The sequence below is a fragment of the Photobacterium aquimaris genome (assembly GCF_002954455.1).
In the GTDB taxonomy this organism is placed as follows: Bacteria; Pseudomonadota; Gammaproteobacteria; order Enterobacterales; family Vibrionaceae; genus Photobacterium; species Photobacterium aquimaris.
In genome coordinates this window covers 1-115,343 of the sequence record NZ_MSCC01000001.1, presented here as the reverse complement: position 1 = coordinate 115,343, position 115,343 = coordinate 1, and the positions used below count along the sequence as shown (strand labels likewise).

Annotated in this window: 92 protein-coding genes, 2 tRNA genes, 2 pseudogenes and 1 riboswitch (1 of these 97 running past the window's edge); of the genes and pseudogenes, 51 read left to right on the top strand and 45 right to left on the bottom strand. The window is 41.0% G+C overall.

What is annotated here, in order from left to right:
* On the top strand, positions 1-1,543 hold the 3' portion of the coding sequence (gene cadA / locus BTN98_RS00480) for a lysine decarboxylase (RefSeq protein ID WP_060998565.1). The gene continues 590 nt to the left of window position 1, outside the view; the window shows 1,543 of its 2,133 coding nt (coding positions 591-2,133); the start codon falls outside the window, past its left edge; its stop codon occupies positions 1,541-1,543.
* Between the two features lie 531 nt (positions 1,544-2,074).
* Here the strand turns inward: cadA and BTN98_RS00475 are convergent.
* The gene (locus BTN98_RS00475) at positions 2,075-4,075 is read right to left on the bottom strand and encodes an oxidoreductase (RefSeq protein WP_060998564.1); all 2,001 of its coding nucleotides are present in this window, start codon (positions 4,073-4,075) and stop codon (positions 2,075-2,077) included.
* A gap of 517 nt (positions 4,076-4,592) precedes the next feature.
* Here BTN98_RS00475 and BTN98_RS00470 point away from each other — a divergent pair.
* Positions 4,593-5,276 (top strand): 2'-5' RNA ligase family protein, encoded by a 684-nt coding sequence (locus BTN98_RS00470; RefSeq protein ID WP_060998563.1) that lies wholly within the window; start codon positions 4,593-4,595, stop codon positions 5,274-5,276.
* Between the two features lie 75 nt (positions 5,277-5,351).
* Here the strand turns inward: BTN98_RS00470 and BTN98_RS00465 are convergent, their stop codons facing one another.
* Positions 5,352-6,218 carry a PA4780 family RIO1-like protein kinase gene (locus BTN98_RS00465; protein WP_060998562.1) on the bottom strand — a complete coding sequence of 289 codons (867 nt, stop codon included), beginning with the start codon at positions 6,216-6,218 and terminating at the stop codon, positions 5,352-5,354.
* Between the two features lie 424 nt (positions 6,219-6,642).
* Here BTN98_RS00465 and BTN98_RS00460 point away from each other — a divergent pair, with 424 nt between their 5' ends.
* Positions 6,643-7,965 (top strand): hypothetical protein, encoded by a 1,323-nt coding sequence (locus BTN98_RS00460; RefSeq protein WP_060998561.1) that lies wholly within the window; start codon positions 6,643-6,645, stop codon positions 7,963-7,965.
* Between the two features lie 366 nt (positions 7,966-8,331).
* Here the strand turns inward: BTN98_RS00460 and BTN98_RS00455 are convergent, their stop codons facing one another.
* Complete coding sequence (locus BTN98_RS00455) at positions 8,332-10,254, bottom strand: acyltransferase family protein (protein ID WP_082732169.1); 1,923 nt, start codon at positions 10,252-10,254, stop codon at positions 8,332-8,334.
* A gap of 529 nt (positions 10,255-10,783) precedes the next feature.
* A tRNA-Leu gene (locus BTN98_RS00450) sits at positions 10,784-10,868 on the bottom strand.
* 241 nt (positions 10,869-11,109) lie between these two features.
* Between BTN98_RS00450 and BTN98_RS00445 the strand changes: the two genes are divergently transcribed.
* Positions 11,110-11,601, top strand: a complete 492-nt coding sequence (locus BTN98_RS00445; protein ID WP_060998559.1) for an RDD family protein — start codon at positions 11,110-11,112, stop codon at positions 11,599-11,601.
* A 60-nt stretch (positions 11,602-11,661) separates the two neighbouring features.
* On the opposite strand, the gene lptG is transcribed toward BTN98_RS00445, so the two are convergent.
* Positions 11,662-12,735, bottom strand: coding sequence for an LPS export ABC transporter permease LptG (gene lptG, locus BTN98_RS00440; RefSeq protein ID WP_060998558.1), 1,074 nt, complete (start codon positions 12,733-12,735; stop codon positions 11,662-11,664).
* Positions 12,735-13,835: an LPS export ABC transporter permease LptF gene (gene lptF / locus BTN98_RS00435; protein ID WP_060998557.1), complete on the bottom strand. Its 1,101-nt coding sequence runs from the start codon at positions 13,833-13,835 to the stop codon at positions 12,735-12,737. The genes lptG and lptF overlap by 1 nt, the downstream gene beginning before the upstream one ends.
* Positions 13,836-14,029: 194 nt before the next feature.
* Between lptF and pepA the strand changes: the two genes are divergently transcribed.
* The 4 genes from pepA (at position 14,030) to BTN98_RS00415 (ending at position 19,517) form a co-directional block, all read left to right on the top strand.
* Positions 14,030-15,538 (top strand): leucyl aminopeptidase, encoded by a 1,509-nt coding sequence (gene pepA, locus BTN98_RS00430; protein WP_060998556.1) that lies wholly within the window; start codon positions 14,030-14,032, stop codon positions 15,536-15,538.
* Between the two features lie 48 nt (positions 15,539-15,586).
* Entirely contained in the window at positions 15,587-16,042 is a 456-nt protein-coding gene (locus BTN98_RS00425) for a DNA polymerase III subunit chi (RefSeq protein ID WP_060998555.1), read from the top strand.
* A gap of 28 nt (positions 16,043-16,070) precedes the next feature.
* Positions 16,071-18,932: a valine--tRNA ligase gene (locus tag BTN98_RS00420; protein ID WP_060998554.1), complete on the top strand. Its 2,862-nt coding sequence runs from the start codon at positions 16,071-16,073 to the stop codon at positions 18,930-18,932.
* 177 nt (positions 18,933-19,109) lie between these two features.
* A complete protein-coding gene (locus BTN98_RS00415) occupies positions 19,110-19,517 on the top strand; it encodes a DUF2061 domain-containing protein (RefSeq protein WP_060998553.1) in 408 nt (135 codons plus the stop codon).
* A gap of 87 nt (positions 19,518-19,604) precedes the next feature.
* Here BTN98_RS00415 and BTN98_RS00410 read toward each other — a convergent pair whose 3' ends face one another.
* Positions 19,605-22,040, bottom strand: a complete 2,436-nt coding sequence (locus tag BTN98_RS00410) for a beta-mannosidase (protein WP_060998552.1) — start codon at positions 22,038-22,040, stop codon at positions 19,605-19,607.
* Between the two features lie 188 nt (positions 22,041-22,228).
* Positions 22,229-22,627, bottom strand: coding sequence for a ribonuclease E inhibitor RraB (gene rraB / locus BTN98_RS00405; RefSeq protein WP_060998551.1), 399 nt, complete (start codon positions 22,625-22,627; stop codon positions 22,229-22,231).
* A 239-nt stretch (positions 22,628-22,866) separates the two neighbouring features.
* On the opposite strand from rraB, the pseudogene BTN98_RS20555 reads away from it, so the two are divergent.
* From BTN98_RS20555 to BTN98_RS00380, 5 genes and pseudogenes are all read left to right on the top strand, one after another.
* Positions 22,867-23,265, top strand: a pseudogene (locus BTN98_RS20555) (arginine deiminase family protein); the annotation flags it as partial.
* A gap of 146 nt (positions 23,266-23,411) precedes the next feature.
* Complete coding sequence (locus BTN98_RS00395; RefSeq protein WP_060998550.1) at positions 23,412-24,422, top strand: ornithine carbamoyltransferase; 1,011 nt, start codon at positions 23,412-23,414, stop codon at positions 24,420-24,422.
* 426 nt (positions 24,423-24,848) lie between these two features.
* On the top strand, positions 24,849-25,778 hold the full coding sequence (gene pyrB / locus BTN98_RS00390) for an aspartate carbamoyltransferase (RefSeq protein ID WP_060998549.1): 930 nt from the start codon (positions 24,849-24,851) through the stop codon (positions 25,776-25,778).
* A 14-nt stretch (positions 25,779-25,792) separates the two neighbouring features.
* Positions 25,793-26,260, top strand: a complete 468-nt coding sequence (pyrI, locus tag BTN98_RS00385; protein ID WP_060998548.1) for an aspartate carbamoyltransferase regulatory subunit — start codon at positions 25,793-25,795, stop codon at positions 26,258-26,260.
* A gap of 428 nt (positions 26,261-26,688) precedes the next feature.
* Positions 26,689-27,075: a Rid family detoxifying hydrolase gene (locus BTN98_RS00380; RefSeq protein ID WP_060998547.1), complete on the top strand. Its 387-nt coding sequence runs from the start codon at positions 26,689-26,691 to the stop codon at positions 27,073-27,075.
* Positions 27,076-27,129: 54 nt separating this feature from the next.
* On the opposite strand, the gene idi is transcribed toward BTN98_RS00380, so the two are convergent.
* The 8 genes from idi to nudF form a co-directional block, all read right to left on the bottom strand.
* Entirely contained in the window at positions 27,130-27,663 is a 534-nt protein-coding gene (gene idi / locus BTN98_RS00375) for an isopentenyl-diphosphate Delta-isomerase (RefSeq protein ID WP_060998546.1), read from the bottom strand.
* A gap of 149 nt (positions 27,664-27,812) precedes the next feature.
* Positions 27,813-28,538, bottom strand: a complete 726-nt coding sequence (locus tag BTN98_RS00370) for a 1-acylglycerol-3-phosphate O-acyltransferase (protein WP_060998545.1) — start codon at positions 28,536-28,538, stop codon at positions 27,813-27,815.
* A 162-nt stretch (positions 28,539-28,700) separates the two neighbouring features.
* Positions 28,701-30,980 (bottom strand): DNA topoisomerase IV subunit A, encoded by a 2,280-nt coding sequence (gene parC, locus BTN98_RS00365; RefSeq protein ID WP_060998544.1) that lies wholly within the window; start codon positions 30,978-30,980, stop codon positions 28,701-28,703.
* An 80-nt stretch (positions 30,981-31,060) separates the two neighbouring features.
* Positions 31,061-32,944, bottom strand: a complete 1,884-nt coding sequence (gene parE, locus BTN98_RS00360) for a DNA topoisomerase IV subunit B (protein WP_060998543.1) — start codon at positions 32,942-32,944, stop codon at positions 31,061-31,063.
* 215 nt (positions 32,945-33,159) lie between these two features.
* Complete coding sequence (gene yqiA, locus BTN98_RS00355; RefSeq protein ID WP_060998542.1) at positions 33,160-33,738, bottom strand: esterase YqiA; 579 nt, start codon at positions 33,736-33,738, stop codon at positions 33,160-33,162.
* On the bottom strand, positions 33,738-34,562 hold the full coding sequence (gene cpdA, locus BTN98_RS00350) for a 3',5'-cyclic-AMP phosphodiesterase (RefSeq protein WP_060998541.1): 825 nt from the start codon (positions 34,560-34,562) through the stop codon (positions 33,738-33,740). Before cpdA ends, yqiA begins: the two co-directional genes overlap by 1 nt.
* A 40-nt stretch (positions 34,563-34,602) precedes the next feature.
* Complete coding sequence (locus BTN98_RS00345) at positions 34,603-35,031, bottom strand: DUF1249 family protein (protein WP_082732167.1); 429 nt, start codon at positions 35,029-35,031, stop codon at positions 34,603-34,605.
* A 32-nt stretch (positions 35,032-35,063) separates the two neighbouring features.
* Positions 35,064-35,699, bottom strand: a complete 636-nt coding sequence (nudF, locus tag BTN98_RS00340; protein ID WP_060998539.1) for an ADP-ribose diphosphatase — start codon at positions 35,697-35,699, stop codon at positions 35,064-35,066.
* 323 nt (positions 35,700-36,022) lie between these two features.
* Between nudF and tolC the strand changes: the two genes are divergently transcribed.
* A complete protein-coding gene (tolC, locus tag BTN98_RS00335) occupies positions 36,023-37,327 on the top strand; it encodes an outer membrane channel protein TolC (RefSeq protein ID WP_060998538.1) in 1,305 nt (434 codons plus the stop codon).
* Positions 37,328-37,391: 64 nt separating this feature from the next.
* On the opposite strand, the gene hldE is transcribed toward tolC, so the two are convergent.
* From hldE to BTN98_RS00315, 4 genes are all read right to left on the bottom strand, one after another.
* Entirely contained in the window at positions 37,392-38,822 is a 1,431-nt protein-coding gene (hldE, locus tag BTN98_RS00330) for a bifunctional D-glycero-beta-D-manno-heptose-7-phosphate kinase/D-glycero-beta-D-manno-heptose 1-phosphate adenylyltransferase HldE (RefSeq protein WP_060998537.1), read from the bottom strand.
* A gap of 71 nt (positions 38,823-38,893) precedes the next feature.
* On the bottom strand, positions 38,894-41,776 hold the full coding sequence (gene glnE / locus BTN98_RS00325; RefSeq protein WP_060998536.1) for a bifunctional [glutamate--ammonia ligase]-adenylyl-L-tyrosine phosphorylase/[glutamate--ammonia-ligase] adenylyltransferase: 2,883 nt from the start codon (positions 41,774-41,776) through the stop codon (positions 38,894-38,896).
* Between the two features lie 110 nt (positions 41,777-41,886).
* Positions 41,887-43,473, bottom strand: a complete 1,587-nt coding sequence (locus BTN98_RS00320; RefSeq protein WP_060998535.1) for a methyl-accepting chemotaxis protein — start codon at positions 43,471-43,473, stop codon at positions 41,887-41,889.
* A 275-nt stretch (positions 43,474-43,748) separates the two neighbouring features.
* On the bottom strand, positions 43,749-45,263 hold the full coding sequence (locus BTN98_RS00315; RefSeq protein WP_060998534.1) for a CYTH and CHAD domain-containing protein: 1,515 nt from the start codon (positions 45,261-45,263) through the stop codon (positions 43,749-43,751).
* Between the two features lie 185 nt (positions 45,264-45,448).
* On the opposite strand from BTN98_RS00315, the gene BTN98_RS00310 reads away from it, so the two are divergent.
* The 3 genes from BTN98_RS00310 to BTN98_RS00300 all read left to right on the top strand — a co-directional run bounded on the left by BTN98_RS00310 (position 45,449) and on the right by BTN98_RS00300 (position 48,152).
* Positions 45,449-46,129: a TIGR00153 family protein gene (locus BTN98_RS00310; RefSeq protein ID WP_060998533.1), complete on the top strand. Its 681-nt coding sequence runs from the start codon at positions 45,449-45,451 to the stop codon at positions 46,127-46,129.
* 31 nt (positions 46,130-46,160) lie between these two features.
* Positions 46,161-47,426, top strand: coding sequence for an inorganic phosphate transporter (locus BTN98_RS00305; RefSeq protein ID WP_060998532.1), 1,266 nt, complete (start codon positions 46,161-46,163; stop codon positions 47,424-47,426).
* 138 nt (positions 47,427-47,564) lie between these two features.
* Positions 47,565-48,152, top strand: a complete 588-nt coding sequence (locus BTN98_RS00300; protein WP_105029936.1) for a TIGR04211 family SH3 domain-containing protein — start codon at positions 47,565-47,567, stop codon at positions 48,150-48,152.
* Positions 48,153-48,251: 99 nt separating this feature from the next.
* Here BTN98_RS00300 and BTN98_RS00295 read toward each other — a convergent pair whose 3' ends face one another.
* Together BTN98_RS00295 and BTN98_RS00290 are read right to left on the bottom strand one after the other, a co-directional pair.
* Positions 48,252-49,229 carry a general secretion pathway protein GspB gene (locus BTN98_RS00295; protein WP_060998530.1) on the bottom strand — a complete coding sequence of 326 codons (978 nt, stop codon included), beginning with the start codon at positions 49,227-49,229 and terminating at the stop codon, positions 48,252-48,254.
* Positions 49,229-50,854, bottom strand: coding sequence for an AAA family ATPase (locus BTN98_RS00290; protein ID WP_162840641.1), 1,626 nt, complete (start codon positions 50,852-50,854; stop codon positions 49,229-49,231). The genes BTN98_RS00295 and BTN98_RS00290 overlap by 1 nt, the downstream gene beginning before the upstream one ends.
* A 260-nt stretch (positions 50,855-51,114) precedes the next feature.
* On the opposite strand from BTN98_RS00290, the gene BTN98_RS00285 reads away from it, so the two are divergent.
* Positions 51,115-52,350, top strand: coding sequence for a multifunctional CCA addition/repair protein (locus BTN98_RS00285; protein WP_060998529.1), 1,236 nt, complete (start codon positions 51,115-51,117; stop codon positions 52,348-52,350).
* A 52-nt stretch (positions 52,351-52,402) separates the two neighbouring features.
* Here BTN98_RS00285 and BTN98_RS00280 read toward each other — a convergent pair whose 3' ends face one another.
* Genes BTN98_RS00280 through folB form a run of 3 tightly spaced genes read right to left on the bottom strand, consistent with a single transcriptional unit; the run spans position 52,403 to position 54,088 of the window.
* Positions 52,403-53,206, bottom strand: a complete 804-nt coding sequence (locus BTN98_RS00280; protein ID WP_060998528.1) for an undecaprenyl-diphosphate phosphatase — start codon at positions 53,204-53,206, stop codon at positions 52,403-52,405.
* Between the two features lie 55 nt (positions 53,207-53,261).
* A complete protein-coding gene (folK, locus tag BTN98_RS00275) occupies positions 53,262-53,735 on the bottom strand; it encodes a 2-amino-4-hydroxy-6-hydroxymethyldihydropteridine diphosphokinase (RefSeq protein ID WP_060998527.1) in 474 nt (157 codons plus the stop codon).
* Entirely contained in the window at positions 53,735-54,088 is a 354-nt protein-coding gene (gene folB, locus BTN98_RS00270) for a dihydroneopterin aldolase (protein WP_060998526.1), read from the bottom strand. Before folB ends, folK begins: the two co-directional genes overlap by 1 nt.
* A 251-nt stretch (positions 54,089-54,339) precedes the next feature.
* Between folB and plsY the strand changes: the two genes are divergently transcribed.
* Positions 54,340-54,954, top strand: a complete 615-nt coding sequence (gene plsY / locus BTN98_RS00265) for a glycerol-3-phosphate 1-O-acyltransferase PlsY (RefSeq protein WP_060998525.1) — start codon at positions 54,340-54,342, stop codon at positions 54,952-54,954.
* A gap of 64 nt (positions 54,955-55,018) precedes the next feature.
* On the opposite strand, the gene tsaD is transcribed toward plsY, so the two are convergent.
* Positions 55,019-56,035, bottom strand: coding sequence for a tRNA (adenosine(37)-N6)-threonylcarbamoyltransferase complex transferase subunit TsaD (gene tsaD / locus BTN98_RS00260; RefSeq protein ID WP_060998524.1), 1,017 nt, complete (start codon positions 56,033-56,035; stop codon positions 55,019-55,021).
* Between the two features lie 248 nt (positions 56,036-56,283).
* On the opposite strand from tsaD, the gene rpsU reads away from it, so the two are divergent.
* The 7 genes from rpsU to BTN98_RS00225 all read left to right on the top strand — a co-directional run bounded on the left by rpsU (position 56,284) and on the right by BTN98_RS00225 (position 63,972).
* Complete coding sequence (gene rpsU / locus BTN98_RS00255; RefSeq protein WP_005301411.1) at positions 56,284-56,499, top strand: 30S ribosomal protein S21; 216 nt, start codon at positions 56,284-56,286, stop codon at positions 56,497-56,499.
* A 30-nt stretch (positions 56,500-56,529) separates the two neighbouring features.
* A complete protein-coding gene (locus BTN98_RS00250) occupies positions 56,530-56,973 on the top strand; it encodes a GatB/YqeY domain-containing protein (RefSeq protein WP_060998523.1) in 444 nt (147 codons plus the stop codon).
* Positions 56,974-57,103: 130 nt separating this feature from the next.
* The gene (gene dnaG, locus BTN98_RS00245) at positions 57,104-58,858 is read left to right on the top strand and encodes a DNA primase (RefSeq protein WP_060998522.1); all 1,755 of its coding nucleotides are present in this window, start codon (positions 57,104-57,106) and stop codon (positions 58,856-58,858) included.
* A gap of 92 nt (positions 58,859-58,950) precedes the next feature.
* A complete protein-coding gene (gene rpoD, locus BTN98_RS00240; protein WP_060998521.1) occupies positions 58,951-60,804 on the top strand; it encodes an RNA polymerase sigma factor RpoD in 1,854 nt (617 codons plus the stop codon).
* 177 nt (positions 60,805-60,981) lie between these two features.
* Positions 60,982-61,057: transfer RNA gene (locus BTN98_RS00235), tRNA-Ile, on the top strand.
* 505 nt (positions 61,058-61,562) lie between these two features.
* A complete protein-coding gene (pykF, locus tag BTN98_RS00230; RefSeq protein ID WP_060998520.1) occupies positions 61,563-62,975 on the top strand; it encodes a pyruvate kinase PykF in 1,413 nt (470 codons plus the stop codon).
* A gap of 373 nt (positions 62,976-63,348) precedes the next feature.
* Positions 63,349-63,972 carry an FCD domain-containing protein gene (locus BTN98_RS00225; RefSeq protein ID WP_060998519.1) on the top strand — a complete coding sequence of 208 codons (624 nt, stop codon included), beginning with the start codon at positions 63,349-63,351 and terminating at the stop codon, positions 63,970-63,972.
* A gap of 71 nt (positions 63,973-64,043) precedes the next feature.
* Here BTN98_RS00225 and ilvN read toward each other — a convergent pair whose 3' ends face one another.
* From ilvN to leuO, 4 genes are all read right to left on the bottom strand, one after another.
* Entirely contained in the window at positions 64,044-64,541 is a 498-nt protein-coding gene (ilvN, locus tag BTN98_RS00220; RefSeq protein ID WP_060998518.1) for an acetolactate synthase small subunit, read from the bottom strand.
* Positions 64,541-66,259: an acetolactate synthase 3 large subunit gene (locus BTN98_RS00215; RefSeq protein WP_060998517.1), complete on the bottom strand. Its 1,719-nt coding sequence runs from the start codon at positions 66,257-66,259 to the stop codon at positions 64,541-64,543. Before BTN98_RS00215 ends, ilvN begins: the two co-directional genes overlap by 1 nt.
* A gap of 331 nt (positions 66,260-66,590) precedes the next feature.
* Positions 66,591-68,414, bottom strand: a complete 1,824-nt coding sequence (locus BTN98_RS00210; protein WP_060998516.1) for an AMP-dependent synthetase/ligase — start codon at positions 68,412-68,414, stop codon at positions 66,591-66,593.
* Positions 68,415-68,767: 353 nt separating this feature from the next.
* Positions 68,768-69,727 (bottom strand): transcriptional regulator LeuO, encoded by a 960-nt coding sequence (gene leuO / locus BTN98_RS00205; protein ID WP_060998515.1) that lies wholly within the window; start codon positions 69,725-69,727, stop codon positions 68,768-68,770.
* Between the two features lie 859 nt (positions 69,728-70,586).
* On the opposite strand from leuO, the gene leuA reads away from it, so the two are divergent.
* The 8 genes from leuA to thiQ all read left to right on the top strand — a co-directional run bounded on the left by leuA (position 70,587) and on the right by thiQ (position 79,834).
* Positions 70,587-72,128, top strand: a complete 1,542-nt coding sequence (gene leuA / locus BTN98_RS00200) for a 2-isopropylmalate synthase (protein ID WP_060998514.1) — start codon at positions 70,587-70,589, stop codon at positions 72,126-72,128.
* 51 nt (positions 72,129-72,179) lie between these two features.
* Positions 72,180-73,268 (top strand): 3-isopropylmalate dehydrogenase, encoded by a 1,089-nt coding sequence (gene leuB, locus BTN98_RS00195; protein ID WP_060998513.1) that lies wholly within the window; start codon positions 72,180-72,182, stop codon positions 73,266-73,268.
* Between the two features lie 11 nt (positions 73,269-73,279).
* A complete protein-coding gene (gene leuC / locus BTN98_RS00190; RefSeq protein WP_060998512.1) occupies positions 73,280-74,716 on the top strand; it encodes a 3-isopropylmalate dehydratase large subunit in 1,437 nt (478 codons plus the stop codon).
* 15 nt (positions 74,717-74,731) lie between these two features.
* Entirely contained in the window at positions 74,732-75,334 is a 603-nt protein-coding gene (gene leuD / locus BTN98_RS00185) for a 3-isopropylmalate dehydratase small subunit (protein ID WP_060998511.1), read from the top strand.
* 127 nt (positions 75,335-75,461) lie between these two features.
* The gene (locus tag BTN98_RS00180; protein ID WP_060998510.1) at positions 75,462-76,244 is read left to right on the top strand and encodes a DUF547 domain-containing protein; all 783 of its coding nucleotides are present in this window, start codon (positions 75,462-75,464) and stop codon (positions 76,242-76,244) included.
* A gap of 28 nt (positions 76,245-76,272) precedes the next feature.
* A riboswitch (TPP riboswitch) is annotated at positions 76,273-76,389 on the top strand.
* 105 nt (positions 76,390-76,494) lie between these two features.
* Positions 76,495-77,493, top strand: a complete 999-nt coding sequence (thiB, locus tag BTN98_RS00175) for a thiamine ABC transporter substrate binding subunit (protein ID WP_060998509.1) — start codon at positions 76,495-76,497, stop codon at positions 77,491-77,493.
* A 12-nt stretch (positions 77,494-77,505) separates the two neighbouring features.
* The gene (gene thiP, locus BTN98_RS00170) at positions 77,506-79,113 is read left to right on the top strand and encodes a thiamine/thiamine pyrophosphate ABC transporter permease ThiP (RefSeq protein WP_060998508.1); all 1,608 of its coding nucleotides are present in this window, start codon (positions 77,506-77,508) and stop codon (positions 79,111-79,113) included.
* A complete protein-coding gene (gene thiQ / locus BTN98_RS00165; RefSeq protein WP_060998507.1) occupies positions 79,106-79,834 on the top strand; it encodes a thiamine ABC transporter ATP-binding protein in 729 nt (242 codons plus the stop codon). Before thiP ends, thiQ begins: the two co-directional genes overlap by 8 nt.
* Positions 79,835-79,923: 89 nt before the next feature.
* Here the strand turns inward: thiQ and BTN98_RS00160 are convergent, their stop codons facing one another.
* Positions 79,924-81,300 carry a PhoH family protein gene (locus BTN98_RS00160; protein WP_060998506.1) on the bottom strand — a complete coding sequence of 459 codons (1,377 nt, stop codon included), beginning with the start codon at positions 81,298-81,300 and terminating at the stop codon, positions 79,924-79,926.
* 325 nt (positions 81,301-81,625) lie between these two features.
* On the opposite strand from BTN98_RS00160, the gene rapA reads away from it, so the two are divergent.
* The 3 genes from rapA (at position 81,626) to BTN98_RS00145 (ending at position 86,424) form a co-directional block, all read left to right on the top strand.
* Complete coding sequence (gene rapA, locus BTN98_RS00155; RefSeq protein WP_060998505.1) at positions 81,626-84,547, top strand: RNA polymerase-associated protein RapA; 2,922 nt, start codon at positions 81,626-81,628, stop codon at positions 84,545-84,547.
* A 158-nt stretch (positions 84,548-84,705) separates the two neighbouring features.
* On the top strand, positions 84,706-85,404 hold the full coding sequence (rluA, locus tag BTN98_RS00150) for a bifunctional tRNA pseudouridine(32) synthase/23S rRNA pseudouridine(746) synthase RluA (RefSeq protein ID WP_060998504.1): 699 nt from the start codon (positions 84,706-84,708) through the stop codon (positions 85,402-85,404).
* A 66-nt stretch (positions 85,405-85,470) separates the two neighbouring features.
* Complete coding sequence (locus BTN98_RS00145; protein ID WP_060998503.1) at positions 85,471-86,424, top strand: D-2-hydroxyacid dehydrogenase; 954 nt, start codon at positions 85,471-85,473, stop codon at positions 86,422-86,424.
* A gap of 82 nt (positions 86,425-86,506) precedes the next feature.
* Here the strand turns inward: BTN98_RS00145 and djlA are convergent, their stop codons facing one another.
* Positions 86,507-87,358, bottom strand: a complete 852-nt coding sequence (djlA, locus tag BTN98_RS00140; protein ID WP_060998502.1) for a co-chaperone DjlA — start codon at positions 87,356-87,358, stop codon at positions 86,507-86,509.
* Between the two features lie 170 nt (positions 87,359-87,528).
* Here djlA and lptD point away from each other — a divergent pair, with 170 nt between their 5' ends.
* The 6 genes from lptD to BTN98_RS00110 all read left to right on the top strand — a co-directional run bounded on the left by lptD (position 87,529) and on the right by BTN98_RS00110 (position 94,500).
* On the top strand, positions 87,529-89,937 hold the full coding sequence (gene lptD / locus BTN98_RS00135) for an LPS assembly protein LptD (RefSeq protein WP_060998501.1): 2,409 nt from the start codon (positions 87,529-87,531) through the stop codon (positions 89,935-89,937).
* Between the two features lie 47 nt (positions 89,938-89,984).
* Positions 89,985-91,292: a peptidylprolyl isomerase SurA gene (gene surA, locus BTN98_RS00130; RefSeq protein WP_060998500.1), complete on the top strand. Its 1,308-nt coding sequence runs from the start codon at positions 89,985-89,987 to the stop codon at positions 91,290-91,292.
* A 10-nt stretch (positions 91,293-91,302) separates the two neighbouring features.
* Positions 91,303-92,295 carry a 4-hydroxythreonine-4-phosphate dehydrogenase PdxA gene (gene pdxA, locus BTN98_RS00125; protein WP_060998571.1) on the top strand — a complete coding sequence of 331 codons (993 nt, stop codon included), beginning with the start codon at positions 91,303-91,305 and terminating at the stop codon, positions 92,293-92,295.
* The gene (rsmA, locus tag BTN98_RS00120) at positions 92,292-93,113 is read left to right on the top strand and encodes a 16S rRNA (adenine(1518)-N(6)/adenine(1519)-N(6))-dimethyltransferase RsmA (protein WP_060998499.1); all 822 of its coding nucleotides are present in this window, start codon (positions 92,292-92,294) and stop codon (positions 93,111-93,113) included. Before pdxA ends, rsmA begins: the two co-directional genes overlap by 4 nt.
* A 134-nt stretch (positions 93,114-93,247) precedes the next feature.
* Positions 93,248-93,631: a Co2+/Mg2+ efflux protein ApaG gene (gene apaG, locus BTN98_RS00115; RefSeq protein WP_060998498.1), complete on the top strand. Its 384-nt coding sequence runs from the start codon at positions 93,248-93,250 to the stop codon at positions 93,629-93,631.
* Between the two features lie 50 nt (positions 93,632-93,681).
* Positions 93,682-94,500 (top strand): symmetrical bis(5'-nucleosyl)-tetraphosphatase, encoded by an 819-nt coding sequence (locus BTN98_RS00110; RefSeq protein ID WP_060998497.1) that lies wholly within the window; start codon positions 93,682-93,684, stop codon positions 94,498-94,500.
* 66 nt (positions 94,501-94,566) lie between these two features.
* Here the strand turns inward: BTN98_RS00110 and folA are convergent, their stop codons facing one another.
* The 7 genes and pseudogenes from folA to rplU all read right to left on the bottom strand — a co-directional run bounded on the left by folA (position 94,567) and on the right by rplU (position 99,329).
* A complete protein-coding gene (folA, locus tag BTN98_RS00105) occupies positions 94,567-95,049 on the bottom strand; it encodes a type 3 dihydrofolate reductase (protein ID WP_060998496.1) in 483 nt (160 codons plus the stop codon).
* A 51-nt stretch (positions 95,050-95,100) separates the two neighbouring features.
* Positions 95,101-95,565, bottom strand: a complete 465-nt coding sequence (locus tag BTN98_RS00100) for a threonine/serine exporter family protein (protein ID WP_060998495.1) — start codon at positions 95,563-95,565, stop codon at positions 95,101-95,103.
* A pseudogene (locus tag BTN98_RS00095) lies at positions 95,562-96,343 on the bottom strand (threonine/serine exporter family protein). The gene BTN98_RS00100 and the pseudogene BTN98_RS00095 overlap by 4 nt, the downstream one beginning before the upstream one ends.
* A 140-nt stretch (positions 96,344-96,483) precedes the next feature.
* The gene (cgtA, locus tag BTN98_RS00090) at positions 96,484-97,659 is read right to left on the bottom strand and encodes an Obg family GTPase CgtA (RefSeq protein ID WP_060998494.1); all 1,176 of its coding nucleotides are present in this window, start codon (positions 97,657-97,659) and stop codon (positions 96,484-96,486) included.
* Positions 97,660-97,747: 88 nt separating this feature from the next.
* Positions 97,748-98,674: a DMT family transporter gene (locus BTN98_RS00085; RefSeq protein WP_060998493.1), complete on the bottom strand. Its 927-nt coding sequence runs from the start codon at positions 98,672-98,674 to the stop codon at positions 97,748-97,750.
* A 67-nt stretch (positions 98,675-98,741) separates the two neighbouring features.
* Entirely contained in the window at positions 98,742-98,999 is a 258-nt protein-coding gene (rpmA, locus tag BTN98_RS00080) for a 50S ribosomal protein L27 (RefSeq protein ID WP_036796188.1), read from the bottom strand.
* An 18-nt stretch (positions 99,000-99,017) separates the two neighbouring features.
* Positions 99,018-99,329, bottom strand: coding sequence for a 50S ribosomal protein L21 (rplU, locus tag BTN98_RS00075; protein ID WP_036796189.1), 312 nt, complete (start codon positions 99,327-99,329; stop codon positions 99,018-99,020).
* A gap of 278 nt (positions 99,330-99,607) precedes the next feature.
* Between rplU and ispB the strand changes: the two genes are divergently transcribed.
* Together ispB and BTN98_RS00065 are read left to right on the top strand one after the other, a co-directional pair.
* Entirely contained in the window at positions 99,608-100,579 is a 972-nt protein-coding gene (ispB, locus tag BTN98_RS00070; protein WP_060998492.1) for an octaprenyl diphosphate synthase, read from the top strand.
* Between the two features lie 149 nt (positions 100,580-100,728).
* The gene (locus tag BTN98_RS00065; RefSeq protein ID WP_060998491.1) at positions 100,729-100,920 is read left to right on the top strand and encodes a hypothetical protein; all 192 of its coding nucleotides are present in this window, start codon (positions 100,729-100,731) and stop codon (positions 100,918-100,920) included.
* 86 nt (positions 100,921-101,006) lie between these two features.
* Here BTN98_RS00065 and mdh read toward each other — a convergent pair whose 3' ends face one another.
* Positions 101,007-101,945 carry a malate dehydrogenase gene (mdh, locus tag BTN98_RS00060; RefSeq protein ID WP_060998490.1) on the bottom strand — a complete coding sequence of 313 codons (939 nt, stop codon included), beginning with the start codon at positions 101,943-101,945 and terminating at the stop codon, positions 101,007-101,009.
* Positions 101,946-102,338: 393 nt separating this feature from the next.
* Here mdh and argR point away from each other — a divergent pair, with 393 nt between their 5' ends.
* Complete coding sequence (argR, locus tag BTN98_RS00055) at positions 102,339-102,809, top strand: transcriptional regulator ArgR (protein WP_060998489.1); 471 nt, start codon at positions 102,339-102,341, stop codon at positions 102,807-102,809.
* Between the two features lie 110 nt (positions 102,810-102,919).
* On the opposite strand, the gene BTN98_RS00050 is transcribed toward argR, so the two are convergent.
* Complete coding sequence (locus BTN98_RS00050; RefSeq protein WP_060998488.1) at positions 102,920-103,540, bottom strand: flavin prenyltransferase UbiX; 621 nt, start codon at positions 103,538-103,540, stop codon at positions 102,920-102,922.
* Positions 103,541-103,552: 12 nt separating this feature from the next.
* A complete protein-coding gene (gene mpl, locus BTN98_RS00045) occupies positions 103,553-104,908 on the bottom strand; it encodes a UDP-N-acetylmuramate:L-alanyl-gamma-D-glutamyl-meso-diaminopimelate ligase (protein ID WP_060998487.1) in 1,356 nt (451 codons plus the stop codon).
* Positions 104,909-105,106: 198 nt separating this feature from the next.
* On the opposite strand from mpl, the gene fbp reads away from it, so the two are divergent.
* The 3 genes from fbp (at position 105,107) to BTN98_RS00030 (ending at position 107,201) form a co-directional block, all read left to right on the top strand.
* The gene (gene fbp / locus BTN98_RS00040) at positions 105,107-106,120 is read left to right on the top strand and encodes a class 1 fructose-bisphosphatase (protein ID WP_060998486.1); all 1,014 of its coding nucleotides are present in this window, start codon (positions 105,107-105,109) and stop codon (positions 106,118-106,120) included.
* A gap of 160 nt (positions 106,121-106,280) precedes the next feature.
* The gene (ppa, locus tag BTN98_RS00035; RefSeq protein ID WP_060998485.1) at positions 106,281-106,808 is read left to right on the top strand and encodes an inorganic diphosphatase; all 528 of its coding nucleotides are present in this window, start codon (positions 106,281-106,283) and stop codon (positions 106,806-106,808) included.
* A 12-nt stretch (positions 106,809-106,820) separates the two neighbouring features.
* On the top strand, positions 106,821-107,201 hold the full coding sequence (locus BTN98_RS00030; protein WP_065190087.1) for a rhodanese-like domain-containing protein: 381 nt from the start codon (positions 106,821-106,823) through the stop codon (positions 107,199-107,201).
* 70 nt (positions 107,202-107,271) lie between these two features.
* Here BTN98_RS00030 and tamB read toward each other — a convergent pair whose 3' ends face one another.
* The 3 genes from tamB to BTN98_RS00015 all read right to left on the bottom strand — a co-directional run bounded on the left by tamB (position 107,272) and on the right by BTN98_RS00015 (position 113,348).
* Entirely contained in the window at positions 107,272-111,033 is a 3,762-nt protein-coding gene (gene tamB / locus BTN98_RS00025; protein WP_060998484.1) for an autotransporter assembly complex protein TamB, read from the bottom strand.
* Complete coding sequence (gene tamA, locus BTN98_RS00020) at positions 111,030-112,754, bottom strand: autotransporter assembly complex protein TamA (protein ID WP_060998483.1); 1,725 nt, start codon at positions 112,752-112,754, stop codon at positions 111,030-111,032. The genes tamB and tamA overlap by 4 nt, the downstream gene beginning before the upstream one ends.
* 384 nt (positions 112,755-113,138) lie before the next feature.
* Positions 113,139-113,348: a DUF1107 domain-containing protein gene (locus BTN98_RS00015; RefSeq protein WP_060998482.1), complete on the bottom strand. Its 210-nt coding sequence runs from the start codon at positions 113,346-113,348 to the stop codon at positions 113,139-113,141.
* Between the two features lie 169 nt (positions 113,349-113,517).
* Between BTN98_RS00015 and BTN98_RS00010 the strand changes: the two genes are divergently transcribed.
* Positions 113,518-114,069: a YtfJ family protein gene (locus tag BTN98_RS00010; protein ID WP_060998481.1), complete on the top strand. Its 552-nt coding sequence runs from the start codon at positions 113,518-113,520 to the stop codon at positions 114,067-114,069.
* A gap of 31 nt (positions 114,070-114,100) precedes the next feature.
* A complete protein-coding gene (locus BTN98_RS00005; protein WP_060998480.1) occupies positions 114,101-114,985 on the top strand; it encodes a TIGR03899 family protein in 885 nt (294 codons plus the stop codon).
* The last annotated feature ends 358 nt before the right edge of the window (positions 114,986-115,343 follow it).

The window sequence follows — 115,343 nt, the reverse complement described above, 5'->3', positions numbered from 1 at the left end:
CAAAGAAGCCGAAGAATACATTGCGCGTACATTTAACGCTGATCGTTCTTATATTGTGACTAACGGTACTTCAACTGCGAACAAAATTGTTGGTATGTTCTCAGCCCCTGCTGGCAGCACAGTATTGGTTGACCGTAACTGTCATAAATCATTAACTCACATGATGATGATGACCGATGTTGTGCCTATTTATTTCCGTCCGACACGTAACGCTTACGGTATTTTAGGTGGTATTCCTAAGAGTGAATTTAGCCGTGAAGTAATTGCAGAAAAAGTAGCAAATACTCCAGGTGCAACTAAACCAGGTTATGCAGTAGTAACTAACTCAACTTACGATGGTTTGTTCTACAATACCCAATTTATTAAAGAGTCACTGGATACTAAGTTTATTCACTTTGATAGTGCTTGGGTGCCTTACACTAACTTTAACCCTATTTACGAAGGTAAATGTGGTATGAGTGGTGAAGCCATGCCAGGTAAAGTGTTCTATGAAACTCAATCAACCCATAAATTACTGGCTGCATTCTCACAAGCTTCAATGATTCATGTTAAAGGTGAGCTTGAAGAAGAGTCTTTTAACGAAGCATTCATGATGCACACGTCAACATCACCACAATACGGTATTGTGGCGTCTGCTGAAATTTCTGCAGCTATGATGCATGGCAATGCTGGTCGTCGTTTAATTCAAGATTCAATCGACCGCGCGATTCGTTTCCGTAAAGAGATCAAAAAACTACGTTCTGAATGTGACGGTTGGTTCTTTGATGTTTGGCAGCCAGAGAACATTGAAACAACGGAATGTTGGAACCTAAACCCTAATGATAAATGGCATGGTTTCAAGAATATCGATGAAGATCATATGTTCCTTGATCCAATTAAGATCACCCTACTTACTCCAGGAATGAACGAAGAAGGCGAACTATCTGCAACAGGTATTCCAGCATCTATCGTAGCTAAGTTCCTTGACCAACATGGTATCGTAGTTGAAAAAACAGGTCCATACAGCCTATTATTCTTGTTCTCAATTGGTATTGATAAACCAAAAGCAATGCAGCTATTACGTGCATTAACTGAGTTCAAACGTGGCTATGATCGTAACATGACTATCAAGTCATTCTTACCAGCACTATACCAAGAAGATCCTCAATTCTACGCTAATATGCGTGTACAAGATCTTGCACAAGGTATTCACGATTTAACCGTGAAATACCAATTACCTGAGCTTATGTACAAAGCATTTGATGTGTTACCAGAAATGAAGATGACACCACATGATGCATGGCAACAAGAGCTACGTGGTGAGGTTCGTGAGATTCCATTATCAGAAATGGTGAATGAAATCAGTGCCAATATGATCCTTCCTTATCCTCCAGGTGTGCCTGTTGTGCTTCCTGGTGAAATGGTGACTGAGCAATCTCGCCCTGTATTAGATTTCCTTGAAATGCTATGCGAAATTGGTAATCACTTCCCTGGCTTTGAAACTGACATTCACGGTGTTTACAACGTTGATGGTGTTTACAAAGTGAAAGTGATCAAGCAGTAATTAATACGATCGACATAAGTAATATTAGGGCATGCTAGTAATAGCATGCCTTTTTTAGACCCTGTAAATAATTCTGTATAACAACTCCTCCTCAATGGTATGGACTCCCCACCTTACTGACATTGTCAGCTACAGTTATAGCGTCAACCAAAAAGAAGCCCATACCATTAATAATGCCTAGCACTATTTGCATTAATCTAGCTAAAAACGTTTTTCAAGTTGCATTGTTTAATCAACATGGAAAATTAAAGTCTAATCAAAACATGTCTCAAGCTAAATGGTCGTATTTATAGCCCAATATCCTACATCTATGATTTATATGGCGGCGTGTGGCTCTGCTCATTATTGAGGAGCGATATTTTCAAAATAATAAGCATCATATTCATCTGCTCCCGCCTCAAATTGTCAGGATGTATCGAGCGAGTCCCTCGAACCTTAAATCTCAAACCTCGACTCCATCTTCACTAACAACAGATCAAAAAAAGGCACACTCAAATGAGTGTGCCTTACTATTTAGTTTATTGGCGCTAATTAAATATTACGTGCGACTTCGTAAGCATCCCAAACCGCATTCATAATATTAGACACTTTACGTGCATCACCAATGAGGTAAGTATCTTTACCACGACTTAAAATCTCGTCATGAAGATCGTTAACGCTTGAGTAACCCACAGCAATACAAACGTTATCAGCTACAATCTGCTCAATGCCATTCGCTGTTTCGATGTACGCATGGCCATTCTTATAACCAACAAACTTACTGCTGGTCATAATGTTAACTTGCGCTTCTTCCATCAAATCAAGCAGCATTGATTTGTTAGCCCAGTTAGTATCAGCACCACCATCCATCACTTTAGACAGATACTCAACCACTGTTACTTGCTTACCTTGATTCTTAAGCCATAGTGCAACTTCACAACCAACTAAACCGCCACCAATAATAACCACGTCATCGCCAACTGGCTTTTTAGCTAATAAAATATCATCGGCGCTGCAAATCTGTGGTTCATCAATACCTTCAATATTACGTAAACGTACTGGCACTGAACCTGTTGCAATAATCACTGCTTGCGCGTCATCTAACTCTTTTGAGTCTTTATCAATAGCAGTATTTAAATACATTGGTACAGCAAGGCGCTCTAGCTCAACACGATACCAATCAAGCAATTTCTCATCCGCTTTTTTGAAATCAGGTGCAGCAGCTTCATAAATATGACCACCAATTTGATCTGATTTTTCAAATAGCTTCACTTCATGACCAGCAAGTTTTGCTACTCGAGCACTTTCAAGACCCGCAATACCACCACCGATAACAATTACACGCTTAGGTTCTAATGCTTTTTCAATGTTATAGATCTTTTCACGACCACAAGCAGGGTTCACTGAACATGAAATTGGCTTATGATTGAAAATACGTTGTAAACAGCCATCGTGACAACCGATACATGGACGAATTTGCTCTTCACGATTTTTCATGACCTTATTTGGCCACTCAGGATCTGTCAATAACGGACGCGCTAAACCAACAAAGTCAATTGAACCATTTTTAATCGAGTCTTGAGCAAGTTGAGGATCACCCATCTTACCGCCCATAATGATAGGCACATTAACAACATCTTTAAGTTGTTTAACAAATGGTAGATATAGGCCATCTTTCGCGTATAGCGGTGGGTGCGCCCAGTACCATGCATCATAAGAGCCAGTATCGGCATTAAAGCCATCATAACCCGCTTTTTCAAGGATCTTAGCTAACTCAAGTCCTTCTTCAGTATCACGTCCAGATTCTTTAGCTGCGATATTAATACCGCCTTTACCCAATTCTTTAATAAATGAACGAATACTGTAACGTACGGTTACTGGGTAGTTTTCGCCCGCACCACGACGAATCGCTTTAAGAATTTCAATTGGGAAAGTCGCGCGTTGTTCAAGATCACCGTTAAAACGGTCGCTACGATCTTTGTTAAACACTGACATGGTAAATTGATCGGCTAAATAACCTTCGTGCACTGCGTGCAGTTCAATACCATCAAAACCGACTTTTTTAGCAATCGCTGCCGCTTCCTCAAAACGAGAAATAATGCGTTCCACTTCTTCTGTGGTTAAGGCACGACACATCACATCAGGTTGCCAATAGTTAGGTACTTCTGTTGGTGCGACTGGCTGAGTTTCAAGCAGTGTCGGTTTTGCTACACGACCAAGGCCCGCAGACACTTGTAAGAAGATTTTTGCGCCATAAGAATGCACGCGCTCAATCATTTCATAACATGAATTTTCAAAAGCAGTGGGATTATGAGTTACACAGGTAAATGTCGGCATTTTCATGCGCTCAATTTCATTTTCTACCTTAGTAAAACCCGTAATAATCAGACCAACACCGCCCTTCGCTCTTTCAACAAAATAATCAGCAGCGCGTTGATTAAATTCGCCTTCACGGCCAGCAAGTCCCATTAGACCCATTGGTTCCATTACAATTCGGTTTTTAATAGTTACGCTACCAATTTTCATTGGGGTAAAGAGTTCTGATCTATTCATTATTATGCTTTTGAGTTAATCAACAGTAACTCAAAGTCTAAAAGTAAAAATACTATTAATTAAGTGCATTAAATGCATGTTGGATATGCTCATATATCATAATAATTGCTTTTTGTATGACAATTACATTAGTTTTTATTACCTTACCAACTAAAGTCATTACTAATGCTGCCTTTAAAGCTATTGTTATGGAAACCACAACAAATCACTATATAAAGTAGGGATATAGTGTTTGATAGATACCACAGCAATACTGTATTCAGTGCAACCTAATAGTGACTAAGGGTCTTGATTAGTGTTTACGTTGAAAATATCCATCATTAATGAAATAAGGCGTTATTGCCTGCAAAACAAGACAAAGCCAACCATGAAAAAATATTCACCATCACATTGATAAAATCACTTAAACAATCTTCAATCAACGTTATTTAGAGGTGAATGTTGTTAGCGCCACCACAAAACAATATACCAAAAAAGAATACAATATCTTATCGATTACTTTTTTAGAAATTCCAAAATGCTTAAAAAATGCATGTTAACACTGGCTTTGATCAGTATCAGTCAAGTCGCACTAGCAACCCCTTCCCCCTCCTCAACAACCAGTTATAACCTGTTTTTAATCCCAAGCCACAATGTTGATAAAACAGTATCAACCATTAGCAACCAACTTAAACAACAACAATTATCTTCTCTTTACAGTCAAGGTTATTTACCTCATATCACGCTTTATTTATCACAATATTCGACCTCAAATCTCAAGTTACTTAAGCAACAAGCCCAACAACTAGCAAGCCAATATGTTCAATTTCCATTAACACTTGAACATATTGAGCGCACCAAAGGAGACTGGTTGATGCTTGAAATAAGTAATACCCGTGAGCTGCAACGCTTAGCAGATACCGCAGCCATTACTGTCTCTCCACTACGTAGCATGGATCAAAAAGCGCCCACTTGGGTAAGTCACTACCCTGAAAAACTTGCTGCATTCCAACGCTATGGTAGTCCTAATGTCTTTACTAATTTTGAACCCCATATCACCTTATTAGCGCAATCTGATCCTCAAAAACTAACCCAGTTTATGACCAATTATGGCCAAAAATTTCAGCCGATGAAGTTTAATGCATTGGGAATAGGCATTGCTGCGGTTAATAGTAATGGCCAGGCTAAAGCCGTTATTGCCCACTATCCATTTGCCAAATAACAGTTACAAAAAAGCCTCAACTATATTGAGGCTTTTATCTTTACCCTTTCTATATAATGCTAAAAACGAAAGCGATTACTCACTTTCTTGTTCATGCATTTCATCCATGAAACGTGCTCGACGTAATTCAGCCTCAGCCATAACAGCATTAATTTCTGCCATTAAACCATCTATATCAGCATCAACCTCGGTTTCAATATATACTCCGGTTAATTCAGTCTCAGGGGTTAACGTACCAGCTTGAAATAATGCCCACATTTCTTTGCCATATTGGGTTTCAAGTACTTGTGGCGCATAACGACCATAATAATTAGCCATGTTATTTACATCACGCTCAAACATCCATTTAGCGTTATTATTTGCAGAAGCATCTACCGCTTGGGGTAAATCAATAATCACTGGACCTTGACCATCCACCAGCACATTAAATTCTGATAAATCACCATGAATGAGACCAATGCATAACATACGCTTGATATAGGTGATCATTAACCCATGATCGCGTAAGGCTTGTTCTTTGGTTAGCGTGATATCATTTAAACGTGGAGCAACAGCACCGTCGGCATCTGTAATTAACTCCATCAATAAGACCCCATCAAAACAACCATAAGGAATCGGGGCACGCACATTCGCTTTGAGCAATAATGATAACGCATCAACTTCTGCTTGTTGCCATACTTTTTCTTGTTCATCACGGCCAAATTTAGAGCCTTTTTCCATGGCACGTGCACGACGACTATTACGTACCTTACGCCCTTCACGGTAGGTCACTGCTTTTTTAAAACTACGCTGGTCAATTTCTTTATAGACCTTGGCGCAACAAATTTTGCCACCACTGCGAACAACATACACAGAGGCTTCTTTACCGCTCATCAGTTGAGATAAAACATCATCAATAAGACCATCTTCAACCAAAGGTTGTAACCGTGGAGGAATCTTCATTACACCTACATTTGTCCGTAACTGGAAATATACCCGCTTATAATATCGCATTATCGCTAGCTAAAAATATTTAACAAGTATTGATGGATGGTTATTTCTAAACCAGCATATTAGGTATAACACCGCGGTACTAACCCCCGCGACAAAAAATAAGAAATTTCACCTAAAAAACAACAAGGTAAAACTAAACCTTGCACTATTGTTTCTATAATTCTGTAACTTCTAATAATCGCAAGCTTAAACGCAAGTGGTATCAATAAACGGATGACACAATAGCGACCACATTCAACTTAGAAAACAACAACATAAAATTCCGCTCTTCAATATAGCTTTCATTTTCAGCTGCTTCCATTATTAGCGCTAATATAAATACCATCCATTAATGGGTGACGATTCAACAATAAAAATAATAATGAGAAATCACATGAACAATTGCTTGCAGCCCCAAAAATCATTACTCACTCTAGCAATCATTAGCGCACTAACGTTATCCCCATTAGCGATGGCACAAACAACAACCGCTAATGGCTTTATTAACGGCTCATCACTCACGACTAAATTTATCAGTGATACTCGTATACGCTCTCGAAATGATAATGCTGGTTTTGACTCTTATGGTAGGCTCAATTATTCCGCCTACAATGCCATTGTCGATTTAAATTCTGGTTACTATAACAATTTTATTGGGGTCGATGTTGCTGGTTATTTAGCTGGAGATATCTATAACAACAGTATTCAAAATAATAATGGCCAGTATTTATCTAATGAGATTTCATTTTCACATAACCAAGATTGGGGCGCTGGTAATGGTCCTCATTTCAAATTTTATACGGCCGCGATTAAATTTAAATACCACGATCTCTTTAGCGGTAAAGTCGGTTTAATTCAATCCATAGGTAATGGTACGGTTGGTAATGTATCGTCATTTGTACCCGGTAGTTACCGTGGTTTAGAACTTAATGCGCATATTGGTAGCGGTAAATTAACCTACTTCTGGGCAGATAAATACACTGCACCATGGTTATTAAGTGAAAATGATTATGTTGGTTGGGCAAATACACAGTGGAATTATTTACATTCATTAGGTTATGAAAATACTGTGGGAGATTTTTCTTATAATCTCGGTATTGGTCAAGCAATGGATGTCCGTTATAGCGACACCACTCGTAGCGTTAATCCAACCTCTTATAAGCTCTATACCCGTTATCAACTAAACCCTAATACTCAACTCGCGGCTGATTTTTATGGCGTTAACGACAAGGTTAAATATAACGGTTTAGGTTATATGACTGGGCTATCGTTACATATCAATCATGGTCAATGGGGTTGGTTATCTCAACTACGTTATGCCAACAGCAATAATGATACTGAAATTGTGCCACGTACTATTTATACCTACGCCATGAATAACGGTAATTGGTCACAATTTTGGGATGCGTTATCTGATTGGAACCAATCTGGTGAAGTATCAATGTATAACCGATTGTCTTTTAATGCCGGTAATGGCTGGAACTACTATATGGGTGTAGGTTACGGCTCAGGAATGAACAGCAATAAAGTCGGCTACAGCAGTGAAGCAGCAGTAAATGGGACTGTTGGCTATACCCTTCAACAAGGCACTTTAAAAGGCAGTGTGGTGCAGTTACATAGCACGTGGTTAACCCGTGACGAAATTAAATCAGCCACCGTAGGTAGAGATGAAACAGATGTTCGTCTGCAAGTAATCGTCCCTTATTCAGTATTTTAATAACAACAAAATAAGATCTGAGCCTCAACATTTTGTTGGGGCTTTTTTAAGGGGGACTTAAACCCGCTTTCCTTTGATTGATGACAAGGCGAAAAGCGAACTTAAGAAATTTAGAATGACAATGAGGCACAAAAAAAGCCCCAATCTTGCGATTGAGGCTTTTCTCTGAAATTTGGTGCCCGAGGACGGACTTGAACCGTCACTCCCGAAGGAAACGGATTTTGAATCCCTTAACGCTGCGCTCGAAAAACGTGTATACCTTACTGGTAATAGGCACTCATAATCACAACATCAACCATGTCAGCCAGTAATAATTCTCAGCCACTCTTGCAGCCAGAAAATCACATAATGACTAACTCAGTGCAGTTATACTTTCCCCCTTGATGTTTGTTCTAGCAAGTTTGTGATTTTACTTTTTGATTTTTCATTAATAATTTCACTAGCTAATTCTTCAGCACCTAAGATTGATATGTGCCCACCATCAGCACTATAAGGTATCAATTTACCATCCCGAATAAAAAAATCATGTTTATATAATTCTGACTTTGATATATATATAAAGTTATTATTAGTTTTGGACAGTAATCGTAACTTTTTCTCTATTTTATTTACATAATTATTATCAACAATGTCGTTTTCTTTATTAATAACATCTTCTGTAAGAGAATCGCCTTTAATAACTGATGAAATGTAATCATTTCTAATATTTTTTTTGTAAATTGTAGGGTTAGGTAAATAAACAACCTTAACACCATCTCTTGTGATTTTATTGATCATTTTTATTGTATCATTTGAATAATCATATCCATCTTTAAAAAATTCATCCCAACGACCAGAAATAAAGATCAACTTAAACTTTTTATAATTATTTTCTACAAATTTCCTATTCATCATACACTGACTATATCCGACATGACTTTTAGGAAAATGGAAATTTTTTGTAAAAGAAGGAAAACAAGAATTTGTCGTTATGGATAATATACTAATATTATTCTTTTTCCCTAATACGGATAAAGTTGGTTCATACTCCCCTGCAAATGAATCACCAAATAATAATACTTTAGGATCATTGGATTTTTTACCTATTTGGCACGTTAGGTAGTCAGCAGATGACAACCCTGAGCCTGGTGAACCAAAACAATACCCTTCCGTCTTAGTTGCCATATTATATTTATTAATATTAGGTATAGCTTTCATCCTGTTTGTAATATTAAAAAATAAAATACTACTAATTAAACCAATACTTACCACCATCCACAACGGTTTAAACGTAACTATTGACTTAAATGAAATACTCGATAACGCAGGGAACTTAATACTTTCAACAAACTTGTAGCTACAGAAACCTAATACAACGGATACAGGAATACCAATCCATTCCCAATGCTGCATTTCAAAGTAATAACCAAATACAACAACAGGCCAATGCCATAGGTAGATAGAGTAAGACCATGAACCTACTTTTTGCATTACTACGTTATCAGTAATCACGCTACCACTACGGTTAGCAAGAATAACTAAATAAGCACCAAGCACAGGAATTAAGGCTAAGTATCCAGGCCACAGGTTATCTTTAGAAATAAATGCATACGAAGCTAAAATTAACGCAATACCAACCCATTCAAGGTACTTTTTACTTGTCTCTTTAAGGTTCTGTAATGGGTAAAGGAATGCAAGACCACCCATCATCATTTCCCATGCGCGAGTAGGCAATAAGAAATATGCAGGATTAGGCCAACGATATGTCGCATAAACACTAAATACAAAGCCAATCATCGTACCAACAACAAGCAAACGCTTAATGTTCGTTAGTGACATACACTTCTTTAGTAGCACTAATACCACAGGGTAAATCATGTAGAACTGCCACTCTACAGACAACGACCATGTATGAAGTAGCCACTTACTATGTGATGCAACATCAAAATAACCAGATTCTTGCCAGTAAATGATATTGGACACGAATCCCATACTACTAGCAACATGCTTACTCAATGCTAGGTAATCTAGTAAATTAAGATAAAACCAACCAAATACCAATAAAGCCAAACAGACAACAGATAATGCAGGAATGATACGATTGGCACGAGCAACATAGAAATTAATAATAGAAAAGTTGTTGTTCTCTAGCCCACGAAATATGAGTCCAGTCATTAAGAAACCAGAAATCACAAAGAAAACATCCACCCCAGCGAAACCACCAGGAATCCATGACGAGTTAAAATGGAAAAAAACAACGGCCATGATAGCGATTGCCCTCAAGCCGTTTATATCTGTTCTGAATTTCATATGCACTCCACAAATAATTGATCGCGATTTTATACGAAATCAAACACACTGAACAATAAAATAAAACAATAAATCACCATTAAGCAATTAAGCAATTAAGCAATTAAGCAATTAAGCAATTAAGCAATTAAGCAATTTAATAAAGTAGATCAGTAACTAAAGGTGATTATCATAAAGCGGACGTATCACCTCTTAATAATTTTCTTTTAAATACAAGATGTCAACTTGTACAAAAAACACCCACAATCCATCGCATTTCTAGCCCCAAAATATTTAAACATCCCTGTGGAGGATATTTGGTACAAAACCAATGAATTCGGTGTTAGCAAACAATCTCCCGTTAAAGACAAGATATGAACCAGACGTTGAAGATAGTACGCAATGAATTAGGAACAAATAATATCAAGAGGGACTTAAACCCGCTTTCCTTTGATTGATGACAAGGTGAAAAGCGAACTTAAGAAATTTAGAATGACAATAAGGCACAAAAAAAGCCCCAATCTTGCGATTGAGGCTTTCTTCTGAAATTTGGTGCCCGAGGACGGACTTGAACCGTCACTCCCGAAGGAAACGGATTTTGAATCCGTCGTGTATACCAATTTCACCACTCGGGCTTATGGTGGCTATTATACGTATATCGTGTTGATGCGCAAGCAATAATATAGCATATTTGTAATATAAACACTCTGCTGTTGGTTTTTTAACCCATCTAAAAGGTATTGATGCTAATCAAACCATATCTAATGCGATAATAAATATATTTTGTAGCAATTTAGTGCGTTCATTCGTATTTCGTTTACTGCTACACTGCCGTTCATAAGGATTTATTCATCCATCATTGATACTGGAACCATCATGAAGAAAATCAAGCCAAAGCATATTGCTCCTTCACACCAATACCCAAGCTTATTTCGTCGTTTAGGTGCTTGGTTCTACGATATGTTGATCATCGTGGCTATTTTAATGGTTGCAGGTGCGCTGGCTATGGCGATAGTGGCCGCACTCCTTCATATTGGTGTTCTTACGTTAGGTAATTACCAAGATGCCAGTGACTATTTAATGTCAGCCCCCACTGCGAGCATGTTATATAGTGCATACCTTGCTATGATTATTATTGGCTTTTATAGCTATTTCTGGACTCAAGCAGGGCAAACATTAGGCATGCGGGCATGGAAGCTTAAGCTTCAAAACCAAGATGGTTCACACATTAAAATCACTCAAGCATTGATTCGTATTGCTACCTCTGCTTTTGGTTTAGGTAACTTACTGGCATTTAATAGTCAGCGTCGCTCAATGCAAGATATTATGGCTGAATGTGAAATGATCGTGACAGATAACGTTAAATAAGACGTTATCATTTAAGACAACAGCCAATAAAAAAGGAGCCATAAGGCTCCCTTTTTATCGCTATAACTTACGTCTGAGTAAGTAGATAGTTATCGCTAAAAACGCCAGACTTGGCGCAAGTGCGCCGATAAACGGTGGTAAGTTATACACCAAACTCATCGGTCCAAAGACTTCATTTGAAATATAGAAAGCAAAACCAAAAATCACCCCAGATAATACTCGCGCTCCCATGGTCACAGAGCGCAATGGGCCAAACACAAATGATAATGCCAATAGCATCATTACCGCGATGGAAACTGGTTGTAATGCTTTACGCCAAAATGCCAATTCATAACGCATAGCATCTTGCTTAGATTCCTTTAAATAACCGACATAGTCATATAACCCAGATAACGATAACTCTTCAGGTTTCACTGTTACTACCGCTAATTTATCGGGCGTTAACGTGGTTTGCCATTTTTTAGTCTCATAATGAGTGTTGCTGATCTGTGCCTTATTAGTCATATCAGTCACAGTAACATTATGCATCGTCCAGCCCTTTTGAGCGTCATAACTGGCTGTCTTGGCTGATAACACATCAAGCAGTTTATCTTGGTTATTAAATTGCCAAATATTAACCACATCAATTTGATTTTTATCATGCACACGGCCGAGATAAATAAAGTCATTATCATCTTTAGCCCACACACCACTTTGAACCGATAGCATACTGCCACCACTGATCCATAATGCTCGCAGTTCACGCGCGGCTTTTTGTGCTTGTGGTGCACCCCATTGGCCTAATAAGGTCACAATGATCATTAATGGCACCGCGGTTTTTAAGGTTGATAAACCAATATCTAGCTTCGAAAAGCCAGCCGCTTGCATTACCACCAGCTCAGAGCTTGATGCTAACATCCCTAAACCAATTAATGCACCGAGTAATACTGCCATCGGAAAGAATGTCACTATATCTTGTGGCATCGACAACAACACAAAATACAATGCTTTCAGTAAGTCATAACTGCCTTGACCCACTTTACGTAACTGCTCAACATATTTAATGATGGCAGATAAACCTACTAACGTTGATAAGGTTAATGCCGATGTCGCGATAATAGTTCGGCCAATATACCAGTCGAGAATTTTAAACATTAACCGCGTCTCCGTAATTTATCTTTGAGGCGTCGAACCGGTAAACTATCCCAGCAATTTAAACCAATGGCGATCAATAACGCACCGATATTAATCGGCCACATTCCTACCCACCCCGGAATAAAACCATCTTCAATCGCAGATTTTGCTGATGATATTGCTAGGAAATAAGCTAAGTAAATCAATACTGCAGGCGCTAATTTTGCAAACCGTCCTTGACGTGGATTAACCGCAGATAACGGCACCACAATCATCACTAATAACGGAATACATAGAATTAACGATAATCGCCATTGAAGCTCTGCCATCGCCGCTTTACTTGGGTCTTTTAATAATTCCGCAGTGGTTTTTGCTTCCCAGTCTCGGTCGCCTTGCTTCACTTTACGCTGACCAATTAACGCTTGATAGTCATCAAAGTGAGTGATGCCATAATTAAGCTGCGTCGGTACACCTTCATAACGGGTGCCTTGCTGTAAATCCAACATTTGACGACCATCGGGTTGCTCCGTCACAAAACCACGCTTTGCCACCATAACACTCGGTTGCAACGTATCTTGTGCTCTTAATTGGGCAACAAAGACATTGTGCAGCTTAGACCCTTTATCGGTAATATCATTAACGAACACCACACCAGAACCGTTGGGTGTCATCTGAAACGTCCCTTTAACCAGCATATTTAAACCCGGATCGGCTTTAGCTTGTTCAGTAATTTGTTCAATTTTATATTGCGCCCACGGCGCAACCCACAATGAATTGGCAGTTGCGATCGAGCCGGTAATCAAGGCTAACGCTAAGGCGGCACGAATAAGAAATTTATTCCCCATGCCGGTAGCGCTCATTACCGTAATTTCACTTTCAGCATACAAGCGGCCAAATGTAAGCAAAATACCAATATATAAACTCAGTGGTAACATCAGCAACGCCATTGCTGGAATAGAGAGTCCCATTAAAGTCACAATGAGATCACTCGGGATCGAACCATCCGTCGCTTGTGCTAAAATGCGAATGAATTTTTGGCTAATAAAAACAAGAAAAAGCACAAAAAGGACTGCTAATTGGCTTTTTACTGTCTCTCTCGTCAAATACCTAACAATAATCACGCGTTATATTCCCATAGAAAACTTGTTTTTTTGATGGAATCACTATAGTTTTTGGTTAAATTAGTTATTTTTTTATCTTTCGGCTGAATGTAAGTCCGCGCTTTAAGCCTATACCGAAATCTCGGCAGAGCAAGCAAGTGTGGTATTATCTAACATTTAGCGTTAATTGTCTTTATAGGATGTTAGGAGTACGCATGGAGTTCAGTGTCAAAAGCGGTAGCCCCGAAAAACAGCGCAGTGCGTGTATTGTCGTGGGCGTATTTGAGCCACGTCGCCTCTCTCCAATCGCGGAACAGTTAGACAAAATAAGTGATGGCTATATTAGCTCATTACTACGTCGTGGTGATCTTGAAGGAAAACCAGGACAGATGTTGCTATTACATCATGTTCCAAACGTATTGTCAGAACGTGTACTACTTGTTGGTTGTGGTAAAGAGCGTGAGCTTGATGAACGCCAGTATAAGCAAATCATCAAAAAAACCATTAGCACTCTTAATGAAACCGGTTCAATGGAAGCAGTATGTTTCCTTACTGAACTGCACGTTAAAGGTCGTGATACCTACTGGAAAGTACGTCAAGCAGTAGAAACCACCAAAGATAGCCTTTACACTTTTAACCAATTTAAAAGTAACAAGCCAGAGACGCGCCGTCCACTACGCAAATTAGTTTTTAATGTACCAACACGTCGCGAGCTGTCTTTAGGCGAACGCGCTATTGCTCATGGTCTTGCTATTTCTTCTGGCGTTAAAGCCAGTAAAGACCTTGGTAATATGCCACCTAACGTGGCAAACCCTGCTTATTTAGCCTCACAAGCACGTCGTTTAGCCGATGACTTTGAAACGGTAAGTACTAAAATCATTGGTGAACAAGAAATGGCAACCTTAGGTATGACCTCATACCTTGCTGTTGGCCAAGGTTCTAAAAATGAAGCCATGATGTCGGTGATTGAATATAAAGGTCACCCAGATCCAGATACCAAACCAATTGTATTGGTCGGTAAAGGCTTAACATTTGACTCAGGCGGTATTTCTATCAAGCCTGGTGCGCAAATGGACGAAATGAAGTACGACATGTGTGGTGCAGCTTCCGTGTTTGGTACCATGAAGGCACTGGCTAAATTAAACCTACCGATCAATGTCGTGGGTATTTTAGCGGGTTGTGAAAATATGCCAGGTGGCGGTGCTTACCGTCCAGGTGATATTTTAACGACCATGTCAGGTCAAACAGTTGAAGTGTTAAATACTGATGCTGAAGGCCGTTTAGTGTTATGTGATGCATTAACTTACGTTGAGCGTTTTGACCCTGAGTGTGTGGTTGATATTGCTACATTAACAGGTGCATGTGTGGTGGCACTTGGTCATCATATTAGTGGTTTAATGGGTAACCATAATCCATTAGCACATGAGTTAATTAATGCATCAGAGCAATCGGGCGATCGCGCTTGGCGTTTACCGATGAGTGATGAGTACCAAGAGCAAATTGCAAGTCCATTTGCAGATATGGCTAACCTAGGTACACCGGGGGCAGGTACGATCACTGCAGCTTGCTTCTTATCACGCTTTACTAAGAAGTATAATTGGGCTCACCTAGATATTGCTGGTACTGCTTGGAAAGGTGGTGCAGCGAAAGGGTCAACTGGACGTCCAGTGCCATTGCTGGTCCAATTCCTTCTCAATCGAGCAGGCCAAGAGATTGTCGAATAAGACACTCAGAAAAGGGCCTTTGGCCCTTTTCTTTTAGGACATTAATTTATGACTCATGCTACGTTTTATATATTAGATGATAATCAAGATGGTGCTGATAGCGATTTTCAGTGGCATTTTGCTTGTCGTTGCGCAGCCATGAGTTACCGTCAAGGATTACGGGTTTATTTACTTGCAGCAAACAAACAACAAGCAGAACAAATAGATGAATATCTATGGCAACAAGATCCTGACAGCTTTGTCCCACACAATTTAATTGGTGAAGGACCAAGAGGCGGATCGCCGGTTGAAATTGGTTGGCCCGGTTTACGCTATAGCGGACACCGCGCAGTATTAATTAATTTAGCCGAAATTGTCGCAAATTTTGCGGTTAGCTTTGCACAAGTGGTAGACTTTGTCCCTTGCGATGAAACGCTCAAACAGCAGGCGCGTGAACGTTACAAGGCCTATCGCCTTGCTGGCATTCAAATTACGACTGCCAATGCTGTTACTGAGACGCCTTAATTCCACATAGAATCCTTCTAAGAGCGCTATGGAAAAGACATACAACCCACAATCAATTGAACAAGCGCTATATCAGCGCTGGGAAGAGGCTGGCTACTTTAAGCCTCATGGTGATACATCTAAAGATGCTTACAGCATTATGATCCCGCCACCAAACGTCACAGGTAGCCTACACATGGGCCACGCGTTCCAAGATACCATTATGGATACCTTGATTCGTTGTGAGCGTATGAAAGGTAAAAACACCCTATGGCAGGTTGGTACTGACCACGCAGGTATTGCTACCCAAATGGTTGTGGAGCGTAAGATCGCTGCTGAAGAAGGCAAAACTAAACATGACTACGGTCGTGATGCTTTCATCGATAAGATCTGGGAATGGAAAAACGAATCTGGTGGCACGATCACCAAACAGCTTCGTCGTCTTGGCGCATCAGTAGACTGGGATCGTGAGCGCTTCACGATGGATGACGGTCTATCCAATGCCGTTCAAGAAGTTTTCGTTCGTCTATACCAAGAAGATCTTCTTTACCGCGGTAAGCGTCTAGTTAACTGGGATCCTAAGCTACACACAGCAATCTCAGATCTAGAAGTTGAAAACAAAGATAAAAAAGGCCACATGTGGCACTTCCGTTACCCTCTTGCTGATGGCGTACAAACAGCCGATGGTAAAGACTACATTGTGGTAGCAACAACGCGTCCAGAAACAATGCTGGGTGATACTGGTGTTGCTGTTAACCCTGAAGATCCACGTTACAAAGATCTGATCGGTAAAGAAATCATTCTACCTATCGTTGGCCGTCGCATTCCTATCGTAGGTGATGAGCACGCAGACATGGATAAAGGTACGGGTTGTGTGAAAATCACTCCTGCTCACGATTTCAATGACTACGAAGTAGGTAAGCGTCATAGCCTACCGATGATCAACATCCTAACCTTCAATGCTGATATTCGTGATGCTGCAGAAGTATTCACTACCAATGGCGAACCAAGTGAAGCATACAGCACCGAGCTACCAGCGAAATACCAAGGTATGGAGCGTTTTGCAGCCCGTAAAGCTATCGTTGCTGAATTTGACGAGCTAGGCTTACTAGAAGAAATTAAAGATCATGATCTAACCATTCCTTATGGTGATCGTGGTGGCGTGGTTATTGAACCAATGCTAACTGACCAATGGTACGTTCGTGCAGCGCCGTTAGCAAAACCTGCTGTTGAAGCGGTTGAGAACGGCGATATTCAGTTCGTTCCTAAGCAATACGAAAACATGTACTTCGCTTGGATGCGTGATATTCAAGACTGGTGTATTTCACGTCAACTTTGGTGGGGTCACCGTATTCCAGCTTGGTACGACAACGATGGTAATGTTTACGTTGGCCGTAACGAAGCAGAAGTACGCGAAAAGCATAACCTAGCACCTGTTGTAGTTCTAAACCAAGACAACGACGTACTTGATACATGGTTCTCTTCAGCACTATGGACATTTGGTACGCAAGGCTGGCCAGAAAACACCGCTGATCTTCAAACCTTCCACCCATCTGATGTGTTGGTAACCGGTTTTGATATCATCTTCTTCTGGGTTGCGCGTATGATCATGATGACCATGCACTTCTGTAAAGATGAAGACGGCAAAGCACAAGTACCGTTTAAAACTGTTTACGTAACCGGTCTTATCCGTGACGAAAACGGCGATAAAATGTCTAAGTCTAAGGGTAACGTAATCGACCCTATCGACATGATCGACGGCATTGATCTTGAGTCTCTAGTTGAGAAGCGTTGTGGCAACATGATGCAACCACAACTTGCAGCTAAGATTGAAAAAGCGACCCGTAAGACATTTGAGAACGGTATTGAACCTTACGGTACCGATGCGCTACGTTTCACTCTTGCTGCTATGGCCTCTACTGGCCGTGACATCAACTGGGACATGAAGCGTCTTGAAGGTTACCGTAACTTCTGTAACAAGCTATGGAACGCAAGCCGTTACGTACTGATGAACACAGAAGATCAAGATTGTGGTTTTGCAGCAGGTAGCGAGCTTGAATACTCACTGGCTGATAAGTGGATTGAATCACAATTCCAACTAGCGGCAAAAGAATTCAATGCCCACATCGATAACTTCCGTCTAGATATGGCTGCGGGTGTACTTTATGAGTTCATCTGGAACCAATTCTGTGACTGGTACCTAGAGCTAACTAAACCTGTTCTATGGAAAGGCACTGAAGCACAACAACGTGCAACACGTCATACATTAATTACAGTATTAGAAAAGACATTACGTCTTGCGCACCCTGTATTACCTTACATTACTGAATCAATCTGGCAGAGCGTTAAGCCGCTAGTTGACGGTGTTGAAGGTGAAACCATCATGACTCAGGCATTGCCTCAGTTTGATGAAGCGCAATTTGATCAAGCAGCGATCACTGACATTGAGTTTGTTAAAGCGTTTATCACTAGTATTCGTAACCTACGTGCAGAATACGATATCGCACCAAGCAAGCCATTATCAGTCATGCTAAAAGTCGCTGATGCTGCTGATACTGCACGCGTTGAAGCAAACCTGACAGTACTGAAATCTCTAGCAAAACTAGAAGAAGTGAAAGTATTGGCTGACGGTGAAGCAACACCTGCTTGTGCAACAGCACTTGTGGGTAAATCTGAATTGATGATCCCAATGGCGGGTTTGATCGATAAAGATGCTGAACTGGCACGTTTAGACAAAGAAATCGCGAAAATGGAAGGCGAAATCAAACGCACTTCTGGCAAGCTAAGTAACGAAGGTTTCGTTGCTAAAGCACCTGAAATCGTGATCACTAAAGAGCGTGAAAAGCTAGCTGGTTATGAAGAGACATTGGTTAAACTGACAGAGCAGAAAGCAACGATTGCTGCGCTATAAGTATTAACTACGATCTAACAATAAAAACCGACGTTTCGACGTCGGTTTTTTATAATTAAAAATCAAGTATTACTAAAAAACCCTCTACCGTAATTAATCATTGCTGAAATATAAATAACCCGCTATTGTTAATGCTAATCATTCGCATTTGACTAAGTTAACCTAGAGGGTATTAACGTGAAAAAAACCATTAGCTTTGCTGTTATTCATTTTACGGTCGCTTTTAGCATCGCTTATATTCTCACTGGTGATATTCTCATTGGTAGTTTAATTGCAATGATTGAACCTATGGTCAATACCGTGGCTTTTTATTTTCATGAACAAACATGGCAGCGCCCAACACTGACATCATCACGCTTTAGTGCCCCACATTACAAGACTATCAGTTTTGCTGTATTACATTTTAGTGTCGCTTTTGGGGTCGTATATTTACTGACTGGCGATATCGTTATTGGTAGCATCATGGCAATGATTGAACCTGCAATTAATACTCTAGCTTATTATTTTCATGAAAGAATATGGCAACGACACACGACTCCAACTAAAGATTCGACTTGGTTTGATCATCTTAGTTGTAAACATTAACGATCAAACATAAATACAATAGACGAATTTAAGACAAAAAAACCGACGTAAAATACATCGGTTTTTAAGTTTAAATAATCCAATAAATTAGTAACTTTGCTTTAAGTGATAGACTCGCAAACCTTGCACCACTTCATCATAGCTCGCAGAACCAATGTATTTAATTTGGCGTTGGTGCTCAGGTACTAACGTAAAACTTGAATCTTCAAATCGCCCTTCACCTTCAAATTCCAAATGCACAAAAAAGGCGGGTTTACTGCTACTTAGCATCACCACGATCTCATTATTGTGCTCAGCAACTTCAAAGCGTAAATCAGGGCACGCTAGCTCACAGTACTTAGGACGCGCTGGCAACCAGGTGTTTTCAATCAATTGTTGACCACTATGCAAATGGACATGGAAAAAGCCATCTTGTTCATGACCGTCTAAATCTTCATTGAGCCACTCCCATACCACTTTGGTTGAGTCAGTTGCTAAATATTGAGTAATCGGTTCACGATAAAGGATTTCCCCTTCCCAACTTTGCCACACCACTTCGCCTTTTAGCTCGGTATTTTTACGGCCATCATTGACTAAATGTAGCTTCAGCCCTTGTTGATCACGGGTAAACGTCGCCATTTGTGGGGCGAAAAAGCGTCGAGCATGGTAATGCAATTGCTTCCAACGACCGCTGTACTCTAATGATGACCACGAGCTCACAGGCCAACAATCATTTAATTGCCAAAATAGCATGCCACGATTAATCGGTTTTTGTGTACGCCAATATTCAGCGGCTGTTTTGACCGCTAATGCTTGTTGCACTTGCGATAAATACAACATATTGACAAACCCATTTGGAAAACGGAAATAACGGGTAAACATCTCAGTAATGATCGAATTACCATTATTGCTTTTTTGGTGGCTTTCAAAACTTGGTGAGCTAATATTCCAATCTTGTTCAGGCAAATAACTTTTAACCGTTGGCAATGATGGCCAAGATTGAAAACCAAATTCAGAACAAAAACGTGGCGTCACCTGCAAGTAAGCATCAAATTCTTTGCCACTGTCCCACACATCCCAACAATGCATATCGCCCCGTTGCGGATCATGATGCCAAGTGTCGATAATATCCAACTCGCCATTACACGGTGAGCTCGCCCAAAAACGTCGAGAGGGATCTTCACGCTCAACCACTTCAGCTAAAGTTCGGTTTAAACGATCATAATTAATCAGATGTTTTTCGCGGTGCTGACGCGATTCAGGATCACGGTTTATTGCACCTAACACTTCATTATCACCACACCATAAAACTAAGCTTGGGTGATCTTTTAAACGCCGAACTTGAAACTCAACTTCTTGCTCAACTTCAGCAATAAAATCTGGCGTTGATGGATACAATGCATTGGCAAACATCAGATCTTGCCAAACAAGTAACCCTAATTCATCACACAGGTTATAAAAGATATCTTTTTCATACATACCACCGCCCCATACACGTAACATGTTCATATTGGCGGCAGTAGCATCGGTAAGTAAACTACGATAACGCTGCTCTGTCATACGCGCAGGCATGGCATCAAGTGGAATCCAATTCGCACCACGAGCTGAAATGGGCACATCATTGACCATCACCACCATGCTTTGACCATACTCATCATCTTCAGTGACAAGTTCTAATTTACGCAGGCCAATTTGCTTGGTGATGGCAACTCCATCAGCTTCTAGGGCTAACTTATATAATTGCTGTTTGCCGTATCCCGCTGGCCACCACTGACGAGGGTTATCAATACGGAAAATAACACTGGCTTTGGTTGATTCGCGATCAAGCGTAAGGTGGAATGTCTGACCATCAAAAGTTACTGCAGCATTAGCAAGTCCTTTTTCAGACACAACCTCATAATGTAATGTAACCGCTAATTCACACCCTTGCTGATGCCATTTCTGTTTGGTGGCTAAATGGCTAATACGAACATGCTCAATCGGCTGCAGCACAATATCGCCATAAACCCCCAATACTGACAAACAAATACTCCAATCCCAACCACTATGAAATTGCGGTTTACGCAGCGTATTCATAAATGGAATTTGGTTATTACCTTCAGCCCAAGGCAACGGGAATGGTAATTTATCAGCACAATTTTTCGCAGCTAAATCAGCACGATGCAATACAATTTCAATTCGGTTGGCTCCAACTTGCAGACAACTTAATACATCCACTTTATGACGCATGAACATATTATTAAAATCGGCAACAGTGTGGCCATTAATACGAATTTCAGCAACCGTATCCAGCTGTTCCAATACCAAATCCATGGCATTGCAGGTTAACTGCTCGGCTGTTAATTCAAAGTGGCGGCTGACAATCCAGTCGCACTCACCAACCCACTGAACTGTTTTTTCATTGGTTGCCCAATAAGGATCAGGGATCTCTCCAGCTGCATATAATGCAGAGTGAACATCACCCGGCAAATTAATATGAAGGTCTTGAATTGCTGAACGTTGAACACACGCAAGCAACCACTGGCCATTAAGTGAGATTGTCATCAATCACTCCAATACTGAATTATTCAGTATGATTTAAATGTATGAGGATAATTGGAAAGATTTACACGCGTTGTGATTACAGACAGTGATCACAAGTAAATTTCTATCATGTTATTGATATCAAAGCCAAAAAGTAGAAAAAGCCAGCAAAATGCCGGCTTTTAAGAACAGAGTGATATTATGACGATTTATTCTTCGTCTTCATTCTCTTCTTCATCATCTTCGTCAGATTCGAAGTAAGTACCCCAACCGTCATAATCGATGTTGTGCTTTTCAGCCAGTTTAATTAGCTTTTCAGCTTGCTCATCAATTAATTCTGCGTTTAGAGCTGATTCCATTACGGCATCAAAACATACAACTTTGCCGCCGCCATCTTCAGGATCAAGCTCAAGCTCTTCTGCTTCTAAAACATTAAAACCAAGTTTAAATGCTTCAACGGCAGCCGCTTCTAGCTCTTCAAAGGTGTCTGCAGAGAAATGGTGCTCAATAGTGTAAAGCGCCTCTGGCTCACTGCCATCTTCAAGTAATGCGGCAATAATTTCGCGCGTTTCTTCTTTTTGCTCTGCAATCAATTCTGCGTAAGACATGGTATCACTCCACCTATGGAATAAATTTGCTGGCAAATATCGCATGGTTTGCACTCAATTACCATATGTTACGTGTATACCAGACCTAAATTGATCTTAAGCAACCATTAATCAATTAAGGTTAAACCACTAAATACTCATTGGAATGCATATATAGAGATACTCTCATGAGTAACTTTTATGTGGGTTCTGAAATAGGTCAACTACGCCGCGTACTCATTCATCGTCCAGAGCGTGCTTTAAATAATCTTTTTACTCGTGATACCTCATGTTGGGTTTATGGCGGTGTGTCTATTAACCCGATGGCTAAAGAAGTACGTCAGCGTGAAACCAACCATTTGCGCGCTATTTACCGCTGGCATCCAACCTTTGCTGGCCAATATTTCCGTCGCGTGGTGCCAAGCCCACAACCGATTGGCATTGTTGAATGTGATGCGCTCGAAACCCTAATCAAAAGAAACCATTTAGTAATTTGTACTAGTGGTGATGGCATTCTGGTTAAACGTGAAAACAACAAATTGGTTGGTGTTGAAGCTGTGATTGATAAAGACATGTCAGCCACTTATCTCGCCAAGCAATTAAATGCTGATGCACTGATTATCTTGACAAATGCCGACGCGGTTTATCTTGATTGGGGTAAATATTATTGTAGACAAGCAGAATAACCATTCACAAATAACGAAAAATAAGATACACATATCATCAACATTGATCATTATCGAGTAACTCCACCATAACATCAAGATTCAGTCGAAGAGATACTGAACCTTAAGAGGGATACATCATGGCTTTTAATCTTCGTAATCGTAACTTCCTAAAATTACTTGATTTCACTCCTCGTGAGATTCAACATTTACTTGAGCTTTCGGCTGAATTAAAAAAAGCAAAATACAATGGTTATGAACAACCACGCCTTAAAGGTAAAAACATTGCGTTGATCTTTGAAAAAACCTCAACCCGTACTCGATGCGCATTTGAAGTCGCTGCTTTTGACCAAGGTGCTCAAGTTTCTTATTTAGGCCCTTCTGGCTCTCAGATTGGCCATAAAGAATCAATGAAAGACACCGCTCGCGTTTTAGGTCGAATGTACGATGGTATTGAGTATCGTGGCTTTGGACAGGCCATCGTTGAAGAGCTTGGTGCCTACGCTGGTGTGCCAGTATGGAATGGTTTAACCGATGAGTTCCACCCTACGCAGATTCTAGCTGACTTTCTAACTATGCAAGAACACGGCCGTGGCAAAGCATTGCACCAAATGTCATTTGCTTACCTTGGCGATGCACGCAATAACATGGGTAACTCATTGATGGTTGGTGCTGCGAAAATGGGGATGGATATTCGTCTAGTGGCACCAAAAACATTTTGGCCTGATGCTGAACTTGTTGCTCAATGCCGTGAAATTGCAGCTGAAACTGGCGCTAAAATCACCATGACAGAAGATGTGCAAGAAGGCGTTCAGGGCTGTGACTTCCTTTACACTGATGTATGGGTATCAATGGGCGAAGCTAAAGAAGCATGGGCAGAGCGAATTAATTTAATGCTTCCATATCAAGTCAACATGGCAATGTTAAAAGCGACAGGGAATCCACATGTGAAATTTATGCACTGTTTACCCGCTTTTCATGGTGAAGATACCGTTGTTGGTAAAGAATTAGCTCAAGCGTATCCAGTATTATCAAAAGGGGTTGAAGTGACTGATGAAGTAATTGAATCATCACATTCAATTGTATTTGATGAGGCTGAAAACCGTATGCATACCATTAAAGCGGTAATGGTAGCGACACTCGGCAACTAAACACTCAAGCTTAAATGCTATCGCTATAATTCTACTGCCGCTCACTTGAGCGGCTGTTGCATATTGTTTCAACCATGTTTTTTAACACCAAACAAAAAACTTTTAATTTCAAGCATATAAACAGAAATAAACGTTACAATACCAACTCTATAATTGCATAAAAATCCATCCATTGAATAGTTAACGCAAACGCTTGCGCCATAAGAAATAGACGGTATAATCCTTGCAATTTGCCCAGCAAGAGATAAAAAATGAAACCTGCCATCACCGCAAAATTAAGCTGCTTTAATCATCCTTTGATGATGGTTGGTTATTTTATTTTTACTATTTTTCAAAAAAGCCTCCTTTAAGTAGGGGGCTTTTTTTGCCTAAAATTTAGCAACACCAAAAATTCAATTTAATCACACCATCATAGGGAAAGAAGCCATGGCTAATTCGCTGTTTAAAAAGCATATTATTTCCATCCCCGAGCTTAATCGTGCTGAACTAGAGCTTATTGTTGATACTGCTGCAAGACTAAAAGCGGAGCCAAACCCAACCTTACTGCAAAATAAAGTCATTGCCAGTTGCTTCTTTGAACCTTCAACCCGTACCCGTCTTTCTTTTGAAACGGCTATCCAACGCCTAGGCGGTACTGTGGTCGGATTTGACTCTCCAGGAAACACTTCGCTTGCTAATAAAGGCGAGACATTATCGGATTCGGTACAGGTGATTACCTCTTATGTTGATGCATTTGTTATGCGTCATCCACAAGAAGGTGCTGCTCGGTTAGCCTCTGAATTTTCTAATGGTGTCCCGGTTATCAATGGTGGTGATGGCGCCAATCAACATCCAACCCAAACATTATTGGATCTGTTTACTATCTATGAAACTCAAGGTCGATTAGATGGAATTAATATTGCCTTTGTCGGTGATTTAAAATATGGCCGTACAGTGCATTCACTCACTCAAGCACTGTCAAAGTTTAATGATGTTAAATTCTTCTTCATCGCACCAGAAGTATTGGCAATGCCTGATTATATTTGCGAAGAATTAGATGATGCTGGAATTAGCTATAGCTTACACAGCAACATGGAAGATGTAATCCCTGAGCTCGATATTCTTTACATGACTCGTGTACAAAAAGAGCGTTTTGATGAGTCTGAATATGTACACATGAAAGCAGCTTATATCCTTACAGCGAGCATGCTAGACAACGCCCGTGACAATTTAAAGGTATTACATCCGCTACCACGGGTTGATGAAATTACGGTTGATGTTGATAAGACTAAGCATGCTTATTTCTTCCAACAAGCTGAAAATGGCATCTATGCACGTCAAGCGTTACTTGCACTTGTACTTAATGAAACCCTATAAGAGGAATGACGATCATGGTTAAAGAGACCCAACTCAAAGTTGAAGCAATTAAAAACGGCACCGTTATCGATCATATTCCTGCAAATGTTGGCATTAAAATCCTGAAATTATTTAATATTGACGGCACTAACGAACGCGTGACTATTGGTCTTAATTTACCGTCATCAGCATTAGGTGCTAAAGATCTGATCAAGATTGAAAATGTGTTTGTTAGCGAAGATCAGGCCAACCAATTAGCGCTTTACGCGCCAAAGGCCACTGTCAATCAAATTGAAAATTATGCTGTGGTAAAGAAACTTAACTTATCACTACCTGAATTTATCAGCACCATTTTTAAATGCCCAAATAGCAACTGTATTTCACATGGTGAACCGGTTAATAGTGGCTTTAAGGTATTGACTAAAAAAGCAGATATTCAATTAAAGTGTAAGTACTGCGAAAAAGTATTCTCACGCCAAATCGTGACTGAATCTAATAGCTAAAACAGACTATAACTTACCCAGTAATTAGTGATGACAACTAACTCAAACACGTCATTATTACTGGGTATTTTTTAGTAAAAAGTAATCTATAACGCAAACTAGCATTACATTACTATCATTCACTACAATAATTACCTATAACCTTTGTTATTTGGTGATAATGGTCATATCTCCGCTACATTATAATTGCCACCATTAGTATGCAACCGCACGCATCAATAGTACAAAATACAGCCTCACAATAACGACACCAATAATCTGTATTGTCCAATGCATTATTGATCCATACATTGCCAAGGAGTGCCCAAGCATGGATCTAAGCCTCTGCAATCGATCATTATTAGTTGAATATAGGTTTATTGCCCCCATATCAATCCATGGTTAAAGGTAATTATTACGCCTTTTAATGATCATAAATAGGATAACTTATGACAAAGATTCTTCATACAGAGCAAGCACCTGCAGCGATCGGTCCTTATGTACAAGGTGTTGATCTTGGTAGCATGGTAATGACATCTGGTCAGATTCCAGTAAACCCACTAACAGGTGAAGTTGCAGAAGATATTGTAGCTCAAACACGTCAATCATTAGATAACGTTAAAGCAGTTGTAGAAGCATCAGGCTTAGCTGTTGCTGATATCGTTAAGATGACGGTATTTGTTAAAGATCTGAATGATTTTGGTGCGGTTAATGAAGTATATGGTGCGTTCTTTGATGAACATAATGCGCCTTACCCAGCTCGTTCTTGTGTTGAAGTTGCGCGTCTACCTAAAGATGTGAAAATTGAAATTGAAGCGATTGCAGTACGTAAATAATGCTGAAATAGCGATCACGAGACTGAAATCAGTGATCGCTGTTTGCTACGACAACTAACGATATGTTTGCTCAGCAAGATCTAATACTTGTGCAAACCATGCTGTAAACAACTGTGGTGCCTGTTGCAATTGCAATTCTAATTCAGCCATCGACCACCAACGATATGCCATCACTTCAGCTGGATTAGGTGTAAACACCACCCCTTCACCATTAGCAATAAGCACATGATCCAATTCATGTTCGATCAATTGATGATCTAAATTAGCGAAATAACAAAAATCACCGATATCCGTTAAGCTAGTTGTTAAAGTAATGCCCATTTCTTCTTGTAAGCGACGTACACCAGCTTGATTCATCGTTTCCCCCTGACGAGGATGAGAACAACAAGTATTGGTCCACAACCCACCACTATGGTATTTCTCTAATGCGCGTTGGTGTAATAAATATTCACGTCCAGAAGCCGTATCACGGTAAAGCAATACAGAAAAGGCCAAATGCAGTGCACCATCACGGTGAGCTTGCATTTTTTCTTGTAAGCCAAGTTCATGGCCTTGCTTATCTACTAACACTACATATTCTTCAGTCATGATTATCTTCTATTTCTATCACTAAATACTGTTTATCGTTATTTACTAACAATAAAACAAAACAAGGACATGTTCATAAAACATGTCCTTGTTAATAACACTTATACTATCTGTTTTAATTATATTTACTAAGCATTAAATAGCCAAAATTAATGCTTATTGCGCTCCGCAACCTCTTGATCTAGTTCTTCTAATTTAGCGGCCATTATATTTCGGCTTTGGGTTAATAATTTACGCACATCTTCTTTTTCTAAACCCACGGTGCTAATCGGCTTCATTAGCTCAACAATCACCACACCGTTATTCCAACGGTTAAGTCTTACTTTATCGGTTGAACTACATACAATAGGTACAATCGGTACTTGGGCGCCAATTGCAGCATGAAATGCACCAGTTTTAAACGGTAATAAACCACGGCCTCGTGAGCGAGTACCTTCAGGAAACATCCATACAGACACTTTATTTTTTTTGATTTTTTCAACTACTTGACCAATAGTGCCTACCGCTTTACTGCGATTAGCACGATCAATAAGAATATTACCTGTGATCCAGTATAGCTGCCCAAACAATGGGATCCAGACTAAACTTTTTTTACCAACAGTCACGGTACGTTGCATAATTGCACCAGAAACAGTAAATAAATCATAAGTATTTTGATGGTTAGCAATATAAACTGCAGAGCCTACTTGCTCAGCACCATCAGCGTAGCGAATTTCAAGTTTAATCCCTAGTACACGTGACATCTTGCTAAACAGACGTCCAAAAGTATAAACATGTTTAGGATTACGTGGACTTAATAAACAATAACCACAGCCAAAGACAAAGGTTACGATGGCAAAAATTGCGATCGCAATCAGGCGTAAAATATAAATCATTCAAACATTCCTCAGCGAACAAGTGTGCGCTAGTATACCCACAGCAAGGAAAATTACACCTCTTATGTGGGTTAATACCTTAACCAACAGCACCACAACTTACGCAAATAAATCATTAAAAACCCCCAATAAATGAGGGTTCTGTTGTCTATATAACGAGTATTAATTCTCGATAACTTGCTCATCACTGAGTGTTTGTGGTGAGTCGATATCAATCTCAGTCACACGCTGTAATCCACGTGGTAACATCGATCCTCGGCGGCCTCGCTCACCTCGGAAGTTCTCTAGATCCGTTGGTTTTAAGCTTAACTTACGCTTACCTGCATACAAGGTAACATGGCTATCTGCAGTTAGAACGACCAAATAAGATAAGAATTCTTCGCGAGCTTTCGAGCGTACTGATGGAATATTGATGATCTTATTGCCCTTTCCTTTACCTAATTGCGGTAAGTCTTTAATCGGGAATAACAACATTCGACCTTCATTGGTGATCGCCAGAATTTGATCATTATTAAGATCAGCAACCGGTTGAGGCGGTAAAACCAATGCATTTTCAGGTACTGTTAATAAGGCTTTACCGCTCTTATTTTTAGATACCATATCACTGCTCTTACAGATAAAGCCATAACCTGCATCCGATGCCATAAGCCATAACTGATCATCTTCAGCCATCATAACTTGGCGCATATTCGTGCCTGGCGTTAAGTTTAAACGACCAGTAATAGGTTCGCCCTGGCTACGTGCAGATGGCAAACTATGTGATTCAAGCGCATAGCTGCGTCCATCAGAACCTAAGAATATGGCTGGTTGATTGCTCTTACCGCGAGCATGAGCAAGATAATTATCACCTGACTTATAATTTAGCGTCACAGGATCAACCTCGTGCCCTTTAGCATGACGAATCCAGCCTTTGTCTGACAGCACCACTGTGATTGCTTCACTTGGCAGTAAGTCACGTTCCGTCATCGCTTTAGCTTCTGCTCGCTCAACCAATGGTGAACGACGATCATCGCCGTACTTTTCAGCATCTGCGATAATTTCTTTTTTAATCAAGGTATTTAAACGACGCTCAGAACCTAGCAGCTTTTCAAGTTGATCGCGCTCTTTAGCTAATTCATCTAATTCACCACGGATCTTAATTTCTTCAAGCTTGGCTAACTGACGCAGTTTTATTTCTAAAATCGCATCGGCTTGAGTCACGGTTAAATCAAAACGTGACATTAACTCTGCTTTAGGATCATCTTCACTACGAATGATCTCAATCACTTCATCAATATTAAGGTAAGCTGCCAATAAACCTTCTAAAATATGTAAGCGAGCGATCACTTTATCAAGACGGTATTGCAAACGACGACGGACCGTACTACGACGATACTCAAGCCATTCTTTAATGATTGTCACCAAGCCTTTAACTTGTGGACGACCATCTAACCCAAGCATGTTAATGTTAGCCCGAAAACTTTTTTCTAAATCTGTTGAGGCAAACAAGTGATTCATCAACTGATCGCAATCAATACGATTAGTGCGTGGCACAATCACAATTCGAGTCGGATTTTCATGATCTGATTCATCACGCAAGTCTTCCACCATTGGTAGCTTTTTAGCGCGCATTTGCGCGGCAATTTGCTCCAATAGTTTAGCTCCTGATGTCTGATGTGGCAGCGCGGTAATAACAATATCACCATTCTCTTTATGCCAAATCGCGCGCATTTTTACACTACCACGGCCAGTGGCATACATCTTCTTTAAATCTGATTTTGAAGTGATGATCTCAGCTTCGGTAGGGTAATCAGGACCTTGAACAAATTCCATCAATTGATCAAGATCGGCACTTGGATTCTCGATCATGTGCACAGCAGCATTAGCGACTTCACGCACATTATGCGGTGGAATATCAGTTGCCATACCGACCGCGATACCTGTAATACCATTCAGTAAAATATGCGGCAGGCGTGCAGGTAACATTTTAGGCTCAAGCATAGTACCATCAAAGTTTGGTACCCAATCGGCAGTGCCTTGATTTATCTCTGAGAGTAATACTTCGGAAAAACGTGATAAACGTGATTCGGTATAACGCATTGCAGCAAAAGATTTCGGATCATCTGGTGCACCCCAGTTACCTTGACCGTCGACTAATGGATAGCGGTAGGAGAAAGGTTGTGCCATCAGCACCATCGCTTCATAACACGCCGAGTCACCGTGTGGATGGAATTTACCTAATACGTCACCAACTGTACGTGCTGATTTTTTATATTTTGCCGTCGCGTTCAAACCTAATTCAGACATCGCATAAATAATACGACGTTGTACTGGTTTTAAGCCATCACCAATAAAAGGCAAGGCACGATCCATGATCACATACATGGAGTAATTTAAATAAGCGTCTTCAGTAAACTTTCTAAGTGGAAGCTGTTCAACGCCATCCATAGAGACATCAGTCATCGTGAGATAATCCGTCTTAAATAATGCGATTCGGCAAACATAATGTTTGCCGATTTAAAAATAATATACGTGGAGGGAAATTACACTTCCGCCATATCGCCTTTACTTTGCAGCCAATGACGACGATCTTCTGCGCGTTTTTTACCAAGCAGCATATCCATCATTTCATTGGTTTCACTATCATCATCAATAGTAAGTTGCACCAAACGACGAGTATTAGGATCCATCGTAGTTTCACGCAATTGCAATGGGTTCATTTCACCCAGACCTTTAAAGCGCTGCACGTTAACCCTGCCTCGTTTACCACTTAGACGTTCAAGTATGGCATTTTTTTCCGCTTCATCCAGCGCATAAAATACCTCTTTACCTAAATCGATACGGTAAAGTGGCGGCATTGCAATGAACACATGCCCTGCACGCACTAAGGCTTCAAAGTGCTTCATAAATAAGGCACACAATAAGGTCGCAATGTGCAAACCATCGGAGTCCGCATCGGCAAGAACACAGATTTTACCGTAACGAAGACCGCTTAAATCACCACTGTCAGGATCAATACCCAATGCAATGGAAATATTATGAACTTCTTCTGATGCCAACACTTGGTCAGAGGAAACCTCCCAAGTATTTAATATCTTACCTCGTAACGGCATGATAGCTTGGAACATACGATCACGGGCTTGTTTAGCAGAACCACCCGCCGAGTCACCTTCGACTAAAAACAATTCAGTGCGATTTAAGTCTTGTTGTGAACAATCAGCTAATTTGCCCGGCAAAGCAGGCCCTGACGCTATTTTCTTGCGCACAACTTTCTTACTAGCGCGCATACGACGATGGGCATTAGCAATACAAACTTCGGCCAATAACTCAGCCAGTTGTGGACGCTCATTAAGCCATAAGCTAAAGGCATCTTTGACTACGCCAGCAACAAATGCCGCACATTGACGTGACGATAAACGCTCTTTAGTTTGACCGGCAAATTGTGGATCCTGCATTTTTACCGATAACACGTAAGCACAGCGATCCCAAATATCATCAGCCGTTAGTTTTACGCCTCGTGGTAATAAATTGCGGAATTCACAGAACTCACGCATCGCATCAAGTAAACCTTGGCGTAAACCATTAACGTGAGTACCACCTTGGGCGGTAGGAATCAGGTTAACGTAACTTTCAGTGATCAGTTCACCGCCTTCTGGCAACCATAGCAACGCCCAATCAGCGGCTTCAGTTGCACCACTAAAGACACCTGTAAATGGCTCTTCTGGCAATAATGTATAACCTTTAACACCTTCGGATAAATAATCTTTTAAACCATCCTCATAGCACCAACGTATTGTTTCATCGTTGATTTTATTAGTAAAAACAATTTCTAAACCAGGGCACAATACGGCCTTGGCTTTTAAATTGCTTTTAAGGCGTGTAACAGAAAACTTAGCGCTATCAAAGTATTTAGGGTTCGGCCAAAAATGAACTTTGGTGCCTTTTGCACGACGACCACAAGTACCAATGACTTCTAATTCAGAGACTTTATCGCCATTTTCAAATGCAATTTGATACACTTGACCATCACGTTTAACCGTGACTTCAACACGATTAGAAAGGGCGTTTACAACCGAAATACCTACCCCGTGTAAACCACCTGAAAATTGATAGTTTTTACCCGAGAATTTACCTCCGGCATGTAATTTACATAGAATAAGCTCAACCCCAGAAACACCTTCTTCTGGATGAATATCGACAGGCATACCACGACCATCATCAATCACTTCTAATGATTGATCGGCATGAAGAATGACTTCGACTTTACGAGCATGTCCAGCCAAGGCTTCATCGACACTGTTATCGATAACTTCTTGACCAAGGTGGTTAGGTCTTACCGTATCGGTATACATACCCGGACGGCGGCGTACTGGCTCAAGGCCATTTAGAACCTCAATGGCTCCGGCGTTATAGCTTTGATCTGTCATATCACGGAAATTTACGAGAAAATTTTGCAAACAATAGTCAGTAACCCTCGCGGTGTTGTCAAGCGAGAGTCAGCGGAAAACTCACATTCAGTGAGTCGGGTCTCTTTTCAGTCTTACTAAAAAGGGACATAAACTGGGTATCAGTTTTATGCTAATACATATAACTTGATTTATAGGGTAGCCTATCTCGTTACTCAATGAACAGATAAGTCCGGTTATAACCCTAAGAATTGAAGAATGGTGGCGGGAAAACGTTCAAATTGGCAAAAACTATGATCACCATCAGCTTCAATTGTTAGCCTACAGTGTGCATATTTTAATGCTGCTTGACGATAATCAAGTACCTCATCGCCTTGTTGCAATAATACCCATAACTGTTGAGGGGCACTAATATTGATCACTTCAAGGGCTTTTAACTCATCAATGTGTTGTGATGACAACACATACTTTTCACCACTGTACGGATTTTGTTGTGGTCCCAAGTAATTCGCAAGTAATTGATAAGGTTTAACTGCAGGATTCACCAATACCGCTGGTAACTGATAACGTTCACTGAGCCAGGTGCTTAAATACCCCCCTAACGAGCTACCAACAACACCGATAGTATAGTGGTCATTATATTGCTCAACCAATTGGGCTAAATATTGGCTTGCTTGCGCTGGATAGCTCGGTAATTGAGGAGCAACAAGCTTGATATCAGGTCGATGTTCACGACAATAAGCCATCATTTGCTGCGCTTTCAGTGATGATGGCGAACTATTGAAACCGTGTAAATAAATTAATAACGGTGGCATTAGTAACCTTCAGCATCAAGTTTTGGTTTAAATTGATCGCCATCAACACGATGCACACTGGTTATAATTCGACCATCATGGGTAAGTTCTAAATAACGCCAACCTGGATTATTATCATCTAAAGCAAAGTCATCAGAATCAGGCATAAATTGAATACAGGTTGATGGTGTCGCCAGCACACGCACACCATGGTAGATCCGATCTAGATTTTGATGAATATGACCACATAGCACAGCTTTAACTTGTGGGTACTTATCGATCACATTCCATAATTGATGATTATTATGAAGTTGATGCTGATCTAACCACGCACTCCCCGCTTCTAGCGGATGATGATGCAATAAAATTAATGCATAACGATCAGGATACCTTGCTAAAGCAGTCTCTAATAGTGCTAACTGGGCAGCACTGACTTCACCATGTGGTACTCCTTGGACTTGGCTGTCCAGTAAAATCATTTGCCAATGTTCACCTACTAATACCTGCTGGTGTGGCTTAATTTGCTCACTCGGTAAAATAGATTGCATGGTTGGCTGAAAATCATGATTACCAGGTAACCAAAAACACGGTTGTGACCAGCGTGAGATACCATCAGCAAAACGCTGATAAGAATAAGGGGTATGATCTTGAGATATATCACCGGTAGCGACAATAGCATCAAAATGACGCGCAGCAGTGTCTACCCCATTAAGCACGGCATGAAAACTATCTTTGGTTGCCACACCAAGCAAAGAGCCGGAACCATTGGCAAACAAGTGAGTGTCGGTGATCTGCAAAAGAACCACACTATCGGGGTTACTCTGTGGCAGCGAATAGGTTTGCAAAACGTCAAAAACCTTGTCTATTCTGAGCAATTAAGTTCAATTAACAAACGGATTGTTTACTAAGCCCATGGCGTAAACAATGCTTCAACCAGTCACCTAAGAAAAGGTTGACTTGATGTTTCTCATTTTTTTGATGCATACGCAAGTTAGGATAATCATATATTGGCTTGAGACGTGAAATCTGCTGTGCAGCACACACTTCTGCAACCTTAGCATCATGATATAACCGTACCGTTAATAATGGCGCTAAATAGTCAACGACCTTATCTATATCAACCAAACCTAATGTTACCACCGTGGTATAACGGGTTGATTCAATAATGGTTAACTGGTATGCATCATCACATACTAGATATACCTGCGTATCTCCAACCTCATCACTGCGAGGCAATAACGGTAGGAGTTTAGCATAATTAGTTTCATACAAGCGCATTAGGCTTGTCAAATCAACAGTATACCTTTTATTCAAATCATTCCCCTAAGATTATACAATAATTTATTTTATGGCTGTTGCAAACATTGATAATGTAACTGCAACCATTGTAATGCGATGATTGTGGCTGCATTTTCAATTTTACCAGATTCTAGCCATTGGTAAGCCTGATTTCGTGAAACAACATGAACACGAATATCCTCAGACTCACTGGCAACGCCATGGATTCCTTGCGCTAAACGACTATCAACTTCACTAACAAAAATATCAAGCACCTCAGAACAACCACCAGAACTGGATAAATAACGAGATATCTTTTGGGTTTTTCCTAATACTAACCCTGATTCTTCTGTCGCCTCTCGACGCACCACTTGTTCAGGTGACTCATCATCATGATCGAGCATACCGGCGATAATTTCTAACTGCCACGGCTGACAATCCGCAGCCATTGCACCAACTCGAAACTGTTCAATTAATACTACTTGATCACGTTTTGAATCATAAGGTAACACAGCTGCCGCATGACCGCGTTCAAACAATTCACGTTCAAACTCACCACTCCAACCACCCGCAAAAAGCTTATGTCGTAAACGGTATTTTACCATTTTAAAAAAACCGTCATACACTGTTTGAGTTGATAACACTTCAATATCTTGACGATTAAATTGTGGTTCTAAAGATGAACACACTACTGCTTTCTTCATATGCTAGTTCCTTTTTAACGTAATATTGCTCTTAAAAATTAATCCATTTCAATCGAGATAGCCTTAAAATCACGTTATAATCTTTAAATTTATACTAACAGTGTAATATTCCACTTTTCGTGTTTAAACAATCAAATATCATGTATCTTTTTGACACGCTGTTTATTAAATCGATTACAATGAGCTTATAGTTGAATGTTAAAATATAATCATTAAGTAAAACTACGTAATGATCAGTTTCAAGCAAGCCTGCTTTAGGTAAAATAGCGCTTGTACTCTATATTCATTCCCATTTTTTGTCAGCAAGACCAGGAAAGGCATCCATGAAAAAATTGCTTCCAATCATTATCAGCCTTGCAATTGGCTCTATCAGTCAATCAGCATCGGCTGACGATCTCGCTCAGATTTATCAGCAAGCCAAGCAAAATGATCCAACACTTCTAAAAGCCGCGGCTGATAAAGATGCAGCTTTTGAAGCAATCAACTCTTCACGTAGTACCCTTTTGCCACAAATTAATCTTTCTGCTGGCTATAACACTTACTACCTTGATTCAAAAGCAGCTAAAGACAATGGGTTTAGCGGTGGCGTGACATTAAGCCAATCATTATACAACCGTGCTAGTTGGGTTGGTCTTGATATCTCAGAAAAACAAGCTCGTCAAAGTGATGCTGCGTATGCCGTCGCGCAACAAGGTCTAATTCTACGTGTTTCATCAGCGTATTTTAATGTGCTAAAAGCCAAAGATGACTTAAAGTTTGGTGAAGCAGAAAAAGCAGCCGTTGGTCGCCAATTAGAGCAAATGAAACAGCGCTTTCAAGTTGGCCTATCAGCAATTACTGATGTATACGATGCTCAAGCACAATACGATACCGTGCTTGCATCTATCATTGTAAAGAAAAACACCCTTGCTAATAGCTATGAAGAATTACGTGAAATTACAGGTCATGCATATTCATCACTCGACCCGTTAAATACCGCCAGCTTCTCGGCAAGTAAACCACAACAAGTAGCTGATAACCTGGTTAAAGATGCTGAAACTGAAAACCTAACTTTATTAGCATCACGTATTGGTCAAGACATTGCGCGTGATAACATTTCACTGGCAGACTCAGGTCATCTACCAACGCTATCGTTTGAGTCAGGCTATCAATATGATGATACTAGCGCAAACCCTCAAGCAAGACCTGATCAAGGTAATCTAACTGCTGGTATTAAACTTAATTTACCAGTTTACAGCGGTGGTAATACGTCTTCACAAGTAAAACAAGCCCAATATAAATATGTATCGGCAAGTGAAGATCTAGAAGCTCAGTACCGCACAGTAGTTAAAGATGTACGTAACTACTACAACAACATTAATGCCACGATTGGTTCGATTAATGCTTATAAGCAATCAGTCGTTTCAGCAAAATCTGCATTAGAAGCTACCGAAGCTGGTTTTGATGTTGGTACCCGTACTATTGTTGACGTCCTAGATTCAACCCGTAGCCTATATTCAGCTAACAGCGAATTGGCTAATGCGCGTTATGACTATATTCTAGCGCGCCTACAGTTGAAACAAGCTGTCGGTACTCTAAGTGAACAAGATCTATTAGATATTAATGCTGGCTTAATTCAAACTAAGTAAGTCAAATTATATCGATATAAAAAAAGCGCCTTTCGGCGCTTTTTTATTGCAACTAATCCTGAGATTAACCACGTCCACCACGAATAGCTTCAATAATTTTCGAAGTTGAACACCCATCTTCAAAATTAAGCACCAACACTTGACCACCCGCAGCAATTACCTCTTTGCCACCCGCAATTTGTTCAGGGGTGTAATCACCACCTTTCACCAAAATGCTCGGTAATACTTCGCTAATCAATCGTTGCGGTGTTTCTTCGGTAAACGGAACCACCCAATCGACAGCACCTAAACCTGCTAAGACTGCCATACGACGATCTTCTGGATTAACAGGTCGACCAGGGCCTTTTAAACCTTTTACTGAATCATCCGAGTTAACCGCAACGATAAGTCGATCACCCAATTTCGCCGCTTGCGTTAAATAAGCAACATGCCCAGCATGAAGAATATCAAAACAACCATTGGTCATAACGACAGTTTCTCCTCGTGCACGTGCGGCTTTTACAGCCTCAACCAGCATAGATTCAGAGATCACTCCAAAGCCACTATCCTGACTACCGTGAATCGCTTCGGTCAACTCAATGGTTGATAACGTTGAGGTACCAAGTTTCGCCACCACTACGCCCGCTGCCGCATTCGCTAACTTACAAGAATCAGACAACGATTTACCTGCTGATAATGATGCAGCCAATACAGAAATAACCGTATCACCAGCACCCGTTACGTCATAAACTTCTTGCGCCAACGTTGGCATATGCAGCGGTTCACAGCCTTTTTCAAGCAGGGTCATACCATGTTCGGAACGCGTCACTAACAACGCATCAAAGTCATATTGCTCAATAAGCGCCATGCCTTTTTCAACCAACTCTTGTTCTGAGTTTACACAACCAACAACGGCTTTAAATTCAGATAAATTTGGTGTCAGCAAGGTTGCACCACGATAACGTTCAAAATCAGTGCCTTTAGGATCAATCAAAACCGGTAAGTTAGCAGCACGAGCCAATTGAATCATCGACTGTACATGCTCCAACGCACCTTTGGCATAATCTGATAAGATCACAGCTTTAGCATTAGCCAACGCAGGCTGCATACGTTCAAGTATTAATGCCGGCTCGACATTTTGAAAGCCTTCTTCAAAATCTAATCGAATCAACTGCTGACCACGGCTCATTACCCGTAGTTTAGTGATCGTTGGGTACTCAGCCAGTGCAACAAAATCACTACTCACATTCAGTGACGATAGTTTTTCAGTTAACGCTCGTGCTGACTCATCGACTCCAGTTAAGCCGATCAATTTAGCATGGCCACCTAACGCTGCAATATTCATTGCTACGTTCGCAGCACCGCCCGGGCGCTCTTCAATCTGATCAACCTTAACCACAGGCACTGGCGCTTCTGGTGAAATTCGCTCAGTCGGTCCAGTCCAGTAGCGATCTAACATTACATCGCCAACAATCAATACCTCTGCGTGGTTGTAATCAGGCAGCGTCAGTTTCATTTCTTTCTCCGAGAATATGGCAACCTTTAAATACTAACATAAACTAAAATCAAGAGGCATCACGATAGTCACTAAACCGTATGTGACGCGAGCCATTGCTGCCACACTTGCGCCACAGTATGGCGTTCATCAACAAATTGCTGTTGTTCAACATAAGCCGGTAATCCCAATAAGCTCAACCGATGAATAGCATTACGCATATCACAATAGGCTTGTTGTAATTGTTCTGCTGTAATGCTGTCAATAATGCCGTTAGCAGCCAGTGATTCAAAGATTCGAATGTTATCAGACCAACGTGTTAAAGCGGGTTGCTGATGGGCATAAGCTAACACTAAATATTGCGCTAAAAACTCAATATCCGTAATTCCACCTTGATCTTGTTTTAGTCCAAACATCCCCACTTTTTTCTTACCTAAATGGGCACGCATTTTATCGCGCATGGTAACGACATCATGTGCGAGTTGCGCCTGATCTCGCTCAACAGTTAATACGTATTGGCGAACCTCGCTAAAGGCCGCTTGTAACTGCGCATCTCCATACACCATTCGCGCACGGACTAAGGCTTGATGTTCCCACGTCCATGCTTGCTGTTGTTGATATTCACCAAAAGCACTGACTGTTGTGACTAACAATCCTGATGCACCTGATGGCCGTAATCGCATATCGACATCATATAAGACTCCAGATGCGGTACGGGTTGAAAACAGATGAATGATTCGCTGCGCTAAACGTAAATAAAACTGTCGTCCATCGATTTCTTTATTACCGATGGTATAAACATTATCAGGACAATCATGGACAAACACTAAATCAAGATCAGAGCCATAACCCAATTCCCAACCGCCTACTTTGCCGTAACCAATCACAGCGAAACCTTTACTTTCTCGCTCAAGTAAATGACTTGGCTCACCGTATTTAGCAGCTATTTGTAGCCATGCCTGATTGACAACCGCTGCAATAATCGCTTCAGCAAGATAAGTTAAGTGATCACTTACTTTCATCAGCGGCAGTACACCTGCAATATCAGCGGCTGCTATACGTAATAATTGAGTCTGTTTAAACTGCCGAATAGCTTCCATCTGTTGCTCCATATCCTCTTCAGGAATACGAGCAAGATATTCACGTAATTCATCTTGATAACTGGTGAGTTCTGTCGGTTGATACAAGTGCTGAGGATCCAGCAGTTCATCTAATAATAATGGATATAACGCTAATTGATCGGCCACCATTGGGCTCGCGGCACATAACCGAATCAGTTGCTTAAGTGCGACAGGATGTTCAGTTAATAACTCCAGATAGGTGGTACGAGTAGCAATACGAATAATCAATTTAGTCAATCGCGGCAGTAGCTGAACTGCATCTTGACGCAATACTACTTGCGCTAAAATTTCAGGCATTAAAGTCGCTAACGCTTCACGCCCGCGGGGACCTAAAGTGCGTTTAAACAGCTCATGCTTAAAAGACACTAAATTTTGCGCTTGCTGCTGTTGTTCTGGGGCTTCAATTTCTGCCAAAATACTTAATAACACATCTTCATTGGTCACCATTGCCCACATTTCATGATACTGGGTCGCAACTTCTTGCTGACTATCTTGATCATCATGACCAATAATATCGTCAAAAATAGCGTGAATAGCGGTCATATGCTGCGTTGTGATGGCCATTAATGACGCCCAATCAGGTTGTGCCATTGCACATGCTAATCGTGCTTGATCGAGCGGCTTATCTGGCAACGTTTGAGTCTGCTTATCATCAATAGCTTGTAGTAGATTTTCTAACCGCCGTAAATGGCAATAGCCACTGGTTAACGCGTCAACATCAGCATCAGGTAACAACGCCAAGGCTTTAATTGCTGCTAACGTCGGTAATAATCCTCGACCACGCAGACTTGGCTCTCGCCCGCCTCGAATCAATTGGAAAGACTGGGCAATAAATTCTACTTCTCGAATACCACCAGCGCCCAATTTAATATTATTGGTCAGCCCACGTCGGCGCACTTCACTGCCAATCATCGCTTTCATACGCCGCAACGACTGAATAGCACTAAAATCAATATAACGTCGAAACACAAATGGACGTAACATTTGGCGCAAGCCTTGATATTGGCTAAAACTTTCTTTGCCCATCACCCGTGCTTTGATCATCGCATAGCGTTCCCAATCACGGCCTTGTTCTTGGTAATAATCTTCTAATGCCGCATAGCTCATCACTAATGGACCGCTATCGCCAAAAGGACGCAAGCGCATATCAACTCGATAACAAAAACCATCATAAGTGATTTGATCAAGCGCTTTGATCAACCGCTGCCCTAGACGTGTAAAAAACTGGGCATTAGCCAGACTACGGCGACCACCTACCGTTTCACCATTTTCTGGATAAGTAAAAATAAGATCAATATCTGATGAGAAGTTAAGCTCACCACCACCTAATTTACCCATACCTAAAATTAACATTGGTTGGGGCTCAGCTTGATCATTAACTGGCGTCCCCCACTCAGTGCAACACTGCTGATAGAGCCAATGATAAGCTTCCATTATTAATGCTTCTGCCAATAACGATAAGCTGGCTAAACTCTGTTCTAGAGCCACTCGATGGCTAAAATCTTGCCACGCAATCAAGGTCATATAACGGCGTCTGAAATGCCGTAAACTACGCATCAAACTGGCTTCATCAGTAACTTGAGCAAGTTGCAGGGCTAATAACTCACGGTAATCAATCGCTTCACAACTCTGATAATGCTCAAGCAGCCACTCAAGTAATTGAGGATCTTGTTGTAAAGAAGCACTAATAAAATCACTCAAACCCAACATAGCGTATAACTCGTTTTTGGCTTCATCTTGCCATAACGCCAGTTGTTGTGGCTGTTGCTGAGTGAGTTTCTCCCACGCTAAATCTGCTGCGGCGACTAAATCGCTACACTGATGAATAGTTGGATATGATTTTTCGATCGCCATGTGCTGTCCTTGAACAAGTAACTCGATAAAGAGTTCTAATTTAGCATACAAAAACGCCCATCAACTGACGGGCGCTATAAATTTATTGTTGCGAACTAAACGTGGGTTATTTATACCTTAAAAGTAGCTATTTTATTTTTTAGATCATTAGCTTGTTGATGCATATCAACAGCGGTAAAGGCAAGATCTGTCACCACTCCCACCGAGCCATTAGCGAGCTCTCTCACATTAGTTAAATTGATATTCATCTCATCAGTGACGGTACTTTGCTGTTCTGCAGCCGCAGCAATCTGAAAATTCATATCGTTAATTTGTTGGATTTGCTCAACGATTTTATTCAACTCGCCACCAGCATTGGTAACCAGTTCGACCCCTTCAGCAGCTTCAACAACACTACGCTCCATTAAAGCTACTGCCTGCTGAGCACTTTGTTGTAATTGGGCGATCATATCTTGAATTTCAACGGTTGCAGTCTGGGTTCGTTGGGCTAAATTGCGCACCTCATCAGCAACAACCGCAAATCCACGCCCAGCATCTCCAGCTCGAGCCGCTTCAATAGCTGCATTAAGTGCTAATAAATTAGTTTGTTCAGAAATACTTTGAATGGTCACAATCACAGAGCTTATTTTATCGACGCGAGTTTCAACTTGATTTACCGCCGCTGCCGATTGGGTAATATCATTTGATAATTGATTAATGGTTACCATGGTTCGACCAACAAATTGCTGCCCTGTTGCCGCTTGCTCTGAAGTATCAAGCGTCGCATTAGATGCATCACGAGCATGACCTGCTACCGTTTGTACTGTTGATGTCATTTCTGCCATTGCAGATGCTAATTGATCAATTTCAGCAAACTCTTCTTGCGCAGATTCTTTGGTTTGCTCCATGGTTAGCGACATCATCTCTGCCGCTTGTGACAGCGAAGTTGCAGCATGGTGCTGAGCAACAAATGCCGTCGTTAACTGACAACGAGTTTGCTCTAATTCACGGCTTAGTTCACCAAACTCATCTCGACACGCCATCTGTAGCGATTGTGATAAATCATTGTGAGCTAATGCTTGAATACTTTGTTTTAAACAACCAATCTGACGTAACATAACACGTGAGGCTAGCAATAAAACCACAATAAAAATCAATATCATCAATCCCGTTTGCCATACAATTTGCACAAGATATTGTTGATAATAATGTAACGCTACTGCGTTTGATTGATAGCTGATCACGGCTAAATTGACACTCGCTAATTTGACAATATAACCATAGCCTTGGTTATCTGGTAGCGAAAAGGCCTGCTGACTAGAGTGGCTGGTAAGAAGGCTAATCAATGTTTGACCATTTGATAATGGTTGACTTAGATTAACCTCCTGACTTAATTTAGATTTATCAAGGTTATTATTTTTATAATCAATAATATACAGATTTTCACTTGCCACTGAAGCAGTTAAAAGCTGCTCAAGTGATGTTGAATCTAGCGGCTGGTTGTCTATCAATGCCGTTAACGTTTGTGCATTAGACTGCGCTAATTGCTGGACTTTAGCTTGTTGGTTAACGATAACAGATTGATAAAATAACTCGGCATCCCACAATTGCTTGCCGATTAACAGTAATGTACTAAATACCATTAACATGATCAGTTTGGAGGTTAATTTAAGATTTGTTAGCCATTTTTCCCATGGTTTAAACATTAGCGTTGCCATTTGTTATCTCCCTATTGCAAACGTTTAAACCCCTCACGCTGATAGTGATAGTGTTATTTGCAAGCCAGTAATATCATCACCAGATCATGATGGTCTAAATACCTTATCGACATCAACGAGTAAATATTTAACACTGAGCACAATCGAGCTATCAAAACATGATCTGCACCACATATGGTTGTTGTTATGATGAAATTATTGTAACGCTAGAAACAACAACGCCCCGCATTAAGCGAGGCGTTATTATTATAAGAGACTGGATTATCGAGATTACGTTATGGCCAATACGGCGTTAACTCAATGCTGATCTGACGGGTCTGACTCATTGCATGCAGCAGTGATTCTTCTTGGCGTTGTAGCCATTTTTCAACTTGGGCTAAATCATCACCTTCAAATAACGGCAATAACTGTCGAATTGGCTCTAACTCGCGTAAATCTTCTAAGCCTTGTAATAAGTCTAACCATGGCATTCTAAAAGAGGCTCGACGTTCTTCATCATACAACCCCGCAAAAGCAATACCACTCATCAAATTACGCACTAAACGTGGTTTTTGATCAAGGTAATCAATACGACTCAGTTGACGCTCTGCAGGAAAAACATCAAGTAACTCAGACCATGAGCGGGTTAGCATATTATCCGCAAATGCTTTTACAGGCGCTGCTAATTTAGTGCGGGATTTGTCATCAAGAAAAGGTTGCCAACCTCGACTTAAAATCCAACGACTTAAATCAAGTAATAAACCACAATAGCGCGCTGAACGCATCAACTGGATCATCATTTCGCTATCAGGCAATTGAACGTAGCGAAGCTCTAATTGTTGTTGCAGCTCTTTACGTACATTTAGTTTACGTAGTACATAGGCTTTATCATCAACTAGCTCTTGAATACTATTGGCTTCTTCTAACCAATCAAGTTCACCTTCTAGCCATTGCAGTTCTTGGCGTAACAAGGCACTAGCACGACGAGGAATAATGCCGCCAAAAGTGGCAAAAGTTTGTCGTAATAAACTTAATGCTTGTGAAATTTGAACTAATGCCTGTGGATCTTGGCGTTCCACATAAATTTGTTCATGATATAGCCAATGTTCAAGTGCATGCTCAAGGATATGAATAAATGTGTCTTCAACGGAATCTTGCGGCGTTGTCTCAACAAAGACTAATGGCTTAATAGGATCACCTTGATAACCAGCAGCAAGTCGGTAGCCACGAGCAGCCTTACTAAGATTACCTAGCCGCATTCCACCATCAGCACATAATTCTCGTGCTAACGTAAATAATGCATCTGTTTGACCCGATTTAAGCTCTAATTCAACTTCACAAATAGGTGCGCGCTTATCATCAACACTCACTTCACCATGATCAAAGGCTAATTCAATTTGACTACCATCAGCCATAGCAACCAACCATTGCTGACGAGTAAAATCGGTACTAAATAATGGCTTAATGTTTTGTTGTACTACAGCAACATCAAAACCATGGGGCCAAGCATCCATTGGGTGGAGTGCTAAACTTGGTTCAGTGCTGTTTACTTCAACATTGTATTCTGGACGTTGATGTAATCCAGCCACAACTCGACCTGCCGTTTTCAATGTTTGAACAAACACATCATCAAAACGACGAATGCGCAAACCAATATCATATTGGCGCAATAATTGGTCGGGAGTGTCAAAGTAAACATTACCTAACTCACGATGGCTCTGTTGCAGAATTTTAGCTGCGGAAATTTTATCCAACAGCTGGGTCGAAAATTCTGGTAAGACAAAAAACTTCAGTTCTATCTCGGTTTCCATAGTTATACCTATAAACGGTGGCAAACCAAGGATATTTGCTTCTTCACCGAAGGGCAAGTGAGAAATATCAATAAAACCTTGATCAAAACTGGTTCCACTATACTCTTTAATACGTTAACATGCGCGATTCAATGACCATCGCTCAAGATTTAGCCTTATTCGGGCGCTCTTTAGGTTGATCGGCTATGCCAGTAAATACAATTATGGGGCTCTTTGCAAAATCCCCAATCAAACCATTACAACGTCATGTTATTCGCGTAACTGAATGTTGTGACCTGCTTATCCCGTTCTTTGAGGCATGTAATGCTGGAGACTGGGAAAAGGCGGCTATTTTACGCGAACAAATCTCGCAACTTGAAAAAGATGCGGATGTGCTTAAGCGTGAGATCCGTCTGAAGCTTCCTCGTGGTCTTTTCATGCCAGTAGATCGTACTGATATGTTAGGACTGTTAACCCAGCAGGACAAACTCGCTAACCTCTCCAAAGATATCGCTGGTCGAGTCTTAGGACGTAAGCTACAAGTTCCTGCTATCATGTACCCAGACTTTGTAGCGTACATTCAACGTTGTTTAGACGCAGCTGATCAAGCTCGCCGTGTAATCAATGAACTGGATGAATTGCTCGAAACTGGTTTCAAAGGCAGAGAAGTGACACTTGTTGCTGAAATGATTAATCAGCTAGATGTTATCGAAGATGATACCGATGCTATGCAGGTTGTCTTACGTCAACAATTAATGTCCATCGAAGACCAACACAGCCCGGTGGATGTCATGTTCCTGTACAAAATTCTCGAGTGGGTAGGCGCAATTGCTGATCAAGCACAGCGTGTCGGCTCACGTTTAGAAATTATGCTTTCGCGTTCTTAATAACGAGAATTAAACAAAACAAGGTTTTACAATGGAAATCCTGGCTAACTACGGCACTCTATTAATCGGAGTGGCAGCTTTTTTTGGTCTTTTGATGGCGATTGGTATTGGTGCAAATGATGTTGCTAATGCCATGGGTACTTCAGTTGGTTCAAAAGCACTTACAGTAAAACAAGCAATCATCATTGCGATGATTTTTGAATTCGCAGGTGCTTATCTTGCAGGTGGTGAAGTTACCGATACTATCCGACAGGGTGTTATCGAAACTTCTCTATATGCAAGCCACCCTGAAACTCTCGTTTTTGGCATGATGTCAGCGCTACTTGCTGCTGGTACATGGCTACTTGTCGCTTCTTTTATGGGCTGGCCCGTTTCAACTACACACTCTATTATCGGTGCTATCATCGGTTTTGCCTGTGTGTCAGTTGGCACCAATGCAGTGGATTGGCATTCAATTCAAGGCATTGTGGGTAGCTGGTTAATTACACCGCTTATTGCTGGTATATTTGCGTATCTGATTTTCATCAGTGCTCAAAGATTAATCTTTGATACTGATAACCCAATGAAAAATGCAAAACGTTTCGTTCCTGTCTACATGTTTATCACAGCGATGGTCATTGCATTGGTAACAATTAAGAAAGGCCTGAAACACATTGGTTTGCATTTATCTACCGGTGAAGCTTGGATCGTATCTATTGGTGTCTCTTTGATTATCATGGTTGTAGGTTACTTCTACATTCAGCGTAAATATGCTGATGATGATCTTGTTGATAGCAATGGTTATGCCGGAGTAGAAAGTGTATTTAGCGTATTGATGGTTGTTACAGCGTGTGCGATGGCATTTGCCCATGGTTCAAACGACGTAGCAAATGCGATTGGTCCACTATCAGCGGTTGTTTCAACCATTGAAAGCTCTGGCCAAATTGCAGCGCAAAGCCAAATCGCATGGTGGATCCTTCCATTAGGTGGTGTTGGTATCGTCATCGGTCTAGCTACTCTTGGTCATAAAGTAATGGCTACCGTAGGTACAGGCATCACAGAGTTAACACCGAGCCGTGGTTTTGCTGCTCAGTTAGCAACAGCATCGACTGTTGTACTAGCATCAGGCACAGGTTTACCTATCTCAACTACACAAACACTTGTTGGTGCGGTATTGGGTGTAGGTTTCGCTCGCGGTATTGCTGCTCTTAACCTTGGTGTTGTTCGCAACATCGTTGCATCATGGATTGTGACTTTACCAGCAGGTGCATTGCTTGCTGTCATTTTCTTCTACATTATGCAAGCATTATTTAGTTAAATAGTGGCAGAGTTCAAAGAGAGAGGTCTCCCCCTCTCTCTTTTCTTGCCCCCTTCCTATAAAGCTCTTACTATCCTCGAACTCTAACTATTTCAGGTTCATCAAGGATTCAATAGTGAAGCACCTCATAAGTTTTTTTTGTTCTGTTTTACGCTGATTAGCCCGATCGCTAATGCTGAACAAGCTCAGTATATTTCTGATAATTTATTTACTTACCTATTAAAAGGTCCTGGTAGCCAATACCGTATTGTCGGTAGTGTTAACGCAGGCTCTCCCGTAACAGTGCTTGAAACCAATAAAAACTACAGTCGCATTACTGATGATCGTGGTCGTAGCGGTTGGGTTGAATCTAAGTTTATTTCTACTGATGTAGCGCTTAAAGAACGTTTACCCGCTTTAGAAACTGAACTCGCAACAATAAAAGCGCAGCTAGCTGAAGCACTTACTAGCAATAACGCCCAAAATAGCGAACTCAATAAAACTTTAGTTCAGCGTACCAACCAAATTAGCCAATTTGAAACCCGTAATCACCAACTACAAAATGAGCTCACCACCGCTCAAGATGAAGTTCGCACGCTGCGCGCACAAATTGACACTCAAAAAGATGATCTGTTAATGAAATGGTTTACTTATGGTGGTGTCGTTGCTGGAGCTGGATTATTATTAGGATTGATATTACCGCATATCACACCACGTCGTCGTAAACGCACCAATGGTTGGGCATAATCCTCGATATTGATACTCCAGTGCTGTTATCAATCATTGTATAAAAAAGGCAGCTAATCATTAGCTGCCTTTTGTGATGGTATTAATCCATTACCATTCTTACCATTCAGATAACGCTGGCATGCTAAATTGGTAACCATCAAATGCCAAAATCACATCCCTTGATTCAATTTTTACTAACTTAACCCCTTTTGCAACCATGTCACCTTGATGACGTTCATGGCCATTGACTTTTACCCATCGTTTAGCAGGAGTAGAAGAATAAATATGCTGATTAAAATTCATTTTAGGTAACTGCCGTTGTACTGCTGCGGGTAACAATCCAATTGGCATTACTTGGTTGTTGGCGGCAACAGCTGACGTTACTGATGCCGCCTTCTCTTCGGTAGCATTGCGTTCAGCTGTACTCCGATCAACATCACTATCTTGGTAGTCTTCACCATCGGTAGCCACTATCGCTGATTTAAGCTTGGCTGCTAAATCTGGGGATAAATCAGATAAATCGAGATTATCAAGCTTATAAGGGTCATGCGACGCTGGTAATGCTTTAACAGCGCGTTTAACTGGTTTAGTGACGACATCATCATAAGTTGGACCTAGGTCGCCGTATTGGCTGTCGCTATCATGTAACGACGGGTTAGCATCAGTATGCGATACATAAGCTGGTGCAGCCGAATACAGGCTATCATTGATAGGTAAAGGCTCGGTAACCATCTCTGGGTACGGCATAAAAATCACATCACCCGCTGATGTCGTCGGTGCGGTTTGTGGTTTTTGTGGTGGCTGTAATACTGTATTAGTCGACGCTGATGGCGTTTTATCTACTACCACTGGCTGAGTATTTAACGCAACCAAGGTCGTGACTGAAGATTGTTGATACAGCTTATAAGCCACAATTGACGCTGCGGGCAATAATGCAATCAAGATTGGTACTATCCATTTAGAACGCGACTGTTGGGCTTTCACTGCTCGCATTGGGTGCACGATTTTCATAGTCTCAGCATCATTGTTTTTGCTATTTGATTGCTGACTATTATTGGTATCAGATTGCTTTAATGCCGTTAATAACTGAGACATTATGCTTGCTCCGGTTGTAACGTAGGACCTGGAAGATTAAGGGCAGAATCAAGGATCATCAGCGTCACTGGCCCAGCAATACCATCAGCGGCAATATCTTGTGCGCGCTGAAAACGACGTAATTTATCTAATACGGTTTGATCAAAATAACTCACTTTAGGCCCGCTTTCACCTAAGAAACTATTCAGCTGCTGGTTTAACCATGCTACTCGTGGACCGCTCTGACCAAAACGGATCGTGGTTTTATCTCCTAGCGGTGGTCGCCATAGCAAACTAAATTGGCCACTCCAGCGTGCTTCAAACCACGCTGGTGTCACTGCAATACGTTGATGATCCAATAGTAATTCAATCCGCTCGTGAGTAATGGCATATACCACCGTATAAAATGGCTGTTGCTGCCCATCTTTTAAGGTCACGATCACCGGCCGATTAATCAAGCCTAACCGCGCTAAAGTTGTAGTACCAGAAAAACACGTTAATGCGATACGAGAGCTGGTTGCACATGTTGCTTGATTTAACGCGGTATCAAAACCCCATAACTGATACAAACTCTGCATCGCATTACGTTGCTGACGGCTGTCTTTAATCATTGCAATTAAACGTGATTCCGCACTTACAGTGGCAGGCATTGCAACCGATGCCGGCGTGGTTGCTAAAGTAGAAACTGGCGTAACTGTGGTGGCGACGCTGGGCTCTGGCACTAAATTATGTTGAGGCCAGTAATACCATACTGCCGCAACCATAACGCCACATAATGTCGCAGCAACAGTCCAAGGTAGCCATGCTGACGTCGTTTTCGCTGTGGCTATTGACGGTACTTGCCAACTAAAAATATCTTCACAAGCCTGAGTCGCCATCGCTTTAGTAACGCTATGTACACCGCTCTGACACGCAAGCTGCATTGATTTATCACATACCAAGTTGATTAACCTTGGTACACCTTGCGTTTGCTTAGCAATATAGCTAATCACATTGGCATCAAACACAGGATAGAGACAATCAACTGCACTTAGGCGGTAATGGATATACTCACTGACTTCCGTTTCAGTCAATGGTAATAAGTGATAGCGAGACGTAATACGTTGGGCTAATTGGCGTAAACGCTCTTGCTGTAATAATTGCTGTAATTCTGGTTGGCCAATTAAAACCACTTTTAATAACTTGCGGCTATCAGTTTCTAAATTGGTCAATAAACGTAGTTGCTCTAACACATCCGGCATTAAATGCTGCGCTTCATCGACTAACAATAGTGTTTGCTTACCTGCCGCATGATTAGCAATAAGATGCTGATAAATAACATCAGTTAGCTTCTTAAAACTCGCATCGTCACCATAATTTAAACCTAATTCATCACAAATAGTCGCTAACAAATCATGCGATGACAGCGCTGGATTTAAAATAACAGCCACTTGTGCTTGTTGAGGTAATCGCGAAATCATAGCCCGCAATACAGTAGTTTTTCCGGTACCAACTTCACCGGTTAATAGCCCAAAGCCACCACCATCAGTGAGCCCAGATAACATATGGGTCAGGGCCTCTCGATGACGCTCACTGAGATAGAGAAAACGGGCACTTGGCACAATTGAAAACGGGGCTTCAGTTATGCCAAAAAAATCTTGGTACATATATATACTCTGATACTTACGTTATTTATGAATACATTGTCAGCACTATTAATAACTACGCTAACAACATCAGCAGTCATATCGGCTGCATAATAGCGACCCACTCTCATTACGGATCAATCTTTGCTATCATGATGCTAAATAAATCAGTGTATCTTGGTTAACAAAATAATACCGATTAACATTGTCATGATGTGATAATGATGATTTTTATTGTGATCTACAACTATTAACCTCTGCGTGGTATTAAGGAGTCTTCATTGCAAACTTATCTTGTCGGTGGTGCTGTGCGCGACACCTTATTGGGTTTACCCATAACAGATCAAGACTGGGTCGTTGTTGGTACAACCCCTACTGCCATGCTTGATTTAGGTTATGAACAAATCGGCACTGACTTTCCAGTATTTCTCCACCCTCAAACCAAGCAAGAATATGCCCTCGCACGTACTGAACGAAAATCAGGTCATGGTTATACTGGCTTTACTTGCTATGCTGCTGCCGATGTTACCCTTGAACAAGATCTATTACGACGTGATTTAACCATCAATGCCATAGCTCAAGATCAACATGGGCAACTGGTTGATCCTTACCATGGTAAGCATGATTTAGAGCACAAGATCTTACGCCATGTCTCACCGGCATTTAGTGAAGATCCATTACGGGTGTTACGCGTAGCCCGCTTTGCAGCACGTTTTGCTCACCTTGGCTTTACTATTGCTGCAGAAACCATGGCATTAATGCAAGAAATCGTCATCAGTGGTGAGTTGGCAAACCTAACACCTGAGCGAGTATGGAAAGAATGGCAAAAGTCACTCTCAAGTGATGATCCACACATCTTTTTAACCGTATTACGCCAATGTGGTGCATTAGCGGTGATCATGCCTGAAATCGATGCTTTATTTGGCGTACCACAGCCGCCTAAATGGCATCCAGAAATTGATTGTGGCATCCATACATTGCTGGTTGCTAAACAAGCGGCGCTATTGAGTGACAGCACCACCATTCGTTTCGCAGCCCAAGTACACGATCTTGGAAAAGCATTATCACCTAAAGATGACTTACCTCATCATAAAACCCATTGTCGTGATGGCATTAAACCGATTAAAAAGCTTTGCCAACGTATAAAAGTACCCAATGAATACCGAGATCTGGCACTACTTGTATGCGCACAACACACCAAAATACATCATGCACAAGAAATGCGAGCCAACACTTTTATCACTATTTTTGATCAGATAGATGGCTGGCGAAAACCAGAACGTATTGCACAACTAGCTACCTGTTGCCGAGCTGATGCTCGAGGCCGTCAAGGTCTAGAAGATACGCTCTACCCACAAGCAGACATTCTTATTGCGGTGTTTGATATTGCTCAAGCGGTCTCCGTCAAACCGATCATTGCAGCGGGGTTTACTGGGGCTGATATTAAGCATCAATTAGCCCAATCACGCATTGCAGCCGTTGATGACTATTTGAAACAACATCGAACCTCTGCTTAAGCCACAAAAAAGCCGACATAATGTCGGCTTTTTATAAAACACAAGTTGGTTATTACTTGGCCAATAGGAACAGGAATAAACCCACACCTAAAATTAAGCGGTAAATAACAAACGGTGTCATTCCTAAACGGGTTACAAGCTTTAAGAACACATGAATACAAGCATACGCACTGATAAATGATACCGCGATGCCAATACTAAGGTTACTGATATCAATCGGCTCGGTACCTGTTACTAATTTAAGACCTAGATAACCACCAGCAAGCAGAATAATTGGAATCGACATCAAGAATGAAAATCGTGCTGCCGCTTCACGAGTGAAGCCTAAGTACAATGCAGCGGTCATGGTCGCACCTGAGCGCGATGTACCAGGAATAATGGCTGCAGCTTGCGCCAAACCAATCAATACCGCACTTTTCCATGTGGTTTGATATTCATTATCTGTTTGCTTGGCATGTTTATCTACCCACCATAACAGCAAGCCAAAAATGATTGTCGTACAAGCAATTACCCATGCTGAACGTAAATACATTTCAATGAAATCTTTCATCAACAAACCAAATACACAGGCTGGAATCGTTGCAATAACAATCATCCATGCCAATTTTGATTCAGCATTATGCTGACGTTTAAAAATTGAAGCTAGCCACGCGCCCAGTAATGTAACGACTTCTTTACGGAAATAAATCATTACCGCTAATAACGTACCTACGTGAACCGCAACATCAAATGCAAGTCCCTGATCTGGCCACCCCAGTATTTCTGACGGTAGAATCAGGTGGGCTGAACTTGATACAGGTAAAAACTCTGTTAATCCCTGTAGCAGGGCAAGCATTATCGCTTCAAAGTGACTCATTCATTATCCTTAATTGATATTTTAACATCTTAGGCAAGTAATCATTTACTCAGTATTATTCAACAGGCCATAATGACTGTTGAGGTGAAAATTGTTGCCATAATTGTGCAATTGTTTGTTGTTGCCCTGGAATAACTAACTCAGGGCACAGCTCACTCATTGGCCATAGTACAAATGCAAATTTATACAGATCAGAACGCGGTAACGTCGGTGACGCTTCATTGATCACATCACCATAAAGTAAAATATCAAGATCGATAGTACGACTTTGATTTTTTGCTGCGTTATCTGGTCGCCCAAGCTGACGTTCAATCTCTTTGAGTGACTGCTGCAGAGTAACCAGTGACAATGATGTTTTTATTTCAATGACACTATTAAAAAAATTATCACCCTCAAAACCCACAGGTTCTGCTTCAAAAACACGTGACATTCGCCATGCCGTTGCCAATTTCGCAACAGCAGCAACTCCAGCAGGTAAATAATGTTCACGCTCAACATTGCTACCAATGCTGATATAAGCGGTGATCACTACTTCATACCCCGCTCAATTTGAACTCCAACCCCACGCGCATTAGCAATAGCACCAGGTTTAGTCACTCTCACTTTAATCCAAGCCACTGCAAACTGAGTCATAATTAAATTAGCAATATCTTCAGCAACTCGCTCTACCAATAAGAAACGTCCCTGAGTGATATACTCAGTCACAGCAGAACTTACTGTTGAATAATCTAAGGCTAAATTGACGTCGTCATTGACTGCTGCCGGACGATTATCGTGAGCCATCTCCAAATCCAGCACCAATTTTTGCTTAATTTGTTGTTCCCAGTCATACACTCCAATAGTGGCGATAACTTCAAGTTGTTCTATAAATACCGTGTCCATATTTAATCGCTAATTTTGTTAGAGGTCGGATACCTAATACATACAAAAACGCGTATTATCAGGCAATATTGTTAGCTTTTAATAAATACTAACAGGTCAACAATACAGTTAATATTGACCATAACAGCGACTATATCACAGCCATAAACACCCTGATATTTATCAGCACCAATATTGATAAATATAAGATCTAACTAACATTTAACGTCTGCACCTAGCACAATTTAACGTTTACAGAATCAGGATATTGCATGACACCATTAGCGTTACTGATGATCATTGCTGCCTATTTATTAGGATCAATTTCCAGTGCAGTGTTAATTTCAAAACTGTACCACTTCCCTGATCCTCGAACTCATGGCTCACATAACCCAGGAGCAACCAATGTCCTTCGCCTTGGTGGAAAAGTTGCAGCAACGTTAGTTCTTGTTGCTGATATTCTTAAAGGCATGATTCCAGTATGGTTAAGCTACTTTTTTGGCTTAAACCCTTTTCTACTCGGCATTATTGGTATTGCTGCTTGCCTAGGTCATATCTATCCAATTTTCTTTCATTTTCAAGGTGGTAAAGGCGTTGCAACAGCACTTGGAGCCCTTGCACCTATCGGCTGGGATCTTAGCGGCAGTTTAATAACTATCTGGGTATTAGCGTTAACACTCACAGGTTACTCATCACTAGCATCGCTGATCACCGCCTTAGCCGCGCCACTGATGACATGGATGGTTAAACCTGAATACACCATGCCAGTAGCAATGCTATCGTGCTTAATTATCTTTCGACACCAAGACAATATTCGGCGTTTACTTGATGGCGACGAAACCAAGATATGGCAGAAATTTGCCCGAAAAAGTAACGAAAAGCAATAAAAATGCATAAAAAAAGCGAGAGTATTCACTCTCGCTTTTTATTTAACCCGACATATAATTGCTATTATGAGATAGGTTTCAACTGATCAATGGGCCAACGCGGATAAACCTTAACCCCAAGATCCATTAATTCATTATTTTTCAAACGCTGCATACCTGCATAAGCAATCATCGCGCCATTATCGGTACAAAACTCAGTACGTGGATAAAACACTTCGCCACGCATGCCTTTCATCAAGGTTTCAAGTTGCTGACGTAACGATTTATTGGCACTTACGCCACCGGCAATCACCAAGCGCTTATAGCCTGTTTGCTTCAATGCGCGCTTACATTTAATCGCTAATGTATCCACCACTGCATCTTGGAATGCGTAAGCAATATCTGCACGCGTTTGTGGATCATCATCATTGCCACGAATTGTATTCGCCGCAAAGGTTTTTAAACCTGAAAAACTAAAATCAAGCCCTGGACGGTCCGTCATTGGACGTGGGAACTTAAATCTCCCCGGAGTACCTTGTTCAGCCATTTTGGACAATAACGGGCCTCCTGGATAGTCTAAACCCATCATCTTAGCTGTCTTATCAAACGCTTCACCTGCTGCATCATCAACAGATTCACCAAGGATCTGATAATCACCAATACCACGAACATCCACCATCATGGTGTGTCCACCAGAAACAAGTAGCGCCACAAATGGAAACTCAGGGGCGTTATCTTCCAACATTGGAGCCAATAAGTGACCCTCCATGTGGTGGACTGCCACAGCCGGTAAATCCCATGCGTATGCAAGACTACGACCAATGGTCGCACCAACCAATAGTGCACCAACCAGACCAGGACCTGCCGTGTAAGCAACACCATCAAGATCGTCTGGGGTTAAGCCGGCAGCTGCAAGTGTCGCCGTAATCAATGGAATGGTTTTTTTAACATGATCACGTGATGCTAACTCTGGCACCACACCGCCATAATCAGCATGTAACTTTACTTGACTGTAAAGTTCATGTGCCAATAAGCCTTTTTCATCATCAAAAATTGCGATACCTGTTTCATCACAGGAGGTCTCAATGCCCAATATACGCATAACAGCCTCTATACTATTCGGTGACCCAATATGAAAAATCAGTATAGTTTCAATAACAACCGATAATTCATGTAGGTTTGTAAGGGGGGAATTGAGTGCCATGTTACCGCTGTTAACACAAATTAACCAGTTCATAGGCGCAGAATGCTTTACAAATACCCCCAAATCAGATTAGAATTTCGCACCATTTTAATCGACTGACACTTTGACGTCAGTATTAAACCGAATCACTCTGAGGTGAGTATTACATGCCAGTAATCAAAGTACGTGAAAACGAACCGTTTGACGTAGCACTACGTCGTTTCAAGCGCTCTTGCGAAAAAGCAGGTATCCTTTCTGAAGTTCGTCGTCGTGAGCACTTCGAAAAGCCAACAACTGTACGTAAGCGTGCTAAAGCAGCGGCAGTTAAGCGTCACCTGAAGAAATTGGCTCGCGAAAACGCGCGTCGCGTTCGTCTGTACTAATCGTTAGATTATAAACAGAAGGATCGCGTAATGACTCTTATTGAACGCCTAAAAAGCGAACAAATAGCGGCGATGAAGGCGAAGGATAAACCTCGTCTTGGTGCCATCCGTTTGGTGCTTGCTGCAATTAAACAACGCGAAGTTGACGAAAAGATCACTCTTTCCGATGACGACGTGTTAGTAGTGTTGACCAAAATGGTGAAACAACGTCGTGACTCTGTAGCTCAATATGAAGCTGCAGGCCGTCAAGATCTTGCTGATGTTGAACATGCTGAAATCAATGTTCTTGCAGAATTTATGCCTCAACCATTAAGTGAAGATGAAATCTCTGCTTTGATGGATGAAGCTATTGCTGCAACGGGTGCTGCTAGCATGCAAGACATGGGTAAGGTCATGGGCGTACTGAAACCGCAAATTCAGGGTCGTGCCGATATGGGGATTGTTAGCAAGCTGGTGAAAATCAAGCTAGGTTAATCACTCCTCTTATTCTGCAACAAGCCGTGCTATTCTTTTGGAATGCGCGGCTTGTTTGTATCTGACAATCCCACTTTAACGGGCTACCGTTACACTCTTTATTGACTTACTCTAGGTTGTTTACTTTGTTATGGCAGGAAAAATACCGCGTTCATTTATCGATGATTTAATCTCTCGACATGATATTGTCGATGTCATTGACGCGCGTGTAAAACTCAAAAAACAAGGTAAGAACTTTGGCGCCTGTTGTCCATTTCATAATGAAAAAACACCATCTTTTTCGGTAAGCCAAGAAAAACAGTTCTATCATTGTTTTGGGTGTGGTGTTCACGGTAATGTACTTGACTTCGTAATGGAGTATGATCGGTTAGAGTTTGTTGATGCCATTGAAGAGCTTGCTTCTCAGTTAGGGTTGGAAGTTCCACGAGAAAATGACGGCACTGCGCCACGTGGTTCTAAAGCTGCTGATAAACGTAATTACTATGAGTTGATGAGCCAAGTTTCACAGTTTTATCAATCACAATTACGTGCACCAGAAGCACAAATTGCCATTGATTATCTTAAAGGTCGAGGCTTATCTGGCGATGTTGTAAAGAAATTTAATATCGGCTTTATTCCTGATCAATGGGACATGGTTCGTACCCGCTTTGGGCGTGATAATGAATCGCAAAAAGCACTTGTAAGCACTGGAATGCTGATCGAAAACGACCAAGGTCGTCGTTATGATCGCTTTCGTGGCAGAGTGATGTTTCCGATACATGATCGCCGTGGACGTGTGATTGGTTTTGGTGGTCGAGTATTGGGTGAAGGTACACCGAAATACCTTAACTCACCGGAAACAGATATTTTTCATAAAGGCCGTGAGCTTTACGGTTTATATGAAGTATTACAAACCCATCGTGAGCCTGAAAAAATCATGGTGGTAGAAGGTTATATGGATGTGGTGGCTTTGGCCCAATTTGGTGTCGATTACGCTGTCGCATCCCTAGGAACTGCCACCACGGGTGATCATATTCAAAGTCTATTCCGTCAAACTAGTACCGTTGTGTGTTGTTATGATGGTGACCGTGCTGGGCGCGAAGCTGCATGGCGTGCAATGGAACAAGCATTGCCCTTCCTCACCGATGGTCGCCAGTTAAAATTTATGTTTTTACCCGATGGCGAAGATCCAGATTCGTGTATTCGTGCTGAAGGGAAAATCCAGTTTGAACAACGCATTGATACTGCGACAACGCTATCTGACTTTTTATTTAACAGCCTAATGGTTCAAATTGACACCAGCTGTCGTGAAGGAAAAGCCAAGTTAACCACCTTAGCGGTTCCTTTAATTGATAAAGTACCAGGTGGTACGCTACGACTATACTTACGTGAGTTACTGGGAAAAAAGCTCGGTTTACCCGATGAGGCCCAATTACAACAATTACTCTCAAAACATGGTCAAGTCACAAGGCCTGTAGGCCAAGTACAAATTAAACGCACCCCTATGCGAGAAGTTATTGCCTTGCTGATTCAGCATCCACACTTTGTGCAACAACTTGAATTTGATATGGATGCATTTACTGGTATTGAGCTTGCTGGCTTAAATTTATTGCTATCGATAGTTGATAAATGCCGAAACAACCCCAATATTACCACAGGACAGCTTTTAGAATATTGGCGTGGCACCAAGAATGAAGCCATGATGGCTCGGCTTGCCGCGTGGGAGTTGCCGTTATCAAATGATGAAGACAATAGCCTCGATGTATTTTTAGACGCAATGGATAAAATAATTATCCAATGTGTTAATCAACAAATTGAACAGTTGCAGACTAAATCAAGAACTGTCGGCTTATCAGTCGAAGAAAAGCAGGAATTACAGCTATTAACGCTGAATCGCCCTGTCTAATAAGTAGTCAACAATTAAGAAATTTGTTATAATGACTGGTTTGCAACTCTGCATACTAAATTATCACTCAGACCCGAAGTTGGATACCGTCTATGGAGCAAAATCCGCAGTCACAGCTAAAGTTACTTGTTGCTAAAGGCAAGGAACAAGGCTATCTGACCTACGCCGAAGTAAATGACCACCTACCAGAAGATATCGTTGATTCTGATCAGGTTGAAGACATTATTCAAATGATTAATGACATGGGCATTAAGGTAGTTGAAACTGCCCCTGATGCCGATGAACTCATGATGACTGAAGATAATGCCGACGAAGACGCCATTGAAGCAGCGGCGCAAGCATTATCAAGCGTAGAAAGCGAGATCGGTCGCACAACTGACCCTGTACGTATGTACATGCGTGAAATGGGAACAGTTGAACTACTTACTCGCGAAGGCGAAATTGATATCGCAAAACGTATTGAAGATGGTATTAACCAAGTTCAATGCTCTGTTGCTGAATACCCTTCAGCAATCGCTCACTTACTTGAGCAGTTTGACAAAGTTGAAGCTGATGAACTTCGTCTAACTGATATCATTTCAGGCTTTGTTGATCCCAACGAAGAAGCGACCGCAGCACCAACAGCAACGCACATTGGTTCAGAGCTAAGCGAAACTGATCTTGAAGATGAAGATAAAGATCTTGAAGACGATGATGACGATGATGATGAGACGGACGAAGAAGAAGACGACGGCAGCATTGACCCAGAACTAGCACGTGAAAAGTTCTTAGAACTACGTCAGTCCTATGAAAAAATGGCATTCGCTATTAGTGAACATGGTCGTCAACACGCTACTACTGAAGTTGCCGTTGAAGAGTTATCAGAAATCTTCAAGCAGTTCCGTCTGATTCCAAAGCAATTTGACCGTCTAGTTAGCTCACTACGTGATTCTATGGATAAAGTACGCACTAACGAGCGTCTTATCATGCGTATGTGTGTTGATAACAGCAAAATGCCAAAGAAAACTTTCATTAGTTTATTCGCCGGTAATGAATCAAATAGTGATTGGATTGACACCGCACTTAACTCAGGTAAGCCCTACGCTGAACGCCTAAAGAACTATGAAGAAGATCTTCGCCGTTCAACGTTAAAGCTGCGCATACTTGAGCAAGAAACAGGCTTATCTATTGAGCGAATCAAAGACATTAGCCGTCGAATGTCAATCGGTGAAGCGAAAGCACGCCGTGCGAAAAAAGAGATGGTTGAAGCAAACTTGCGTCTTGTTATCTCTATTGCCAAAAAGTACACCAACCGTGGTCTACAATTCTTAGATCTTATCCAAGAAGGTAATATCGGTCTAATGAAAGCGGTTGATAAATTTGAATACCGTCGTGGTTACAAATTCTCAACTTACGCAACATGGTGGATCCGTCAGGCAATTACACGTTCAATCGCTGACCAAGCACGTACGATTCGTATTCCAGTACACATGATTGAAACCATCAACAAATTGAATCGTATCTCACGTCAGATGCTTCAAGAGATGGGTCGTGAACCATTACCTGAAGAATTGGCTGAACGTATGCAAATGCCGGAAGACAAAATCCGCAAGGTATTGAAGATTGCTAAAGAGCCAATCTCAATGGAAACCCCTATCGGTGATGATGAAGATTCGCACCTAGGTGATTTCATTGAAGATACAACACTTCAACTGCCTATGGATGCAGCAACAGCAACAAACTTGCGCGCTGCAACTAACGATGTACTAGCTGGTCTAACGCCACGTGAAGCTAAAGTACTTCGTATGCGTTTTGGTATCGATATGAATACCGACCATACGCTAGAAGAAGTGGGTAAGCAGTTTGATGTTACTCGTGAGCGTATCCGTCAGATCGAAGCGAAAGCGTTACGTAAATTACGTCACCCTAGCCGTTCTGATGTACTTCGTAGTTTCCTTGACGAATAAGTACATACGGTAATGTTATAAAAAAGCGAGCCTTTAGCTCGCTTTTTATTATATGCAATAACAATATTAAAAGTTTGAGATACCAACTCTGTTTTTCTAACTGTCGAAAAAGCAAACAATTTTTTAGCGTTAATCGCTAGACAAGCGTTTCGCCATCCCCTATAATTTGCCGCATATGGCCCCTTAGCTCAGTGGTTAGAGCAGGCGACTCATAATCGCTTGGTCCCCAGTTCAAGTCTGGGAGGGGCCACCAAAATTCAAAAAGGCTGAAGTATTTTACTTCAGCCTTTTTTGGTTTTTAATGACAATAAAATAATCAATAGGACATATTTTACTGTCGAGCCAGCACAAAAAATATCATTAACACACCGACACTTGATAAATAGCAAAACTTTGTTTTTATTTTTCCACATAATTATCATTTTTATGTCACACGTAATATCGACAATGAACTGCTATATCTCAGGGTGCTAAATGGTGGAATATCTGCTATAATCCTGCGCTTGAATATTGAAGCTATAATCAATGTTTCATAGGCATTTATCTACTCGTTTAATCGTAATAACGGCGTATTTAATGTTGTTTGTCAGCATGTATATGAACTTTACAAAAGCGCTTTAACGCTTTTTTAAAGTAATATTTAAAGAGTTTTTTATTTATTCATTATTCACTATCAGATAACACAATAAGTTGATTATTTGATAATGGTTAATGTTAATTTTCCCTTGGGTAGCAAGTTCGTCCGGAGAGTATCCTCAATGAAAAAGACCAAGATCGTATGTACGATTGGACCGAAAACTGAATCTGTAGAAATGCTTACTAAACTAGCTAACGCTGGTATGAACGTAATGCGTCTTAACTTCTCACACGGTGACTTTGAAGAGCACGGTCAGCGTATCACTAACGTACGTGAAGTTATGGCTAATACAGGCAAAGAACTAGCAATTTTGCTAGATACTAAAGGTCCTGAAATTCGTACTATCAAGCTAGAAGGTGGTAATGACTTCACTCTAGTAGCTGGTCAAGATTTCACTTTCACAACAGATACATCTGTAATCGGTAACCAAGACCGTGTGGCTGTGACTTACCCTGGTTTTGCTAAAGACCTAGTAAAAGGCAACATTATCCTTGTAGACGACGGTCTAATTGAAATGGAAGTGTTGGAAACAACAGAAACTGAAGTTAAGTGTAAAGTACTTAACAGCGGTGACCTAGGTGAAAACAAAGGTGTTAACCTTCCTGGCGTTTCAGTAAAACTTCCAGCACTTGCTGAAAAAGATAAAGCTGACCTTAAGTTTGGTTGTGAGCAAGGTGTTGATTTCGTTGCTGCATCTTTCATCCGTAAGGCTGAAGACGTATTAGAAATCCGTGCGCTACTAGAAGCAAACGGCGGCGCTAACATTCAAATCATCTCTAAGATCGAAAACCAAGAAGGTGTTGATAACTTTGACGCTATTCTTGAAGCATCTGACGGTATCATGGTTGCTCGTGGTGACCTTGGTGTTGAGATTCCAGTTGAAGAAGTTATCTTTGCTCAAAAGATGATGATCGAGAAGTGTAACCGCGCTCGTAAAGTTGTTATCACTGCAACTCAAATGCTTGATTCAATGATCAAGAACCCACGTCCAACACGCGCAGAAGCGGGTGATGTTGCTAACGCAATCATGGATGGTACTGATGCAGTAATGCTTTCTGGTGAGTCCGCTAAGGGTAAATACCCAATTGAAGCTGTAACTATCATGGCGCAAATCTGTGCACGTACAGACAAAGTACTTAAAGCTGAGCTAGGTTCACGTCTAGATAGCCCACGTCTACGTATCACTGAAGCGGTATGTAAAGGTGCAGTTGATACAGCTGAGAAGCTAGGTGCTCCACTGATCATAGTTGCAACTGAAGCAGGTAAATCTGCTCGTTCAATCCGTAAATACTTCCCAACAGCACGTATCCTTGCTGTAACAACAAATACTAAGACAGCAGCACAGCTATGTCTTTCTAAAGGTGTTACACCTGTTGTTGTTGATGCAATTGAAAACACTGATGCATTCTACCTACGCGGTAAAGAGTTAGCTCTTGAAACTGGTCTAGGTGCTAAAGGCGATATCGTAGTAATGGTTTCTGGCGCACTTGTTGCTTCAGGTACAACTAATACTGCGTCTGTTCACGTACTATAATCGTTCGTAAACAGCTATAAAAAAGGGAGCTTTAAGCTCCCTTTTTATTTATAAAAATTACGCTGTTTTTAATCTTATTAGCTTTCAATATTGCCTCCTCCTCTCTTAATTTATAAAGTAATTAAAAACCAACCCTTACCGATATATCATTTTATAAATATATAGCTCACATTTGTTACATTCTTGGTATCAATCCATTCTAATCATTGTTTATCCCTCTCTTTAATGTTTAAGCAATAAACAAAGCCAGTTATACTTCTTATCAATAGGTACTAGCACACATAACATTGACAATGTTATGTGTGTATTGTGTCGAATAACAATAACAACAAAGAGGGAAACTGTGTCCAGTCCTACGCAAACAAATAAAATCATGGAGGTCATACGGCAAGATATTTTGCTTGGCAAATTGACCCCAGGACAAAAACTTGTTGTTGCCGATTTAAAAGAACATTACCAAGTCGGCGCTTCACCTATTCGTGAAGCTCTTGTCCAATTATCGTGGAAAAAATACGTCAAGTTTGCGCCGCAAAAAGGCTGCTGGGTAGCACCTGTATCGGTAGAGGAATTGACTGATCTTTTCAATGCTCATCAATTAATCTCGCATGAACTGTTAAGAAAAGCGATTGTACAAGGTGATGAAGCTTGGGAACTCAACATCCTTACTAGTTACCATAAGTTAAGCCGCCTTAACCCAACCTCTGATGACGCTGATCTTTCTGAGTGGGAACAACGCCATGGCGATTTTCATATTGCTATTTTATCCGGCAGTAACTCACCAGTGTTACTTGATCTTTATGTTGATATCTACGAACAAATTAAACGTTATCGCCATATTTGGCTAAGCAAATTACGCGATAGTGATAGCCGTTACAATGATGATGGTGAACATGAAGCATTAATGAAAGCGGTATTAGATCGTGATATTGAGCTTGCCCAAACGATTCTAAATAACCACTCTAAAAATGCTGTTAGCTCTGTTAGTCCTTATCTCTAGTTTTACGCTAATAATTAAATAAAAAACCCATGACACATTGATACCATGGGTTTTCTTTTATACAGTTGCAACTATATTTTTAGCGCCCGCTCACCACGAGCAAGGCCAACAACCCCACTACGCGCAACTTCAATAATGTCAGTAGCCTCACTAACTGCTGCTAAAAAAGCATCGAGTTTTTCGCTGGTCCCCGTCACTTGGATGGTATAAATCTGACTGGTCACATCAACAATTAAACCACGAAATATATCAGCTGTGCGTTTTACTTCTGCACGTGCAAAACCACTGGCTTTGACTTTGACCAACATTAATTCTCGTTCAATATGATCCGATTCAGTGATATTACTGACCTTTAAAATATCAATTAACTTATGCAGTTGTTTCTCTATTTGTTCGTAGGCCGCTTCATCTTTAACATGAGTGGTTATATTTAACCGTGATAATGTCGCATCATCAGTGGGTGCAACGGTTAATGACTCAATGTTATAACCACGCTGAGAAAACAACCCCACTACTCGAGAAAGCGCACCGGGCTGGTTTTCAAGTAATACCGAAATAATTCTACGCATTAAGTTCGCTCCGTCTTACTTAACCACATGTCACTCATTGCACCACCACGAATAAGCATTGGATATACGTGCTCAGTTTCATCAACACTAATATCAATAAATACCAACTTATCTTTTAAGGCTAATGCTTGCTCTAATTGCTGATCTAGTAATTTGGGATCAGATATCCTTACGCCAACATGACCATAGGCTTCTGAAATAGCGGCAAAGTCAGGTACAGAGTCCATATACGATTGAGAATGGCGACCTTGATAAATCATATCTTGCCATTGCTTTACCATGCCAAGAAAACGGTTATTGAGGTTGATAATTTTCACTGGTATATCGTATTGCAATGCGGTTGAAAGCTCTTGAATATTCATTTGAATACTGCCATCCCCCGTTACACACACGACTTCAGCATCAGGCAGTGCAAACTTCACTCCCATCGCAGCAGGTAAACCAAAGCCCATAGTGCCAAGTCCACCGGAGTTAATCCAACGCCGAGGCTTATCAAACGGATAATACAAAGCAGCAAACATTTGATGCTGACCAACATCAGAGGTGACATAGGCATCGCCACCAGTAAGACGGTACAAAGATTCAATCACCTGTTGCGGCTTAATACGCTCACTCGTGGTGTCATACCGTAAACACTGACGCTGACGCCACGTTGCAATTTGTTGCCACCATGGTTGTAATAATTGTTGATGCTCAGCGCTATCTTGTTCACTAATTAGCTTAAGCATACTGGTAAGCACAGTCTCAGCCGAACCAACAATCGGAATATCAACCGCGACTGTTTTTGATATCGATGATGGATCAATATCGATATGCATAATAGTGGCATTTGGGCAGTATTTCTCAAGATTATTGGTAGTTCGATCATCAAATCTAACCCCAATACCAAAAATTAAATCTGCGTTATGCATTGCCATATTCGCTTCATAGGTGCCATGCATACCGAGCATGCCTAAACATTTCTGATGTGTACCTGGAAAGGCGCCAAGTCCCATGAGGGTATTAACAACCGGAATATTTAAGTTTTCAGCTAAAGCCATTAGTTGCTCACTGCAACTTGACATAATTGCACCACCACCGACATAGAGTACGGGTTGTTTGGCAGCTAATAAGGCTTTTACACCACGTTTAATCTGACCTTTGTGGCCTTGTGTGGTCGGATTATATGAACGTAATGCAATCGATTGAGGATATTGATACGGATAGGTTTGTGCCGGATTGAGCATATCTTTAGGAATATCGACCACAACAGGGCCTGGACGGCCACTCGCAGCGATATAGAAAGCTTTTTTGATAATAGTAGGAATATCTTCAGGTTTTGTTACTAGAAAGCTGTGCTTAACCACAGGTCGTGAGATACCAACCATATCACACTCTTGAAAAGCATCATTACCAATAAGATTACTCATTACTTGGCCAGACAATACCACTAATGGAATTGAGTCCATATACGCCGTTGCAATACCCGTAATCGCATTAGTTGCACCAGGGCCTGAAGTAACAAGCACGACCCCAACATCACCTGTGGCTCGTGCATAGCCATCAGCCATATGTACTGCAGCTTGTTCATGACGTACTAGCACATGTTCAATATCACTTTTTTCATGCAGTGCGTCATAAATATCAAGAACCGAACCTCCGGGATAGCCGAAGATATGCTTAACGCCTTGATCGATCATTGATCGAACGATCATATCTGCGCCAGACAACATTTCCATATTTTGTCTCCAGATCGATGAAACATAGTTAGGGCTTATTTTTAGCCTAATAAAAGACATGACTAAGCATGCTATGTTTATCACATTTGCAATAACAGATGCGAACAACTGCAACAACCTTAACGCTTTTGCAGCATTCATTGCTAGATCAAAATAGGAATTTACGGTTTTTATCTGCCGAGAGTGTAATTACCAATGCGTTATATAAAAATTAACTAATAAGCTGATAGTAACGACTATTACCAACTAATAAATTAGAGGTTATCACTATATAACAGCCATAAAAAAGAAGCCAAATAGGCTTCTTTCTTAAATATAAGCAAAAAACAACTTAGTCGTCTTTTTGTTGAGCTTTTTTGTGGCTTTCTTCGTACATATGTTCAATCTCTTTATGGTAACGATCTTGAATCACTTTACGACGTAATTTTTGAGTGGGTGTCAGTTCACCTTTATCCATCGAAAACGATTTTGGTAGTAAGGTGAATTTTTTCACTTGCTCAAAACGGGCTAAATCTTTTTGAAGTTCAATAACGCGTTTTTCAATTAACTCAACAATTTGGCTATGTTTAACCAACTCCATTCGGTCTTGATATTTAATGTTAAGTTCACGCGCATGCTCCTCTAGGGTTTCAAAGCACGGTACAATTAATGCAGATACAAACTTACGAGTATCGGCAATAACGGCAATCTGTTCAATTAAATGATCTTTACCAATCGCACCTTCAATCACTTGTGGTGCAATATACTTACCGCCCGATGTTTTCATTAACTCTTTGATACGATCGGTAATAAACAAGTTACCTTGCTCATCGATATAACCCGCATCACCCGTTTTAAGAAATCCATCATCAGTAAAGTTGTTCGCTGTCTCTTCTGGCATATTGTAATAGCCACGCATCACCATCGGACCACGTACTAAAATTTCATTATCTTTACCAATTTTTACTTCAGCACCTGGCATTGGCATACCAATTGAATCAGGGTTATAACAGCGATCATCCCAACAAGACACCGTCGCAGTGGTTTCTGTCATGCCATAGCCTAACTTTACGTTAATGCCTATTGCATGGAAAAAACGGCCGATGCCAGCATCTAACTTAGCACCACCACATGGCATACACTTGATGTTACCACCCAGTACCGCGCGCAGTTTAGATAGCACCATTTTATCGGCAAGGTTATAACTCTTTTTTAATAACCAAGATGGTTCACGACCTTGCTGGCGAGCAAGTGACATTCTTGCTCCCATATTCACAGCCCAAGTAAAAATAACCTTACGTTGAAACGGTGCTCGTGACACTTTTTCATGAACGCCAGAATATATTTTCTCGTATACCCGTGGCACAGCAGACATATAGTTAGGCTTAACATTCACCAATGCTTCTTTAAGCTTATTGGTATCAGAAAGGTAGCAGTTAATCACACCACGGTGTAATACATAGAATGTCCAAGCACGTTCAAACACATGCGATAACGGCAAAAAGCACAATGAAGTACCGCCTTCATCAAGTGCTAAACGCTCATCATGCGCAATAATTTGTGAGGCAACGTTGGCGTAATCTAACATCACCCCTTTTGGCGTACCGGTAGTACCGGAGGTATAAATCAGGGTTAATAAATCATCCATGACTAAATTATCAAGACGCATATCCAGCTCAGGCTGATGCTCTGCACTTGCGGTCTTTAAAAAATCAGCATAATGACAAACTAAAGGATGCTGAGGTAATTCAACATCATCGGTTAGTGCGACAATGCGTTCTAAATTTGGACATTGTTCAGCAATCGCAATAGCAGTATTTAACTGTGCTTGCTCGCCAACAAACAGTACTTTAACATTCGAATCTTGCAGAATATAAGCCGTTTGTTGAGCTGTATTGGTTGGATAAATAGGAACCGTAACACAACGGTTATACAGTGAGGCAAAATCAGCAACAGTCCAACGAGGCATATTATTAGCAAAGATACCCACTTTATCTTGTACTGCTAGCCCTTGATTTAACAATGCTAATGCTAATTGTTGAATTTTTTCACCAAAATTATTCCAGCTAATATCTTGCCACTCACCATTAACTTGATGACGTAAAGCAGGACTGTCGCCTAAGCGCGCAATTTGCTGACGAATACGGTGAACAATATGGAAATCATGTTGTGCCATAAGTACTCTATTTTTTTAGCTTACACTTGTAAGCTTATTTTGAGAGGTGCAGTCTACAATTCAGTCTTTAAAAAGCCAACTATAATGCATATTAAATTATAGTTTGTAATGATCCTTATCACTCTATACCTGCTTACTTATTGTCTTCAATAACTTTTTAACTAAACAGTAAAAGTGTAAGAATCTATAAATAACATGGCCTCATAACCAAAAATCGTAATAAATAATTAGCGTAGAAATATCAGCTTTAAGTCATGCCAATCAAAATACCGTTACGTTAGCTCATATGATTTTATTCAACCAATAAAAAAGCCAGCATTTAAGCTGGCTTTATAGTAGCGCTATATCAATTATTAGCTGGTCAGATCACCACAGATAGCCATTAGTTGATCACGCATCCAGATATTACCTTTATCTTTCTGTGTAGATTCATGCCAGCTTAGATAGCCTGTGATCTTAGCGTTAGCAAATGGTAACGGTAGTACCTTAAGTTGTAAGTTGTCAGCAGACGCTTCAGCTAACCAGCGTGGAGCAACAGCAATCAACTCAGATTGACTAACGACAAACATAATGTCGTTTAGGCTTGCGCCTTGGTATGCATCCTGACAATTTACTGCGCTGTGGTTATAAATATCATCAGCGAACATTTTGACATCTGATACTGATTTTAGAACTGCATGCATTTCAGTATTAAACTCATCAGCAGAAATACTGTCGCCAATACGTGGGTGATTATTAGCGACAATTGCTACTAACTCATCGCAAAATAGCTCGGTGCTACAAAAACCATCGTCGTCAAAACGTGCGTAATCAATTACAAAATCCACTTCTTGATAACGCATTTTTTGTGGTAATTCTGCATCTAATTCAGCTTCTAGTTGGAGCTGAATATTTGGTGCTTGCTCGCGCATCGTCGATAATACTGTTGGCGCAAAACGCATATCGGAAGGACTACAAATGGCAAGTTTAAAAGTGCGGTTTGATGTTAATGGTGTAAAGATAGAACATGGTAATTCATTTTTTACTAACTGTAGCGCCTGACGTAATGGACCAAACAATTGTTTAGCGCGTTGCGTTGGTTGAATACCGCGACCATGACGAATAAATAATTCATCATTAAACATCACTTTTAAACGTGCAACTGCATTACTTACTGCCGGTTGCGACATACCTAAATTTTGCGCGGCACGAGTAATATTTTGTTCCTGCATAACAGCATCAAAAACTGTCAATAAATTAAGATCAACACTGCGTAATGTTGATTCCATGCTGTAATTATCAACGGCAGAAACTGAAGTAGTCGTTCGGCTCATGGTATACCTCTATAATTTAATTATTATTAGTGCATCGCAATGCCATACTCACTTAGACGTTATTTTAATTATCTACAGTGTCTGCTTTGAATGCCCTTGTTGGGATGCGCTAAGTATCAACCATATAGATTGATGAAACTAATAATAGAAAATAAGATAATATGAACAGACACTTATTTAATTATAATTCAGAAAAATAAATACAAACATATCAATAATTTGCAATTAAAATTAAGAATTTTAAATTTAATATAAATAAAAAGATCGTTAATAAAATAAGATAAAATAGCGTTTTTATTTCAAGAATAATCATTTATTTTCAATTTAAAATTCACAACAAAAATACTATAGACTTATTATATATTTAATTTTTGTATATATTTAAAGTTAATAATCACCAATATATAAATATAATGATTAGTAGCAATTACTAATTATTATATTATTGACAAAATATATAATTGATATTCTTATTAATATGAACGGTTAACTTCTATTATCATAGTTGGTAGGTGCTTACTTTTAAACTAATTTAACACCATTTTTCTCGCTTTTAATCGCAAAATCCCACATGTAAAGTACAAAAAAAAACAACTTTTGGTTGACCTATAGCCTATCTATTTGATATTCATTTGTTAACCAAATTAACTGAAGTCTTTAATAAAATGAAAACACGTTTCTCTATTCTCTTAGCACTCCTCCTTATCGTGACATAATCACGCGGGTTGCTATCGAGTGGGAAACACCACCAAAGATTTCAAAACCCGCGCAAACAAGCGCGGGTTTTTTCATATTTTGACCAGCGCAAGTGAATGCGGAACTCAGCCTTATATCGGCTTATATTTAAAAGGATGTCACTATGAAAGATCAGGTCATTATTTTTGATACAACGTTGCGTGATGGCGAGCAAGCATTATCAGCCAGTTTAACCGTTAAAGAAAAATTACAAATAGCCTATGCACTTGAACGTTTAGGTGTCGATGTCATCGAAGCCGGCTTTCCGATCTCATCTCCCGGTGATTTTGAATCAGTACAGACTATAGCTAAGCACATTAAACATAGTCGTATCTGTGCCCTTTCTCGTGCCGTTGCAAAAGATATTGATGTTGCAGCTGAATCATTAAAAGTTGCCGAAGCATTTCGCATTCATACCTTTATTTCAACCTCAACTGTTCATGTACAAGATAAGCTACGTCGTAGCTATGATGATGTGATTGAGATGGGTGTTGCTGCTGTAAAACGGGCGCGTAAATATACTGATGATGTCGAATTCTCCTGTGAGGATGCAGGACGAACACCGATTGATAACCTATGTCGCATGGTGGAAGCCGCTATTGATGCAGGTGCTAATACCATTAATATTCCAGATACTGTTGGTTATACTCTGCCAAGTGAATTTGGTGGCATTATTAGCCAACTGTTTGATCGAGTGCCTAATATCGATAAAGCCGTCATCTCTGTTCACTGCCATGATGATCTTGGCATGTCAGTGGCTAACTCAATGGCAGCAATTCAAGCCGGAGCTCGTCAAGTAGAAGGCACCATAAATGGTCTGGGTGAACGTGCTGGTAACTGCGCTCTCGAAGAAATCGCAATGATCATTAAAACTCGCCAATCGCTTTTGGGCGTCCATACCAATATCAAACATGACGAAATTCATCGCACCAGCAAAATGGTCAGTCAGCTATGCAATATGCCAATTCAAGCGAATAAAGCCATTGTTGGCGGCAATGCCTTTAGTCACTCATCAGGAATCCACCAAGATGGAATGCTGAAAAATAAAAACACCTACGAGATCATGACCCCAACCTCTATCGGCCTTAAAAATCAGGCATTAAACCTGACTAGTCGCTCTGGCCGAGCCGCCGTTAAAAGTCATATGGATACATTAGGCTACACCGAACACGACTATGATCTAGATAAACTTTACGCTGACTTCTTAAAGCTCGCTGATCGTAAAGGCCAAGTATTTGATTACGATCTAGAAGCATTAATGCATTTTGCTAACCTGCGCGATGAAGATGACTTTTTTAAAATAAACTATTTAAGCGTTCAATCGGGCAGCGTGATGGCCACCACCAGTATTAAGCTTCAATGTGGCAGCGAAGAAAAGTGTGAAGCCGCTGTGGGCAACGGGCCGGTCGATGCACTTTATCAATGTATCTATCGTCTAACCGGTTATGAAATCGTATTAGATAAATTTGATCTTACCGCCAAAGGCGAAGGTGAAGATGGCTTAGGCCAAGCAGATATCATTGCTAATTATAAAGGTCGCAAATATCACGGTACCGGTTTAGCCACCGATATTGTTGAGGCATCAGGTCAGGCTCTGATCCATGTTATCAATAGTATTCATCGCGCAGATCAAATCGCAACCATCAAACAACAAAATAGCCAATAACTGATTAAAGAATTCAATTTTATTTTTGGTACATTACGGAGAGCATCTACCATGGCAGGTTCATATAATATAGCAGTACTACCCGGTGACGGTATTGGCCCAGAAGTCATGCAGCAAGCACATAAAGTATTAGCTGCGGTACAACAAAAATTCGATATTACACTTCATTGTCACCAGTTTGATGTTGGCGGTATTGCGATTGATAATCATGGTTGTCCACTACCGTTAATTACCCTAAAGGGCTGTGAAGCAGCAGATGCGGTGTTATTTGGCTCTGTCGGTGGCCCTAAATGGGAACATCTAGCCCCTAACGATCAACCTGAACGTGGCGCTCTATTACCGTTGCGCAAGCACTTTCAATTATTTTGTAATCTTCGTCCGGCACAAATTCACCGCGGTTTAGAACGCTTCTCACCACTGCGTGCTGATATTTCTGAGCGTGGTTTTGATATTGCAGTAGTACGCGAACTCACTGGCGGCATTTATTTTGGCCAACCCAAAGGCCGTGAAGGTGAAGGCGCGCAAGAAAAAGCATTTGATACTGAAATTTATCATCGTTATGAAATTGAGCGGATTGCAAAAATTGCATTTGAATCGGCACGATTACGTCGTAAAAAAGTATGCTCAATTGATAAAGCTAACGTTCTACAAAGCTCAATTTTATGGCGTCAAGTAGTTGAAGAAGTGGCGGTTGATTATCCCGATGTCAGTTTAACTCACATGTACATTGATAACGCTACTATGCAGCTAATCAAAGATCCCTCGCAGTTTGATGTGATGCTATGTTCAAATATTTTTGGCGATATTATTTCTGACGAATGCGCCATGATCACCGGCTCAATGGGCATGTTGCCATCTGCAAGTTTAAATCAACAAAAATTTGGTATGTATGAACCTGCTGGCGGCTCAGCACCTGATATTGCAGGTAAAAATATTGCCAATCCGATTGCACAGATTCTATCAGCAGCCTTAATGCTACGTTATAGCCTTGGTGAAGAAGAGGCAGCACGCGCCATAGAAAGAGCGGTTGCTCAAGCACTAGAAGCGGGAGAGCTGACAGCAGACTTAGCTGGCACTAGTACCGCCCTAACCACCATCGAAATGGGTGACAAAATAGCAGCCTATATTCTGCAAGCATAAGGAGCATCATTATGTCGAATAACACATCGTCAACGACTGCTAAAACACTATATCAAAAAGTTTATGATGCGCATGTCGTTGTTGCAGCAGCAGGTGAAAACCCAATTTTGTACATTGATCGCCATTTAGTGCATGAAGTTACTTCACCCCAAGCATTTGATGGTTTGCGCGAAAAAGGTCGTCGTGTTCGCCAAGTATCTAAAACCTTTGCCACTATGGATCATAATGTTTCAACTCAAACCAAAGACATCAACGCATCAGGTGAAATGGCACGAATACAAATGGAAACACTTGCCAAGAACTGTGCTGATTTTGGAGTTACATTATATGACTTAAACCATAAATATCAGGGTATTGTCCATGTAATGGGGCCTGAACTTGGTATTACCTTACCCGGTATGACCATTGTTTGTGGCGACTCACATACCGCCACCCATGGAGCCTTTGGTGCCTTAGCTTTCGGTATTGGCACCTCGGAAGTAGAACACGTATTAGCTACTCAAACTCTAAAACAATCTCGTGCTAAAACCATGAAGATTGAAGTTAACGGCAAAGTGGCACAAGGCATTACCGCGAAAGATATCGTACTGGCAATTATAGGCAAAACCACTGCTGCAGGCGGAACCGGTTATGTGGTTGAGTTCTGTGGTGAAGCTATCACCGACCTTAGTATGGAAGGTCGTATGACAGTGTGTAACATGGCCATTGAACTCGGTGCAAAAGCTGGCTTAATTGCACCAGATCAAACCACCTTTGATTATATTAAAGATCGTGAATTTGCACCGAAAGACGCTGACTTTGATGCCGCTGTAGCATACTGGACATCATTAAAATCCGATCCTGATGCCGAGTTTGATGCCGTTGTAACGCTTGATGCTAAAGAGATAAAGCCGCAAGTCACATGGGGTACCAATCCAGGCCAAGTGATTGCAGTAGATGAACCGATTCCAACACCTGAAAGTTTTACTGATCCAGTAGAACAAACCTCAGCTAAAAAAGCATTAGCCTACATGGGATTAGAAGCGCAAAAATCACTGTCTGATTACGCGGTTGATAAAGTGTTTATCGGTTCGTGCACTAACTCACGTATCGAAGATATGCGCGCAGCCGCAGCGATTGCCAAAGGTCGAAAAGTGGCAGCTAACGTCCAAGCTTTAGTCGTTCCAGGCTCAGAACAAGTTAAAGCACAAGCAGAGCAAGAAGGGTTAGATAAAATCTTCATTGATGCTGGTTTTGAATGGCGACTACCTGGGTGTTCTATGTGTTTAGCTATGAATAACGATCGCTTAGGCCCTGGTGAACGCTGCGCTTCTACTAGTAACCGTAACTTTGAAGGTCGTCAAGGTCGTGATGGTCGCACCCATTTAGTTAGCCCCGCGATGGCGGCAGCGGCAGCGTGTGCTGGTCGCTTTATTGATATTCGCCAACTTGATCCCGTATCTGCGTAACAAAAGGATTTGAACATGACAGGTTTTACTCAACATACCGGATTGGTGGTGCCATTAAATACTGCCAATATTGATACCGATGCCATTATTCCAAAGCAGTTTTTACAAAAAGTGACGCGCACAGGTTTTGGGCAGCATTTATTTCATGATTGGCGCTTTTTAGATGATGCAGGCAAACAGCCTAATCCTGATTTTATAATGAACGCTCCGCGCTACCAAGGCGCTACCATTTTACTGGCGCGTGAAAACTTTGGCTGTGGATCGTCGCGCGAACATGCACCATGGGCATTAGCTGATTACGGCATTCAAGTCATGATTGCACCTAGCTTTGCCGATATTTTTTATGGTAATTCAATCAATAACCAAATGATTCCTGTTCGCCTGACAGATCAACAAATTGATCAATTATTTAAATTTGTTGAAACAACCGTTGGCGCAACGATCACGGTTGATCTTGAAGCCATGACTGTCAGTGCTAATGGCCTTCAATACTCCTTTGAAATTGATGAATTTCGCCGTCACTGCCTATTAAACGGGCTTGATAACATTGGCTTAACCCTACAATACCAAGCAAAAATTGCTGATTACGAAGCCAATATTCCCTCTTATCTTGCGTAGTTAGCTCGGCTAATAAAAACGCCTGCTCATAAGCAGGCGTTTGTTTAGCATGTCATACTGGACAGTGTAATAAATACCATTTTATGACGGTCTTAATTGTAATCTTCTTTTATCAAATGGACTATTTATGCGCGTACTCTTGAGCTTGTTATTGATGTTATGGTCAGTGAATCTTTTCGCAGCACCAAAGGCCGATCTATTACCTTACTGGCAAGATCAACTTGCCACAGATCAACGTCAAATTGATCATCACCAATGGCAACAGCTATTGGATAAATATTTAGTCGTACAACCTCAACAAACACTGTTTCGTTATGATGCAGTTACCCCTGCCGATAAACAACTATTACAGAATTATATTAATCACTTAGCAAAACTTGATCCGCGCCAATATAATCGCAACGTACAATTTGCTTACTGGGTTAATCTGTATAATGCCCTAACTGTACAATTGATCATTGATAATTACCCTCTGACTTCAATCACTAAACTGGGAGGCTTTTTCAATTTTGGACCGTGGGATCAAGTCATTGTAACTATTAATAATAAATTCCTTAGCCTTAACGATATTGAGCATCGAATATTACGCCCTATTTGGCATGATCCTCGTATCCATTATGCGGTTAATTGTGCCAGTTTAGGCTGCCCCGATTTACTGCCGCAAGTGTTTGACAGTCAGCAACTAAATAGCCAACTTAATGCTGCGGCCAGTCGTTTTATCAATAGCGATAAAGGGGTAAAAATCAGCTTAAAACAAACAACTCTATCGTCTATTTATGACTGGTATAGTCGTGATTTTGGTAACCAACAAGCGTTATTACAGCATATAAATCATTACCGCACCGATAATAAAATCAATACTAATAACCTCAAATATGATTACAACTGGTTGTTAAATCAGAAGCTATAACTTAACTGCCATTACAGGTACAATACTCGTGTTCTCATTGGGGAGCCACTAGGCTGAGATTGTTGTTATTATCTTGATTGATATAGCAGAACCCATTGAACCTGAACCAGGTAATGCTGGCGTAGGAATTGAGAAACGCACTGGTATCTACCATTGCCCATCTGCTGTTACAGCTGATATTTATCCTCTCAACCCTGTGCCGCTCTCTCTTTTTATTTTGTTCGCAGGATACTGACATCAGGAGCGCATAGTGAAAATCAGTTACACACTTTTACCGTTAATATCGATAGCGTTATTGTCAAATAACGTCTTGGCGGCCGATAAAACCCTTAATGTTTATACCTACAGCTCGTTTTCATCCGAGTGGGGTCCAGGGCCGATTATCAAAAAAGCCTTTGAAGCCCAATGCAATGGTTGCAAAGTTAACTTTGTCTCTTTAGAAGATGGTGTCTCGATTCTTAATCGAGTCCGTTTAGAAGGCAGCCGTAGCCAAGCAGATATTCTATTGGGGCTTGATAACAACCTGATGACTGAAGCCAAACAAACGGGACTACTAGCAAAACAACATGTTGATCTAAGTAAATTAACCTTACCTAAAGGCTGGCATGACGATACCTTTATTCCCTATGATTACGGCTATTTTGCATTTGTTTATGACAGCACTAAATTACCCCATCCACCAACCAGTTTAAAAGCACTAGTCAACGATCAAAATATCAGTGTCATCTACCAAGATCCTCGAACTTCAACTCCTGGACAAGGGCTGATGCTATGGATGAAATCGGTATATGGTGATAAAGCCGCCGCCGCATGGCAACAGCTCGCCAAACATACGGTGACGGTCACTAAAGGCTGGTCAGAAGCTTACAGCATGTTCCTTGATGGTGAAGCCGATATGGTCTTGTCATATACCACTTCACCGGCCTATCACATCATCGAAGAGCACAAAAACCAGTATAAAGCAGCTAATTTCAAAGAAGGTCATTACATGCAAGTGGAAGTGGCAGCTAAAATGAAAAATAGTCCTCATCCTAAACTTGCCGATCAATTTATGCAGTTTATTGTTAGTGACGCTTTTCAATCTCAAATCGCGACTCACAACTGGATGTATCCAGTTACCAAACAGCCACTGCCAACCGCTTTTAAGCAATTAACCATTCCTGATAAAGCATTAGAATTTAGCGCCGATGAAGTGGCTAAAAATCGTAAAGCATGGATTCGAGAGTGGCAGCAAGCGCTGACCCAATAATGGCATACCGCTGTGAATAAACCTGTAACTCAACTATTGCCCGGACTATTCAGTGCTGGGCTTATTCTATTGTTAGTGATCGCTGCGATCACCAGCCTTATACTCCATGCCGGGCAATGGCAACTAAGTAGCTTATGGCACGATCCTTATCTACGCCATGTGACTCGATTTAGTTTTTACCAAGCTTTACTGTCGACGCTACTCAGTATCGTACCTGCAATTGCAATAGCTTACGCGCTATCACGACGGCACTTTATTGGTAAACAACTGCTATTACGTTTGTTTGCGATGACATTAGTGATGCCAGTGTTAGTAGCGGTGTTTGGTCTATTAGCTATCTACGGCAAAAGTGGCATTATTAGTCATGGATTAAGCCTGCTGGGATTACCACGGCTAAACATTTATGGTTTAAGCGGCATTTTACTGGCGCATGTGTTTCTTAATTTGCCGTTAGCAGTGCGGTTTTTACTTCAAAGTCTAGAATCAATCCCTCATGAACAACATCAATTGGCGGCCCATTTAGGTATTCGAGGCTGGCATAAATTTAAGTTAGTTGCTTGGCCGCGGTTACGCCAACAATTACCTCATGTTGCTGGGCTTATTTTTATGCTGTGTTTTACCAGTTTTGCAGTGATCATGTCGCTCGGTGGCGGCCCGAAATCAACCACTATTGAACTGGCGATTTATCAAGCTATTCGCTACGACTTTGATCTTGCAACAGGGGCTATTTTAGCACTGTGGCAAATGCTACTTTGTGGTGGATTAGTACTACTTAGTCACCGCTTTGCGAAACCACTAGCGACTTTTAGCGCTTCTGTTGGTAACAATGTGGTCAACTATCAAGATAACTGGCGCGCAAAATGCTGGGATTGGAGTTGGATCATCGCTGCGATCTTACTGGTGATCCCACCGATTATTGCTGTATTTGTTGCAGGACTTAATCGCCAACTGCCGCAGCTATTACAACAACCAGCATTATGGCATGCGGTGGCTAATTCACTGCAAATAGCGGTAATAGCATGTGGGTTAGCCTTTGTATTTGGAGTGATGATCTTATTAACCAGCCGCCAATTACGTTTAAATAAACAACGTTTGAATGCCGATAGTATCGAGATGATCGGTACCATTATATTAGTCACTCCAGGGTTAGTATTAAGCACAGGTATCTTCTTGCTATTACGCCAATATACCGATGCTTATGGCGCCGCTTTTTGGGTCGTGGTTGGGGTTAATGCGTTAATGGCGTTGCCTTATGTGATCAAAACGCTTAGCCAACCGATGTTACACATTGCCCAGCAATACAACACGTTATGTCGAAGTTTAAATATGAGCGGCTGGTCGCGGTTACGATTAGTAGAATGGCGAGCCTTACGTAAACCAATCGCACAATCACTGGCTATAAGTTTAGTGCTGTCATTAGGCGATCTGGGTGCGATCGCTTTATTTGGCAGTCAAGATTTCCAAACTCTACCATTGTATTTATTTCAATTAATGGGTAGTTACCGAATGGATGGTGCTGCGGTGGCGGCATTATTACTATTACTGCTCAGTTTGGGCTTATTTAGCGCGATTGAATACTGCGTTCAACCTCGGCGTACTAAAGGTAAACACCATGCTTAATGTCAACCAACTCAGTTACACTTATCAGCCGCAACGCCAACATGAACAGCCAATGACGTTAAGCTTTAACTTTAACCTTCAGCAAGGGGATATTGCTGCGCTTATTGGGCCAAGTGGTGCAGGGAAAAGCACGCTATTGGCGCTTATTGCTGGTTTCCTGCAGCCAAATAGTGGTGATATTCGTATCCACCAGCAGTCAATTATTGATTTAGATCCCGCTCTGCGACCATTATCAATGTTGTTTCAAGAGCACAATTTATTTCCTCACCTTAGCGTCTATGAAAATATTGCGCTCGGGGTGGATCCGCGTCTGAAACTTACTCTTCAGCAGCAACAGCAAGTACACGATGCCGCAGCCAAAGTCGGGCTAGAATCCTATTTAACCCGTTTACCCGAAAACCTGTCCGGAGGGCAACGACAACGGGTCGCACTGGCACGTTGTCTTATTCGTCAACGGCCATTATTACTGCTTGATGAACCTTTCTCGGCACTTGATCCTGCCCTGCGTAACGACATGCTCAAATTAGTACAACAATTAGCGCAACAGCAAGCGATTACCGTGTTAATGATCACTCATAGCCCTGAGGATGCCAACAAAATAGCCAATAAGTGTATCTTTGTTGATAACGGTGCAATTAAAGCTCAGGGGGACACCAACGCCCTGCTTAATCACCCTCAGCAACTAGATTTACGCCATTACCTTGGATTAACTACTGATTAAATAAATGTGATAAATGGCTGCGGGCTCAACACATCAATGCGTTGAGCCCGCTTTATTTTATCTGGCTAATCAATAACATAATGGTTATCTTAAAGGTTTTCTTCTGCAAACTCGGCTAAACGACTTCGTACCACACCATTAAGGTAAATATTGGCGCTACCATCAAAGTGTTTAAACCGTTCAACAATATAGGTTAAGCCTGATGTCACAGGTGATAAATAATTAGAATCAATTTGCGCCAAATTACCCGAGCACACCAACTTAGTGCCTTCACCACAACGGGTAATAATGGTTTTAATTTGGGAGGCGGTTAAATTCTGGCACTCATCAAGCAACACAAACGCATTTTGAATGGAACGCCCACGCATAAAGTTTATCGATTTAAATTGAATATTGGCTTTATCAAAAATGTATTTCATTGATCCATCAGTACAGACATCATGTTTATGTAGCGCTTCCATGGTATCAGTAACGGCAGCTAACCACGGCAGCATTTTCTCTTCTTCGGTCCCCGGTAAAAAACCGATAGATTCAGCAATTTCAGGAGTATTTCGAGTGACAATAATTTTGTCATACATGCCTTTTTCTATCACTTGTTCCAGTGCCGCTGCCATGGCTAAAATGGTTTTACCACACCCTGCTGGGCCAGTTAAGATCACCAAATCAATGTTAGGATCGAGCATCGCATCCAACGCCATTCCCTGATAAATATTTTTAGGATGCACTCCCCATGCCTGACGGTGCATTAAACGCTCATAACTAATATCTTTAATGGTGACCTCTTCACCTTCAATCGTTTTTATACGCGCGGCAAATTCTTGACTATCATCCAGTAAATATTGATTCACATAAGGGCTTTCAAATAACGTTTTTGGCAGGGTATGTAAGGTTGAACTACCTCGATTTTCAGAATGACATTCCGCAACATTACTCCAAAAATCACCACTATAGCGATGAAATCCCTTACTGAGTAAAGCCACATCATCTATCAACTGATCAGAGCGATAGTCATCGACATTCAACACCCCAGCGCCTTTTGCTCGTAGGCGCATATTGATATCTTTAGTGACTAAGACTACGCTTCTTGGAGCATGTTTTTGTTGTAAAAAAAGCACGCTATTAAGAATACGATTATCGCCGGCTTTATCGCTAAATGCATGTACCGTTTGCTTAACTTCATAGTCAGCAAAAATAGCGATAGTGCCATTGTGAGCAATTTTATCGTTAAAGGTAATACCCGCTGCAATTTGCTCCGGAGTTGCATCATGAAAAATATTTTCAAGGGCACGAATAGCTACCCTTGCATCACGAGAAACATCACGTTTACTGTCTTTGATACGATCTAATTCTTCCAATACCGTCATGGGGATCACCACGTCGTGCTCTTGGAAAGAGAAGATAGCGTGAGGTTCATGAAGCAGAATATTTGTATCTAATACAAACAGTTTCCGTTCAGCGTTGTCCATAAGCACCTCCTTGATAGGGTAGATAGCAAGTAACTTACTGTCCTCTTTTAGCTTACGTCAAAATCAGTGATTTAGTTAAATAGTGACGCAATAACTATTAAGACCGAAATAAATGAAACCAAAATGACAATGAGACTCACGCCTCTTTTAGACACTTTCACCGTGACCTTAATCACATCATGCAGTAACATAACTCCCCCCATTTTTGAGTTATGCGTGTGGCGTATTATCCATCTATGCATTTAGTTTTATTATAGACGATAAACAGACAACGCGAATTATAACATTTTCCTTTATATCAAATAATTAGAAGGTTTCTAGCACTATGCCATTTGCTTTGGGTCAACGTTGGATCAGTGATACAGAAAGTGATTTAGGTTTGGGCACAGTCGTTGCTATTGAGCCACGCACTGTTAGCTTGATGTTTCCAGCATCAGATGAAAACCGTTTATACGCTCGCCATGATGCACCCGTTACCCGTGTAATGTTTAATGTTGGCGATGTGATTGAAAGCCATGAAGGCTGGTCGTTAAAAGTAACTACGATCGAAGAAGATAAAGGAATTATCACTTATATCGGTACCCGTACCGACACTCAAGAAAGTGATGTGGCGTTACGAGAGATCTTTTTAAGCCATCAAATTCGATTCAATAAACCACAAGATAAGCTTTTTGCTGGTCAAATCGATCGCATGGATCGTTTTGCACTACGTTACCGTGCGCTAAAAAATCAATATGAGCAGTTAAAAAGCCCATTACGTGGTCTGTGTGGCATGCGTGCAGGTTTAATTCCACACCAGCTTTATATCGCTCATGAAGTCGGTCGCCGTTACGCACCACGTGTATTGCTGGCTGATGAAGTAGGTTTAGGTAAAACCATTGAAGCGGGCATGATTATCCACCAGCAAGTGCTGTCTGGTCGTGCTGAACGTATTCTAATTTTGGTACCAGAAACCCTGCAGCACCAATGGTTAGTAGAAATGATGCGCCGCTTTAATCTGCATTTTTCTATTTTTGATGAAGAGCGTTGTGTTGAATCATTAGCTGATGCAGCTAACCCTTTTGATACCGCACAGTTTGTATTATGTTCACTTGATTTTCTGCGCAAAAGTCGTCGTCGCTTTGAACAAGCCCTTGATGCCGATTGGGATTTATTGATTGTCGATGAAGCCCATCACCTAGAATGGAGCGAAGAGCGTCCAAGTCGTCAATATCAAGTAGTTGAAGCGATTGCAGAAAAAACTCCAGGGGTATTATTGCTAACAGCGACGCCTGAACAATTAGGCCGTGAAAGCCACTTTGCTCGCCTACGCTTATTAGATCCTGACCGTTTTTATGATTATGAAACGTTTGTTGAAGAAGAGCGCCTGTATGAACCTGTTGCAGAAGCCGTATCTCAATTACTGGCAGGTGAAAAACTCGATAGCAATGCTAAGCAAACCTTAGTCGACTTGCTTGCCGGCCAGGATGTTGAGCCGATGATCACTGCGATTGAAAATGCCCCCACGGCAGATGACGCCGAGGCACTTGAAGCACGTCATGAGTTGATCCGTAATCTAATGGATCGCCACGGCACAGGTCGCGTATTGTTCCGTAATACTCGCTCTGCAATCAAAGGTTTCCCTAAGCGTCACCTTAATATGTACCCATTGCCAATGCCAAACCAATACAGCACCGCCATGCGTGTTGCAGCCATGATGTCTGGTAAATTAAGCATTAACGAAAAAGCGATTAAACTGCTTTACCCTGAAGATATTTATCAAGAGTTTGAAGGGGAATCAGCCACATGGTGGAACTTTGATCCTCGCATTAACTGGCTGTTAGATATGCTAAAAGCCAATCGTAATGAGAAAGTATTGGTGATCTGTTCTCGTGCGCAAACGGCATTAACGTTAGAACAAGCATTGCGTGAACGTGAAGGTATTCGTGCGACTGTGTTCCATGAAGGAATGTCGATCATTGAGCGTGACAAAGCAGCAGCTTATTTTGCGCAAGAAGAAAGTGGCGCTCAGGTATTAATCTGTTCAGAAATTGGCTCTGAGGGACGTAACTTCCAATTTGCTAATCAACTGGTGATGTTTGATTTACCAAGTAACCCAGACTTACTAGAGCAGCGTATTGGTCGTTTAGATCGTATTGGTCAGCAACGTGAAATTGAAATTCATGTGCCGCACCTTGAAGGTACTTCACAAGCATTACTGGCACGCTGGTTTAATGAGGGTTTAAACGCCTTTGAAGAAACCTGCCCAACAGGCCGTCCGGTTTATGAAGCGGTATGTGAGGACTTAATCACGCTACTTGCCAGCGATAAGCAAGACAATGATGCATTGGAAGCGGTGATCACTCAAAGTGCAGCGCTACATAACCAACTTAAAGCGAAATTAGAGCAAGGTCGCGATCGCCTTCTTGAAATTCACTCTAATGGTGGTGAAGCAGCACAACAATTAGTTGAGCAAATCAGTAGCAAAGACGGCGATACCAACTTAGTTTCTTTCGCGCTGGGCTTATTTGACACTATCGGCCTTAACCAAGACGATAAAGGTGAAAACGCCATTGTTGTCACACCGTCAGAACACATGATGGTCGCGAGCTACCCAGGTTTACCGTATGACGGCTGCACGATCACCTTTGATCGTAACACCGCGTTATCACGCGAAGATCTGCACTTTATCAGTTGGGAACACCCAATGATTCAAGGTGGTATCGAATTACTATTAAGTGAAGGCGTTGGCACAACAGCTGTTTCATTGCTAAAAAATAAAGCACTGCCAGTCGGTACTTTGTTATTAGAACTGATTTATGTGGTTGATGCCCAAGCACCAAAACAATCAGGCATTGGTCGTTTCTTACCAAAAACACCGATTCGTATTCTGCTTGATAGTAAAGGTAACAACCTGTCTGCAAATGTTGAGTTTGAAAGCTTTAACCGCCAGTTAAGCCCGATTAATCGTCATTTAGGCAGCAAGTTGGCTAACTCAGTACAAAAAGATATCCATACTCTTATTGCTCATGCTGAACGTGAAATTGACAAAGAGTTAGTCTCTGTACGCAGCCAAGCACAAGCCGAGATGGAAGCGACATTACGTGCTGAGCATCAACGTTTACTTGCACTAAAAGCAGTCAACCCTAACATTCGTGATGACGAGTTAGAGTTAATTGAATCTCAAATTTTAGATTTAACAGACTACATTGCTAAAGCTCAGATTCAACTCGATTCATTACGTCTGATTGTTGTAAGCCACAACTAATTATTGATGTTACCGCTCTAAAAATTTAGCCGCCGATGATATGTTTACTGCATGCTATCGGCGGTTTTTTTATAGCTACGATGCTATATACATACCAATTGAAAGGCATTCATATTAGTATGCTGACCAATTTTTTCACTCTCACCAATGAGCGCACCATGAAACCATTGCCTGTGTTGAACTACAATCCACCGACCGATCCTTGGTTGGATACCCTTTTTGTTGATAATGATATTATTGCCGTCAACAAACCTGCAGGTCTGTTATCAAATCCAGGTCGTCAACCTGAGCATCATGACAGTGTATTTGCGCGCGTATTAGCTCTGTATCCACAATCACAAATTGTGCATCGGCTAGACATGGGTACATCAGGTTTAATTGTATTAGCACTCAATAAAGCAGCTGAACGCCATTTCAAAGCGCAATTTCGTGAACGTGAAACCCAAAAGGTCTATTACGCCCGCGTATGGGGACATCTTGAACATGATAGTGGTACAGTCGATTTGCCACTGATTTGTGATTGGCCCAACCGCCCACGTCAAAAAGTATGTTTTGATGATGGCAAACCGTCAGTGACGCATTATGAAGTATTAAGTCGCGACGAAAACAGCACCTTAGTTCGATTGTTACCGATCACAGGTCGCTCACACCAGTTACGAGTACATATGCAAGCACTAGGACACCCTATTTTAGGTGATAAGTTCTATGCCAATGAAGAAGCAATTGCAGCGTCACCACGACTGTTATTGCACGCAGCAGAGCTTACTTTTACCCACCCTGGTAGCGATGAACCAATGCATCTTTTTGCACCGTGTGAGTTTTACCCACAAGCACCAACTCAAACAATTTACCCATAAGCGGTAGGCATCTTGAATAATGAATGCTAGCGTAAAGCCTGCATTCATTGTTTATTGAGGTTACCCATGGAAACCATCGTTTTTCTTGATCATGGAACCATTCCGGCGCACATCAGCCTTCCTCGTCCTAGCTTTTGTCATCAATGGCATCAATACGAGACCACAAAGCCCGCACAAGTCATTGAACGACTTAAAAATGCAACTATAGCGATCACTAATAAAGTGGTCCTTGATAGCCAAGTGCTGACACAATTACCCCAACTTAAATTCATTGCTATTGCCGCGACGGGCACCAACAATGTTGATCTCAATTACTGTCGTAGCCACAATATTAAAGTGGCTAATATTCAAGGTTATGCCACCCGCTCAGTACCAGAGCATGTTATTGCGATAATTTTTGCCCTTAAACGCAACTTGGCAGGTTATCAACAAGACATCGCTAACGGTGAATGGCAACGCCAGCAACAATTTTGTTTTTTCACTCATTCCATTACTGATGTTGCTGGCTCAACCTTAGGTATTTTTGGTAATGGCAGTTTAGGTCAAGCTGTTGCGACACTGGCACGCGCAATTGGCATGGAGGTTTTATTTGCCGAGCATGCTGGAGCAAGCCAGTGCCGAGATGGTTACCACCCTTTTGAGCAAGTGTTGCGTGAAGCCGACATCATTAGTCTTCATTGTCCACTCACTCCTGCAACCACAAATATGATTGCTGAACCGCAATTCGCTCTGATGAAATCAAATGCGATTATTATCAACACTGGTCGTGGGGGCTTGATAAATGAAGTCGAGTTAATTGACGCATTACTAACAAAACAAATTGCAGGCGCAGGAATTGATGTCTTTACTCAAGAACCAGCACCAACATCGAATCCTTTAATTGCCCATAGTCATTTACCAAATTTAATTTTAACCCCACATGTGGCATGGGGTTCCGACTCTGCAATTCAAACATTAGTAAATCAATTGATTGATAATATTAATAGCTTCCATTTAGGCACCGATAAAAATCAGCTTTAATCTCGATTTTTAGCTACAAAAAAAGCGAGCATTTACGCTCGCTTTTTTATATGACGATTCAACCATCATTACTATTAACGGACTATTTAAAACCCTTTTCTTTACGGATCAAATCATAAGCAGCTTGTAACTCTTGCGTTTTTTGCTTAGCGATTTCCATCATTTCTGGTGGTAAGCCTTTTGCGGCCAACTTATCAGGATGGTGTTCATTCATTTGTTTACGGTAGGCACGTTTAACTTCTTGTGCTGAGGCATCATCATTCACACCCAACACTTTAAATGCATCCGCTAACTGATCGCGTGTAGGCGGTGCTTGAAAACTACCACCTTGTTGATGATACTGCTGATGAAAGCCCCCCTGCTGAAAACGGAATGCGGCTTCTTGCATTTGCAAACGTTGCTCGAGTTGTGCTTCTGAGAAACCCAGGAAACGCGCAATCACATGCAGCAACTCACGCTCTTTCGGGTGTAATTGGCCGTCAGCAAATGCCGCTTGAATCTGCAGCTCTAAGAAAAACTGTAGCAGATCAGCCCGCCCAGCACGGCTACGGACACGATTAAGAGTTTCTTCTAATGGAAAGTTATCTTCTTTGCCTTCACGAAACGCATTTTGTGCTTGGCGACGAGACTCACCTTGCAGCCCCATACGATCCATAATCGTACTCGCCACTCGAATTTCGTTTTCAGTCACACGGCCTTTGGCTTTTGCCATGTGCCCCATGGTGGCAAAACAGGCATTAAAAAACTCTGCTTGGCGCTCAGCATTGGTGGCATTTTTACCACCAAATCCACCAAATCCACCATTCATTTGGCGCGCATAAGCTTTATCAAATTGATGACCAATAAATAGCCCGATCAACAATCCAGGTAGCTTACCAATAGAGAGTCCTAGCAACGCGCCAATAATTTTTCCCCATATACCTGTTCTCTGCATTCTATACTCTCTGGTAATTCGTTAATTTTTTCACTGTTTACCCAACAGCATGCGCTGAAAAGATGCCGTCGCGTTAAATTTGCATTATGATAGCTGTCATTTGTCGGGAATGCTTGTAAAAAGCGCAACAATTCGCCTTGCACCAAATTGATACAGGAATGTTGAATTAGATGTCACTTACCTCTCACAGTTTACTAGCCACAATGATTAGCTTAGCCCTTTATGGCCCAGCAATGGCTGCCGACATCACTCCTACAAGTGGTGATAGTCACAACCAACCTACTATTGCAGATCCCGCTAATGATGCGTCTCATGGTAACAAAGATCCTCTTGCGATGGTACGTGGCGTCTGTATTCCAGAAAAAGATCGCCAACAAGATACCAACAACGAACCGATCCATATCAGTGCTAACCGAGTAGAAGCACAGCAAAATAAAACTGCCGTTTATTCTGGTGATGTGGTCGTCAAGCAAGGTACTCGTACAATTGTTGCCGATAAAGCAACCTTACAACAACCAGACAATATTGTGACCGCTAACGGTAATGTTTTCTATCAAGATGGTGGCATGGATATTGATGCCAAGCGCCTTACTAGCGATCTTGATACTAAAGATGCTCAAATGGATGACGCAGTCTACCAAATGACCTGTCAGGCCGGTCGTGGTGATGCCAAGTTAATTGAACGTCGCAATGTTGACGGTACTCAATTTTATGAAATGAAAGATGGTACTTACACCACCTGTCCTAGTCGCGATAAGAGCTGGCGTTTTGCTGCTGGTAGTCTAGAACGAGAGGGGGAGTCACCATTTGCAGATTTATATAATGCCCGTTTTGAAGTACTCGATTTTCCCATTTTTTATCTACCGTGGTTACGCGTACCTGTAACAGATCAACGCCTGACCGGTTTCCTTTATCCATCGATTACCTACGGCTCCAAGAACGGCATGGAGCTTGAAACACCCTTTTATTGGAATATCGCTCCTAATTACGATCTAACTTTTACACCTAAATACATGAACCACCGTGGGTTGCAATTAACCTCCGAGTTCCGTTATTTGACCGATTTGGGTCAAGGCAAAATGATCGGCGAATATTTAGGGCACGATAAAAAACACCAAGATTACGATAAGCGTTGGGGTATTCAGTGGACACACAGCGGGATTATCAATAAAAACTGGTTGCTAAATATTGATTACAGCAAGGTCAGTGATCCTAAGTATTTTGATGACGTCGACTCAATTATTGGTCAACGTGAAGATAATAACCTGCTGCAAACGGCATCATTGGCATACCGTAATGCTAATTGGGACACCAGCTTAATGGTACGTGACTTTCAACCACTGACAGAAAGTGGCGAAGGCACTCAATACCGTTTAATGCCTCAACTATCAAGTACGTACTATAAATCTGATCTTCCATACGGTTTAGATTTTACGCTGCCGATGAGTATCAGTAAATTTGATACCGATGATCGCGCTAAACCAACAGCAGATCGGGTTACCTTTGATCCAACATTAACCTTGCCTTATGCGACACCATGGTGGTCGGTTACCACCCAAGCCAAATTAAATTACGCTCATTACAATCAACAATTTGATGCTAAGTACAACCCTAATTTAAGCACCCTCGATAAAACAGTTGATCGTACTGTGCCTGAATTTAGAGTTAACAGTAGCTTATATTTTGAGCGTGACACCTCAATAATGGGTGAACATTACACTCAAAGTTTAGAGCCACAACTACAATATTTATACGTTAAAAATGTTGATCAATCAGGGATTTATAACCCTGTTAATTATAATGGTGGTGGTTACGATTCAACCCGTCTACAACAAGACTATTATGGTTTGTTTAGCGACCGTACCTACAGTGGCCAAGATTACATTGCACCTGCCAACCAATTTACGGTCGGCGCCACAACACGTTATTATGATGCTAATTTTAAGGAACGTTTTACCCTTTCATTGGGTCAAATATTCTATATTGATAAACCGGTCGCTGATGGCAGTGAAGCAAAAAGCTATTCTGCAACTGCATTAGAAACCGAATTTAACCTTGATGATAATTTATTCTTCAAGAGTTCAATGCAATATGACTCAAGTGAAAATGAAGTCCAGCAAGGCAGTACCGCGGTTGAATACCGTAATGGACGTGTTTTCATTCAACCAAGTTACCGTTACGTATCCAGTAATTATCTAAATCAATACGTTGCTAATCCAAATCCAGTGATCCCTAATACTAATGGTAAACGAGATGGTATCTCACAATTAGGTCTATCGACGGGTTTCCCTATTAACGATAATATTGATATTACTGCAGATTATTTCCAAGACATGAATGTCAATAAAATGCTAGAGAGTCGTGTAGGCCTAGTTTACCGCTCAGCATGTTGGATGATTGGTCTAAGCTATAATCGCTACGCAAAAGATCCATTAAGTCAAGACTTTACTGAATATGATAGCAATGTCAGTTTCTCATTTAGTCTGCTAGGGCTACAAGGTGCACGACCATTAGGTCAAGCTTCTGATGATGGCGGCAATATCTTAGGCTATGCTGACCCATTTACACTTAAAAATTAATGATCGTGGCGATAATACATATCGCCACTCAACATGACGGACTATAAATGAAAAAGTGGAAGTATTCGGCGATAAGCGTAATGCTAATGGGGATGACAGCAACTGCTATGGCAGCTCCTCAACCGCAAGAATTAAATCAAATTGTTACCACAGTTAACGATGGTGTCATTTTGCAAAGTGACGTTAATGCTATGCTAAAAACCGTCCATCTTAATGCTGCAGCGGAAGGTCAACAATTGCCTCCAAACAATATCCTACGCCAGCAAGTGATGGATAAATTGATCATGGAAACGCTACAAATCCAGCAAGCAAAACAGCTGGGTTTACGTATTGATGACAGCCAACTTGATCAAGCTATTGCTGATGTCGCTAAACAACGTAATGTCACTGTTGCCCAGTTACGCCAACAGTTAGCTAATGCTGGAATTAGCTTCTCGATGTTCCGTGAGCAATTACGTAACGATATGTTAGCCTCTGAAGCGCGTACTATTATTGTCCGTAAGCGGGTCAATATTTTGCCACAAGAAGTCGATAGTTTAGCGGCACAGCTTGCGAAGCAAACTCAGCAAAACGTGCAATACAACATCAGCCAAATTCAAATCGCTGTTGATGATGATGCCGATAAAGCAACCCGCGAAAAAGCTAAGCAAGAAGCTAACAAGATTTATGGCGAGCTAAAACAAGGCGCTAACTTCGCTGAATTGGCTTACCGCTACTCAAAAGGCCCTAAAGCCCTTAAAGGTGGTGAGTGGGGCTGGATGAGTAAAGATGAAATGCCAACAATTTTTGCTGACCAAATTAAAACCAGCAGCAAAGACAGTATCATTGGTCCTTTCCGTAGCGGCGTTGGTTACCATATTTTAAAAATCAATGACGTTAAAGGCATGCCGACAGTATCTGCGGTTGAAGTAAAAGCACGTCATATTTTAATTAAAACCTCCATTATTTTAAGTGACGCCGCAGCGAAAAAAGAATTACAACAAATTCGCCAGAAAATCATTAGTGGTAAAGAAAGCTTTGCCGCAGCGGCAAAACAATACAGTGAAGATCCAGGTTCTGCTACCAATGGTGGTCAACTAGGTTGGCAACTTCCTTCAATGTATGCCCCTGCTTTTGCAAAAGAAGTGGAAACATTGCCAGTAGATCAAATTAGCCAACCGTTTAAATCTCAGTTTGGCTGGCATATTGTAGAAGTAGAAGGTCGTCGTAATGTCGATCGTACTGAAGCTGCATTAAAGAATCGCGCGGCACAAATTTTATTTAATCGTAAGTTCAATGAAGAAGCACAAACGTGGTTACAAGAACTACGTGCTGGTGCCTACATCGAACAAATGAATAAGGTAAATAATGGCTAATAACAAGCGTATGGCTAACCCACAACGGATTGCGATCACCCCTGGTGAACCGGCAGGAATAGGCCCAGATTTAGTCATTGCCTTGTGTCAGCAACATTGGCCGCACCAACTTGTGATTTGTGCTGATGCGCAGGTTATGGTAGAACGTGCGGCTCAATTAGGTTTACCGCTTACTATTTTGCCCTATCAATCTGAGTTACCCGCGATGCCACATCAAGCGGGAACAATGACAGTAGCTCAAATAGACAGTGCCACTGAGGTTGTCAGTGGACAACTTGACGAACAAAATGGGCTCTATGTATTAGCAACATTAGAACGTGCCGCTTCTGGTTGTATGAGCGGTGAGTTCGCCGCGGTTGTTACTGGCCCCGTCCACAAAGGGGTCATTAACCGCGCTGGTGTTTCTTTTAGTGGTCACACTGAGTTTTTTGCTCAGCAATCAGAGACAGCACAAGTTGTGATGATGCTGGCAACAACAGGGTTACGGGTTGCATTAGTAACAACCCATATTCCGATAAGCAGTGTTTCTAAAGCTATTACTGAACAACGACTTAAGCAAGTTATTCGTATCTTGCATGCTGACTTAGTGACTAAATTTGGTATTGCGTCGCCGAAAATTTATGTTTGCGGGCTCAATCCTCATGCCGGAGAAGACGGCTGTATGGGAATGGAAGAAATTGATACTATCATTCCAACATTAGAACAACTGCGTCAGCAAGAAGGCATAAATTTGCTTGGACCATTTCCAGCAGATACTATCTTTCAAGAAAAATATTTAGCTGATGCCGATACGGTATTAGCCATGTATCACGATCAAGGGTTACCGGTGCTGAAATATAAAGGCTTCGGTAAATCAGTCAACATTACGTTGGGACTGCCCTTTATCAGAACTTCAGTAGATCATGGTACCGCACTGGAACTCGCAGGTACTGGGCAAGCAGATATAGGTAGCCTTCGGACAGCGCTATCCCACGCCCTCGAATTGGTAGAAAAACAAGCATGAGCAGCGATCAAGTCCATTTAGGTCACCGTGCGCGTAAGCGCTTTGGCCAAAACTTTTTAAAAGACCCATATATTATTGATGGTATCGTATCAGCGATTAACCCTCTACCAGGCCAAAACTTGGTAGAAATTGGCCCCGGCCTTGGTGCTATCACAGAGTATGTTGGTAAGTTAGTTGATAAATTTACTGTTATCGAACTTGACCGAGATTTGGCGGAGCGTTTACGTAATCACCCCGATCTAGCGTCAAAACTAACCATCCATGAAGGCGATGCAATGCGCTTCGACTTTACGCAACTTATTAAAGAAAATAATAAGTTACGTATTTTCGGTAACTTGCCTTACAACATCTCAACCCCGCTAATGTTCCACATTTTTGAGTTCCATAAAGACGTACTAGATATGCACTTTATGCTTCAAAAAGAGGTGGTTAATCGTCTTGCAGCGGGCCCTGGTAGTAAAGCTTACGGCCGTTTAACAGTTATGGCGCAGTACTACTGTAAAGTAATGCCAGTATTGGAAGTGCCGCCAGAATCTTTCGTACCAGCACCAAAAGTAGATTCAGCGGTTGTACGTTTAACGCCGTATGAAGTATTACCATTCCCATGTACTAACCTTAAATGGCTAGATCGTGTGTGTCGTGAAGGCTTCAACCAGCGTCGTAAAACGATCCGTAACTGTTACAAAGGCTTGTTCACACCAGAACAACTGGAAGCACTTGGTATTAACCCAGGCCACCGCCCAGAAAACATTACCGTAGAACAATTTGTTGCTATGGCTAATTGGCTTGACGCTAATTTCCAAAAAGAAGAGCAATAACGTTAGCGCGCATTAACAACAGCGCCCATAACACAATAACCCTGTGTAACATGTCACGTGTTATACAGGGTTTTCTTTATTTATTAGCCAGCAATACTAAAATGAGAGTAAATCATCAGCAAAGGATATTGCCTATGAGTATCTCATCTCCTCCAACTATCAAATGCCATGTTGTTAGTCATTATCTTGCAGAACAGTCACAACCCGATCAGCAACGTTACGTATTTTCTTATACCATCACCATTAAAAATTTAGGTCGCGGCAGCGCTCACCTTCTAACACGCTATTGGTTAATCACTGATGCTAATGGTAAAAAATTGGTTATCGAAGGTGAAGGCGTTGTCGGACAACAACCTCATATTAACGCCACTGATGAATTCACTTATACCAGTGGTACTATCATCGAAACTCCTGTTGGTGTGATGCAAGGTCAATACACCATGGAAGATGAGGTAGGTAATCGTTTTAAGGTTGAAGTCGCACCATTTCGACTAGCAATGCCGAACATTCTTCATTAACCTAATGCGATTAATTTCATGTTAATTAACGCATTGTTAATGGGAGCACCATGGCGACTTATCTTGTCGGTGATATTCAAGGCTGTTTACCCGACTTAAAAAAACTATTAGCCCAAGCAAATTTCGATCCTCACCATGATCATTTATGGCTTGCAGGCGATCTGGTTGCACGCGGACCTGAATCTTTAGAAACATTACGTTTTGTAAAAGCATTAGGCGATCATGCGACGGTCATTTTAGGCAATCATGATCTGCATTTATTAGCGGTATCTCACCAACTAGCGCGCGCGAAAAAAAGCGATAATATCCATCAAATTTTCACCGCAGAAGACAGCAAAGAATTACTTGATTGGTTACGCCACCAGCCTCTATTAGCTGAACACCCAGATTATCCATTGGTAATGGTTCATGCAGGTATTACGCCGCAATGGTCACTTGAACAAGCCCGTTACCACGCTCGTGAAGTCGAACAATTGCTACAGTCTGATGACTATTTATGGTTATTAAAAAACATGTATGGTGATGGCCCTGATTGGTGGCAACAGGATCTGTCACGATTGGAACGACTACGGTTTACGATCAACAGTTTTACACGAATGCGCTTTTGCGATCCTCTGGGGCGATTAGATATGCACTGCAAAGTACAGCCAAATGATCCCACAGTTGGTGATCTGATCCCATGGTTTGATGTTCAACGTGTTCAACCTATAGAAAAAACCATTATCTTTGGTCATTGGGCTGCACTAATGGGTCATCAAGATCAGCATTGTATTGGCTTAGATACTGGCTGTGTCTGGGGCAATAGCTTAACCATGCTGCGCTGGGAAGATGGACAACGATTTGTCACTGAATGCCCGCTCTACGCCTGATCATGACATATAACAATGCCGACAATGATTGTCGGCATTGGTGATCATCGATATTGTGGTTATTTGCTACGATCGCGCTAAGATCACAAACTCCATCGCATAGGCATTGTTATCATCACTATCATGGTGCTCTTTGGTCACCACTTGCCAATCATTTCCCCAGTTAGGAAACTGAGTATCGCCGTCAAGATCCGCATCAATGAAGGTTAAATACAAACTATCAGCAATCGGCAGACAAACTTGATAAATGCTACCACCACCAATGATCATCAGTTCTGGCGCATCACCAGCGGCTAATTTAGCTGCAGCAATATCGTTAACAACAGTGATCCCTTCGGCTACAAAGTCAGGATTACGGCTAATGACAATATTCAATCGCCCTGGTAATGGTCGCCCAATCGATTCAAAGGTTTTACGTCCCATCACAATCGGTTTACTCATAGTACAACGTTTAAACCATGCAAAATCTGCGGGCAAATGCCACGGCATACTATTATCTTTACCAATGATCCGATCATGAGCCATTGCTGCGATCATACTGATCTTCATTATTGTATCTCCATTCACACTATCAGTGCGCGCATTATAATTCTGCTGTAGTTATACCACAGGCCGACGACGATAAAATAGTAACCCAGGCATGGCTAATCCAATTGCTAATGCTGCAACGATAAACATCGCTTTTAACACGTTATCAATCATCAATCCCCATAAAGCCAGTGAGAAGCCACGGTGATTAATTTCAACGATAGCAATCATGGCTTTAAAAGCAAATACTCCCGGTACCATTGGAATCAATGCAGCAACAGTAAACACTTTAGGGTGGGCTAAAAAGCGGTGCGACCAATGGACACCGATCATACCGACTAAGGTCGCTGCAACAAAAGTTGACCATTCAATTGACAGTCCCCAATACATTAATAAGAACCGTGTTCCATGGCCAATTGCGCCACCAATAGCACAATATTTCAATGCTTTTTGAGGCACATTAAACACCAGCGCAAACCCTAATGCGGGGATCATTGCCAAAAGCATATCATTGAGTAACGCCACTATTAACGTCATAGTAACCACCCCCACACATCAAGCACATTCATCGCTGCTACAATCCCCATGCAGGTTGATAACGTGAGTAAACTCGCCATCGTCCAGCGCGCTAAACCCATACAGGGAAAGCCTTTTACCATATCAGCGACGGCATTAATTAATGGAAAGCCAGGCACTAACATCAATACCGATGAAGCCATGGCTAAAAAGGGTTGCTCGCCAATATTATACACTTCACCAAGGCCTGATATTAAGGTGGTTACAAAAGCAGTTACGGCGGCGGATTAAAGTGATAACTGGCAATTTGTTGGCGGACATACATCCCCACTGATGATGCACAAAACGTCAGCATAAATACCGGCCAATCACCGCCGGCTAAACGACTAAATGCCGCACATGATAAGCCAATCATCAGCACCACTAACCAGCGATTATAACGCTCTGTTTTAAGGTTTTGTAACCGTGATTGGACATCGCGACAGTCTAATAACCCGCGCTCAACAAGAATACAAATACGTTGAATATCTGTCACTATTTGCATATTAATACCGCTATCTTGGCAGCGGCGAGTGGTGGTAATACAGGAGCCTAAATGACGGGTACTGATCACCATTGAACTGACTGATAATGATACTTCAACATGTTCAACTCCCAATGCCAATCCCAGTCGACGCGTCACATCCATAATGACCGAGCTTTCGGCACCATGTTGTAATAACCGTTGACCTGCTTCAATGGCTAATCGAGTCAATTGCCGTTGTTGAGATTCGGTTAATGGCTGCAGTACTCTCTCCATGTCGATATCCATTTATAATCCATTATAAAACACATTTTGTAACAACTAGCATACCTAACCTACAACCGTATACGTTGATTAAGCACAAAAAAAGCCACACCTTAACGGTATGGCTTATTCGCATAAAGCACGATCAGAACTTATGGCTTATAGATGATCTCAACATCGTAATCATCTTCATTCCAGTCATCCCAATCATCATCATCGCCGTCTTCATCCTGAACTTTCTTAATTTGTTCAGCGTGGTAATCATCCCACTTAAAGTCGACTTTATCTTCTTTCTGTTCTTCAACTTCGTACTTAACACGTGGCAAGGCGTCGATAGCAGCCATCAGATCATAAGTCAGCTCTTTAGTACCAATGCGATTTAACGCTGAAATACTGTAATGCTTACCTTCCCATGCTAATGCTTCAAGCACTTCGGTGATCTTTTCTTGTGCTTGTTCTTCGTCAAGAAGATCTGCTTTGTTAAACACGATCCAGCGTGGCTTATTACCTAACTTATCACTGTATTGCTCAAGCTCGTTGATAATAGTAAAGGCATTCTCTACTGGATCAGAACCATCTGCAGGTAGTAGGTCAACCATGTGCAATAACACACGACAACGCTCAAGATGCTTCAAGAAACGAATACCCAAGCCAGCACCGTCAGCAGCACCTTCAATAAGACCTGGAATATCAGCAACCACAAAACTGCGCTCTGCATCGACACGTACGACGCCCAAGCTTGGAACTAGGGTTGTGAACGGGTAATCAGCTACTTTCGGCTTAGCAGACGATACAGCGCGAATGAAGGTGGATTTACCCGCATTAGGTAAACCAAGCATGCCCACATCAGCTAAAAGTAGAAGTTCAAGACGTAAATGACGAATTTCACCTTTACTACCCATACTCTTTTGACGAGGTGCACGGTTTACAGATGATTTGAAGCGGGTGTTACCTAAGCCGTGGAAACCACCCTTAGCAACCATCACTTTCATACCATGTTCAGTAAGATCGGCAATCACCTCACCAGTATCTTCATCAATGGCACGTGTACCAACTGGTACGGTTAATACTTTATCCGCACCGCGTTTACCCGTACAGTTACCACCGCGACCATTTTCACCACGCTCAGCAGCATGGAAACGCTCAAAACGGTAATCAATTAGCGTATTAAAGTTTTCATCAGCGAACAGGTAAACATCACCGCCGTCACCACCGTCACCGCCATCAGGGCCGCCACGAGGAATGTACTTTTCAGTACGAAAACTTACTACACCGTTACCGCCATCACCGGCATCGGCGCGAATAACCGCTTCATCTATAAACTTCATTTTTTTCTCCGCACTGTGGCGTTTAACGTACAGCGATAACGGCATTTAGCACAGATCATCGCGTAGTAATTATTGTTATGGACCTTGACTATTTGCTTTGGCGAATAAACTTATGGCCTATAGCACAGCAAACAGCGCCACTTACCACAACCATAGCACCGAGATAGCCCCATATATTCAAAGAGACTGTCGCAACATATTGTGGCCAAGCCAAACTCGCAAGATCGACAAATAATATCGTAAACAAGGGAGTCAGTGTGATCACTGCACTCACTTGTGATGCTTGCCAACGGGCCATTGCTTCTGCAAATGCACCATAGCCAACAAGCGTATTAACACAACAGAATAACAGCATCCCTAATTGGCGGTTATCCATTGTTAAAATTTGTTGTGGTTGTGCCATTGGGGTCAGTATTACAGCACAGATGATATAAATCATCAGTAATATTTGTGCTGATGAAAACTGTCTTAATAACCATTTCTGCGCTAAGCCATAAACGACCCACACTAACGCAGCGGCAACAGCAAGACTAACACCAAGAGTATAGCCAGAAAAACTGGTAAACAACTCAATCAGCCGTTCATTAAAGAATAAGATCAAACCACTAATTAAAGCAATTACACCAATAATTTGATGCCGACCTAATTTTTCTTTAAATATCCATGCGCTCGACACTAATAGCATCACCGGCGCTAATTGGATAATAACTTGTACCACAGGAGGGTTCAGGTATTTCAATGAACTGTTATACAGCACAAAGTTACCCGCAAGGCCAACGCTGGCGATGGCTAGCACCACCCAGCTCATTCGCCCAAGATTTGATATTGTTGGTAGTTGCTTTCGCCACGCTAAAAACAGGCCTAAACCCAACGCCGCAGTTATAAAGCGATACCAAACAATCGTAAAAGGATCCATCACTTCTACAGCTTGTTTCATTGCAATTGGCAATGCCCCCCAAAAAACGGCAGTTGTCATCGCAAGAAAGAAACCAATCATCGGGCCGCGGTTAATCATAAACCCTCCAGATATAAAAAGCCCCGCCAAAAAGGCAGGGCTTTAATATTCGTGTCGATTCTGAAAATTATTCAGCGTCGATAGATACGAATTTACGGTTTTTAGGACCTTTAACTTCAAACTTCACTTTACCATCAGATAGAGCGAATAGAGTGTGGTCTTTACCTAGGCCAACGTTTGTGCCAGCGTGGAACTTAGTACCACGTTGACGAACGATGATGTTACCTGCTAATACAGACTCGCCACCGAAACGCTTAACACCTAGGCGTTTGCTTTCTGAATCACGGCCGTTATTAGTAGAACCGCCAGCTTTTTTATGTGCCATCTTTAAATTCTCCTGTTATTAAGCGCTGATGCCAGTAATTTTGACTTCAGTGAACCACTGACGGTGGCCCATTTGCTTACGAGAGTGCTTACGACGACGGAACTTAACGATTTTAATCTTATCGCCACGACCGTGAGTAACAACTTCAGCTGTTACTTTACCGCCAGCTACGAACGGTGCGCCTACAGTTACTTCTTCGCCATTAGCTACTAAAAGAACTGAGTCAAATTCAACGTTAGCGCCAGTTTCAGCGTCTAATTTTTCTAAGCGTAAGGTTTGGCCTTCGCTTACACGGTGTTGTTTACCACCACTTTGGAAAACAGCGTACATGTCTTACTCCGCTTCTCCGCATAGGCCATTTGCCACGTCTAAAATGGGCAATGGGTATGCGCTTAATCTTGTCATCAATAGGGCGCGAATGTTACGCGAAAAGAGACTTTGTGGCAAGCCATTCTCGAAAGAAAATTGGTGAAAAGCTACCCAATCCAAAAACTGTTTGAAATAGCTGTATTTGAGGTTATGACGATATGGTTATTTTAGTGTAAGATTCCAGTATCAATTCGAAAAATTTTCCGCCCTACGCGGCTAACAATCTTGCTGGACGTATAATGGATTTTAAAGCTATCCAAGCGCTCACCGCCAACGATATGGCGGAAGTCGACGCGAAGATACAGGCGCAACTTAACTCAGATGTTGCCCTCATCAATCAACTCGGATTCTACATTGTAAACAGTGGCGGCAAACGTATTCGCCCTATGCTGGCAGTATTAACAGCACGTGCACTTGACTATGAGGGTGATAAACACACCACAGCAGCTGCTTTTGTTGAATTTATTCATACCGCAACATTGCTCCATGACGATGTTGTTGATGAATCAGATATGCGCCGTGGCAAAGAAACGGCAAATGCTGCGTTTGGTAACGCCGCGAGTGTGTTAGTGGGTGATTATATTTACACGCGCTCATTTCAAATGATGACCAGCCTACGATCTTTAAAGATCCTCGACATCATGAGTGAAGCCACTAACGTAATCGCTGAAGGTGAGGTGTTGCAGTTAATGAACTGTAATGATCCTGACACTACTGAAGATAGCTACATGCAAGTTATCTACTCAAAAACAGCACGTTTATTTGAAGCTTCAACCCAAGTAGCAGCAATTATTGCCGAAGCACCGACTAATATTGAAGTCGCACTTCAAGAATATGGCCGTTATTTAGGTACCGCCTTCCAGCTTATCGATGATGTGCTTGACTACGTTGCCGATGGCAAAGAAATGGGCAAGAACGTCGGCGATGATCTTGCTGAAGGTAAACCAACGTTACCGTTACTGCATGCAATGCACCATGGCGATCAAGCGCAAGCGGCAATGATACGTGACGCAATTATGCATGCTAATGGTATGGATAAACTTGATGCTATTTTGGCGTGTATGCGCCAGCATGGTTCATTAGAATACACCCAGCAACGTGCCGAGCAAGAAGCGCAGAAAGCCATAGCAGCTCTTGCACCAATTGCTGATTCAGACTACAAACAAGCTTTAATTACATTAGCGCACATGGCTGTACAACGTAAAAAATAACGCTCCCTTTGCGATGAAAAACCTGTCTTTGGTGGCAGGTTTTTTTCTTTCTAGTAACCGATATTTTATCGTTGTTATGCTACGATCCATGATGATCTATACTGTAACTACTCAGTAAGTATTATGCTTTATAGGCTAAGAAGGTGAGTATGGATATCAAACATCTAACGACTGGAATGTGGGTCGAATCTTATCATGGCGTTGGAAAAGTGATCGGCATTGATCATCAACATCAATCAGTGATCGTTGAGCACCACCACGATCATCAACTACAGTCGATTAATGTATCAGATCTTATCGATCAACCTCAGCTTCATAACGATTGCGATCGTTATTATTAATATTTCGCAAAGACAAAAAGCCCCTCCATAATTGATTATCTAACTATTGAGGGGCAGTTATTTCTTATATTGTTAATTATCTTGGCTTATTTTGCAGCGAACTCTTCACCAAGAGTAATATCGCCACGCAATGTATCTAGCATACTTTCTAATGCATCTTGCTCAAATGCACTTAAATGACCGTAATCCATCACTTCCTCAATCCCTTCTTTACCCAGTAATACTGGTTGAGCGAATAAACGAGCATGTTTACCATCCCCTTCAACATATGCACATTCAACAACATCCTGCTCACCTTGTAGCGCACGTACCATCGCTAAACCAAAGCGACATGCCGCTTGACCCATAGAGAGCGTTGCAGAGCCGCCACCAGCTTTTGCTTCCACAACTTCAGTACCTGCATTCTGAATACGAGGCGTTAATGCTTTCACTTCATCGTCAGTAAAGCTCACACCTTCAACTTGTGATAGCAATGGTAAAATAGTCACGCCTGAATGGCCGCCAATAACCGGCACTCGAATATCACACGGTGAAACACCTTTTAGTTCAGCGACAAAAGTTTCTGAACGGATAACATCAAGCGTGGTAATACCAAACAACTTACGCTTATCGTAAACACCCGCTTTTTTCAACACATCAGCTGCAATTGCAACCGTGGTATTGACTGGGTTAGTAATAATACCAACACATGCTGTTGGACATACAACGGCGATTTTTTCTGCTAATGACTTCACAATACCTGCATTAACATTGAATAAATCTGCACGATCCATACCCGGTTTACGTGCTACACCTGCAGAAATAAGCACAACATCAGCACCTTCTAGTGCTGGCGTTGGATCGTCCCCACAATATCCTTTAATTGCTACTGGGGTTGGAATATGACTTAAATCTGCCGCAACACCAGGTGTTACAGGAGCAATATCATATAGAGCAAGATCTGAGCCTGCAGGTAAACGGTTTTTCAATAGCAATGCTAATGCTTGACCAATACCACCAGCCGCACCAATTACAGCAACTTTCATGTTCGTTCTCCTTTACGATAGAAGTATATTTTTGAAGTGGGTACAATCTAATTCAGCTAATAATAGTAGTAACTGAATAACAATCTATGGACGTTATATTAAGCATAAAAAAAATACAATCCTCACCCACTCGCTTTGCGAAGTAACGCAGAATCCCATAAAAATGCACTCAAACGCTTTTATCAGACAAATAAAATAAATATTTAATAATGGCTGTTATTTATCATAGTCCGATTAATTAGTTTTGATAAAACAATGACAAGAGCCACAATAAATTTTTTTATATATAACAAAAATGCAGCTTCACATATTTATTTTGATTCACTTTGTTTGCCAGTGAGTCACAGGTTATGCAAAAATGGTTTACCTCGTCCCTGTAGATAATATTTACTTATGCGAAATTCAGACAAACAAGAACGTCTCGTTAAAGCGTTTAAATTAATTTTAAAAGAAGAAAAATTCAGTTCTCAAGGTGAGATTGTTGATGCGTTGAAAGCACAGGGTTTTGATAATATTAATCAATCAAAAGTCTCTCGTATGCTCACCAAATTTGGGGCTGTACGTACTCGTAATGCCAAGATGGAAATGGTGTATTGTTTACCGATTGAACTTGGTGTTCCAACAATCACTAGCCCTCTAAAAGAGCTAGTGATGGAAGTTGGTTTTAACAGTGCATTAGTTGTGATCCATACAGGCCCTGGTGCGGCACAAGTGATTGCACGTTTATTAGATTCTTTAGGTCGACCAGAAGGGATCTTAGGTGTTGTGGCCGGTGATGATACGATTTTTATTACCCCAACCAATAACATCACTACTAATGAGCTTTATACGTCAGTATGTGGACTGTTTGATTACAGCCACTAATCGATAATTAGGGTCTATCTAATTTCATACCGCATCAATGTACATGCTCAAGAAATATAGACCCTTCGTTCATAGTGTCTCGTGATGATAAGCGACACTAATGTTATCTATTATTTTTCAGATTGCTCATAACCCCAGCGAGGCACTAACCCTTGCTCTATTTTGAGATGATCCAATATTCTTGCCACCATAAAATCAACTAAATCATCAATTGTTTGTGGTTGATGATAAAACCCTGGGGCAGCAGGCATAATCGTTACACCCAATTGCGATAACTTAAGCATGTTCTCTAAATGGATACTTGAAAATGGTGTTTCTCTGATCACCAATAGTAACTGACCACGTTCTTTTATCACCACATCCGCAGCTCGCTCAAGTAAGTTATTAGACATGCCATAAGCAACAGAAGCCAAGGTCGATGCTGAACATGGACAGATCACCATTTGCTCAGGTGCTGCCGAACCAGACGCTACAGGCGAGAACCATTCCTCTTTACCACACACCACTAATTTTTCAGTTGGGCACTGTAAATACTCAACTAATTGTTGTTGTGCTGTTGCTGGCGCTGCTGATAATTTAAGTCCATGCTCTGTCGCGAGTACCACCCGTGCCGCAGATGATATCAACAGATAAACCTGATAATCAGCTGCTAATAAACATTCGAGCAACCGTAAACCATAAGGTGCACCAGACGCCCCCGTCCATGCTAATGTTATCTGTTTCGGTTTCATTCTCTCTCACTTTTATTTTGCAGTTAATGCCGCTAATAACTTACCGTGAATACCGCTAAAACCGCCATTGCTCATCACTAAAATCGTATCACCACTTTGAGCTGATTCAACAATCTTAGCCACCAGCGTATCGATATCATCACTACAGAAAGCAGGTTGAGGGCATTGATTGGCAATCTCTTGCACTGACCATGGAATATTATCAGGTTGAAATAAAAATACTTCATCAGCAGCATGTAATGCAGGGGCTAAATCATGTTTATGAACCCCTAACTTCATGGTGTTAGATCGTGGTTCAAGCACCGCAAGAATACGTGATTGATTTAATTTCGCTCTCAGTCCACCTAAAGTCAGCTCAATAGCTGTTGGATGGTGAGCAAAATCATCGTATACCGTGACCCCGTTAACCTGACCTTTATACTCTAATCGACGCTTGGTATTGATAAATTTGGCTAATGATTCACAAGCCAAATTCGCCGTTACTCCGACATGGCGAGCTGCCGCAATTGCCATAAGTGCATTATTAACATTATGATCGCCCACTAATGCCCAATCCACAGTTCCTACTAAAAGATCATCAAGATAAACATCAAACACGCTACCATCTTCACGTTTTTTATCAGCACGCCAATGACCATCATTGCCAATATATTCCAGCTCACTCCAGCAGCCCATAGCTAATGTTTCATCAATATTTTTAACCCCTTGTGGCGCTAAAATGCGTCCATTTCCAGGAACCGTACGTACTAAATGATGAAATTGGCGTTGAATCGCTTTTAGATCGTCAAAAATATCAGCATGATCGAATTCTAAATTATTCATGATCAAAGTCCGTGGATGGTAATGTACAAACTTCGAACGCTTATCAAAAAAAGCACTATCGTATTCATCGGCTTCAACCACAAAAAACATACTTTCGCCAAGACGCGCTGACACGCCAAAGTTTCCAAGTACGCCACCAACTAAAAAGCCTGGTTGATAACCACAATCATCAAGGATCCATGCCAACATACTTGCTGTAGTTGTCTTACCATGCGTACCAGCAACCGCCATCACCCAACGATCATGCAACAAATAATCCTGTAACCATTGTGGGCCAGAGGTGTAACGTAAATTATTGTTCAACACATATTCAACACATGGATTGCCACGACTCATAGCATTGCCGATCACCACTAAATCAGGGGCTGGCTTTAATTGCTCAGGATCATATCCTTGAATTATTTCAATACCTTGAGATTCAAGCATAGTACTCATAGGTGGGTAAACATTTGCATCAGAGCCGGTAACTTTATGCCCAAGTTGAGTCGCTAATGTGGCAGCGCCCCCCATAAATGTTCCACAAATACCTAAAATATGAATATGCATATATTGCTCTCTCCATCGTTAAATTTTATTAATGTCACGCTTTGACGTTACTTCGTTACCATAAAAAAGATCTTTATATACAATTCTTTATATAACGAAAAATACTATGAGAAATTGAATCTCATTATGCGTTGAGATCCAACCAATATACAACTGAATCTCTCTCCCCCTTATGACAACATAATGCAAGGATTGTTTATGACCGATATTAGAACGCTTGGTGAATTTATTGTCGAGAAGCAGAATGATTTTCCTCACGCCAGTGGCGAACTATCATCGCTATTAGGCTCAATTAAACTAGCGGCTAAAATCGTAAACCGCGAAATCAATAAAGCCGGACTCGTTGATATAACAGGGACTGTAGGCACCGAAAATGTGCAAGGTGAAGAACAACAAAAACTTGACCTTTATGCTAATGATAAATTCAAAGCAGCATTAGAAGCACGCGATCAAGTCTGTGGCATAGCCAGTGAAGAAGAAGATCAAGCAGTCAGTTTTAACCGTCAATTAAACCGGGATGCTAAATATGTGGTGTTAATGGATCCACTTGATGGCTCATCAAACATTGATGTCAATGTATCTGTTGGTACCATTTTCTCTATCTATCGCCGTATATCACCCGTTGGCTCACCAGCCATAGATGCTGACTTCCTTCAACCTGGTCATCGCCAAGTCGCTGCTGGTTATATTATTTATGGCTCATCAACCATGTTGGTTTATACCACTGGTAATGGTGTTCATGGCTTCACTTATGATCCTTCTCTCGGTGTATTCTGCCTCTCGCATGAGAATATGCAAATCCCTATTGATGGCAATATTTACTCGATCAACGAAGGCAATTATATTCGTTTCCCATTAGGGGTGAAAAAATACATCAAGTATTGCCAAGAGTGTGTACCACAAGATAACCGCCCTTATACATCGCGTTACATTGGTTCTTTAGTGGCTGATTTTCATAGAAACTTATTAAAAGGTGGTATTTACCTTTATCCTAGTACTGCCAGTTACCCCAATGGGAAATTACGTCTTCTGTATGAGTGTAATCCAATGGCACTGTTAATTGAGCAAGCCGGTGGACGAGCAACAGATGGACACCAGCGTATTTTAGATCTTATACCAACCGAGTTACATCAACGTGTACCTTTCTTTGTTGGGTCAACCAATATGGTCAATAAGGTAGAGGCTTTTCTGCACGAAATAGATGACCAATAGCAATAACTATTCAAGGTGGTACCACCTTGAATAATGATTAATCCTCGCTTTATTGCTTTTAAATACCGTCAAAAAGGCCTTAGGTTTCGACGGTTGTTTTTCGCCCTAATCATGATAACCTCAATGTGTGCAACATTTTATTAACACAAAGGAGTCTGTCATGAGCTTAAACAAAGTGACTGCTGGTCAGGATATTCCCAACGATATTAACGTTATTATTGAAATTCCAGCTAACGCAGATCCAATTAAGTACGAAGTAGATAAAGCCAGTGGCGCGATTTTTGTTGACCGTTTCACCTCTACACCGATGTTCTATCCATGTAATTATGGTTATATCAATCACACGCTATCACTTGATGGCGATCCAGTTGATGTATTAGTGCCAACTCCGTACCCTCTACTGGCCGGCTCAGTGATTCGTTGTCGTCCTATAGGCGTGCTAAAAATGACAGATGAATCAGGTGAAGATGCTAAAATTATTGCGGTTCCCCATTCAAAACTCAGCAGTGAATATAATCATATTAATGATATTGAAGATCTTCCGGCACTATTAAAAGCTCAAATTGTGCATTTCTTCCAGCACTATAAAGAGCTAGAAGCCAATAAATGGGTAAAAATCGATGGTTGGCAGGGAGTTGAAGCCGCCAAAGAAGAGATCATATCTTCATTTAACCGCGCCCAAAAGTAGCAAGGAGACGTAATGAAACCAGTACTCAAATATGGGCTATTCATTGCCACATTAAGCTTGTCAGTAATGACTTCAACCAGCTATGCCAAAAATGTTTCTGTACAACAGTTTTGGCAATTACAGCAACAACAGCCCAATGTCATTATTGATGTTAGAACAGCGGCTGAATTTAATGATGGACATTTAGATTCAGCCATCAATATACCTTATCAACAGATTGCGACTATAGTGACGCATTATCCTGATAAAGCTCAGCCTATATTACTGTACTGTAAATCAGGCCGACGCGCAGAAATAGCCGCAACAGCACTAGAAAAACTTGGCTACACCGCAATCTACAATGGTCTTAACTATAAAAAACTTAAATCAGCACAGCCGCTACCGACCCTATAAAGTAATAAAAAAAGCCCGATTATTACTAATCGGGCTTGCTATTGTTAGAAGTCAAATATCAATCTTGTGATTAATTAAATTCAAATTGGTAAAGTAAGTCAACAGCCTGATCAAGACCAGAAACTGCTTCAACATACAAATTGCGCATTAATTTATACCGTAACGTAAATTCATCAACTTGGTTAAAAATACCTACGCCATATTTCACTTGTAACCCTGGAGCAATATAGCCACTGATAGTCACTTGTGAATCATCACCAGCACCTGAGGTTGATAAGCTTAGATCTTTAACACCAACAGCTTCACCAACATCACCAACAAGTTGACCACTTTGTGCTAAACCCATGCCTATTAAAGCGGTTGTCATTGCACTACTGCTATCACCAGAACTCTCAGCATCAAGATTCCTACCCGTTAAAATATATGACAATGCATTTTGCTGTGGCATTGCAGGATCCGAGAAAATATTCACTTCTGGTTTATCAGCAGGGCCTGTAACACGTACCCCTGCAATAACATCATCTTCGATGTTATTAGGATCTCGAATCGCTTCAATAGAGAGATAAGGTTGCTCTGCTGGACCATTAAAGAGTATTTGTCCTTTACGGATCAACAATTCTTGTCCTAACGCGCGGTAATACGATCCTTTAGCGATATTTACTTCACCATAAATCATCGGCCCTTTACCTGCTTGGCGAATATTAAGATCACCTAACAAGCCTGCTTTTAAGCCAAACGCAGCCAATTTAACGTCATCACCAATATGAACAAATATATTGGTTTTGATATCAAATGGAACCGTCGACTTTTCTATCACTGGTTGTAAGTTATCTTTTAAGATCACTTGATCTTTCGATACTTTTACCGCTGATTTAGGTAATTGATTAACCGTAATTCTTCCCCACGGAATTCCAATTTTACCGGTGATCTCTGCTGACGTTGGCGTAGCCTCAATGGTTAAATCAGGAGAAACCTTTAATGCTACCATTGGCGGCATACTTACTTTCAACTCTTTACCATTGATATTAAGCTTCGTTTTCCAAGCAGCCATATCCTGCCAATCACCACTACCACGCAGTAATAATTGACCATCTGGTGTATAAATATTACCGATCAAGTTAGCGTTATAGCCATTAAATGCTAATTTGATATCTGCATTTTTAACATCTAACGGTACTTTACGTCCTGTAGCTTCAAGCTTAGTCACTTGTAATAAGCCATTAACTTTAGGATGTAAAATAGGCCCTGTCACTGTCAAATTAGTATCAACTTGACCACCAAACTTATGATAATCTTTAATCATAGGCTCAAGGAAACCTAAGGTAAAACGATCAAGTTTAACATTAGCATTGATCTGTTTATCACCTTGAAGGTTAGTGATCTTTGCCTGACCACTTAAATCACCATTATTCTTAATAGCAACTAACCAATTAGTATTTAAAGTATTATCTTGCATCTCAGCATTGACGGTTACTTTATTCCACCCTAATACTAATGGTTGCTCGTCACTACTTACTTGCTGGCTCATTCCACCGGCAGGCATAATAATATTCGCCTTTAGATATGGCGCTGCTTTAGGTGACCATTTGGCATCAACATTTGCTCCTAACTCACCATTAACCTTTAACTCTGGTGGTAAGAACGGTTTTAACAGATCAAAGTTAAACTTACGTACCGCTAACTTCGCTTGTCCTGCAGCACCAGCAGTAAGATCTTGGGTTAAACAAATGGCTGCTTGTCCTTGTTGCCAACAATGAGCACCCACGGTTGCCATCGCCGTTTTAAGATCATAACGAATCGGCGTCGTATGGTTCAGTACCCAATCACCAACAGGTGTACTAATATCACCTTTGGCTAGCGTACCTTTCCAACCTGTTTTCTTATTAAAACTACCATCAATCAATAAATTAGTACCAACAGGATCACCTTTAGCATTAACACTCAAACTATGTTTTTGCTCTGTGCCTTTAAATAGCACCTTAAGATCATCTAATGTTGTTGTACCATATTTACCTTTTGCTGCCGTTAGACTGATATCCGCTTTCATATCGGGTAAAGGAATTACATTACCTTTAAGGTTAAATGATGCTAACTGTGCTAATTGCTGCCAACCTAAATCATTACCTTGTAAATCAAGCTTAATATCAGGGGCTGCCATACTGCCAGACAACTTAACATCACCATTAATCGCACCATGTAACCCTTTTAATGATTTAGATAAATTCGGCGCGTCAATCTTAGCTATCATGTTCCAAGCTTTATCTAATTGACCTTTGACCACCATCCCATTAGGACCATGCTTTAATGTCAATCCAGGTGTGTTTACTCGCAGTAAATCACCTTTACCATTAACATCAGAGGCATCTAACTTACCCACAAGCGTTAATGCCTGCTTCATAATAGTGCCATCAATGTCTAACTGTGGCAGTTTAACAAACCAACCGCCTTGCTTAGTTAACCCACCAGAGGTTACTAATTTACCACTGACGTTACCTTTAGCGGCTGGCCACTGTAAGCCCGGTTGAATATTTGCAAAGGCGAGTTGTCCATTCCAAGTGACTAATTTCTTCCAATCTGCTTGTGCATTACCGGTAATCACACCACCTAAGGTATTAACCTTCAAAGAAGAAAGATCAACCTTATTTAAGTCACCTTTACCATTTAACGCTAATTTAACTGCAGGCATTGGAGTGCCATCAATGCTACTTTTAGCCTTAAACGTAAAGCCCTTCAAGCTACCTTTAGCATCAATTATTGTATTATCAACCGTAAATTCTGCTGACTTATCAATTGGCCACTGCAAGTGTTTACTCGACACTGCGACATCAAAGGGGAAATCGGCTTTAAGTGGCGATAACTGACCTTTAATAACCGCATCCAACTTACCTTTTAGCTGAGCATCAACAAGTAACTTTTGTAATGAACCACTGGCTTTTAACGTTAACTGATGTCCATTAACTGGCTGCATTGCGATCTTAGCATTCGCATTTAATGTTAATGGATAATCGCCAGCTAATGTCACTTGTGCCTTGGCATTTAAATCAGCCTGTGGCGCATTAACCTGTAACTTTTCAACATTAATTTCACTGCCTTTCCCTGATGCTATCAGCTCAAGTAATGATATTTTTTGTGGGGTCTTACCTGCCAACTCAAAGTTTTTAATCGTAAAACGTTCAATATCAAACGACATTGGTAATACAACATCAGGCAATGTAATCGCTGTAGTGTCAGACTTAGCTTTGACCTTTGCTGCTGGCTTAGCTTTTGCTTTATCAGACTTTTCAGCCGGAGCAAGTGCTAACTTAATATTCTGCCAATCAGTTGGTTTTAACGTGACATGACTACCAACCACGGTTGCAGCAGTAGCAAAATGTTGCCAGCTAACTTTATTAGCTAGAATATCAAGATCAATATTATCTAAAGTAACTTTATCAATTTTGATTGGCACTGGAAGACTGATTTCTGTTACCGGTTCAGACGGTTGCTCAGGCTCAGTTGCTGGCGGTAATTTAGGCATCGAGAACTTAACGCCCTTTACACCTAAATCTGAAATACAAATTTCAGGTGTTAATAAGCAACGCTCATCCAATGTTAAATGTAATTGTTTAACCGCTAAATTCATATTGCTATCTTGATAACGCACGTCATCAACTTGAAAACCACTTAATAGTGATCCTTTTGTGGTACCAATTGATAACGCAGGTAAGGCTTTTTGCGCCCCCCAACTAGCAACTTTTAATCCCGCAGGAGTGTATAAAATAACAGCAACAGCAATAACTAAAAATAATAACAGGGCTAAAATAGCCAAAGCAATACGCTTCACCCAGATCATAATTCAGGCCCTAAACTAAAGTGAAGTTGAAATTTGTCCTTGTCGGGTTTATCAAGTCCCCAAGCAAAGTCAATACGTACAGGACCAACTGGAGATGCCCAGCGCACACCAAAGCCCGTACCTCGCATCCAATCTGGTTTATTGTTATTCCAGGTCGAACCATAGTCATAAAATAATGCACCCCACCAATTACCATACAAACGGTATTGGTACTCTATACTTGTCGTCGCCATATATTGGCCACCGATCATTCGACCAAGATCATTACGCGGAGAAATAGACTCATAGCCATAACCACGAATACTATTATCACCACCAATAAAGTAACGTAACGATGGCGGAATATCTCGAATGCTATCAGCTAATACAGCACCACCGGCCACACGGAAGATACCACGTTGATTTTCACCCAAACTTCGAATCCAAGCTGATTTTGCCTGTAAACGGACAAAGTCAGTATCTGAACCTAATGCTTTATTCGCAAATTCAACTGAGAAATTGTATTTACTACCAGAAGATGGGAAAACCCCTCCAGAGAATTCACTTTTGCTATAAGATAACCCTGGTAAAAATACATTGAAGGTACCTTTTTCATCGCCACCTTGCTTGTATTTTTCATTCAACCAATGTAACGATACCGTACGATCCCAATTTGACGCCAACTTCCAGTGACGTTCGACACCTAAGCCCAATTGAGTACTGATAGTATCGTGACTATCAACGTAACGAATACCACCGACAATTTGGTAATAGTTATTAAGTACATCATCTAATGGGATTCGATAAACAGCTTCAACTTTAGGCTGTTCTTTCGATATCTCTGATTTGAGGTAAAAGCTGTGACCATTACTGGTGATCCATGGTTTTTTCCAGTTAAACTTCAAACGTGGGCCAGTATCAGTTGAAAAACCAATACCTGTTTCAATTTGATTTTTAACTTGGGGCGTTAGGGCAACTTCAATAGGAATTTTATCATCCTTACGTTTAGCGACATCACCACCAACATAAATAGAAGAGAACCAACCAATATTAGATAAACGCTCATTATACAAACCTAATTTAGACGCTAAATAAGGTTCATTTTCGGTATAAGGGATCATCGAACGCAGACGTTCATCCTTGATTTGGCTGCCAGTAAAATGTGTCTCACCAAAAGTATAACGACGTCCAGAATCAAAATCGATCGTGATGATCGCTTCATTACGACTAGGAATAACACCTAACTCGCTCTTCTTTAGCTCTGCATCAAAGTATCCACGACGTACCGCTAAACTTTGTAATGAAGACTTAAACGTTTCATATTTACCTTGATTAAGCGCTTTTCCTGTACCTAAACCGCTATTTTTTAATAACGAGATAAAAGCAGGATCATCTTTTGCATCACCTGTAATAACAATATTACTTTGGCTAATGTGCGTGCGCTGGCCAGCATCAACCGTCACGGTAATTGCTATTTTTTTACCACTACCCTTTACATGATAATCATATGTCGGCTGATAATAGCCAAGGGCCTGTAAAGCCTGACCTATTTCAGTTTTTACTTGCTCTTGAAAACGTAACGTATCACTGTAATCACTTGGAGAAATCGCAGATAGATACGCATCAACATTATCTTCAAGGCTGCTTTTTAATCCCTTAACTTTAAGAGATGCCGCCATTGTCGGACTTGATAATACTAAGGCAAAAGATGCAATACCCAGCCACTGATAAACTTTATTCATTCGGATTATGCTTCTTGAGAAAATTAGATTAATTCACACGATCTATTTTGGTAAAAACTGTACACCTATACCAACAATAGTTATCAATATTATTGATAATAAACTACTCAATTCAAATATCTATCATTAACAACAAATTCAATTAGTCACATTAAATATTTAGAGAGACAAGCAACTTTTAAGGCAATAACCCCAAATAATTACTTAGCAACCAAATAACTCTAGAACAGTTCTGCACATTTTTGACATAAAAAGAACTAATAACGCATCAAATATTATCAACAAGCGTCGCAAAATGAAAAGAGTGTTCTTGTTAGTATTCTAAAATTTACTGATTTCGTACTCATGACTATCTTTATTGAATATCATGCCTAATTTAACTTTTTAAGGTATTGTCGTAGACAGTATTTGAATTTCTTTATTCACTTCTGATAAGACATTCAATAACTTAATGTCAGTAGACTTTGGTGGTACTAGACGTCCATATTCAAACTCAAACCCACCAATGCCTATGATAAAAAGTCGCCCTTTAAAGAAGTTTTTAACATATTTTGCTACTTGTACAGGACGATAAACTTGAAAAATTCTCAACATATATCCTCACACAATCATCAATACAACGTATTTATTTCTATTAACAACGAAAATATGCAAACAATCAGCCAAATAAACTCAGCAACAATTATTAATACTCACTTATTACAGTTATCATTATGTAAAATGCCCCCAAATAACTAATAATGTCATGAATAAAAGGATGATTATGTATAAGAAATTATTAGTAATAGCATTTATTGCTATTATCCCAACATTAGTTCACGCCAATAATCTTAAAATGAAGACAACACTACCCGCGGTTACAGTAACGAATAAAGGTGAACTTATACTGAACAATAATAGTATTACCTATCAACCTTGGAGTAGTGCCAAGCTAGTAGGAAAAACACATATCATAATGGCCATAGCAGGAAGAGCATCAGCAAAGGAAATCAATGCTAAATTAGTAAATGCGATTAGTACCGCAAAATTCCCACAGCAAAAATATCAAACAACAACGATCATCAACCAAGATGATGCTATTTGGGGAACAAGTAGCTTTGTAAAAAGTGCAGCAGAAGAAAGTAAAAAGCAATATCCTTGGTCATCGATTGTACTTGATAGTAATGGTAACGTACAAAAAAGTTGGGACTTGAAAAAAGAAAGTTCTGCAATAATCGTCCTTGATAAAAATGCTAAGATCTTATTTATTCATGAAGGGGCACTTAATCAACAACAACTACAGCAAGTCATTGCATTAGTGAAAAAAAACATCTGATCTCTGTTTTACTATTTAAGAAATATCATTTGTGGCCGCTATTAATAGTGGCCTTATTGTAAATAGACATTTCACAATGACATCAACCCAACAAACGCTAAAAAACACGTTAGAAAAACGCCCATTAACGAACAGTAAAAGTAGGGCTCACTCTCTAGCGCAATACTTTGGTTATGATTACTTAATTAACTCAAACCACAACAACTTATCACCTGCTGAGCGGTATCTTCATAGTCAACAATTACAATACCAACGTGAACAACAGAATATAGAAAAGATATTTAAATTAACTTACGATGAATGTAAAAACGAAGCGACAACTGACCCCGATCAGGATTGGTTAGTACGTTTTATTAAGATGGCAAAGCAAGTATATAGTCCATCAATGCAAATTTTATGGGCTAGAATTCTCAAAAAAGAACTTATACTACCCGGTTCCACATCTTTAAATACTTTGACTGTTTTAATAACAATGACTCAAAAAGAAACACTTTTATTTCAACGCGTTATCAGTGTATGTTGCCAACTCGGTAAAAAAAATAATAAAGTAATCATTACCAGCATTAAAATACCGTCAAGATTTATTCAACTCGGAAAAAAAATAAAACATTATCCAATAGTATACGATCGATACAACCTTCCCTATTCCAGTATTATTATTTTAATGGACTTAGGACTTATACTAAAAACAGAGTTTGAATCAAGTACGATTGATCACACCATGCAGTTTCACTTACATCTACAAAATACGCATTACAGCTTAAATTGCCATAATAAAAACACATCACTGACTTATTACCGTCTATCACCAATAGGACAAGAAATTGCATCATTAATCGAATATAAAAATAATTCAGAATTCCAAGCCTACTTGCTCGAAATATTATCCCAACAATTTACAGTCACTACAGGTTAATATTAAAGCTAACAAAAGGAATTTGTGAGACGTTAATAGACTGCCTTGAGTAAATAAATAATCACACACCACCTTACTCTAAAATCCCCCATACTATGGTCGTGATTGATGATACAGACTGATACACTTATAGTATTATTAAAAAGTAATATTATAAGTATCATATTCCTCTAAACTTAACCCAATTAAACAAGTTTAGAGTTGGTTACGAAAAGGCTATTTCTTCTAATTATAACGGCATTGCAGATAAAGTCTGTCTTACATAAAATTATTGTAATGAATCAACTTTGCGCATCACTAAAATGTATTCAAGAGATTAACCTGAGTAAGTTACTTTTATACAAACGAAAAAAACCTG

What these genes read in the sequence shown, in the direction of transcription:
- BTN98_RS00475 (WP_060998564.1), bottom strand. Translation starts at nt 4,075, where the DNA reads ATGAATAGATCAGAACTCTTTACCCCAATGAAAATTGGTAGCGTAACT.
- BTN98_RS00470 (WP_060998563.1), top strand. Translation starts at nt 4,593, where the DNA reads ATGCTTAAAAAATGCATGTTAACACTGGCTTTGATCAGTATCAGTCAA.
- BTN98_RS00465 (WP_060998562.1), bottom strand. Translation starts at nt 6,218, where the DNA reads ATGAAGATTCCTCCACGGTTACAACCTTTGGTTGAAGATGGTCTTATT.
- BTN98_RS00460 (WP_060998561.1), top strand. Translation starts at nt 6,643, where the DNA reads ATGAACAATTGCTTGCAGCCCCAAAAATCATTACTCACTCTAGCAATC.
- BTN98_RS00455 (WP_082732169.1), bottom strand. Translation starts at nt 10,254, where the DNA reads ATGAAATTCAGAACAGATATAAACGGCTTGAGGGCAATCGCTATCATG.
- BTN98_RS00445 (WP_060998559.1), top strand. Translation starts at nt 11,110, where the DNA reads ATGAAGAAAATCAAGCCAAAGCATATTGCTCCTTCACACCAATACCCA.
- lptG (WP_060998558.1), bottom strand. Translation starts at nt 12,735, where the DNA reads ATGTTTAAAATTCTCGACTGGTATATTGGCCGAACTATTATCGCGACA.
- pepA (WP_060998556.1), top strand. Translation starts at nt 14,030, where the DNA reads ATGGAGTTCAGTGTCAAAAGCGGTAGCCCCGAAAAACAGCGCAGTGCG.
- BTN98_RS00425 (WP_060998555.1), top strand. Translation starts at nt 15,587, where the DNA reads ATGACTCATGCTACGTTTTATATATTAGATGATAATCAAGATGGTGCT.
- BTN98_RS00420 (WP_060998554.1), top strand. Translation starts at nt 16,071, where the DNA reads ATGGAAAAGACATACAACCCACAATCAATTGAACAAGCGCTATATCAG.
- BTN98_RS00410 (WP_060998552.1), bottom strand. Translation starts at nt 22,040, where the DNA reads ATGACAATCTCACTTAATGGCCAGTGGTTGCTTGCGTGTGTTCAACGT.
- rraB (WP_060998551.1), bottom strand. Translation starts at nt 22,627, where the DNA reads ATGTCTTACGCAGAATTGATTGCAGAGCAAAAAGAAGAAACGCGCGAA.
- BTN98_RS00395 (WP_060998550.1), top strand. Translation starts at nt 23,412, where the DNA reads ATGGCTTTTAATCTTCGTAATCGTAACTTCCTAAAATTACTTGATTTC.
- pyrB (WP_060998549.1), top strand. Translation starts at nt 24,849, where the DNA reads ATGGCTAATTCGCTGTTTAAAAAGCATATTATTTCCATCCCCGAGCTT.
- pyrI (WP_060998548.1), top strand. Translation starts at nt 25,793, where the DNA reads ATGGTTAAAGAGACCCAACTCAAAGTTGAAGCAATTAAAAACGGCACC.
- BTN98_RS00380 (WP_060998547.1), top strand. Translation starts at nt 26,689, where the DNA reads ATGACAAAGATTCTTCATACAGAGCAAGCACCTGCAGCGATCGGTCCT.
- idi (WP_060998546.1), bottom strand. Translation starts at nt 27,663, where the DNA reads ATGACTGAAGAATATGTAGTGTTAGTAGATAAGCAAGGCCATGAACTT.
- BTN98_RS00370 (WP_060998545.1), bottom strand. Translation starts at nt 28,538, where the DNA reads ATGATTTATATTTTACGCCTGATTGCGATCGCAATTTTTGCCATCGTA.
- parC (WP_060998544.1), bottom strand. Translation starts at nt 30,980, where the DNA reads ATGACTGATGTCTCTATGGATGGCGTTGAACAGCTTCCACTTAGAAAG.
- parE (WP_060998543.1), bottom strand. Translation starts at nt 32,944, where the DNA reads ATGACAGATCAAAGCTATAACGCCGGAGCCATTGAGGTTCTAAATGGC.
- yqiA (WP_060998542.1), bottom strand. Translation starts at nt 33,738, where the DNA reads ATGCCACCGTTATTAATTTATTTACACGGTTTCAATAGTTCGCCATCA.
- nudF (WP_060998539.1), bottom strand. Translation starts at nt 35,699, where the DNA reads ATGAAGAAAGCAGTAGTGTGTTCATCTTTAGAACCACAATTTAATCGT.
- tolC (WP_060998538.1), top strand. Translation starts at nt 36,023, where the DNA reads ATGAAAAAATTGCTTCCAATCATTATCAGCCTTGCAATTGGCTCTATC.
- hldE (WP_060998537.1), bottom strand. Translation starts at nt 38,822, where the DNA reads ATGAAACTGACGCTGCCTGATTACAACCACGCAGAGGTATTGATTGTT.
- glnE (WP_060998536.1), bottom strand. Translation starts at nt 41,776, where the DNA reads ATGGCGATCGAAAAATCATATCCAACTATTCATCAGTGTAGCGATTTA.
- BTN98_RS00320 (WP_060998535.1), bottom strand. Translation starts at nt 43,473, where the DNA reads ATGGCAACGCTAATGTTTAAACCATGGGAAAAATGGCTAACAAATCTT.
- BTN98_RS00315 (WP_060998534.1), bottom strand. Translation starts at nt 45,263, where the DNA reads ATGGAAACCGAGATAGAACTGAAGTTTTTTGTCTTACCAGAATTTTCG.
- BTN98_RS00310 (WP_060998533.1), top strand. Translation starts at nt 45,449, where the DNA reads ATGCCAGTAAATACAATTATGGGGCTCTTTGCAAAATCCCCAATCAAA.
- BTN98_RS00305 (WP_060998532.1), top strand. Translation starts at nt 46,161, where the DNA reads ATGGAAATCCTGGCTAACTACGGCACTCTATTAATCGGAGTGGCAGCT.
- BTN98_RS00295 (WP_060998530.1), bottom strand. Translation starts at nt 49,229, where the DNA reads ATGTCTCAGTTATTAACGGCATTAAAGCAATCTGATACCAATAATAGT.
- BTN98_RS00290 (WP_162840641.1), bottom strand. Translation starts at nt 50,854, where the DNA reads ATGTACCAAGATTTTTTTGGCATAACTGAAGCCCCGTTTTCAATTGTG.
- BTN98_RS00280 (WP_060998528.1), bottom strand. Translation starts at nt 53,206, where the DNA reads ATGAGTCACTTTGAAGCGATAATGCTTGCCCTGCTACAGGGATTAACA.
- folB (WP_060998526.1), bottom strand. Translation starts at nt 54,088, where the DNA reads ATGGACACGGTATTTATAGAACAACTTGAAGTTATCGCCACTATTGGA.
- plsY (WP_060998525.1), top strand. Translation starts at nt 54,340, where the DNA reads ATGACACCATTAGCGTTACTGATGATCATTGCTGCCTATTTATTAGGA.
- tsaD (WP_060998524.1), bottom strand. Translation starts at nt 56,035, where the DNA reads ATGCGTATATTGGGCATTGAGACCTCCTGTGATGAAACAGGTATCGCA.
- rpsU (WP_005301411.1), top strand. Translation starts at nt 56,284, where the DNA reads ATGCCAGTAATCAAAGTACGTGAAAACGAACCGTTTGACGTAGCACTA.
- BTN98_RS00250 (WP_060998523.1), top strand. Translation starts at nt 56,530, where the DNA reads ATGACTCTTATTGAACGCCTAAAAAGCGAACAAATAGCGGCGATGAAG.
- dnaG (WP_060998522.1), top strand. Translation starts at nt 57,104, where the DNA reads ATGGCAGGAAAAATACCGCGTTCATTTATCGATGATTTAATCTCTCGA.
- rpoD (WP_060998521.1), top strand. Translation starts at nt 58,951, where the DNA reads ATGGAGCAAAATCCGCAGTCACAGCTAAAGTTACTTGTTGCTAAAGGC.
- pykF (WP_060998520.1), top strand. Translation starts at nt 61,563, where the DNA reads ATGAAAAAGACCAAGATCGTATGTACGATTGGACCGAAAACTGAATCT.
- BTN98_RS00225 (WP_060998519.1), top strand. Translation starts at nt 63,349, where the DNA reads ATGGAGGTCATACGGCAAGATATTTTGCTTGGCAAATTGACCCCAGGA.
- ilvN (WP_060998518.1), bottom strand. Translation starts at nt 64,541, where the DNA reads ATGCGTAGAATTATTTCGGTATTACTTGAAAACCAGCCCGGTGCGCTT.
- BTN98_RS00215 (WP_060998517.1), bottom strand. Translation starts at nt 66,259, where the DNA reads ATGGAAATGTTGTCTGGCGCAGATATGATCGTTCGATCAATGATCGAT.
- BTN98_RS00210 (WP_060998516.1), bottom strand. Translation starts at nt 68,414, where the DNA reads ATGGCACAACATGATTTCCATATTGTTCACCGTATTCGTCAGCAAATT.
- leuO (WP_060998515.1), bottom strand. Translation starts at nt 69,727, where the DNA reads ATGAGCCGAACGACTACTTCAGTTTCTGCCGTTGATAATTACAGCATG.
- leuA (WP_060998514.1), top strand. Translation starts at nt 70,587, where the DNA reads ATGAAAGATCAGGTCATTATTTTTGATACAACGTTGCGTGATGGCGAG.
- leuB (WP_060998513.1), top strand. Translation starts at nt 72,180, where the DNA reads ATGGCAGGTTCATATAATATAGCAGTACTACCCGGTGACGGTATTGGC.
- leuC (WP_060998512.1), top strand. Translation starts at nt 73,280, where the DNA reads ATGTCGAATAACACATCGTCAACGACTGCTAAAACACTATATCAAAAA.
- leuD (WP_060998511.1), top strand. Translation starts at nt 74,732, where the DNA reads ATGACAGGTTTTACTCAACATACCGGATTGGTGGTGCCATTAAATACT.
- BTN98_RS00180 (WP_060998510.1), top strand. Translation starts at nt 75,462, where the DNA reads ATGCGCGTACTCTTGAGCTTGTTATTGATGTTATGGTCAGTGAATCTT.
- thiQ (WP_060998507.1), top strand. Translation starts at nt 79,106, where the DNA reads ATGCTTAATGTCAACCAACTCAGTTACACTTATCAGCCGCAACGCCAA.
- BTN98_RS00160 (WP_060998506.1), bottom strand. Translation starts at nt 81,300, where the DNA reads ATGGACAACGCTGAACGGAAACTGTTTGTATTAGATACAAATATTCTG.
- rapA (WP_060998505.1), top strand. Translation starts at nt 81,626, where the DNA reads ATGCCATTTGCTTTGGGTCAACGTTGGATCAGTGATACAGAAAGTGAT.
- rluA (WP_060998504.1), top strand. Translation starts at nt 84,706, where the DNA reads ATGAAACCATTGCCTGTGTTGAACTACAATCCACCGACCGATCCTTGG.
- BTN98_RS00145 (WP_060998503.1), top strand. Translation starts at nt 85,471, where the DNA reads ATGGAAACCATCGTTTTTCTTGATCATGGAACCATTCCGGCGCACATC.
- djlA (WP_060998502.1), bottom strand. Translation starts at nt 87,358, where the DNA reads ATGCAGAGAACAGGTATATGGGGAAAAATTATTGGCGCGTTGCTAGGA.
- lptD (WP_060998501.1), top strand. Translation starts at nt 87,529, where the DNA reads ATGTCACTTACCTCTCACAGTTTACTAGCCACAATGATTAGCTTAGCC.
- surA (WP_060998500.1), top strand. Translation starts at nt 89,985, where the DNA reads ATGAAAAAGTGGAAGTATTCGGCGATAAGCGTAATGCTAATGGGGATG.
- pdxA (WP_060998571.1), top strand. Translation starts at nt 91,303, where the DNA reads ATGGCTAACCCACAACGGATTGCGATCACCCCTGGTGAACCGGCAGGA.
- rsmA (WP_060998499.1), top strand. Translation starts at nt 92,292, where the DNA reads ATGAGCAGCGATCAAGTCCATTTAGGTCACCGTGCGCGTAAGCGCTTT.
- apaG (WP_060998498.1), top strand. Translation starts at nt 93,248, where the DNA reads ATGAGTATCTCATCTCCTCCAACTATCAAATGCCATGTTGTTAGTCAT.
- BTN98_RS00110 (WP_060998497.1), top strand. Translation starts at nt 93,682, where the DNA reads ATGGCGACTTATCTTGTCGGTGATATTCAAGGCTGTTTACCCGACTTA.
- folA (WP_060998496.1), bottom strand. Translation starts at nt 95,049, where the DNA reads ATGAAGATCAGTATGATCGCAGCAATGGCTCATGATCGGATCATTGGT.
- BTN98_RS00100 (WP_060998495.1), bottom strand. Translation starts at nt 95,565, where the DNA reads ATGACGTTAATAGTGGCGTTACTCAATGATATGCTTTTGGCAATGATC.
- cgtA (WP_060998494.1), bottom strand. Translation starts at nt 97,659, where the DNA reads ATGAAGTTTATAGATGAAGCGGTTATTCGCGCCGATGCCGGTGATGGC.
- BTN98_RS00085 (WP_060998493.1), bottom strand. Translation starts at nt 98,674, where the DNA reads ATGATTAACCGCGGCCCGATGATTGGTTTCTTTCTTGCGATGACAACT.
- rpmA (WP_036796188.1), bottom strand. Translation starts at nt 98,999, where the DNA reads ATGGCACATAAAAAAGCTGGCGGTTCTACTAATAACGGCCGTGATTCA.
- rplU (WP_036796189.1), bottom strand. Translation starts at nt 99,329, where the DNA reads ATGTACGCTGTTTTCCAAAGTGGTGGTAAACAACACCGTGTAAGCGAA.
- ispB (WP_060998492.1), top strand. Translation starts at nt 99,608, where the DNA reads ATGGATTTTAAAGCTATCCAAGCGCTCACCGCCAACGATATGGCGGAA.
- BTN98_RS00065 (WP_060998491.1), top strand. Translation starts at nt 100,729, where the DNA reads ATGGATATCAAACATCTAACGACTGGAATGTGGGTCGAATCTTATCAT.
- mdh (WP_060998490.1), bottom strand. Translation starts at nt 101,945, where the DNA reads ATGAAAGTTGCTGTAATTGGTGCGGCTGGTGGTATTGGTCAAGCATTA.
- argR (WP_060998489.1), top strand. Translation starts at nt 102,339, where the DNA reads ATGCGAAATTCAGACAAACAAGAACGTCTCGTTAAAGCGTTTAAATTA.
- BTN98_RS00050 (WP_060998488.1), bottom strand. Translation starts at nt 103,540, where the DNA reads ATGAAACCGAAACAGATAACATTAGCATGGACGGGGGCGTCTGGTGCA.
- mpl (WP_060998487.1), bottom strand. Translation starts at nt 104,908, where the DNA reads ATGCATATTCATATTTTAGGTATTTGTGGAACATTTATGGGGGGCGCT.
- fbp (WP_060998486.1), top strand. Translation starts at nt 105,107, where the DNA reads ATGACCGATATTAGAACGCTTGGTGAATTTATTGTCGAGAAGCAGAAT.
- ppa (WP_060998485.1), top strand. Translation starts at nt 106,281, where the DNA reads ATGAGCTTAAACAAAGTGACTGCTGGTCAGGATATTCCCAACGATATT.
- BTN98_RS00030 (WP_065190087.1), top strand. Translation starts at nt 106,821, where the DNA reads ATGAAACCAGTACTCAAATATGGGCTATTCATTGCCACATTAAGCTTG.
- tamB (WP_060998484.1), bottom strand. Translation starts at nt 111,033, where the DNA reads ATGATCTGGGTGAAGCGTATTGCTTTGGCTATTTTAGCCCTGTTATTA.
- tamA (WP_060998483.1), bottom strand. Translation starts at nt 112,754, where the DNA reads ATGAATAAAGTTTATCAGTGGCTGGGTATTGCATCTTTTGCCTTAGTA.
- BTN98_RS00015 (WP_060998482.1), bottom strand. Translation starts at nt 113,348, where the DNA reads ATGTTGAGAATTTTTCAAGTTTATCGTCCTGTACAAGTAGCAAAATAT.
- BTN98_RS00010 (WP_060998481.1), top strand. Translation starts at nt 113,518, where the DNA reads ATGTATAAGAAATTATTAGTAATAGCATTTATTGCTATTATCCCAACA.